108 protein-coding genes (1 of these 108 cut by a window edge) are annotated in these 113,377 nt (G+C 69.4%); 72 read left to right on the top strand and 36 right to left on the bottom strand.

The window, feature by feature from the left end; genetic code table 11:
* Positions 1–51, bottom strand: the 5' portion of a protein-coding gene (locus tag L687_RS24510) for a sugar ABC transporter substrate-binding protein (protein WP_021198441.1). It extends 1,200 nt beyond the left edge of the window; only the first 51 of its 1,251 coding nucleotides appear in the window; it begins with the start codon at positions 49–51; its stop codon lies off the left edge, out of view.
* 150 nt (positions 52–201) lie between these two features.
* Between L687_RS24510 and L687_RS24505 the strand changes: the two genes are divergently transcribed.
* Positions 202–1,206 carry a LacI family DNA-binding transcriptional regulator gene (locus L687_RS24505; RefSeq protein WP_021198440.1) on the top strand — a complete coding sequence of 335 codons (1,005 nt, stop codon included), beginning with the start codon at positions 202–204 and terminating at the stop codon, positions 1,204–1,206.
* A 15-nt stretch (positions 1,207–1,221) separates the two neighbouring features.
* On the opposite strand, the gene L687_RS43215 is transcribed toward L687_RS24505, so the two are convergent.
* Entirely contained in the window at positions 1,222–1,350 is a 129-nt protein-coding gene (locus tag L687_RS43215) for a hypothetical protein (RefSeq protein ID WP_021198439.1), read from the bottom strand.
* A gap of 535 nt (positions 1,351–1,885) precedes the next feature.
* Here L687_RS43215 and L687_RS24500 point away from each other — a divergent pair.
* From L687_RS24500 to L687_RS24485, 4 genes are all read left to right on the top strand, one after another.
* A complete protein-coding gene (locus L687_RS24500; protein ID WP_021198437.1) occupies positions 1,886–2,662 on the top strand; it encodes a Rossmann-like and DUF2520 domain-containing protein in 777 nt (258 codons plus the stop codon).
* Positions 2,659–3,558, top strand: coding sequence for a pantoate--beta-alanine ligase (gene panC, locus L687_RS24495; protein ID WP_021198436.1), 900 nt, complete (start codon positions 2,659–2,661; stop codon positions 3,556–3,558). The genes L687_RS24500 and panC overlap by 4 nt, the downstream gene beginning before the upstream one ends.
* Positions 3,555–4,424 carry a 3-methyl-2-oxobutanoate hydroxymethyltransferase gene (panB, locus tag L687_RS24490; RefSeq protein ID WP_021198435.1) on the top strand — a complete coding sequence of 290 codons (870 nt, stop codon included), beginning with the start codon at positions 3,555–3,557 and terminating at the stop codon, positions 4,422–4,424. The genes panC and panB overlap by 4 nt, the downstream gene beginning before the upstream one ends.
* Positions 4,425–4,551: 127 nt before the next feature.
* A complete protein-coding gene (locus L687_RS24485) occupies positions 4,552–5,820 on the top strand; it encodes a hypothetical protein (protein WP_021198434.1) in 1,269 nt (422 codons plus the stop codon).
* A gap of 115 nt (positions 5,821–5,935) precedes the next feature.
* Here L687_RS24485 and L687_RS41740 read toward each other — a convergent pair whose 3' ends face one another.
* Both L687_RS41740 and L687_RS24480 read right to left on the bottom strand, forming a co-directional pair.
* A complete protein-coding gene (locus L687_RS41740; protein WP_235045206.1) occupies positions 5,936–7,633 on the bottom strand; it encodes a glycosyltransferase family 2 protein in 1,698 nt (565 codons plus the stop codon).
* A 178-nt stretch (positions 7,634–7,811) separates the two neighbouring features.
* Positions 7,812–8,090, bottom strand: coding sequence for a helix-turn-helix domain-containing protein (locus L687_RS24480; protein ID WP_029260145.1), 279 nt, complete (start codon positions 8,088–8,090; stop codon positions 7,812–7,814).
* A gap of 101 nt (positions 8,091–8,191) precedes the next feature.
* Between L687_RS24480 and map the strand changes: the two genes are divergently transcribed.
* From map to L687_RS24455, 5 genes are all read left to right on the top strand, one after another.
* Positions 8,192–8,965, top strand: coding sequence for a type I methionyl aminopeptidase (map, locus tag L687_RS24475; protein ID WP_021198431.1), 774 nt, complete (start codon positions 8,192–8,194; stop codon positions 8,963–8,965).
* A gap of 44 nt (positions 8,966–9,009) precedes the next feature.
* Positions 9,010–9,528 carry a hypothetical protein gene (locus tag L687_RS24470; RefSeq protein ID WP_021198430.1) on the top strand — a complete coding sequence of 173 codons (519 nt, stop codon included), beginning with the start codon at positions 9,010–9,012 and terminating at the stop codon, positions 9,526–9,528.
* Between the two features lie 43 nt (positions 9,529–9,571).
* Positions 9,572–10,207: a PadR family transcriptional regulator gene (locus L687_RS24465; protein WP_021198429.1), complete on the top strand. Its 636-nt coding sequence runs from the start codon at positions 9,572–9,574 to the stop codon at positions 10,205–10,207.
* A gap of 45 nt (positions 10,208–10,252) precedes the next feature.
* A complete protein-coding gene (locus tag L687_RS24460; protein WP_021198428.1) occupies positions 10,253–11,947 on the top strand; it encodes an ABC1 kinase family protein in 1,695 nt (564 codons plus the stop codon).
* 134 nt (positions 11,948–12,081) lie between these two features.
* Complete coding sequence (locus L687_RS24455; RefSeq protein WP_021198427.1) at positions 12,082–14,082, top strand: BCCT family transporter; 2,001 nt, start codon at positions 12,082–12,084, stop codon at positions 14,080–14,082.
* A gap of 26 nt (positions 14,083–14,108) precedes the next feature.
* Here the strand turns inward: L687_RS24455 and L687_RS24450 are convergent, their stop codons facing one another.
* Complete coding sequence (locus L687_RS24450; RefSeq protein WP_021198426.1) at positions 14,109–15,725, bottom strand: SDR family oxidoreductase; 1,617 nt, start codon at positions 15,723–15,725, stop codon at positions 14,109–14,111.
* A 158-nt stretch (positions 15,726–15,883) separates the two neighbouring features.
* Between L687_RS24450 and L687_RS24445 the strand changes: the two genes are divergently transcribed.
* The 3 genes from L687_RS24445 (at position 15,884) to L687_RS24435 (ending at position 18,127) form a co-directional block, all read left to right on the top strand.
* The gene (locus L687_RS24445) at positions 15,884–17,107 is read left to right on the top strand and encodes an MFS transporter (protein WP_031206703.1); all 1,224 of its coding nucleotides are present in this window, start codon (positions 15,884–15,886) and stop codon (positions 17,105–17,107) included.
* Between the two features lie 223 nt (positions 17,108–17,330).
* Entirely contained in the window at positions 17,331–17,813 is a 483-nt protein-coding gene (locus L687_RS24440; RefSeq protein ID WP_021198424.1) for an SRPBCC domain-containing protein, read from the top strand.
* Entirely contained in the window at positions 17,810–18,127 is a 318-nt protein-coding gene (locus L687_RS24435) for an ArsR/SmtB family transcription factor (RefSeq protein ID WP_021198423.1), read from the top strand. Before L687_RS24440 ends, L687_RS24435 begins: the two co-directional genes overlap by 4 nt.
* Positions 18,128–18,131: 4 nt before the next feature.
* Here the strand turns inward: L687_RS24435 and L687_RS24430 are convergent, their stop codons facing one another.
* Positions 18,132–18,686, bottom strand: coding sequence for a MarR family winged helix-turn-helix transcriptional regulator (locus tag L687_RS24430; protein ID WP_021198422.1), 555 nt, complete (start codon positions 18,684–18,686; stop codon positions 18,132–18,134).
* On the bottom strand, positions 18,686–18,928 hold the full coding sequence (locus L687_RS24425; protein ID WP_021198421.1) for a hypothetical protein: 243 nt from the start codon (positions 18,926–18,928) through the stop codon (positions 18,686–18,688). The genes L687_RS24430 and L687_RS24425 overlap by 1 nt, the downstream gene beginning before the upstream one ends.
* 128 nt (positions 18,929–19,056) lie before the next feature.
* On the opposite strand from L687_RS24425, the gene L687_RS24420 reads away from it, so the two are divergent.
* The 6 genes from L687_RS24420 to L687_RS24395 all read left to right on the top strand — a co-directional run bounded on the left by L687_RS24420 (position 19,057) and on the right by L687_RS24395 (position 24,008).
* A complete protein-coding gene (locus tag L687_RS24420; protein ID WP_021198420.1) occupies positions 19,057–19,500 on the top strand; it encodes a MarR family winged helix-turn-helix transcriptional regulator in 444 nt (147 codons plus the stop codon).
* Positions 19,501–19,566: 66 nt separating this feature from the next.
* A complete protein-coding gene (locus L687_RS24415) occupies positions 19,567–19,893 on the top strand; it encodes a DUF7882 family protein (RefSeq protein ID WP_021198419.1) in 327 nt (108 codons plus the stop codon).
* A gap of 273 nt (positions 19,894–20,166) precedes the next feature.
* On the top strand, positions 20,167–21,474 hold the full coding sequence (locus L687_RS24410; RefSeq protein ID WP_084487238.1) for an ABC transporter substrate-binding protein: 1,308 nt from the start codon (positions 20,167–20,169) through the stop codon (positions 21,472–21,474).
* A gap of 70 nt (positions 21,475–21,544) precedes the next feature.
* Positions 21,545–22,417 carry a carbohydrate ABC transporter permease gene (locus L687_RS24405; RefSeq protein ID WP_021198417.1) on the top strand — a complete coding sequence of 291 codons (873 nt, stop codon included), beginning with the start codon at positions 21,545–21,547 and terminating at the stop codon, positions 22,415–22,417.
* Entirely contained in the window at positions 22,414–23,307 is an 894-nt protein-coding gene (locus L687_RS24400) for a carbohydrate ABC transporter permease (RefSeq protein WP_084487234.1), read from the top strand. Before L687_RS24405 ends, L687_RS24400 begins: the two co-directional genes overlap by 4 nt.
* 2 nt (positions 23,308–23,309) lie before the next feature.
* Entirely contained in the window at positions 23,310–24,008 is a 699-nt protein-coding gene (locus L687_RS24395) for an alpha/beta fold hydrolase (protein WP_031206701.1), read from the top strand.
* Between the two features lies 1 nt (position 24,009).
* Here L687_RS24395 and L687_RS24390 read toward each other — a convergent pair whose 3' ends face one another.
* Genes L687_RS24390 through hisD (L687_RS24380) form a run of 3 tightly spaced genes read right to left on the bottom strand, consistent with a single transcriptional unit; the run spans position 24,010 to position 26,848 of the window.
* Entirely contained in the window at positions 24,010–24,765 is a 756-nt protein-coding gene (locus L687_RS24390) for an HpcH/HpaI aldolase family protein (RefSeq protein WP_021198414.1), read from the bottom strand.
* On the bottom strand, positions 24,765–25,523 hold the full coding sequence (locus L687_RS24385) for an SDR family NAD(P)-dependent oxidoreductase (RefSeq protein WP_021198413.1): 759 nt from the start codon (positions 25,521–25,523) through the stop codon (positions 24,765–24,767). The genes L687_RS24390 and L687_RS24385 overlap by 1 nt, the downstream gene beginning before the upstream one ends.
* Positions 25,520–26,848: a histidinol dehydrogenase gene (gene hisD, locus L687_RS24380; protein ID WP_021198412.1), complete on the bottom strand. Its 1,329-nt coding sequence runs from the start codon at positions 26,846–26,848 to the stop codon at positions 25,520–25,522. Before hisD (L687_RS24380) ends, L687_RS24385 begins: the two co-directional genes overlap by 4 nt.
* 101 nt (positions 26,849–26,949) lie before the next feature.
* Between hisD (L687_RS24380) and L687_RS24375 the strand changes: the two genes are divergently transcribed.
* The 4 genes from L687_RS24375 to L687_RS24360 all read left to right on the top strand — a co-directional run bounded on the left by L687_RS24375 (position 26,950) and on the right by L687_RS24360 (position 31,143).
* The gene (locus L687_RS24375; protein ID WP_084487232.1) at positions 26,950–27,951 is read left to right on the top strand and encodes a LacI family DNA-binding transcriptional regulator; all 1,002 of its coding nucleotides are present in this window, start codon (positions 26,950–26,952) and stop codon (positions 27,949–27,951) included.
* A 156-nt stretch (positions 27,952–28,107) separates the two neighbouring features.
* On the top strand, positions 28,108–29,088 hold the full coding sequence (locus L687_RS24370; protein ID WP_021198410.1) for a nuclear transport factor 2 family protein: 981 nt from the start codon (positions 28,108–28,110) through the stop codon (positions 29,086–29,088).
* A gap of 20 nt (positions 29,089–29,108) precedes the next feature.
* On the top strand, positions 29,109–30,278 hold the full coding sequence (locus tag L687_RS24365; protein ID WP_021198409.1) for a cupin domain-containing protein: 1,170 nt from the start codon (positions 29,109–29,111) through the stop codon (positions 30,276–30,278).
* The gene (locus L687_RS24360) at positions 30,271–31,143 is read left to right on the top strand and encodes a nitrilase-related carbon-nitrogen hydrolase (protein WP_021198408.1); all 873 of its coding nucleotides are present in this window, start codon (positions 30,271–30,273) and stop codon (positions 31,141–31,143) included. The genes L687_RS24365 and L687_RS24360 overlap by 8 nt, the downstream gene beginning before the upstream one ends.
* Before the next feature lie 193 nt (positions 31,144–31,336).
* Here the strand turns inward: L687_RS24360 and L687_RS24355 are convergent, their stop codons facing one another.
* Positions 31,337–32,278 (bottom strand): LysR family transcriptional regulator, encoded by a 942-nt coding sequence (locus L687_RS24355; RefSeq protein ID WP_021198407.1) that lies wholly within the window; start codon positions 32,276–32,278, stop codon positions 31,337–31,339.
* A gap of 76 nt (positions 32,279–32,354) precedes the next feature.
* Between L687_RS24355 and hisD (L687_RS24350) the strand changes: the two genes are divergently transcribed.
* Positions 32,355–33,671, top strand: coding sequence for a histidinol dehydrogenase (gene hisD / locus L687_RS24350; protein ID WP_021198406.1), 1,317 nt, complete (start codon positions 32,355–32,357; stop codon positions 33,669–33,671).
* A gap of 131 nt (positions 33,672–33,802) precedes the next feature.
* Here hisD (L687_RS24350) and L687_RS24345 read toward each other — a convergent pair whose 3' ends face one another.
* Entirely contained in the window at positions 33,803–34,555 is a 753-nt protein-coding gene (locus L687_RS24345) for an SDR family NAD(P)-dependent oxidoreductase (protein WP_029265225.1), read from the bottom strand.
* Between the two features lie 268 nt (positions 34,556–34,823).
* Complete coding sequence (locus tag L687_RS24340) at positions 34,824–36,209, bottom strand: formylglycine-generating enzyme family protein (protein ID WP_084487230.1); 1,386 nt, start codon at positions 36,207–36,209, stop codon at positions 34,824–34,826.
* 117 nt (positions 36,210–36,326) lie between these two features.
* On the opposite strand from L687_RS24340, the gene L687_RS24335 reads away from it, so the two are divergent.
* The 3 genes from L687_RS24335 to L687_RS24325 all read left to right on the top strand — a co-directional run bounded on the left by L687_RS24335 (position 36,327) and on the right by L687_RS24325 (position 39,211).
* Positions 36,327–36,716: an ArsR/SmtB family transcription factor gene (locus L687_RS24335; RefSeq protein ID WP_021198403.1), complete on the top strand. Its 390-nt coding sequence runs from the start codon at positions 36,327–36,329 to the stop codon at positions 36,714–36,716.
* A gap of 2 nt (positions 36,717–36,718) precedes the next feature.
* Entirely contained in the window at positions 36,719–37,696 is a 978-nt protein-coding gene (locus tag L687_RS24330) for an SRPBCC family protein (protein ID WP_021198402.1), read from the top strand.
* Positions 37,697–37,858: 162 nt separating this feature from the next.
* The gene (locus tag L687_RS24325) at positions 37,859–39,211 is read left to right on the top strand and encodes a flavin monoamine oxidase family protein (RefSeq protein WP_021198401.1); all 1,353 of its coding nucleotides are present in this window, start codon (positions 37,859–37,861) and stop codon (positions 39,209–39,211) included.
* On the opposite strand, the gene L687_RS24320 is transcribed toward L687_RS24325, so the two are convergent.
* The 8 genes from L687_RS24320 to L687_RS24290 form a co-directional block, all read right to left on the bottom strand.
* Positions 39,202–39,927, bottom strand: coding sequence for a Pr6Pr family membrane protein (locus tag L687_RS24320; RefSeq protein ID WP_021198400.1), 726 nt, complete (start codon positions 39,925–39,927; stop codon positions 39,202–39,204). The genes L687_RS24325 and L687_RS24320 overlap by 10 nt on opposite strands.
* Positions 39,928–40,019: 92 nt before the next feature.
* On the bottom strand, positions 40,020–40,409 hold the full coding sequence (locus L687_RS24315; protein WP_021198399.1) for a DoxX family protein: 390 nt from the start codon (positions 40,407–40,409) through the stop codon (positions 40,020–40,022).
* Between the two features lie 29 nt (positions 40,410–40,438).
* Positions 40,439–41,188, bottom strand: coding sequence for a ribonuclease H family protein (locus L687_RS24310; RefSeq protein WP_021198398.1), 750 nt, complete (start codon positions 41,186–41,188; stop codon positions 40,439–40,441).
* Between the two features lie 57 nt (positions 41,189–41,245).
* Positions 41,246–41,551: a hypothetical protein gene (locus L687_RS0120715; RefSeq protein ID WP_021198397.1), complete on the bottom strand. Its 306-nt coding sequence runs from the start codon at positions 41,549–41,551 to the stop codon at positions 41,246–41,248.
* A 95-nt stretch (positions 41,552–41,646) separates the two neighbouring features.
* Positions 41,647–41,982, bottom strand: a complete 336-nt coding sequence (locus L687_RS24305; protein WP_021198396.1) for a hypothetical protein — start codon at positions 41,980–41,982, stop codon at positions 41,647–41,649.
* Positions 41,983–42,046: 64 nt separating this feature from the next.
* Entirely contained in the window at positions 42,047–42,352 is a 306-nt protein-coding gene (locus L687_RS24300) for a protealysin inhibitor emfourin (RefSeq protein WP_031206693.1), read from the bottom strand.
* Complete coding sequence (locus L687_RS24295) at positions 42,327–43,397, bottom strand: M4 family metallopeptidase (protein ID WP_031206692.1); 1,071 nt, start codon at positions 43,395–43,397, stop codon at positions 42,327–42,329. Before L687_RS24295 ends, L687_RS24300 begins: the two co-directional genes overlap by 26 nt.
* A 180-nt stretch (positions 43,398–43,577) precedes the next feature.
* Entirely contained in the window at positions 43,578–44,021 is a 444-nt protein-coding gene (locus L687_RS24290; protein ID WP_029260126.1) for a hypothetical protein, read from the bottom strand.
* Between the two features lie 162 nt (positions 44,022–44,183).
* Here L687_RS24290 and L687_RS24285 point away from each other — a divergent pair, with 162 nt between their 5' ends.
* The 7 genes from L687_RS24285 to L687_RS24255 all read left to right on the top strand — a co-directional run bounded on the left by L687_RS24285 (position 44,184) and on the right by L687_RS24255 (position 52,268).
* A complete protein-coding gene (locus L687_RS24285) occupies positions 44,184–45,500 on the top strand; it encodes an ABC transporter substrate-binding protein (RefSeq protein ID WP_021198392.1) in 1,317 nt (438 codons plus the stop codon).
* 2 nt (positions 45,501–45,502) lie between these two features.
* A complete protein-coding gene (locus tag L687_RS24280) occupies positions 45,503–46,465 on the top strand; it encodes a carbohydrate ABC transporter permease (protein ID WP_021198391.1) in 963 nt (320 codons plus the stop codon).
* On the top strand, positions 46,462–47,406 hold the full coding sequence (locus L687_RS24275) for a carbohydrate ABC transporter permease (protein ID WP_021198390.1): 945 nt from the start codon (positions 46,462–46,464) through the stop codon (positions 47,404–47,406). The genes L687_RS24280 and L687_RS24275 overlap by 4 nt, the downstream gene beginning before the upstream one ends.
* Positions 47,403–49,040, top strand: a complete 1,638-nt coding sequence (locus L687_RS24270; protein ID WP_152525840.1) for an amylo-alpha-1,6-glucosidase — start codon at positions 47,403–47,405, stop codon at positions 49,038–49,040. Before L687_RS24275 ends, L687_RS24270 begins: the two co-directional genes overlap by 4 nt.
* A 122-nt stretch (positions 49,041–49,162) precedes the next feature.
* Complete coding sequence (locus L687_RS24265) at positions 49,163–50,479, top strand: ABC transporter substrate-binding protein (protein ID WP_021198388.1); 1,317 nt, start codon at positions 49,163–49,165, stop codon at positions 50,477–50,479.
* Between the two features lie 2 nt (positions 50,480–50,481).
* A complete protein-coding gene (locus tag L687_RS24260; protein WP_021198387.1) occupies positions 50,482–51,375 on the top strand; it encodes a carbohydrate ABC transporter permease in 894 nt (297 codons plus the stop codon).
* A complete protein-coding gene (locus tag L687_RS24255; protein ID WP_021198386.1) occupies positions 51,372–52,268 on the top strand; it encodes a carbohydrate ABC transporter permease in 897 nt (298 codons plus the stop codon). The genes L687_RS24260 and L687_RS24255 overlap by 4 nt, the downstream gene beginning before the upstream one ends.
* 16 nt (positions 52,269–52,284) lie before the next feature.
* On the opposite strand, the gene L687_RS24250 is transcribed toward L687_RS24255, so the two are convergent.
* Positions 52,285–52,959, bottom strand: a complete 675-nt coding sequence (locus tag L687_RS24250; protein ID WP_021198385.1) for a GntR family transcriptional regulator — start codon at positions 52,957–52,959, stop codon at positions 52,285–52,287.
* A 132-nt stretch (positions 52,960–53,091) separates the two neighbouring features.
* Here L687_RS24250 and L687_RS24245 point away from each other — a divergent pair, with 132 nt between their 5' ends.
* Together L687_RS24245 and L687_RS24240 are read left to right on the top strand one after the other, a co-directional pair.
* Positions 53,092–54,180, top strand: coding sequence for a mandelate racemase/muconate lactonizing enzyme family protein (locus L687_RS24245; RefSeq protein WP_021198384.1), 1,089 nt, complete (start codon positions 53,092–53,094; stop codon positions 54,178–54,180).
* A 122-nt stretch (positions 54,181–54,302) separates the two neighbouring features.
* Positions 54,303–55,670, top strand: coding sequence for an MFS transporter (locus L687_RS24240; RefSeq protein ID WP_157749848.1), 1,368 nt, complete (start codon positions 54,303–54,305; stop codon positions 55,668–55,670).
* A gap of 68 nt (positions 55,671–55,738) precedes the next feature.
* Here the strand turns inward: L687_RS24240 and L687_RS24235 are convergent, their stop codons facing one another.
* Both L687_RS24235 and L687_RS24230 read right to left on the bottom strand, forming a co-directional pair.
* Entirely contained in the window at positions 55,739–56,557 is an 819-nt protein-coding gene (locus L687_RS24235) for an SDR family oxidoreductase (RefSeq protein ID WP_021198382.1), read from the bottom strand.
* A gap of 168 nt (positions 56,558–56,725) precedes the next feature.
* The gene (locus L687_RS24230; protein ID WP_021198381.1) at positions 56,726–57,382 is read right to left on the bottom strand and encodes a GntR family transcriptional regulator; all 657 of its coding nucleotides are present in this window, start codon (positions 57,380–57,382) and stop codon (positions 56,726–56,728) included.
* A 149-nt stretch (positions 57,383–57,531) separates the two neighbouring features.
* On the opposite strand from L687_RS24230, the gene L687_RS24225 reads away from it, so the two are divergent.
* The 6 genes from L687_RS24225 to L687_RS24200 all read left to right on the top strand — a co-directional run bounded on the left by L687_RS24225 (position 57,532) and on the right by L687_RS24200 (position 66,389).
* Positions 57,532–59,613, top strand: a complete 2,082-nt coding sequence (locus L687_RS24225) for a beta-galactosidase (protein WP_021198380.1) — start codon at positions 57,532–57,534, stop codon at positions 59,611–59,613.
* Positions 59,610–61,022, top strand: a complete 1,413-nt coding sequence (gene gcvPA, locus L687_RS24220; protein ID WP_021198379.1) for an aminomethyl-transferring glycine dehydrogenase subunit GcvPA — start codon at positions 59,610–59,612, stop codon at positions 61,020–61,022. The genes L687_RS24225 and gcvPA overlap by 4 nt, the downstream gene beginning before the upstream one ends.
* Positions 61,019–62,602, top strand: a complete 1,584-nt coding sequence (gcvPB, locus tag L687_RS24215) for an aminomethyl-transferring glycine dehydrogenase subunit GcvPB (RefSeq protein ID WP_021198378.1) — start codon at positions 61,019–61,021, stop codon at positions 62,600–62,602. The genes gcvPA and gcvPB overlap by 4 nt, the downstream gene beginning before the upstream one ends.
* Positions 62,599–63,885 (top strand): ATP-NAD kinase family protein, encoded by a 1,287-nt coding sequence (locus tag L687_RS24210; protein ID WP_021198377.1) that lies wholly within the window; start codon positions 62,599–62,601, stop codon positions 63,883–63,885. Before gcvPB ends, L687_RS24210 begins: the two co-directional genes overlap by 4 nt.
* 51 nt (positions 63,886–63,936) lie before the next feature.
* Entirely contained in the window at positions 63,937–64,695 is a 759-nt protein-coding gene (locus L687_RS24205) for an SDR family NAD(P)-dependent oxidoreductase (RefSeq protein WP_021198376.1), read from the top strand.
* Between the two features lie 173 nt (positions 64,696–64,868).
* Complete coding sequence (locus L687_RS24200) at positions 64,869–66,389, top strand: SDR family NAD(P)-dependent oxidoreductase (protein ID WP_021198375.1); 1,521 nt, start codon at positions 64,869–64,871, stop codon at positions 66,387–66,389.
* A 111-nt stretch (positions 66,390–66,500) separates the two neighbouring features.
* On the opposite strand, the gene L687_RS24195 is transcribed toward L687_RS24200, so the two are convergent.
* The gene (locus L687_RS24195) at positions 66,501–66,839 is read right to left on the bottom strand and encodes a winged helix-turn-helix transcriptional regulator (protein ID WP_021198374.1); all 339 of its coding nucleotides are present in this window, start codon (positions 66,837–66,839) and stop codon (positions 66,501–66,503) included.
* A 76-nt stretch (positions 66,840–66,915) separates the two neighbouring features.
* Between L687_RS24195 and L687_RS24190 the strand changes: the two genes are divergently transcribed.
* Positions 66,916–67,572 (top strand): FMN-dependent NADH-azoreductase, encoded by a 657-nt coding sequence (locus L687_RS24190; protein WP_021198373.1) that lies wholly within the window; start codon positions 66,916–66,918, stop codon positions 67,570–67,572.
* A gap of 265 nt (positions 67,573–67,837) precedes the next feature.
* Here the strand turns inward: L687_RS24190 and L687_RS24185 are convergent, their stop codons facing one another.
* Both L687_RS24185 and L687_RS24180 read right to left on the bottom strand, forming a co-directional pair.
* On the bottom strand, positions 67,838–68,920 hold the full coding sequence (locus tag L687_RS24185) for a sensor histidine kinase (RefSeq protein WP_021198372.1): 1,083 nt from the start codon (positions 68,918–68,920) through the stop codon (positions 67,838–67,840).
* A 10-nt stretch (positions 68,921–68,930) separates the two neighbouring features.
* On the bottom strand, positions 68,931–69,602 hold the full coding sequence (locus L687_RS24180; RefSeq protein WP_021198371.1) for a response regulator transcription factor: 672 nt from the start codon (positions 69,600–69,602) through the stop codon (positions 68,931–68,933).
* 87 nt (positions 69,603–69,689) lie between these two features.
* Here L687_RS24180 and L687_RS24175 point away from each other — a divergent pair, with 87 nt between their 5' ends.
* The 5 genes from L687_RS24175 (at position 69,690) to L687_RS24155 (ending at position 73,946) form a co-directional block, all read left to right on the top strand.
* On the top strand, positions 69,690–70,358 hold the full coding sequence (locus tag L687_RS24175; protein ID WP_031206686.1) for a M15 family metallopeptidase: 669 nt from the start codon (positions 69,690–69,692) through the stop codon (positions 70,356–70,358).
* The gene (gene alr, locus L687_RS24170) at positions 70,355–71,479 is read left to right on the top strand and encodes an alanine racemase (protein ID WP_021198369.1); all 1,125 of its coding nucleotides are present in this window, start codon (positions 70,355–70,357) and stop codon (positions 71,477–71,479) included. Before L687_RS24175 ends, alr begins: the two co-directional genes overlap by 4 nt.
* The gene (locus L687_RS24165; protein WP_021198368.1) at positions 71,476–72,426 is read left to right on the top strand and encodes a D-alanine--D-alanine ligase family protein; all 951 of its coding nucleotides are present in this window, start codon (positions 71,476–71,478) and stop codon (positions 72,424–72,426) included. The genes alr and L687_RS24165 overlap by 4 nt, the downstream gene beginning before the upstream one ends.
* A complete protein-coding gene (locus L687_RS24160; RefSeq protein ID WP_021198367.1) occupies positions 72,423–73,481 on the top strand; it encodes an acyltransferase family protein in 1,059 nt (352 codons plus the stop codon). Before L687_RS24165 ends, L687_RS24160 begins: the two co-directional genes overlap by 4 nt.
* Positions 73,482–73,556: 75 nt before the next feature.
* Complete coding sequence (locus L687_RS24155) at positions 73,557–73,946, top strand: VOC family protein (RefSeq protein ID WP_031206684.1); 390 nt, start codon at positions 73,557–73,559, stop codon at positions 73,944–73,946.
* A 67-nt stretch (positions 73,947–74,013) separates the two neighbouring features.
* Here the strand turns inward: L687_RS24155 and L687_RS24150 are convergent, their stop codons facing one another.
* From L687_RS24150 to L687_RS24130, 5 genes are read right to left on the bottom strand one after another with little or no spacing between them, the layout of a single operon-like run.
* Positions 74,014–75,030, bottom strand: coding sequence for an ABC transporter substrate-binding protein (locus tag L687_RS24150; RefSeq protein ID WP_021198365.1), 1,017 nt, complete (start codon positions 75,028–75,030; stop codon positions 74,014–74,016).
* Positions 75,031–75,087: 57 nt separating this feature from the next.
* Positions 75,088–75,867 carry an ABC transporter ATP-binding protein gene (locus L687_RS24145; RefSeq protein ID WP_021198364.1) on the bottom strand — a complete coding sequence of 260 codons (780 nt, stop codon included), beginning with the start codon at positions 75,865–75,867 and terminating at the stop codon, positions 75,088–75,090.
* Positions 75,864–77,012, bottom strand: a complete 1,149-nt coding sequence (locus tag L687_RS24140) for a FecCD family ABC transporter permease (protein WP_021198363.1) — start codon at positions 77,010–77,012, stop codon at positions 75,864–75,866. Before L687_RS24140 ends, L687_RS24145 begins: the two co-directional genes overlap by 4 nt.
* The gene (locus tag L687_RS24135) at positions 77,009–78,805 is read right to left on the bottom strand and encodes a prolyl oligopeptidase family serine peptidase (protein ID WP_021198362.1); all 1,797 of its coding nucleotides are present in this window, start codon (positions 78,803–78,805) and stop codon (positions 77,009–77,011) included. The genes L687_RS24140 and L687_RS24135 overlap by 4 nt, the downstream gene beginning before the upstream one ends.
* On the bottom strand, positions 78,802–80,007 hold the full coding sequence (locus L687_RS24130; protein ID WP_021198361.1) for a hypothetical protein: 1,206 nt from the start codon (positions 80,005–80,007) through the stop codon (positions 78,802–78,804). The genes L687_RS24135 and L687_RS24130 overlap by 4 nt, the downstream gene beginning before the upstream one ends.
* A 115-nt stretch (positions 80,008–80,122) precedes the next feature.
* On the opposite strand from L687_RS24130, the gene amiA reads away from it, so the two are divergent.
* From amiA to L687_RS24100, 7 genes are all read left to right on the top strand, one after another.
* Positions 80,123–80,221 carry a streptamidine family RiPP gene (gene amiA, locus L687_RS43210; protein WP_017831216.1) on the top strand — a complete coding sequence of 33 codons (99 nt, stop codon included), beginning with the start codon at positions 80,123–80,125 and terminating at the stop codon, positions 80,219–80,221.
* Positions 80,222–80,306: 85 nt separating this feature from the next.
* Positions 80,307–81,107 carry a hypothetical protein gene (locus L687_RS24125; RefSeq protein WP_021198360.1) on the top strand — a complete coding sequence of 267 codons (801 nt, stop codon included), beginning with the start codon at positions 80,307–80,309 and terminating at the stop codon, positions 81,105–81,107.
* Complete coding sequence (locus tag L687_RS24120; RefSeq protein WP_021198359.1) at positions 81,104–82,081, top strand: CocE/NonD family hydrolase; 978 nt, start codon at positions 81,104–81,106, stop codon at positions 82,079–82,081. Before L687_RS24125 ends, L687_RS24120 begins: the two co-directional genes overlap by 4 nt.
* Positions 82,078–83,481 (top strand): YcaO-like family protein, encoded by a 1,404-nt coding sequence (locus L687_RS24115; RefSeq protein ID WP_021198358.1) that lies wholly within the window; start codon positions 82,078–82,080, stop codon positions 83,479–83,481. The genes L687_RS24120 and L687_RS24115 overlap by 4 nt, the downstream gene beginning before the upstream one ends.
* 8 nt (positions 83,482–83,489) lie before the next feature.
* Positions 83,490–84,509, top strand: a complete 1,020-nt coding sequence (locus tag L687_RS24110; RefSeq protein ID WP_021198357.1) for a hypothetical protein — start codon at positions 83,490–83,492, stop codon at positions 84,507–84,509.
* Entirely contained in the window at positions 84,506–86,161 is a 1,656-nt protein-coding gene (locus L687_RS24105; RefSeq protein WP_021198356.1) for an ATP-binding cassette domain-containing protein, read from the top strand. Before L687_RS24110 ends, L687_RS24105 begins: the two co-directional genes overlap by 4 nt.
* Positions 86,158–87,867 (top strand): ATP-binding cassette domain-containing protein, encoded by a 1,710-nt coding sequence (locus tag L687_RS24100; protein ID WP_021198355.1) that lies wholly within the window; start codon positions 86,158–86,160, stop codon positions 87,865–87,867. The genes L687_RS24105 and L687_RS24100 overlap by 4 nt, the downstream gene beginning before the upstream one ends.
* Here the strand turns inward: L687_RS24100 and L687_RS24095 are convergent.
* Positions 87,828–90,362, bottom strand: a complete 2,535-nt coding sequence (locus L687_RS24095; RefSeq protein WP_021198354.1) for a DEAD/DEAH box helicase — start codon at positions 90,360–90,362, stop codon at positions 87,828–87,830. The two genes, L687_RS24100 and L687_RS24095, sit on opposite strands and share 40 nt — an antisense overlap.
* A gap of 150 nt (positions 90,363–90,512) precedes the next feature.
* On the opposite strand from L687_RS24095, the gene putP reads away from it, so the two are divergent.
* Positions 90,513–92,024 carry a sodium/proline symporter PutP gene (gene putP / locus L687_RS24090; protein WP_021198353.1) on the top strand — a complete coding sequence of 504 codons (1,512 nt, stop codon included), beginning with the start codon at positions 90,513–90,515 and terminating at the stop codon, positions 92,022–92,024.
* 22 nt (positions 92,025–92,046) lie between these two features.
* On the opposite strand, the gene deoD is transcribed toward putP, so the two are convergent.
* From deoD to L687_RS24075, 3 genes are all read right to left on the bottom strand, one after another.
* Positions 92,047–92,760: a purine-nucleoside phosphorylase gene (gene deoD, locus L687_RS24085; RefSeq protein WP_021198352.1), complete on the bottom strand. Its 714-nt coding sequence runs from the start codon at positions 92,758–92,760 to the stop codon at positions 92,047–92,049.
* 70 nt (positions 92,761–92,830) lie between these two features.
* Positions 92,831–93,499 carry a DNA alkylation repair protein gene (locus L687_RS24080; RefSeq protein ID WP_021198351.1) on the bottom strand — a complete coding sequence of 223 codons (669 nt, stop codon included), beginning with the start codon at positions 93,497–93,499 and terminating at the stop codon, positions 92,831–92,833.
* 19 nt (positions 93,500–93,518) lie between these two features.
* Positions 93,519–94,556, bottom strand: a complete 1,038-nt coding sequence (locus tag L687_RS24075) for an FUSC family protein (protein WP_021198350.1) — start codon at positions 94,554–94,556, stop codon at positions 93,519–93,521.
* 113 nt (positions 94,557–94,669) lie between these two features.
* Between L687_RS24075 and L687_RS41735 the strand changes: the two genes are divergently transcribed.
* From L687_RS41735 to L687_RS23995, 16 genes are all read left to right on the top strand, one after another.
* Complete coding sequence (locus tag L687_RS41735) at positions 94,670–95,248, top strand: TetR/AcrR family transcriptional regulator (RefSeq protein WP_021198349.1); 579 nt, start codon at positions 94,670–94,672, stop codon at positions 95,246–95,248.
* A gap of 205 nt (positions 95,249–95,453) precedes the next feature.
* Positions 95,454–96,770, top strand: coding sequence for a cytosine permease (locus L687_RS24065; protein ID WP_231479821.1), 1,317 nt, complete (start codon positions 95,454–95,456; stop codon positions 96,768–96,770).
* Complete coding sequence (locus L687_RS24060) at positions 96,767–97,906, top strand: DUF917 domain-containing protein (RefSeq protein ID WP_021198347.1); 1,140 nt, start codon at positions 96,767–96,769, stop codon at positions 97,904–97,906. Before L687_RS24065 ends, L687_RS24060 begins: the two co-directional genes overlap by 4 nt.
* Complete coding sequence (locus L687_RS24055; protein ID WP_021198346.1) at positions 97,906–99,456, top strand: hydantoinase/oxoprolinase N-terminal domain-containing protein; 1,551 nt, start codon at positions 97,906–97,908, stop codon at positions 99,454–99,456. The genes L687_RS24060 and L687_RS24055 overlap by 1 nt, the downstream gene beginning before the upstream one ends.
* 70 nt (positions 99,457–99,526) lie before the next feature.
* A complete protein-coding gene (locus L687_RS24050; RefSeq protein WP_021198345.1) occupies positions 99,527–100,585 on the top strand; it encodes a hypothetical protein in 1,059 nt (352 codons plus the stop codon).
* A 94-nt stretch (positions 100,586–100,679) separates the two neighbouring features.
* A complete protein-coding gene (locus tag L687_RS42670; protein ID WP_021198344.1) occupies positions 100,680–100,925 on the top strand; it encodes a hypothetical protein in 246 nt (81 codons plus the stop codon).
* Positions 100,926–100,990: 65 nt separating this feature from the next.
* Positions 100,991–103,873 (top strand): helix-turn-helix transcriptional regulator, encoded by a 2,883-nt coding sequence (locus tag L687_RS24040; RefSeq protein WP_167253613.1) that lies wholly within the window; start codon positions 100,991–100,993, stop codon positions 103,871–103,873.
* A 74-nt stretch (positions 103,874–103,947) separates the two neighbouring features.
* Complete coding sequence (locus L687_RS24035; protein WP_017831237.1) at positions 103,948–104,151, top strand: cold-shock protein; 204 nt, start codon at positions 103,948–103,950, stop codon at positions 104,149–104,151.
* A 257-nt stretch (positions 104,152–104,408) separates the two neighbouring features.
* Positions 104,409–105,434 carry an iron-siderophore ABC transporter substrate-binding protein gene (locus L687_RS24030; protein ID WP_021198342.1) on the top strand — a complete coding sequence of 342 codons (1,026 nt, stop codon included), beginning with the start codon at positions 104,409–104,411 and terminating at the stop codon, positions 105,432–105,434.
* Between the two features lie 33 nt (positions 105,435–105,467).
* The gene (locus tag L687_RS24025) at positions 105,468–106,517 is read left to right on the top strand and encodes a FecCD family ABC transporter permease (protein WP_021198341.1); all 1,050 of its coding nucleotides are present in this window, start codon (positions 105,468–105,470) and stop codon (positions 106,515–106,517) included.
* A gap of 2 nt (positions 106,518–106,519) precedes the next feature.
* Positions 106,520–107,596, top strand: coding sequence for a FecCD family ABC transporter permease (locus L687_RS24020; protein ID WP_021198340.1), 1,077 nt, complete (start codon positions 106,520–106,522; stop codon positions 107,594–107,596).
* Positions 107,593–108,393 (top strand): ABC transporter ATP-binding protein, encoded by an 801-nt coding sequence (locus L687_RS24015; protein ID WP_021198339.1) that lies wholly within the window; start codon positions 107,593–107,595, stop codon positions 108,391–108,393. The genes L687_RS24020 and L687_RS24015 overlap by 4 nt, the downstream gene beginning before the upstream one ends.
* Entirely contained in the window at positions 108,383–109,345 is a 963-nt protein-coding gene (locus tag L687_RS24010) for a siderophore-interacting protein (RefSeq protein WP_021198338.1), read from the top strand. Before L687_RS24015 ends, L687_RS24010 begins: the two co-directional genes overlap by 11 nt.
* Position 109,346: 1 nt before the next feature.
* Complete coding sequence (locus L687_RS24005) at positions 109,347–110,180, top strand: ABC transporter ATP-binding protein (RefSeq protein ID WP_021198337.1); 834 nt, start codon at positions 109,347–109,349, stop codon at positions 110,178–110,180.
* Positions 110,181–110,207: 27 nt separating this feature from the next.
* On the top strand, positions 110,208–111,233 hold the full coding sequence (locus L687_RS24000) for an ABC transporter substrate-binding protein (RefSeq protein WP_021198336.1): 1,026 nt from the start codon (positions 110,208–110,210) through the stop codon (positions 111,231–111,233).
* Positions 111,230–113,317: an iron ABC transporter permease gene (locus L687_RS23995; protein ID WP_021198335.1), complete on the top strand. Its 2,088-nt coding sequence runs from the start codon at positions 111,230–111,232 to the stop codon at positions 113,315–113,317. The genes L687_RS24000 and L687_RS23995 overlap by 4 nt, the downstream gene beginning before the upstream one ends.
* Positions 113,318–113,377: the final 60 nt, after the last annotated feature.

Below are 113,377 nucleotides of genomic sequence, written 5' to 3'. Positions count from 1 at the left end.
GAGCAGCACCGCCCCGGTGCCGAGGACTGCGCGAGTGGTGTGCCGTGTCATGGTCTCTCTCCTTTGATGAGTCACTGCGGGCGACGGCCTCGGGAGGACCGTGCGGGTTCGTCGCAGAAATTTGAACGATCAAACTCTGCGTGGAATAGGCTAAGCGGGAGTCGCGGGAAGTGTCAACCCGGGCGTGAACGAGGAGGTGCGATGGCGAAGGCGCCGACCGTCGAAGACGTCGCCGAGCGCGCGGGCGTCTCCCGGCAGACGGTCTCGAACGTGCTCAACACTCCCGACATCGTCCGCCCGGCGACCAGAGAGCGTGTCATCGCGGCGATCCACGAGCTCGGCTACCGACGTCACGCGGCCGCGCGACAGCTGCGGTTGCGGCGCAGCTCGACGATCGGCATCCGCCTCGATCCGTACCTCGGCGGGATCTCCGGCGTCGTCCTCGACCGCTTCGTGCACGCGATCACCGAGCGCGCGAGCGAGCGGGGGATGCGGATGCTCGTCTATGCCGCACGCACCCGGGAAGAAGAGATCCAGAGACTGTCGGAGCTCTGGGAGGGGTCGGAGATCGACGCTGCGATCATCACCGGCACCTCGCGCGACGATCCGCGCGTGCGCAGCCTCGATCAGGACGGGCTGCCCTTCATCTCGTTCGGTCGGCCGTGGGGGGAGGACGACATCGCCGACCCGCGCCACCTCTGGGTCGATGTCGACGGCGCCGCGGGAACGCGCGCCGCGACCGAGCACGCGCTGACCCACGGCAGCAGCGTCGCGTTCCTCGGATGGCCGACGGGATCGGGCACGGGTGACGACCGGGAGCGCGGCTGGCGCGAGGCGATGGCCGCGGCAGGAGTCCAGGGCGCGCGGTTGACGGCGGAGGAGGGGGTTCCGTTCGCCCGCGCCGTCGTCGATGCGGCGCTCGCCGCGGGGCCGGCACCGGATGCCCTGGTGTGCGCCAGCGACTCGCTCGCTGTGGGCGCGCTGCTGGCGGTCGCCGCCGCGGGGCTCTCGCTGCCGGTGATCGGCTTCGACAACACGCCGACCGCCGAGGCGCTGGGCTTCTCGAGCGTCGAGCAGCGTCCGGAGGATGTGGCGACGGCGGTCCTCGAACTCCTGATGGGGCCGACGGGCGAGATCGTCGCCCCGCGCACCCTGCAGGCGGGGTCGGCGCACGCACTGATCACCCCCGAGCTCGTCGTGCGCTGAGCGGCGCCCGAGCTTCTATGCCGCGCGGCGCATACGCAGCGCGAAGGCGATCCCGGCCAGTGCGATCACGACGATCCCGTACCCCACGCACACCGTTTCGAGGCCGACGACTCCGACCAGCGAGCCGGCGATGACCGCCGGCACTCCGAACGCGAGGCGGCCAGCAGGTAGATCACGGCGAACGTGTCGGCGCGCTGCGTCGCCGGGATCCGCGGTGCCAGCGACGCCACGACTCCCGAGAACGCCGTGCCGAATCCCATGCCCGTCACGGCAGCCGCGACGAGATAGAACGGCAGGGATCGGCCGGATGCTGACGCTGCGGCGTGACGACCTCGACGCGCTCTTCCCGGGTTGCTCGACTCGGTGCCGCGCGATTGAGAGGCGTGCGTATGGTGGAACCGTGGAAATCATGTGGTTCACGCTGATCTTTCTCGCGGTGCTCAGTGCCATCTCCATCGTCATGAGGCGAAGGAGCCGGAAGTAGCGATCGCTCTTCCTGCGCCTCTGGCGCCGTCGATCCCACGGAGGGCGAAAAGCCAATCTTCGAGCGAATTTATCGCGCAGATGAACAACCTTCCTCCGTGAAAGTGTTGTCGTTCTGCTCCCCGATTTGGATTGGATGCTGCGCGAGGCGGATACTTCTGGCACCCGAACCGCGTGATCCGGCCGGGGAATCGACATGCACGCATCCGCCTCTCTCGCACCAGGGACGACCATCGCCATCGTCGGCGCCGGCCGTCTCGGACGCGTACTCGTGCGGGCTCTACGGGCGGCGGAGATCGAGGTGCTCGGCCCGATCGGACGCGACGAACGGATCCCGGATGCGGATATCGTGCTCCTGTGCGTCCCTGATGCGGTCATTGCCGAGGCTGCGGCCGTGGCCCGGTCCCACACGCGCTTCCTCGGACACGTCTCCGGCGCGACTGCGCTCACGGATGTGGACTTCAGCCTCCATCCGCTGCAGACCTTCACCGGCGCGGAGGGCCCCGAGGTGTTCCGTGGCATCGGTGCCGCGATCGCCGGCCGCACACCAGAAGCGCGTCGCATCGGGGAACAGCTCGCCGTCGCCCTCGGTGCGCGTCCGTTCGCGGTCGACGACGCGCAGCGCGCGAGCTATCACGCGGCCGCGTCCTTCGCCTCGAACTTCGTCCTCACCGTGCTCGACGCCGCGGAAGGCCTGGCCTCGGCGGCAGGCATCCCCCACGACGAAGCGCGGGCGCTCCTGGCCCCGCTGGTCCGCCGGACGGTCGAGAACTGGGCGACGAACGGCGCCGCACCTGTCCTGACCGGGCCCATCGCCCGCGGCGACGAGGCGACGGTCGCGCGCCAACGCGCTGCCGCCGAAGAGCTCGACCTCTCCGATCTGTTCGACGCGCTCGCTGCAGCCACGCGTGCGATCGCCGCGCGCCCTGCTGCCAGCACCCCCATCACGAAAACCGAGGAGTCGCACGCATGAGAATCCTCCGCACGATCCCCGAGGTCCGGGCCGCGATCCGCGACGCCAGATCCGAGAGCAAGACGGTCGGCCTCGTTCCCACCATGGGCGCCTTCCACGACGGTCATCTCTCCCTCATGCGCACCGCGCGCGAAGGATCTGACCTCGTCGTCGTCTCGCTCTTCGTCAACCCGACCCAGTTCAGCGCCACCGAAGACCTCGGTGCGTATCCGCGCGATGAGGCTCGCGATGCCGCGCTCGCCGAAGCCGAGGGGGTCGACATCCTCTTCGCTCCGGACGCGTCCGAGATCTATCCCGACGGGTTCGCGACGAACATCCACGTCGCAGGTCTCACCGACGTTCTCGACGGCGCGAGCCGTGGGGCGCACCACTTCGACGGCGTCGCCACGGTCGTCACGAAGCTGTTCGGCATCGTCCGTCCCGACACCGCCTATTTCGGGCAGAAGGATGCGCAGCAGGTGCTCGTCGTGCGTCGCGTCGCGCGCGACCTCGATCTCGATGTGCGGATCGTGGCGTGCCCCATCGTGCGGGAGGCGGACGGACTCGCCATGAGCTCGCGGAACGTCTACCTCGACTCCGCCGCTCGTGCACAGGCGGTGGCGCTGAACCGCGCCCTCGACGCCGGGCTCGCGATACTCGAGGCGGGTGACCGCGACGCGGGCAGCATCCTCTCCGCCGCGCGCGACGTGCTCGGCGAGGCGGAGATCGACCCCGAGTACCTCGAACTCCGAGACGCCGAGACGCTCCGCCCCCTCGCTCGTGTCGACCGTGACGCCCTTCTCGCGGTCGCCGCGCACGTGGGCGCCGCCCGTCTGATCGACAACCACGTCCTGCGCGTCGCCGATGCCGCGGAATCCATCGACACGAATCCCACCGATACGGAGACTCGCGCATGAGTGCTCACGCCGATCCCCGCCCCCGCGTCACCCTCGCGACCCTCGCCGCGAAGAGGTCGGCTCGTGAACCCATCGTCATGGTCACCGCCTACGACCACCCGAGTGCGCAGATCGTCGAGGCCGCCGGCGTCGATATCGTGCTCGTGGGCGACTCCGCGGCGATGACCGTGCTCGGCTACGACAGCACGGTGCCGGTCACGGTCGACGAGATGCTCATGCTGACCGCGGCTGTGCGGCGCGGACTCACTTCTCCGCTGCTCGTCGGCGATCTGCCGTTCGGATCGTACGAGGCCTCCGACGAGATCGCCATCGCGACCGCGCAGCGCTTCGTCAAAGAGGCCGGCTGCGACCTCGTCAAGATCGAACGTGGCGGCACGACCGTCGACCGGGCGCGTGCGCTCGTGCAGGCGGGGATCCCGGTCGTCGGACATGTCGGGCTCACGCCGCAGACCGCCACCGCGCTCGGTGGATACCGTGCTCAGGGGCGCACCGCCGAGACCGCGCTGACCGTGATCGACGACGCCCTCGCGCTGCAGGCGGCCGGGTGCTCGATGCTCGTGGTCGAGGCGGTGCCCTCCGAGGTGACCGCCGCCCTCGTGCCGCGGCTCGACATCCCGGTGATCGGCATCGGCGCCGGTGCGGATGCCGATGGGCAGGTACTCGTCTTCCACGACCTGCTCGGTCTCTACGACGGCGGGGCCGCCAAGTTCGTGAAGCGCTACGCCGATCTGCGCGCCGCCGCGATCACGGGTGTCGAGGCGTATACGGCCGAGGTGCGCGCTGGCATCTACCCGGCAACGGAGCATGGGTACCGGATGCCGGAGGGCGAGGCGGCGCGTCTCGTCGAACTGCTCGCCGAACGGTAGATCGCGTGCGGCCGCGCGGCTGCTCGTCGTTGCGGCTCTCCTGCACAGCCTCCGTGTTCGACGAGTTGTCGACACCTCGTGCTTCCGGGGCGGGGAGTGCAGTCGGTGGCGCTCTAGCGTTGCGCGGATGAACCTCTCTGAGCATGTGCACGTGACGTGGGCACTTCACGTCGGGTTGTCTGTCGCCGATCGTCCTGAACTCACCCGAGTCATCCGCGTGCCACGCGACGCCCCCTCCTACTGGGTCGTGGAGGCGTACCGCCTCAGTCTCGGGCGCGAACCCGACGTCCCGGAGAGCGAGGAGGAAGCCGACCCGCCACCCCTCATCGATCTCCTGCCCTGGCGATGTCGCACGCAGCAGGTGTCGATCCCCGGCGTCGCCGAGTCGGTCGACGTGACGATCACCGGTCCGTTCGAGACCCGTATGGGCGATCCGCGGGTCACCGTCGTCGATGCGGGCCCTGCTGACGAGGATGAGCGGGTTCCGGGGGACTGGCAGACGCGACGACCGCCGTTCCGGGCGGAGCATGTGGAGTTCGAGCTCGCACAGCGCTTCGGACTCGTGCAGCCGCGCCTCGACCCGTCGATGGGGGGAGTGGTCGGCGACGCCCTGCGCGACCCCTCACCGCTGGCGTCGCTGTGCGAGTCGTTGAGTCCGGGGCGTCGACTGGCTCTTCTCGCGCACCTCGAAGACACAGGGCTGATCGACGCCGCACCGCCCGATTCGGTGACGGGTGATTCGGTGATGGCTGGTTCGACGACGGTGGAGACCGCGACGGAGGGGGTGCGGGCGCTGATGGCGCAGATCGGTGCCGACGGGGTCGAGCAGGATGCGGCGGACGGATGGCTGCCCCGCACGGTCGCAGCCCGCGCCGTCGAGGCCCTCGGCTGGCCGGACGCGGCGCCTCCCGGCCGGCCCGACCCCGCGGAGTCCCTGGTGCTGCTCGCACGTCGCACGAAGGCGGTCCGCCGGTTTCGCGGGCGCGTCATGGTCACTCACCGCGGGCAGGCACTAGCGAAGGGCGGGCTGGGTGCATTCGCGCGGATCGTCGAGGCCGTACGCGCGATCGGAAGAGAGGCGATGTTCCCCAGCGGGCAGCCGCGCACGGTCACCCTGGCGCTGCTGGCCGTCGCCGATGGCTCGGTCGCGACGTTCGATGAGCTTCCCGAGTTCATCGAACGCGGTGAGGCGGCCGTAGCGGAGGGGCGACGAGGCGGAGCATGGGGCTTCGAATGGTCGCTGCGATCGCGTCAGGAGGACGGTGCGGACCGCCGTTTCGATCACCGAGACGCGGCGGGGCGGGTGATCGAGATCCTGTGCGCACTCTCATCGCCGGGAGCGTTCGGCTCGATCACTCCAGCGATGCGCGTCGTCGCACGAGCGGCTCTGCGGTGACTCCGCTAGTGGCGGGCAGGGCTGACGGCGGGCAGGGCTGGTGGCGGGCAGGGCTGGCGGTGGGCAGGCGCGCAGATGCGGGGATGGTGAAGGAGAGCGCCGGAGTGGGGTGGTGTCAGCGGCGCCGCGCGAGTGCTCGGACCCGACGGACAGCGCGTCCGGCGAAGTCCTTGACGCGACCGCCCGGCCATTCGCGGCGAAGCTCGACCGTGCCGTCATCCCTGGCCGCGAGCGTGCAGCTTCGGCCGGCAAGCAGGGGCGACTTTCCCGCGCGGGCGAGCACCGCCGGGGCGGCGACGAGTGGCGTCTCGAAGGTCCATCCCGCGCGCCGGACCTTCACGGTCAGAGCGCCTCCACGCGATTCGTCGTCCGGGCCGAAGACCCTCACAGGGTCGATCGATACGCGGGCGGCGTCGAGGTTGCGAGGGTGGCGGCCTCCGATGCGGCGCTCGGCACTGGTCTCACCGTCGGTGAGGAAGAGGTCGACCCGATCATTGCGAAGCTCGCGGTCGGCGACGAGAAGCGTCTCCGGAAGGCCGTCGATCGTCGAGACGGGAAGCGAGGTCAGGCGCGTCACCTTCTTCTTCTTCTTGGAGACGGAGTTCCGGGGGACGGAGTTCTGGGAGACGGATGCCCGGGGGTCCGGGTCGGGGGATTCCGCCACAGGAACTTCGACGACCGTGGTTTCGAAGACGAAGGCATCATGCCCTTCGCTCGTGAGGGTCACGCGCAGCGTCAGGTGCAGGCCGCCTCCACGAGACCAGCGTGCCTCGGTCACCGCCGCGTGACAGGTGATCCCGGCCTCGAACTGCGCAAGCGCCAACAGGTCTTCGCGTCGATCGGCCCGGAGCAGGCTCGCGCGGATCCGATGCGGCAGGCCGAGACCGGCATCGACGCCCGGCCCGAACTTCTTCTGCACCAGGGGAGTGACGACGTCGAGCAGGCGGTCGCGGTAGTCGTCCGGATAGCGGGCCATCTGTCGACCGGAGAGCCGCTTCAGGATCTTGCCGCGGAACCAGTGCCGCAGAAGCCGGTCGCGTAGCTTTCCGGGCTCGGTGTGCGCCTCGACGAGGTCGAGCACCGTCTCGAGATGGGGGAAGTAAGATTCCGGGTCGATGCGAGAAGAGCTCGCGCTGCCCGGTTCTTTGACCCAGGCGTAGCAGGGTTCGCTCGCGAGGATCGAGATCGTCGACGCGGCGAAGTACGCCTGCATCACGAACAGGTGATCCTCGAGGCGCACCTTTCCTTCGGGGAAGCGGATGCCGTTCGCCCGAAGGAAGGAGGTGCGGAACATCTTGTGCGGGGTGAGCATCTCCAGGAGCGGGTCGGTTCCGAGGACCGCGTCGGGGACGTCGTGGCTGAAGATCCGGCTCGGCAGACGACGGCCGATGCCCACCTCGTTGCCCACGATCACATCGGACGAGTGCTGGTCGGCATAATCGCACAGCTTTTCGAGCGCACCGTCGAACAGGTAGTCGTCCTGGTCGACGAACTGCACATACGTTCCGCGAGCAGCGTCGACGCCGTGGTTGCGAGGCATGCCGGGCCAGCCGGAGTGCTCCAGCGACAGCACCCGCACATGGGGGCGGTCGCGGGCGATTGCTGCCAGACGTGCACCGGTGGGCTCGCCCGAGCCGTCGTCGCACAGGAGCACCTCGAGCGAGGCTGTGCCGAGGGTCTGTCGATCGAGCGACGCGATGAGGTCGTCGAACGAGGGCCCGGGCCGGTACACCGGGACGATCACACTCACGCGGATGTTGTCCGCGGATGCCTTGCTCTTCTCCGGCCGATCACTCTGTGACAAACGTCTCACTCCCCCAAGTCGACAATCCCCCGAGCTAAACACGACTTCCTGTGTGCGTCACCGGGCTTGCGCGACGGCCGGGCGTGTGCGCGGTTCACGCGACACGAGGAAGGGGGATCGAACGACGGGCGGCCGCGACGGAGAATTGGAGCAGAGGAGGGGACGAAAGCCCGTGCTCATCCGGAGCTCAGGAGGCGATTCTCTGCGCGCCCGAGTCTGCGGAGCGCGAGCCGACCTCGGCCCACACCGCATCCAACGAGAGGCACAGTACATCGGCCACTGCAGCGATGGTCGAGAAGGCCGGCGTGGCCACGCGGCCGGACTCGATCTTCCGCAGCGTCTCGGGGGAGATGCCGGCATCCAGCGCGACCGCCAGCATCGATCGTTCACCGCGTGCGCGGCGCAGCAACGCTCCCAGACGCTCGCCGCGTTCGACGTCGGCCGGGCTCAGAGGCATGCGGACCATCATGACGCCCATTCTAATACCGGGATAGTATTACCGGGATAGTATTACCGGGATAGTTATTGGACCAGCGAAGCCGCATCGAACGACACGGAGGAACACCCATGATCGAGATCCTGAACGCCGAGGAGCTCGTCCGCGCCAGGGCCGCCGGTGCGCTCGTCGGCGACATCTTGCAGGCGCTGAAGACCCGCGCCGAGGTCGGCGTGAACCTGCTCGACCTCGACCGATGGACCCGCGAGATGATCGAGGAGGCCGGCGCCGAATCCTGCTACGTCGACTACGCGCCGTCGTTCGGGCGAGGCCCCTTCGGGCACTACGTCTGCACGGCTGTGAACGACGCCGTTCTGCACGGCATGCCTCACGACTATCGACTCGCCGACGGCGACCTGCTCACGCTCGACCTGGCCCTCACGCTCCGTGGAGTCTCCGCCGATGCCGCCGTCAGCTTCGTGGTCGGCGATAACCCCGCAGCCGAAGACCTCGCGATGATCGCGACGACCGAGCGCGCGCTCGCCGCAGCCATCGCCGCCGCACGCCCGGGGGCGCGCATCGGCGATCTCTCGTACGCCATCGGCTCGGTCCTGAGGGCCGAGGGCTACCCGATCAACCTCGAGTTCGGAGGTCACGGCATCGGCTCCACCATGCATCAGGATCCGCACGTCGCGAACGATGGGCGTCCGGGCCGCGGCCACACGCTCCGCCCGGGGCTCCTGCTCGCCCTCGAGCCCTGGGTCATGGCCGACACTGATGAACTCCGCACGGATGCGGACGGGTGGACTCTGCGCAGTGCGACCGGATGCCGCACGGCCCACAGCGAGCACACGATCGCGATCACCGAGCACGGCGCGGAGATCCTCACCCTCCCCTCGCGCTGACCGGCCGTCGCGCTGACGGGGGCCCGGCCCCTACAGTGGGTGCCATGCGCGACGCGGCGTCTCTCGACTGGACTCAGGTGGATCTCACGAGCCGTCGCGGCGCCTGGGGTCAGCGCATCACGGCCGGCCTGCTGGTCGCGTCGGGAGTGATCGGCTTCGCTCTGAGCTTCCCCTCACTGTCTGCGTGGTGGTGGGAGCTGGCCCTCCTCGGCTTCGGGTGCCTGCTCATGGTGCTGCTGGGCATCGGGCTCTGGATCAACGCGAGAGTGAACGCGGACGAGACCGTCACGCTGAAGGAGTCGGGGGTCCGTGTCGAGCTGCCGGTCGTCGGGGCGTTCGAGACGACCGACGAAGCTGTGCGGTACCAGCTGCAGCTGCGTCTTCCGGAGCCCGAGCAGGGCCGCGAATACCTGGTGCACGCGTGCGGCGACCGCCGATGCATCGCCGCCGGGCGTGCAGCGCCGAACGCCGAGCTGCCCGTTCTCATCGATGCGAAGACGAAGACATGGGCTGTCATCCACGGGGTCGACGCATCGGAAACTCCCACCCCACCCTCAGGGTGAACGATATATCGTTGAGTATCGTTCACCACAGCAGGAGGTCATCATGAACAACGCATTCCCCTCCAACCCGTTCGGCGGCAACAGCGGCCCCGGGAGCAACGGCGGACCCGGCGGACTCTTCGGCGGATCCGGCTTCGGCACGGGCCCCGGCGGCCCGGCATCCGCGATCTTCGAAGCCATGGACCAGCTCCGCAAGTCGTTCGAGTCCCGCCCCTCCGGCGGCTCGCGCATGGCCCGCGGCGATGTCCGCGCGGCGGTGCTCTCCCTGCTCGGCGAGAAGCCGATGCACGGTTACCAGATCATCAACGAGATCGCCGAGCGCAGCGGCGGCACCTGGAAGCCGAGCGCCGGTTCCGTGTACCCCACGTTGCAGCTGCTCGCCGATGAAGGACTCATCGAGGCCGAAGAGCAGAACGGTCGCAAGACATACTCCCTCACCGAGGCCGGCCGTGCCGTGTCCGAGGAGAACTCCGAGACCCCTGCTCCGTGGGAGTCGTCGTCCGGCAAGGACGGGCACCGCGACAGCGCCCGTTTCAACGCGCTGCCGAAGGCGGGCGTCGACCTCGCCGCCGCCGCAGCCCAGGTCGGCCGGAGCGGTTCGCCCGAGCAGGTGCAGCAGACGATCGAGGTCCTCGACGAGGCCCGCCGTAGGCTGTACTCGATCCTCGCGCAGGACTGACCGCGCAGTGCGGCATCGAGCGGGGACCTGCGAAGGAGCCACGCGATGACGGATGCTGCGGCACAGGGCGTTCACCGCGCCAGGTACCGTCGCATCCTGGCGTTCGCGGGCCGGGAATTCCTCAAGATCTGGTGGTTCGAGCTCGTCCTCCCGCGTTTCGGGATGAGCAGGATCGCGGAGCGCACCCGTGGCCAGCGGATGCAGACCTTCGCACGGCGCTTCCATGTGCTCGCGGTCGAGCTCGGCGGGCTCATGATCAAGGTCGGCCAGTTCATGTCGTCGCGCCTCGATGTGCTGCCGCCCGAGATCACGAAGGAACTCGAAGGGCTGCAGGACGAGGTCCCACCCGTGCCCACGCCGGCGATCCGCGCTCTCGCCGAAGCCGAACTGGGCATCCCTCTCGAGCGCGCGTATGCCTGGTTCGATGACACGCCGCTCGCCGCCGCCTCGCTCGGGCAGGTGCACCGCGCCAGGCTCTCGGCCCTCGACGCCGCCGACACCGGTCTCGGAGCGGTCGTGGTCAAGGTGCAGCGGCCGGGTATCGACGAGATCGTCGCCGTCGACCTCGCGGCGCTGCGGCGCGTCGCTCGCTGGTTGACCCGCGTGCGCATCGTCGCCGACCGGGTGGACGCCCCCGCGCTCGTCGAGGAGTTCGCCGAGACCAGCCTCGAGGAGATCGACTACCTGCACGAGGCGGCGAGTGCCGAACGCTTCCGCGAGAACTTCGCCGACGACCCTCGCGTCGATACCCCGGAGATCGTGTGGGAGCGGTCGACCCGTCGGGTGCTCACGCTGTCGGATGTCACGGCCATCAAGATCAACGACACCGACGCCCTCCGCGCGGCCGGCATCGATCCGGCGCAGGTCGCCGCGGTGTTCGCCGAGGTCATGTTCGACCAGGTGTTCACGCACAGCTTCGTGCACGCCGATCCCCACCCGGGCAACATCTTCGTCACTCCGGCGCCGTCGATCGACGGAGAGCCGGGGCCGGGATTCCGCCTCACGTTCATCGACTTCGGCATGATGGCCGAGATCCCGGCGAGTCTCCGCGACGGGCTGCGCACACTACTGATCGCGGTCGCCGCGCGTGACAGTCGCGGCCTCGTCGCCGCGGCTCAGGAGATCGGCGTGCTGCTGCCCTCCGCCGACACCGCCGAACTCGAACGGGCTCTGAGCACGCTGTTCGCCCGCTTCGGCGGCATGGGATTCGCCGAGCTGAGCAAGGTCGATCCGCGCGAGTTCCGCGATTTCGCGGAGGAGTTCGGCGACATGGTGCGCTCGCTCCCGCTGCAGCTGCCCGAGAACATGCTGCTGTTGATCCGTGCCGTCTCGCTGACGTCAGGCATGTGCAGCGGCCTCGATCCCGCCTTCAACGTCTGGGATGCCGCCGAACCCTATGCCGGTCGTCTGCTGCGCGACGAGAGCGGGAACATCGTGCAGGCCTTCGCGAACCAGGCGATGGGCACGATGGCCACCACGTGGAATCTGCCCGGCCGCATCGACAAGATCATCACGCGCATCGACGACGGCAATGTGTCGTTCGACACCTCCCGTCTGGAACGCCGACTCGATCGGCTCGAAGGCATCGCCCGCCGTATCGCGTCGGGAGTGCTCTTCGCCGCGATGCTCATCGGTGGCGCGCTGCTCGTCCCCTCGATCGCGCCGTTGGGCATCACCCTGATCTGCGTCTCGGCGCTTCCGCTGCTGCACTCCGTGTTCGGCGGGCGCCGCTCGCGGTAGAAACGGCACGCCCGAGAAACCCAGGTCATCCGGCATCCGTCCGGCGTGCCGTGCGCCGACACGCCGCGGATCGCGAGGGTCGTCTGGGTTTTCGCCTCCGTGCGTGGCCACCTCACGTGACAGGATGGGATGCCATGGAGACCCCTGACGAGAAGCCCGACGAACGCTCCGCAGGACACAATCCTCCGCGCCCCCGCACGGATGCCGTCGGTACGGGAGCGAACCGCCTCCCCGCCAAGGCCACCGAGACGGCACGGAAGATCGTCCGCGACATCGCCGCCGTCCCTCCCCGCAGCGTGCACCCGGCGCTCGTGCCCGGTGTCTCGGTCGAGGAGACCGGGCGCACCTATCGCACCGACCCGCTCGTGTTCGGCGTCGCGGTCGCCCTCACCCTCGCCTTCATCGCGTGGGGAGTCTTCGCGGGCGACAACCTCGCCGGCACGACCCGCACCGTGCTCGACTGGGTGGTGGAGTACTTCGGCTTCTTCTTCACGACCATCGCCACGGTCATCCTGGTCTTCATGCTGTTCGTCGGCTTCAGCCGCTACGGACGCATCCCGCTCGGTCGTGACGACGAAGAGCCCGAGTTCTCGATGTTCTCGTGGATCTCGATGCTGTTCGCCGCGGGCATGGGGATCGGTCTCGTCTTCTGGGGCGCCGCAGAGCCGCTGAACTTCTTCGAGAACCCGCCGCCCGGCACCGTCGAGGCGAACACCCTCGACGCGATGCACACGGCCCAGACCCAGGTGCTCTACCACTGGGGCCCGCAGGCATGGGCGTTCTACGCGCTCGTCGGCGGCGCCATCGCGTACGGGGCCTTCCGTCGCGGTCGCACCCCGCTCATCTCCTCGATCTTCGCCCCGCTGCTCGGCGAAGGACGCACGACCGGGCCCCTCGGACGCACGATCGATATCTTCTCGATCATCGTGACGCTGTTCGGCACCGCCGCATCGCTCGGACTCGGCGCCCTGCAGATCGGACACGGTGTCGAGATCGTCAGCGGCGCGGGGCCGCTCGGCAACGGCGTGCTGATCGCGGCGATCGCCGTGCTCACCGCCTGCTTCATCGCCTCCGCCGTGTCGGGCGTCTCGAAGGGCATCCGTGCGCTGTCGAACATCAACGCCGTCGTGGCGCTCCTGCTGGCGTTCTTCGTCTTCTTCGTCGGACCGACCCTCCTCATCCTGAATGTGATCCCCTCGGTGGCCGTGCAGTTCATCGGCGACCTTCCGCAGATGATCGGTCGCTCGGCCTCGCAGGGCGAGGCTGCTCAGACGTTCCTGTCGAGCTGGACGATCTTCTACTGGGCCTGGTGGATCTCGTGGTCGCCCTTCGTGGGCATGTTCATCGCCAAGATCTCGCGCGGACGCACACTGCGCCAGTTCGTGTCGGTCGTCATCGTGGTCCCGTCCGCCATCTCGCTCGTCTGGTTCGCGATCTTCGGAACCACGGCGATCCAGCAGCAGATGGGCGGAGCGAACCTCACGGTCGATCCGCCGGAAGAGGTGCTGTTCGGCGTGCTCGAGAACCTCCCGTTCTCGATGATCACCAGCGTCGTGCTCATCCTGCTGATCGCGATCTTCTTCGTCACCGGAGCGGACTCCGCGTCGCTCGTGATGGGCACCCTTTCGCAGCAGGGGAGGCCGGAGCCGGCGCGTTGGGTCGCAGTGGTCTGGGGTGTGCTGGTGGGTGTGATCGCCGCCGTGCTGCTCGTGACCGGCGAGGAGGGGAGCGGTCTGAAGTCTCTGCAGAACGTGACCATCATCGCCGCGCTGCCGTTCGCGATCATCATGGCCTTCATGATGGTCGCGTTCATGAAGGACCTGCGGCGTGATCCGCTGATCCTGCGCGAGCGCTACGCCAAGGCCGCGGTGCGGCACAGCGTCATGGCGGGACTCGAGGAGTACGGCGACGACTTCGCGCTGGTGCCCGTCGCGTACGACCACTCCGAGGACGATCTCGACTGGATCGACGAGTCGACCGTCGACGATTCGCTCGCCGAGGTGTACGAGGCCGCGACCGAGGCGATCGACATCATCCCGCCGGCCGAGGTGGATGCGGTCGTCGACGCGGCGCTGGAGGACGGCCCCGTCTCTCCGGATGCCGCGGTCGATCCGGAGCAGCGTCGCGCGGACTGAAGCGGAGCGGCGCGGAGATCAGGCGATCACGCCGGACCAGGCACCTTCTCCGAGGGTCGGCCGGAATCGGCGGGGTCGCCGGTCGCCGCGACGGATGCCTGCGCCTCTTTCGCCTCTTCGGCAGCGGCCGTGATGCGTGCGGCCATGCCGGCGAAGATGGCGCCGTGGAACGGCAGGACGGCGAGCCAGTACAGCCGACCCGTCAGGCCGCGGGGGAAGAAGATCGCGCGCTGCTCGTAGCGGGCGCCTTCGTCGTCGGGCACGGCACGCAACTCCAGCCACGCCTCGCCCGGCACCTTCATCTCGGCGCGCAGGCGCAGGAGCGATCCGGCATCCGTCGTCTCGACGGCCTCGACGCGCCAGAAGTCGATCGCGTCACCCACGCGGGCGGCGGTGCGGCTCCGGCGTCCGCGGCTGAGGCCCACGCCGCCGACGATGCGGTCCATCCACCCCCGCACCGCCCACAGCAGCGGTGAGGAGTACCAGCCGTTCTCGCCGCCGATGCCGAGGATCACGCGCCACAGCTCCGCCGGGGAGGCGCTCGTGGTGACCGAGCGGGAGTCGGTGAAGACCGTGCGTCCGGCCCATTCCGGATCGCTCGGCAGGGGGTCGCTGGGCGCGCCGGAGACCTCGGAGTCCTGCCAGCTCGTCTCGATCGTGTCGCCCCGGACTCGACCGAGCGCCAGATCGACCGCGCGGCGGTAGGGAGTCAGCCCGCCTTCCGGGCGGGGGATGAGCTCGTCGACCTCGTGGTCCTTCATGATGCACTCGTTCTGCAGTGACGCGACGAGCGGGCGGGCGATCGACCGCGGCACCGGGGTCACCAGATTCACCCAGTGCGATGCGAGGCCGGGGGTCAGCACCGGGAGGGCTGCGATCGCACGCTGCCGGAGCCCGGCCTCGACCGCATAGCCGTTCATCATCTGTCCGTAGCGCAGCACGTCGGGGCCACCGATGTCGACCGCACGATTCACGTCGGGGTCGACCCGCGCCGCTCCGAGCAGGTAGTGCAGCACGTCGCGCACAGCGATCGGCTGGATGCGGTTGCGCACCCACTTCGGCGCGGGCATATACGGCAGCACGTCGGTGAGATGACGGATCATCTCGAAGGACGCCGAGCCCGATCCGATCACGACGCCCGCTTGCAGCACGAGCGTCGGCACGCCGGATCGCAGGAAGATCTCGCCCACGTGCACGCGCGAGCGCAGGTGCGGTGAGAGCTTCGCGTCGTCCGGATGCAGGCCGCCGAGGTAGACGATCCGACGCACGCCCGCGCGGGCCGCCGCCTCGGCGACTGTCGTCGCGGCTCGCTCGTCGCTCTCCTCGAAGCCCTTGCCCGCAGACATCGAGTGGATCAGGTAGTACACGACGTCGACGTCGTCCATGGCCGCGGCGACGGCGTCCGCGTCATCCGCCGACCCCTCGACGATCTCGCAGTCCGGACCCCAGGGGAAGGATGCCGCCCGCGCCGCATCCCGTGCCAGCGCGCGCACGCGGTATCCGGCGTTCAGCAGGCGCGGGGTCAGCCGCCCTCCGATGTATCCGGTCGCACCGAGGACGAGGGCGCGCGGCGCGGAGCCGTCGTCGCGGGGGATGGCGCGCAGCGTCTCTTCGCGACCGGTGGGCTGGGTGAGTTCGGGCATGTCCTGAGCGTAGGCCGGGCGTCCGACGCGCGGAACGGGGTTGCGGGGTGCGGCGGCGGTCTGTAGGAGGGCGGTGCGCAGGCGGCCGTCGGCGTCCGTGGAGCCGGGCGCGGATTCCGTGTGGGCAGAGCCCCTCGTCGCCCCGTACGATCGTAGACATGGCTTCAATCGAATCGATTCGACGATCCGTGCCGGATCAGGCGTCCCGGCGCGCCCGCATCGCCGTCTCCGCGCTGTTCCTCACGAACGGGGCCCTGTTCGCGAACATCCTGCCGCGTTACCCGGAGATCAAGTCCGCGCTCGGGCTGGACAACCTCGGCTACGGCTTCGCGATCGCCGCCTTCCCTGCCGGCGCCATCGCTGCCGGGCTCTTCGCGGCGGTGCTGATCCGGCGTTTCGGGTCGGCGCGCATCGCCGTCATCGGCACCGTGCTCACGAGCCTCGGGTTGCTGTCGGCGGCTCTCGCGCCGTCCGGGGTGCTGTTCGCCGTCGCGCTGTTCCTCGGTGGAGCATCCGACGCCATCACCGACGTCGCACAGAACGCCCATGGCCTGCGGGTGCAGCGGCGCTACGGGCGTTCGATCATCAACGGCTTCCACGCGATCTGGTCGATCGGTGCGGTCCTGGGCGGCGCGATGGCCGCAGTCGCGATCGCGTTGCAACTGCCGCTCGGTGTGCACCTGGGCATCTCCACGGCCGTCTTCGCCACGGTCGCTCTCGTCGCCCTGCGGTTCTGCCTCCCTGGCCGTGACGACGAGGTCGCCGATGAGGCGGTAGTGGAGCCCGTCGACCTCGCTGGTGCGGTGCGCCGCGGCGTGACCCCGCGCACCGTGATCGCGATCATCGCGCTGACCCTCATCGCGATGGCGGGTGCCGTCGCCGAGGATGCGGGGAACTCGTGGGCGACGCTGTACCTCGCCGATTCGCTCGGGGCTGCCGCGGCGATCGCGCCGCTCGGCTTCATCGCCCTGGTCGGCGCGCAGTTCGTCGGCCGGATCATCGGCGATCCGCTCACGGATCGCTTCGGGCAGCGGTGGGTCGCCAGGGTCGGCGGTCTCATCGCCGCGGCCGGCATGACGCTTGCGCTCGCGTTCCCCACCGTGCCCGGTACGATCCTGGGTTTCGCTGCCGTCGGATTCGGCATCGCCACTCTGATCCCCGCGGCCATGCATGCCGCGGACGAGCTGCCGGGGCTGCGGCCCGGCGTGGGGCTCACGGTCGTCTCGTGGCTGCTGCGCCTCGGTTTCCTGCTGTCCCCGCCGTTCGTGGGATACATCGCCGAGAACGAGAGCCTGCGCGCCGGGCTCCTCGTCGCCCCGGTCGCCGCTCTCGTCGCCGTGTTGCTGGCGGGGTTCCTGGAGAAGCGTCGACCGCGCAGCTGACCTCCGTCTCTGAGATGCGGGTGTCGTTTGGATGTCGGGAGGGCGGGTGCAGGGTGTTCTCGCAGCGATTCGTCCTGCATTCGGGAACACTCCCGCCGCCTGGTGCGGCTGGGGATCTTGCGTGCAACCCGGGGGTTGCGCAAGAGGATCGCATGTGCAACTCTAGAGTTGCAGCTGGCCGATCGGCCGGCGAAGCATGCAGGTGACCACGAAAGGACCCATCATGGTGAACATGACCCACAACGAGGCATCCGTCGTCGATGAGGAGACCTTCTCCGTTCGGCGGAGCATCCAGATCGCAGCCCCCGTCGACAAGGTGTGGCGAGCGGTGGCCGAGCCCGAGCACATCTCCCGCTGGTTCGGGCGCACGGTGCTGGAGGGTGCGGGCGTCGGAGCCACCGGCACGATGACCTTCCCCGACTACGACGTGATCCCGTTGCGCGTCGAGGAGTACGACGAACCGCGACGCATCACCTACCGCTGGAACAACGACGATGCGCTCGGGAAGCTGCCGGAGAGCATCGACGAGTCGACCTCGACCGTATTCACCTTCACCCTCGAAGAGGCCGACGGCGGCACCAGGCTCACGGTCGTGGAGAGCGGATTCGAGCGCACGTCGGATCCGCTCTCGAACCTCGAGTCCCACCGCACCGGCTGGGATCTGGAGCTCGACAAGATGGTCGCACTGGTGGAAGGCGAAGCGTGACCACGGAGACTCTGCTGCCCATGTTCGCGGCGCTCGCGGACGAGACGCGCTGGAGCATCCTGACGGCTCTCGGCGAGGGCGATGCGTCGGCATCCGCCCTCGCCGGGCGCCTTCCGGTGTCTCGGCAGGCGATCGCGAAGCACCTCGCCGTCCTGCAGGAGGTGGGTCTCGTCGAGCCGGTGCCGGTGGGGCGCGAGGTGCGTTTCCGTGTGGTCGGCGCCGAGCTCTCCGCCACGGCCGCGAGGCTCGATGTGATCGGGCGCGAGTGGGACCGCCGCCTCGCCGCGATCAAGCAGATCGCAGAGGGGCTGTAGGGCGTCATTCCGCGGCTTCGGACCCTTCCTGGTCGCGGATCACGTCGCGAAGCTCCTGGTCGAGGTCGGACGCCTCCTCGATCGCGGCCGTCATCCCGGCGAGGAACCGGGTGACCACGGCACGTTCCTGATCGGAGAGCTCGTCGACGAGGGTCAGCATGCGGCGATGCATCGCGCCGAGAGTGGCGCGCACCTCTTCGTCGCTGCTCACCGTCGGGACCACGACGCCCGCGCGGCGATCGGTGGGGTGCGCCTCTCGGCGGACGTGGCCGCCCTTCTCCAGGCGGTCGATGAGCGTGGTCGTCGATGCGGTCGAGATGTTGAGCATCCTGGCGATGTCGATCGGTCGGACGATCCGCCCGGCGCGCTGTTCCCTGAGCAGGAATCGCAGCGCCATGAGGTCGGTCTCGTTCATGCCCATCGAGGAGCGCGTGCGTGCGCGCATGGCGGTCTCGGCTGCGCGGTAGCGTCGCAGCATGTTGAGCACGTCGACGGTGCTGGCGCTCTCTCCGTCCGGGTACCAGTAGCCCGAACGTGCGTACTCCTGGGAGTCGTTCATCAGGCGACCACCTCTCCGCCGTCTGCGCTGAGCGCCGTCTCGCGTTCGAGCATCTCGACAGCCCCTGTTGCGACCTCGGCGGGGACGACGAGCAGGAACCCGCCCGTGATCGCATCGTTCTCCGCGGTGATGATGCGCGCGATCCGCTCGCGACCGGCTGTGGGGAACTGCTGGTGCAGCTGGTCGAGCAGGTCGGCGTAGCGGACGTATCTCTCATCCTTGAGGTCTATTGGATCGACCATGACGTCCCTTCTCGTCGTGATTCCATCCTCTCACCGTCGGAAGCGCCTGATGATCGCCCATTTTGCTAGACAGTCCAGTAATCAGCTCGTCGAGGTAACATGGGGCGGCGGAGATGGGGAGTGGTGACATGGGGCAGAAGCTGGAGATCGCGACACCGGAACTCGCGCGGGAGGTGGATGCGCTTCGCCGTGCCGATGCGCGGCTCGGGCGTCGGCTCGCTGCGGGGCGCCAGCCGAACGAGACCGATCGTGCCGCCATGCGTCTGATCGCGGAAGCGCCCGCCGATCGTCCGGTGACCCCGCGGGATCTGGCCGGGCATCTGGGAGTGAGCACCGCCGCGGTCACATCGGTGCTCCGTCGACTCGCGGAAAGGGGCCAGGTGGTCGTCTCCACCCATCCCCAGGACGCGCGTTCGAAGATCGTGCGCCCGTCGTTGCGTGACCTGCATTCTCCCGCCGACGAGATCTCGCGGCGGGTCGAGGGGATCGAGAGCGAGTTCACACCCGACCAGCTCGCGGTGATCTCACGGTTCCTGCGACGTCTCACCGAGGAGATCTCGGACCTGACCTGAGCCGACTTCCAATTAGCTAGCTAAACTAGTAATCTATTTTCCGAGAGATAAATCGGAGGAGGAGTAATGGGTCAGCTCAGCTATGCCGGAGAGTCGCAGACGTTCGAGGTCGACGACGAGGTGCTCTCTCACCTCCGTCTCGTGGCGGTCACCAAGCTTCGCCGCGGCGAGTCGTTCCCGCTCACGCTGCGTGTGTCGGACTCGCGCACCGAGACGCTGTGGATGCACGCCTCGATCCCGGTCCGCTTCACGATCGACGCCGACGTGGAGTTGCAGCGGCCGGTGCTGGTCAAGATGATGGCGGCGGCGAGCGGCGCCGGGGGCCTCGACCTCACCGACATCGACTTCACGCCGCTGAGCTCCTCCGCGAGGGTGATGCACGCCGTCGCCTGACGACAGGCTCGCCTCCCTCGCCGATGCACTCCTGGGCAAAGCAGTGCAGCTCGCGGGCGGGGAGGTGCGCGGCCACGCAACCGGGGGGTTCGCGTCGCCGCTTCTGACGCTCGGCCATCGAGAATCGGGTCCCGATGGCCGAGCGTCGATTCTGTCAGAGGGCGGTGTATCCGCCCCAGGGGGAAGGGCGCGAGCAGTATACGTATTCAATACGCTCTCTTTCTGAAAACATAGGCTTCCCTAAGTTGACTGCATACGTATACCATCGGCGTCATGGGACACATGAAGCATCGGACATTGCCGGTACTCGCCCTCGCAGCCGTGGGCATGGTCGCCCTCTCCAGCTGCGGCGCCGGGACCCGCACCGACAACCAGAACGCGACAACGGTGTCGTGCGACTACACCGCTCCTGAGGGCTCGACCACGGTCAACGTCCTCGCCTACAATTCCTCCGCCATCGACCCCTTCACCGACACCATGGTGTCGAGCTGCACGACCGACGACGTGCAACTGAAGCACGACCCGATCGACTTCGGCGGGCAGGTGACCAAGACCACCGCCACCCTCTCCGGCGAAACGGGCACGTACGACATCGTCGAGACCTACGGTTTCGTGATCCCCAGCCTCGCGCAGGAGGAGAAACTCGTTCCTCTGAACGATCTCTTCGACAAGTACGCGGATGATTACGGCCTCGACGCGATCAGCGAGTCGATGCGTGAGGGCATGTCGTTCGACGGCGAGCTCTACGCCCTGCCCATGCAGGCGCAGATGTTCGTGATGGCCTATCGGACGGACATCTTCGACGATCTGGGTCTCGAGGTGCCGACGACATTCGACGAGATGATCTCCGCGGCCGACGCCATCAAGACGGCCGGACTCATGGACTATCCGATCGCCCTGCCCTGGCTCGCCACGAGCGACGTCACGACGAGCTTCCAGGCCGCGATGAACTCCCTCGGCAGCGACTTCGTCGACGAGAGCGGAGATGTGACTCTCGACACCCCTGAGGCGAAGCAGGCCGTCGATGCGATGCTCGCGCTCAAGCCCTACATGGATCCGCAGGTGACCACCTTTGATCAGCCGAAGGTGCAGCAGCAGATGTTCAACGGCACCGCGGCGATGTCGATCATGTTCTCGGGTCGCATGATCGACCTGACCCTGCCCGCCAATTCCAAGCTCGCCGACTCCTTCGGGTTCGCCGGGGCGCCGAAGGTCACGGATGACGCGGAGTACTCCTACAACCGCCTGTCGATCGACGGCTGGTCGATCCCGTTCAACACCAAGCTCGATCACGACATGTTGTTCGTCATGATGGCTTCGGCCGTGAGCGAGGACGCGTCGAAGGCCTCCGTCCCCGCTGCCTATCCGGCGCGCGAGGGCATGGTCACCGAGAAGAACTCGCCCTACGGTGCGGCCGCGAACGACTCGCTCGCGTCGGCCAAGCCGCCCATCGTGTCGCCGGCGCTCGCCGACATCACCAACGAGATCCGGCCGATCCTGGTCGAGATCCTCAACGGCAACGTGTCCGTCGATGCCGGGCTCGCGCAGATGCAGGCAGCGGGCGAGAAGATCGCCGGCTGATCCACGCCCGCCCGTCGATGACTGTGGCCTGAGCGATGTTCAGGCCACAGTCCGTCCAGGAAGGACGCACATGAAGGCCCGTGAGTTCTGGTTGCTCTTCGCCCCGAGCCTGCTGGTGATGTCTGCGCTGCTGGTGCTACCTCTGGTCCGCACCGTGCAGTGGAGCTTCGAGCAGGTCCGCTACGGTACTCCCGGCACGTTCGTCGGGTTGGCCAACTTCACCGATGCGCTCACCGACACGCGCTTCCACAAGGCTGTTCTGTTCACGGTGGCGGTCACGGTGATCACCACCATCATCCTCCTCGTCGCCGGTTACATCATCGCCACCGGGATCAATCGCATCACCACGTCCCGCCCACTCGTGCTCGGCATCATGCTCGTCTCGTACGTGCTGCCGAACCTCGTCGGTGCCGTCGCGTTCTCGTGGTTGTTCGACGACAACTTCGGTGGCGTCGTCAATCGCCTGATCGGGTTCTTCGGGGGCACACAAGTGCTGTGGTTCACCGATCAGGTGCCCAACGCGATCCTCGTGATCGCCAACACCGTCTGGCACATGCTTCCGTTCGCGATGCTCATCATCCTCGCGGGACTGCAGGGTGTGCCGGCCGAGTTGAAGGAAGCCGCGAAGATCGACGGCGCGAGCGCATTCCAGACCCACCTGCACGTCATCATCCCGACGATCCGCGGCGTACTCGGGTTCGTGACGCTGATCACGATCATGGATGTGCTGCGGATGTTCGACAACCTCATCCCCTTGTCGCCCCAGGCGCAGTCGATCGGGAACGAGTCGATCATGCTCTACGTGTACTCCGTGGCGTTCGCCGACGGCGCCGAGAAGCTGGGACTCGGCAGCGCGATCAACGTGCTCACGATCCTCCTGATCCTCGTCATGCTGATCCCGTTCATCCGGGGCATCTTCAAGGAAGCGAAGGCAGAACGATGAGTCTCATGGCGCCCGACCTCTCGACCAGGGCCATCACGACCGGAGGCGCCTCGAAGCGCCGACGCCGTGGCCCCGCGCGTCCTCCCGTCATCACGGGCCTCCTGCTCGGTGTGCTCTGCATCGTGATGCTGAGTCCTTTCATCTGGATGACGCTCTCGGTGACGAAGCCGACAGACGTGGCGTTCGCCAACCCGCCCGTGCTCTGGGACTACCAGCCGACGCTGCAGGCATTCGTCGATCTCTGGGAGACCACGTACTTCGCGGACTACCTGGTGAACACGATCGTGGTGGCCGTCGTCTCCACCGTGATCGCCCTCATCATCGGCATCCCGGCGGCCTATGCGCTCTCGCGCTTTCCGAGCTACATCTCCGCCCTGCTGCTGGTGGTCGCGCTGATCTTCCGCGCGCTGCCACGCTTCGCGGTCGTGCTGCCGATGTACGACATCAGCCGCGCTCTCGGCATCTACGACACCACGTTCGCGCTGGCCATCGCGCTGGTCGCGATCAATCAGCCGTTCACGATCTGGCTGCTGCGCAACTTCTTCGCCGAGATCCCCAAGGAGCTCGATGAGGCGGCGATGATCGACGGCTGCACGAGGATCGGGATGCTGCGCCGCGTCATGATCCCGCTGATGGGGCCCGGGATCCTCACCGCGGGTATCTTCGTGTTCCTGTTCGCGTTCCAGGAGTACCTCACCGCGCTCGTCCTCACCGACACCTCGTCGAAGACGGTCCCGGTGTTCATCGCCACACAGCTCGGGCAGACGCTGCCGATGCTGCAACAGGCTGGAGCTGCATCGATGCTGCTCACGATCCCGGTGTTCGTCATCGCGTTCATCGCGCAGAAGTACCTCGTCGCCGGCCTCAGCGACGGCGCTGTGAAGGGGTGACGATGTTGCCGCTGGTGCTGCTCGCCGGCATGAACTGCACGCACGATCTGTGGGCGGATGTCGCACTCGAATCCGTCGTCCGCCCAGTGCTCGATCGCGACGACATCGACGAGCAGGTGCGGGTGCTGCGAGCAGATCTTCCCGAGCGGTTCGTGCTGGTCGGGCATTCCCTCGGCGCGATCGTGGCGATGGCGCTGGCCGTCGCTGCCCCGGAGCAGGTGGCCGGTATGTGCCTGGCGTCGACCAACGCCAAGGCGCCGACCAGCGCCCAGCGCGAGGGGTGGCGGGACTGGCTCGCGCGGCTCGATCGTGGCGATGGTGCGAGAGAGTTGCAGGCGAGCATCCTGCCGGCGCTGCTGGGCGATGCCGTGGCACGCGAGCGCCCCGACCTCGTCGAGCGCGCGCTCGCGATGGGAGAGAACACCGGGGTGGCCCGGCTGCGCGCCCAGCTGCATCTGCAGCTCAGTCGTCGCGACCTGCTCGACGCGCTGCCCGCCGTCTCGACGCCGACGCTGGTCGTCTCCGGCCTCGACGACCTGATCTGCCCGCCGCATTTCCATACCGAGATCGTGCAGCGAATGCCCGATGCCCGACTCGTCACCCTCGACGCCGGACACCTGCTGCCCCTCGAGCGCCCGGAGGCCTTCGGAGCGCTGCTGCGTTCGTGGCGCCTGCAGCTCACGGGGGCCGGGGCGCGCTGAGTCAGCGCAGGGGGGAGGCCAAGTCGGTGAGGTGCGTGAGAAGCGACGCGGCCAGGTTGTAGACCACGAGGTCCGCCCCTGCGGCGAAGGCCGCATCCGCTGCAGCGCGCGTGCCGACGATGTCCATGCGCAGCGAACCCGCCTCCGCCACGGCCGCGTGCACTGCGGCTATTGCTTCCGCAATGGGCGGATCGCCCTGGACCGAACTCGCGGCGAGATCCGCCGGACCGACCATGATGCCGTCGAGCCGCGGTATCCCGACGATCGTCTCGACGTTGGCGACTCCTCGGGGTGATTCGATCATGCCCAGCACCAGCGTGTTCTCGAGCCACCAGTCGCGATGCTCGGAAGGTTCGACCTGGCCGAACCGTCCCGCGCGGCTGTAGGTCGCGAACCCGCGACTGCCGATCGGTGGATACAACGCGGCGTCGATGAGAGCCACCGCATCGGCGGCGGTGTCGAGGTGCGGGGCGAGGATGCCCTCGGCGCCCTGGTCGAGCGCCCGCAGGATCAGCCCGCGATCGTGCTCTCCGACCCGGACGATCGTCGGGACCCCGTGCACGGCGGCGACGGCGATGTGCTGACGCAGAGCGGCGAGATCGGCCGGCCCGTGCTCGCAGTCGATCAGCACGAAGTCGAACCCCGAGACGGCGAGCATCTCGACGAGCTCCTCCGACGGCATCCGCAGCAGCGCGCCGATCAGCTGGTCGCCCGCGTTCGCGCGCTCTCGTAGGGAGGTGTGATCGCGCGGGGCCATCACGCCACCATCCCGGCGGAGAGGTCGACGTCTGCACCGCACATGCCCGGCATGGCGAGCATCGCCACGACGGCCTGCCCGACCTCGGTCTCTGTGACCATGCGTCCCAGCGCAGCGCGGGAGACGAAGGCCTGCTCGGCCTCGTCGACGCTTGAGCCCGACCGCTCGGCTTCCAGCCGGAAGTTCCGCTCCATCCTGGGGCCGGCGACCGGACCCGGCGAGAGAGAGTTCACCCGGACGCCGGCCGGCCCGACCTCGAAAGCCAGGGTCGAGGTGAGTCCGATCACCGCCATCTTCGACGCGCAGTACGGTGTGCGGTGCGCGAGAGGCCGCTTGCCGGAGACCGAGGCGACGTTGATCACGTCCCCGTCGCCGCGCGCGATCATGCCGGGGAGCAGCGCCCTGCAGAGGAGGAAGGTGCCGCGCACGTTCACGTCGAACACGTCGTCCCAATCGTCCACGGCGATGTCGGTGAGGGCCGCGACCGGGCCGGGGATGCCGGCGTTGTTCACGAGGATCGACACCTCCGTGCCGCCGAGCGCCTCGCGCAGGGCGTCGACGGATGCCGCTTCCGACACGTCGCACGACAACCCGCGCGCCCTCGGTCCGAGCTCCGCCGCGACCGCGGCGAGCTTGTGCTCGTCGCGGCCGACCAGGACGACGTCCGCGCCGGCGGCGTGCAGAGCCCGGGCGATGGCTGACCCGAGCCCGCTGCCGCCGCCGGTGATCACGGCCGTGCGACCGGTGAGCTCGGTCATCGCGACTGCGCTCCGACCGCGTGGCTCTCCTCGATCCAGGCGAACTCGGTGCCGGCGTGACGCCAGGCGCGCGCATCGCCGGAGCGAGCGTGCCCCTCGAACAGCTCGACGCGCGCCGCACGGCCGCAGACGGCGCCGAGCTCGGCGGACGACTGGGTGTTCTGCACCTCCTGGTAGGTCACGGTGCGCAGGTACTTGCCGACCCAGAGTCCTCCCGTGTAGCGGGCGGCGCCGAGCGTCGGCAGCACGTGGTTGGTCCCGATGACCTTGTCGCCGTAGGAGACGCAGGTGTTCTCGCCGAGGAACAGCGCACCGTAGTCGTGCATCTTCGTCAGCGCCTCGCGCGGGTTCTGGGTGAAGATCTGCACGTGCTCGGATGCGAAGCCGTCGGCGATCCGGTACGCCTCGTCGAGGTCGTCGGCCACGATCACCTGGCCCCAGTCGCGCCAGGCAGGACCTGCGTAGTCGCGAGTCGGCATCCCGGGGAGGATCTTCTCGATCCAGTCCATGACGTCCTCGGCGAGCCGCTGCGAGGTGGTGACGAGCACCGCGGGGGAGTCGGGCCCGTGCTCGGCCTGCGAGAGCAGGTCGACCGCCGTGAGGAAGGAATCGGCGTGCTCGTCCGCGACGATCAGGATCTCGGTCGGGCCGGCGAACAGGTCGATGCCCACCTCGCCGAACAGCTGACGCTTGGCCTCGGCGACATAGGCGTTGCCAGGGCCGGCGATCATGTTCACCGGATCGATCGAGTCTGTGCCCACGGCCATCGCCGCGACCGCCTGTACGCCGCCGAGGAGGTAGATCTCATCGGCGCCGGCCATCTTCATGGCGGCGATGGTGGCGGCGGGGATCTCGCCGCGGATCGGCGGAGTGCACGCGACGACGCGAGGGACGCCGGCGACCTTGGCGGTGATGATCGTCATGTGAGCGGAGGCCGTGAGCGGATACTTGCCGCCCGGGATGTACGCACCGGCGGCCTGCACGGGCACGTGCTTCTGGCCGAGGAAGACGCCGGGGAGCGTCTCGACCTCGATGTCGACCAGCGAGTCCCGCTGTGCCTGGGCGAAGCGCCGGACCTGCGACTGCACGAACTCGATGTCGGCGATCACCTGGTCGGGGAGGGTGCCGATGATCTCCGTGATCTCGTCGTCGGAGAGTCGGTAAGAGTCGCGGCTCCAGCCGTCGAACTGCTCGGCGTACCGCCGGACGGCGACGTCGCCGTCCGCTCGGATGTCGCCGATGATCGCCCGCACACGTTCGGCGACGTCCTGCTGAGCGGTGTCCGCGAACGTCTTCGTCGGCGCGGTCTTCAGATGCAGGGGCATAGCCCGTCCTTTCATTGCATACGTATGTGCTGATTATGACCGCGTATGCATTCCGGCGTCAAGGGCAGTAGAATCCCCTGGAATCGAGGGGGAGGCGTCGAATGGTTGTCACGAGTCGTGATGTGGCCCGGTTGGCAGGCGTCTCACAGCCGACGGTGTCGCGGGCGCTGCGCGACGATGCGCGCGTCTCCGACGCCACGAAGCTCCGCGTCCGGGAGGCCGCCCAGCTGCTCGGCTACGTGCCGAGCGAGGCGGGTCGAGCGCTCTCCTCCGGTCGTACGCGGCGCATCGGCCTCCTGCTCACCGACCTCGACAACCAGTTCTATTCGCACATCATCGCGCCGGTGCATCGTGAGCTCGAGGCGCAGGGGTATCAGTTGATGCTGCAGACCGAGAGTGCCGACAATGACACGGTGGTCGAGCGTCTGGTCGCGAACGGACTCGACGGTGTCATCCTCGCCACCACCACGGTCGACTCGGTGGTGCCGCTGCGCCTGCAGGATCGCGGCCTGCCGTTCGTGTACTTCAACCGCACGGGCGCGATGGTCGACGCCGATGCCACTGTCGTCGACCCGGTCCCGGGGTATCTGGAGGCGGTGGGTCGGGCGGCACGGCTGGGACACCGACGTGTCGCGGCGGTCCTCGGCCCGAGCAACACCAGCACGGCCCAGAGCCGGGAGGCCGCTCTGCGCGACGCGCTTCACGCGAACGGTCTCGCGCTGAGCGAGAGCGATACCCGCCGTGTGCCCTACGACACCACCGAGGGTGAGGCGGCGGCCGCCGAGCTGCTCGCGGCGGACCCCCGCGCGACGCTGATGTTCTGCGGCAACGACGTGGTCGCGTACGGTGCGCTCAATGCGGCCCACCGCGCGGGTCTGCGAGTGCCGGACGACCTGTCGATCATCGGCTTCGACGATCTGCCGGAGGCCGCGTGGCCGCTGATCGACCTCGCGACCGTCGGCTACGACATCGCCGGCATGGCGCGTGCTGCGGCCGGTCTCATCGTCCGGCGAATCGAGGATCCGGCGGCGGAGCGGGAGAGCGAGCGCTTCGGATCCGCATTCGTTCCGCGGCGGACTCTGGCGGCCGCCCCCTCGCTCTGAGGCGGCGCACCGGCGCGAGGCGAGCCCCGAGCCGCACATGATCACGTGTGCGCTGACTTCGCTCTTGCGCGCCCTTGTGCATACGCATACACTGACGGGAACGAGGCCTGCGATCACGGATGAACCGCAGACTCTGATCTCGAAGGAGCGAAAAGCGTGTCTCTCGACCCGGTTGCCTATCTGCCGTACAAGGACCCCGACGACTTCATCCGCGAAGTCACCGATCTGATCTGGGTCGATCGGTCGATCCACTACATTCGCGAGAACTACGAGCCCGACTCGATCGTTCACGGGGCCTACGGGACTTCGAACACGCGCGACGAGGTGATCGAGGGCACCCTCATGCGCATCTCTGCGACGCCTGATCGCACCGGCCAGGCGGCCGATGTGATCTGGGAAGCGCGCGGCGATGACGCCTTCCTCAGCTCGCACCTCGTGCTCTCCGGCCAGCTGCAGACCTCCGAGCACAGCTACACGATCGCCAACTGTCTCTACCGCAAGGGGCGCATGGTCGAGGAGTGGGTGGTCCGCGATTCCTTGGCGGGAGCCCTGGCGCAGGGCGCCGATCTCGACGAGCTGGCTCGCGCGCAGGCCTTCCGCGGCTACACCGGCTCGTGGACCGAGCCGGCGCCGTCCGACCCGATCGCGAAGGGTGACTCGGGGGCTCGGCCCGACGACTACCGGTCCGAGGTCGAGACCGTGATCGACATGATCCAGACGGTATGGAACGACCGCGACCTGCAGAAGGTGGAGAAGTTCTTCCACCGCGACCTCGTGCTCCAGACCGTCGGCAACAGGGTCGTCATCCGGCCGGAGGGATACCGCCGCGCGCTGCTGAAGTTCCTCGAGTCCTTTCCCGGCGGTCATTTCGAGATCCGCGACATCCAGACCAACTACGACGTGCGCTATGCGGGTCTACGCGTGGCCGTCACGTGGAAGTTCACCGGGGCCTACAACGGCAAGGCCAACTACGGTCCCCTCACCGGCCAGCCGGTCGACGTGCTCGGCATCTCGCAGTTCACCTTCCACCAGGGGGCGCTCGTCAAAGAGGTGCGTCTCTGGGACGACATCGCGCTGCGGGCCCAGATCGCCGGTATGCGCGGCGACGAGCCGGTCGGCCCCAGCAACATCTACTGATTCCTGAAGGAGAGAAGAACATGAGTGACGTCATCGACGACACGAAGACGATCATCGTCGACACCGCGGAGATCGAGCGTCGGACCATCCGGCGTACCGATTGGGTGCCCTGCAACTCGGCGTTCATCGACTGCCGCACCCCGGGGTCCGACCGCAAGGAGAACTACGCCTTCATCGGCGCCGGGGTCTCGCAGAACGCGAACCAGTATGTGAACCTCGAGGAGAACCACGGGTTCAACACGGGCGCAGCCGGCATGCCGAACGGCATCTCGAACAATCTGCATCTGCACTTCACAGCCGAGGTGTTCATCAACCTCGGCGGCGAGTTCCGCCTCCGCTGGGGCGTGGACGGCACGCAGGGTGAATACGTCAGCCACGACGGCGACATCGTGACGATCCCGACCTGGATCTTCCGCGGGTTCACGAACGAGGGTCCGGACGACGGCATCCTGTACACGGTGCTCGGTCGCGACGACAACGGCGGCATCATCTGGGGCCCGTCGGTTCTGCGCGAGGCGGAGTCGTATGGCCTGCACCTCACCGCCGACAACCGGCTGATCGACACCGTCGCCGGCGACGTGCTGCCGGACGACGTGGCGCTGATCACACCGATGAAGCAGCACTACATCGACGAGCTCACGACGTATACGGTCGAGGACATGCGCTCGCGCGTGATCCAGCCGGGTGACCGCAAGTACTCCGCAGCCGCGCTGCTGTGCGCAGCGGTCGAGGGTGGACGCGTCGAGCTCGCCACCGCGATCGGCTACGGAATGTCGGAGAACCGCCGTCAGGTGCCGAACGTGCACGAACCCCATTCCTTCAACCTCGCGTGGGTGAAGGCCGAGCCCGGCCAGGGAGTGCTCCGCCACCGCCACGACAAGACTCAGGCCCTGCTGTTCACGACCGGTCGTTGGGAGGTCACGCTCAACGACGACTCCACGACCACCGTGAACCTCGGCCCCGGCGACGCCTTCTCGGTTCCCGAGGGGGCCTGGCGCTCATACACCTGCATCGAGGGTGACGAGAACGGAACCGGCACGGTGCTCGTGATCAACGGCGGCGATGACCGTGTCTACCTCGAGTGGGCACCGGAGGTCGTCGAAGCCGCAGCCGCGGCCGACTGGACGATCGACCCCAACGGCTACCTCGCGCCTCTCGGGGTGATGGTCACCGCCACAGAGGATGACTGAGGGCGAAGGAGCGCGAGGCGCGGACCGCCCCTCGCGCTCCGGCGTCTCGGCTACCGCGTCGACGCCGGACGACGAGATCAGGGCCGTCGCCCTCTCGCCGGAGATCGTGCTCGGCGACGTGGACGGGAATCTCGCCCGTATCCGCGACGCCATCTCTGCGGCTGCCCGCACGGGTGCGCACCTGATCGTGCTGCCGGAGCTCGCGACGAGCGGGTATGTGTTCGCCGATCGGGAGGAAGCCTGGGGTGCGTCGATCGCCGCGGATGATCCTCGCTGGGGCATCGTGCAAGAGGCCATCCCGGAGGACGCCGTCGTCGTGGTCGGCTCCGCGGAGCGGGCGGGCGAACAGCTCTTCAACTCCGCCGCGGTACTCACCCGCACCGGGCACGTGGCCGACTACCGCAAGTCGCACCTCTGGGGCGCGGAGATCCACGTCTTCGACCGCGGATCGGAGGCCGGTCTTGTGGTCGATGTGCCTTTCGGACGCCTGGGCGTGGCGCTCTGCTACGACAACGAGTTTCCTGAGGTGCCCCGAAGGCTCGCGCTTGCCGGGGCCGATGTGCTGGCGCTGCCCGTGAACTGGCCGCTCGTGCCGCGTCCCGCGGGTGAGCACGCTCCGGAGCTTATCCAGGCGATGGCGGCCGCCCGCTCCTCGCGGCTCCCGGTGGTTGTCGCCGACCGCTGGGGGTCGGAGCGGGGCGTCGACTGGACGGACGGCACCGCCATCATCGATGAGCAGGGATGGATCGTCGCCTTCCGGGCCGTGATGGGGGCCACCGCGCGGTTGTCTCTCGCTGCAGCTCGGGACAAGACGCTGGCGCCGCACAACCACCTCTTCGGCGACCGTCGGGCCGAGCTGTACTGAAGGTCTGGCGCGGCCCCGGGTGGGGTGTGAGTCGGGTCCGGGTGGCGTATCGAGGATGCGCCGTGTCGGGTGCACGCGTCGAGTGCGGTGTCGGGCGGAGAACTCGGCGTCGGGCGGAGAACTTGGCAGCCGGGTTCCTCCCCACGGGGTGAAGTCCTCCTCACGGGGTGATCCTCCGCATCGGGGGCGAAGTTCAGTCGAGCGGGTCTGCGTCGAGGGGGGTGCGACCCCGGTGCTCCGGAAGCCGCTCGCGCAGCATCTTCTCCGCCAGCTCGGCCAGTCGCTGTGTCGCCGGCGACAGGAGCACCCCCTCGCGCTGCACGAGCGCGATCGTGTCGTGCATCGGCTCCGAGAAGGCGAATGTGCGGACACCGCTCGGGAAGCCGTCCGCCTCGGCGATCGACCGCGACACGATCGTGTCGGCGGTGCCGGCGGCCACCAGGTCGAGAGCGGTCTCGACGTGCTCGACCTCGACGGCCGGGTCGATCGAGAGTGCCTGCAGGCGGGCGCGTTCGAGGAGCTGTCGTCGGGTCGGGTCATCCCAGCCGGCGAAGGCGTCGTAGAGCACGAGCTTCGCGGCGGCGACCTCCTCGATCGTGACGGGGCCATCGTCCGGGTCTCGGGTGGCAGAGGCGTAGAGCACCTCGTCGCGGAACAGCGGGCGCACCTCCAGTCCGTCCTCGTCGACCGGCAGCACGAGCAGTCCCGCTTCCAACTCGCCTTTCGCGATCGAGCGGGCGACGTGTGCCGAGTTGATGCCGATCAGCCGCAGCCGCACGTTCGGGTGCCGGTGGTGGAACGTCTCGGCGAGGTCGGCCAGCGCATAGTACGCCGCGTTGCGCAGCACCCCGAAGGTGCACGTGCCGCGCTCAAGGGACGTCAAAGCCCGGATGGTGTCGATCCCGTTCTGGACCGCGCTCACAGTCTGCGTCGCGTGCGGCCGCAGTTCGAGCGCTGCCGTGGTCGGCAACAGGCGGCGGCTGCCGCGCGTGAACAGGGTGACGCCGAGTTCGCGTTCGAGGCGCGCGACGAGCTCGGACACAGAGGCCTGCGTCATGTCGAGGTGGGCGGCCGCGGCGGTGAAGGAGCCGTGTTCGAGCGATGCCAGGAACGCCGTCAGCTGGGTGATGGTCACAGCCAATGGTAAACCCGATGGAAAGGCACGTATCAACAGGGTTGTCGGATGATTGCAGCGGATCTAGCCTTCCTGCATGCGTTCCTCCTCGACAGTGCTCGCCCGCCTCGACGGCGCGTTCCACCACCTCAAGACTCCGCTCATCGACGCGCCGGCTGCACAGCGCGACCCGGCTGTCATCGAAACCGTCACCGCGATGCTCGCCGACATCCGCGAGCGCGGCATGGATGCGGTGCTCGACTACGCCCGGAAGCTCGACAACTACCAGGGCACGGACATCGAGCTCACCGCCGAGCAGATCGCGAGCAGCGGTGACCGTCTCGACCCCGCTCTCCGAGCCGCGATCGAACTGGGCGCTGAGCGCACGCAGGCGTTCGCGCGAGCCTCGCGGGAGCACCTGACCGACTTCGAGACCGAGTTCGTGCCCGGCATCGTCACCGGAGCCAAGTACATCCCGGTTGCCCGTGTCGGGGCGTACCTGCCGGCGGGACGGTTCCCCCTCACCGCGAGCGCGTTCATGACCGTCGGTGTCGCCAAGGCCGCAGGCGTGCCCACCGTGATCGCCTGCACTCCACCGCAGCCCGATGGAGGAGCGAACGATGCGGTCGTCTACGCCGCCTATCTCTCAGGCGTCGACCGGGTGTTCGTCATCGGCGGTGTTCAGGCGCTCGCCGCGATGGCCTACGGTCTGCTCGGGGAACTGCCCGTCGACATGCTCGTCGGCGCGGGTAACGCGTTCGTCGCCGAGGCCAAGCGCCAGCTGTTCGGCACCGTCGCGATCGACTTGCTCGCCGGTCCCAGTGAGGTCGCCGTCATCTCGGACGACACAGCCGATCCCGAGCTCGTCGCTGCTGATCTGCTCGGTCAGGCCGAGCACGGCCCGAACTCCCCTGCCGCGCTGGTGACGACGTCGGAGGACCACGGGCGCGCAGTGATCGCCGCGATCGACCGGCAGCTGGAGACGTTGGCGACCGCGGAGATCGCGGGGGCCGCGTGGCGTGACTACGGAGTCGTGACCGTCGCGAAAGACCGCGAGACAGCCGCCGCGCTCATGGACGACCTCGCCCCCGAGCACCTGGAACTGCTGACCGCCGACGACGACTGGTACCACGACAATCTGCGCAACTACGGTTCGATCTTCCTCGGTCCGTGGAGCACGGTCGCATACTCCGACAAGGGGATGGCCGGCACCAACCACGTGCTGCCGACCGCCGGGGGAGCCAAGCACAGCGCCGGGCTGTCGGTCTCGCGGTTCCTCAAGCCCTTGACCTACCAGCGCATCACGCGCGAGGCGACCCCGGCGCTGGCGAACGCCGTGCAGGTCATCTCCGACTCGGAGGGCATGGCGGCTCACAGCGCGACTGCGACCCTGCGGCTCGCCGCCCTCCAGTAGCCCGCTGCCCGCTGTCACCCGCAGGACGAAACGCCGGATGCATGAGTGCTGTCCGGCGTTTCGTCCTGCATCTGGTTTCTGTTCATGCATCTGCGCGGGCGGGCAGGGCACCGAGGCAGAAAAGGGTGGTGTCAGAGGGCGGTGTATCCGCCGTCGACGAGGTGGTAGCTGCCGGTGATGAAGCTCGCCGCATCGCTGGCGAGGAAGGCGATGAGGTTCGCGACCTCGTCGGCCTGGCCCAGGCGTCCGATCGGGTGCTTGCTCACGAGGAAGTCCTTCGCCTCGTCGCCCATGTTCGCGAGCAGCGGGGTGTCGATGAAACCGGGACCCACGGAGTTCACGCGCACGCCCTTGGCGGAGTACTCGAGCGCCGCCGACTTGGTCATGCCGACCACGCCGTGCTTGGCGGTGACGTAGGCGGGGGAGCCGGCGAAGCCGACGCTGCCGAGGATCGAGGCGATGTTCACGACCGAGCCGCCGCCGTTCGCGAGGATCGAGGGGATCTGTGCCTTCATGTTGCGGAAGACCGCGTTGAGGTTGATCGCGATGACCTTGTCCCACGCCTCGTCCTCGTACTCGGCCGTCGGAGCGCTGGCGCCGCCGATGCCCGCGTTGTTGACGCCGATGCGCAACGGGGCGAGCGAGTTGGCGAGTTCGATGGAAGAAGCGATCCAGGCCGCATCCGTCGCATCGCCGACTGAAGCCTCTGCCGTGCCGCCGGCCGCGCGGATCTCTTCGACGACCGCGTTCGCGTGCTCCGCGTTCAGGTCGTTCACGACGACGGATGCGCCGTTCTTCGCCAGCAGGAGAGCGGTCGAGCGTCCGATTCCGCTGCCTGCTCCCGTCACGATCGCCGAGCGGTTCGAGACGTCGTACTGAGCCACGAGTGACTCCACTTCCGGGCGGGCGCGGTGCCGGGAGATCTTCTCGGACGGTCCGTCCTTCACTCCAGCCTACGCCTGAAAATGTGGGGTGGATTCACGTGAATGGATGTCGGTGACGCGATGCCGCCGGCACCAGTGGACTCTGCCGGAGCAGGGAGCCCGACGAGCCCGGCCGGGGCGGTCGTTGGTCGCGCCCGTCGCGACGGAGCGTCCTCGACCGATCGGCGAGGACGCTCCGCGGCATGTGGTGGACGGTCTTCGTCGCCGTTCAGAGCACGCGCACGAGGCGGAATCCGAACATGTTGGTCGCGGTCTCCGACGAATAGTAGGCGCTGCGATAGTCCAGTCGCAGATTCTGGGGCTGATAGTTCCACGCGCCCCCACGCACGACGGGGAACGGTACTCCGCCGTCATGCGGGCTCCCGTCGTTCGCTGCGGCGGAGAGATCCTGTACCCAGTCGTCCGCGACGAATTCACGCGCGTTCCCGGTCACGTCGTACAGCCCATACCCGTTGGGCGCGAAGCTTGCCACCGGCGCGGTGTACGGGTAGCCGTCGTCGACGCCGGTGCTGTCCCAGCCGAATCCGTTGGTCTCCTTCGACGAGAGGTCGAAGCTGTTCGCGTACTCGTTCACGCGAGAGAGGTCGTCACCCCAGTAGAACGTCGTGGTCGCACCGCCACGCGCCGCCCACTCCCATTCATCTTCGCTGGGGAGTCGATAGGTTTCCCCCGTCTTCGCACTGAGCCATGACGCGTACGCGTTCGCATCTTCGCGCGTGATCGCGACGACGGGAGAATCGGTCGTCTGGGGGAATCCAGGATTCAGGTAGTCCAGCGCAGCGTTGAACTGCATGGCGGAAGGATCCCGCGGGTTCCACCATCGAGCTCCACCGCGAGGACGATACTTCGTCTCTTTGACGAACGCACTGAACTGACCGACCGTCACCTCGGTCGTGCCGAAGGCGAGTGCCTCACTGATCGTGACGTCGCGCTGGGGCGTCTCGAAATCACGACGGTTCTCCGGGACGTTCCAGATCTGCTGTTCCTCCGCTGTCGCCCCCGCAACGTAGTCGCCCTTCGGCACCACGACCATCTCCGGGAGGCCGGGAAGATCACGGAACACCGTGCCCGGTTGCGTCTGAGCGCTGACATCGGCACGCGATCCTTCCACTCGCGCCGGGCGGGTCTTGTCGCGTTTCTTCAGAGAGTCGTCCATCGATGCCACGCGGTACTGCCATTCCGCCACCGAACCCTGAAGGAACATCACGGAATCGAGCACGCCCGGTTGGTATCCGGGCTGCGTGGCGAGATCGAGCAGATAGGTGGATTCCACCTGAAGCCGCTCCAACGCCGTCTTGAAGCTCTCGTACTGCGGGATCCTCGAGCGATCTTCGTCCAGAGCGAGGATCGCTTCGTTCACCGCGGGAACGACGGCGCCATAGGTGGTCTTCGCGTCGGATCGCCACACCAGCGACTCCTCGAGATCGTCGAGTGCGCGATGGGCGGCATCTGCTCCACCGCGACCCATCGGGGATTGGGCGAAGACCGGCGTGGTCGAGGTGGCGACGAGAGCCAGCGTCAGAGCGACCGCGGCGGAGACCCGCACCGCCGTCGTGGAACCCTGCGTCGGCCCGGGATCAATATTACGTAACATGTTAAGTGTTCCATTCTGTTGATCGGGGAGTATACCCACCCCGTCTATGGCGCGAGAGTGCGATCTCGACACTTTCCCTCTTGACACACCCGCTCCGCGGGCATAACGTACAACCAAATGGTTGCACAAAGAGAACTGAGCGAAGCGGAGGTCGACCGTGTCTTCCACGCACTGGCGACGTCGACCCGGCGCGACATCCTGCGCCGGACGATCGAGCGTGAGCAGTCGGTCTCGACCCTCGCCTCCGAATACGAGATGTCGTTCGCCGCGGTGCAGAAGCACGTCGCCGTGCTCGAGGCCGCGAACCTCATCGTCAAGCGCGCCGAGGGACGCGAGCGGCTCGTCCGCGCGAACCCCGAGATGATCGCCCGCGCCAGGGCGCTCCTCGCCCGATACGAAGAGCTGTGGCGGTCGCGCATCGCCCGACTCGACGACCTGCTGGCCGAGACGCCTCGGCCCAGCTCATCCGACACGAGCGACACCACGAAGAACGAACAAGGAGACTGAACATGCCTGTCACCGACGTCACCACCGATGCCGAGAACCTGACCATGACCGTGGTCGCCGACTTCGCGGCCCCCATCGACCGCGTCTGGAGCGCGTACTCCGACCCGCGTCAGCTCGAGCGCTTCTGGGGTCCTCCCGGATGGCCGGCCACCTTCACCGCCTGGGACCACACCGTCGGCGGGCGTGCCGTCTACTCGATGAACGGTCCGCGCGGCGAGAAGTCGTCGGGTGCGTGGGAATTCGTATCGATCGACGCGCCGCACGGCTTCGAGGTCATCGACTCGTTCGTCGACGAGGAGGGAAAGCCGCTCGACGGATTCCCCGCACAGCGGATGTCGTTCTCGTTCGAGCCCACCGCCGAGGGCACCCGTATGGTGACCACGAGCCACTTCGACTCCGTCGACGCGCTCGAGCAGGTCGTCGAGATGGGCCAGGTCGAAGGCATCAAGATGGCGATGGCGCAGCTCGACACCGTGCTGCAGGATCTCCGCGAGTACGCGCAGGGCAAGGGCACACGGGTGGAGCTGCTCGACGACACCCACGTGCGCATCACCCGCCTGGTCGAGGGGCCGCGGGAGCTGGTCTGGCGCGCGCACTTCGAGCCCGAGCTCATCCGCAAGTGGATGCTCGGACCCGACGGCTGGGAGATGACGGAGTGCGTGGCCGCCACCGAGGTGGGCCAGTCGTACCGGAACTCCTGGGCGCCGGTCGGCGACACCGAGGGGCAGCCGTTCGGGTTCGAAGGTGAGGCGCTGCTGATCGACGCCCCGCGCCGGGCGGTCAGCACCGAGCGGATGCAGGGCATGCCCACCGAGACGCTCAACGATCTGAACCTGTATGAGGAGGACGGCGCGACTCTCGTCACGCTGCTCATCGAGTATCCCGACAAGGAGACGCGCGACATGATCCTCGCCACCGGCATGGCCGACGGCATGGAGTCGTCGTTCGCCCGCCTGGAGCGGGAGCTGCTCTCCGTCTGACGCTGCATCTGCGCGCAAGCAGTCGCCGTTTCAGGCGTTCACGCCGGGGCAGGCCGATCTCCCCCCGAGACGGCCTGACCCGGCGTTTCGGTCTGACCCGGCGAGGCCGAGCATCGAGGCGCCACACCTCCACGCAGGTGTTCGGGATAAGGTGGCGACACGATGAGGATCACGCGCCGCACTCTGCTCCTCGGCGCCGGAGCCGGTGTCGCTTCGGTGCTTCTCGCCTCCTGCACTCCGGAACCGGCACCCACGCCGACGCCCACTCGCACGCGCGAGCCCGAGCCTCCGCCCGGTGTCCCGGCGGCAGCCGGCAGCATCCGCAGCACCTGGACCACCGATCCGTTCGCGCTCGGCGCCGCCAGCTTCACGCCAGTGGGCGTGCTGGCCGGCACGCGTCTCGCGCTGGGGAAGCCCGTCGACGGGCGCCTGTTCTTCGCGGGGGAGGCGACGGATGAGGATGCTCCCGGAACGGTGCGCGGCGCGATCGGCTCCGGTGCGCGCGCGGCCGAGGAACTCCTGATCCCGGCGACCTCGGGAGAGCGTGTCGCCGTCGTCGGCGCAGGGCTCGCCGGAGCCACCGCTGCCGCTCTGCTCGCCGAGGGAGGGCTGGAGGTGACGGTCTTCGAGGCCAGGGATCGCGTCGGTGGGCGGGTCTACTCCCGCGTCGACGAATCGTGGCCCGTGCCGGTGCAGCTCGGCGCCTGGCTCTTCGGCGCAGACGACGCCGACGTGCTCGACCGGATGAGCGAGGGAGAGGTCGGCGTCGTCGAACTGGCCGGCGAGATCTGGCGCGGACCCGACGGAGCTGTCGACCCGGTCGACCCTCAGCCCTTCGACGCGGCGATCACGACGGCACAGGCCGCGCCCGAAGACTCCTCGGTGGCTGATGCTCTGACCGCCGCCGGAATCGATACCGCCGACCCCGCGACGACTGCGCTGCTCGCGATCCTCGCCGCCCGCACCGGTGCCGGAGCCGACGAACTGTCCAGCTGGTTCGCGCCGCCACTGCCGACAGGAGACCCGAAGGCGGCGACCGGCGACGTCACGCCATTCATCGAGCAGGCCCTGGACGGCGTCAAGGTGGGGCTCAACTCCCCGGTCGCTCGCCTCGCGTACGACGACTCCGGAGTGAGCGTGCGCCTCGGCACCGGAGAGGCGCTGTCGTTCGACCGCGTGCTCGTGACCGTGCCGCTGGGTGTGCTCCAGGACCGCAGCATCGAGTTCGACCCACCCCTGCCGTTCTCCAACCGCGGTGCGGTGTCGGCGCTCGGCATGGGCGCGATCGAGACCGTGTGGCTGCGGTGGGACGAGCCGTTCTGGGAGAACGAAGAGGCGATCTGGCACGCGGTCGGCGCCGATGTGGTGATCCCGACCTGGATCAACCTGCGACCCGCGACCGGCGAGAACGTGCTCGTGGGCATCGTGGGAGGTGCCGCGGCCGCCGAGTTCGCGAAGCTCGACGAGGACGAGGCCATCGAAGCGGCCCTCGCCTCGCTGGCCCTCTACGTCTGACCGATACGTTCACCGATCGGCGCCTGCTCGGGTGTCGGGGTCTCGGAGCTCGCGTCGACGTCCACGCGCAGTCGTCTCGGCAGCGGCATGCGGCTGACGAGCACGAGGACGGTGGCGACCGCGGCGAAGGTGCCGAGAGCGATCGCCGACGAGAGGATGAACTCCATCGGGCCGCTCACCTGTCGCGGGTCGAGGAAGTAGTACGGATACCAGCCGATGAGCGGCCCGCGGATCATGGTGGCGACACCCCAGATCACCGGGTAGGCGAGCGTCACCGGAATCACCCGCCAGGGGACGGAGCGGTGTCCGGGGGCCAGCGCCCACGCTGCCACCGTCACGGCGGGGAGCCAGAAGTGCAGCACCTGATCCGACCAGGGCACATCGATGCGGATGCCGCGGATGCCGGCCTGCCAGACCAGGATGGCGAACACGAGTCCGGCGGTGATCGTCCAGGTCAGCACGAGCGCCAGGGCGACCGTGAGCCAGCGCGGATCGCGAGCCGTGCGCAGGGCGATGACCCCCGCGATGCTCAGCAGCACCACGAACGCGATGTTCGACTGGTTGGTCAGATACGCGAAGAAGTTCTGGCTCGCGATGGTGTTCGACGCCAGTCCCCAGGCGAGTCGATGGATGAGTGCGACCAGGCAGACGGCGGCAGCGCCGAGGCGGAGCAGGCCGAAGACGGTGCGGGCCTTCACCGCTGCGTCACCACCCATTCCGTCATCAGCCGAGTCTACGGACCGCAGCTCGGAGGACCCGTCATGCGCGGAGGGTCAGCGTTCTGGTGGTGGAGAGGACGTGGCGTGAGTCAGCGTCGGGGTTCGCGGGTCGACCACAGGGCCAGCGCGACGAGCACGGGCTGGAAGAACAGCCGCACGAAGCGCTTCATGTCCGTGTCGAGCCCGAATCCGTCACGGTGGTGCATCCACTGCGCCACGTTGCCGGGAAACACAGCGACGAAGAACAGGGCGGCGAACGTGCCGACCGCACGTCGACGGCGCCGTGCCAGCAGCAGCGCGGAGCCGAGCGCGACCTCGGCCACGCCCGAGGCGAGCACCGTGGTGTCGGGGTCCAGCGGCAGCGACTCCGGCACCTGCGCCTGGAACTCCTCGCGGGCGATCGTGAGGTGCGAGACCCCCGCGAAGACGAGGGAGGCGCCGAGGAAGATGCGGCCGATGGTGCGGGCGGGAGTCGACATGGTGCGAGTGTACGCCTCGGTCGCTGGGCTCAGATCAGGCGGCGGAGCGCCTCTTCGAGCGAGACGCCCTGAGCTTCGGCGCGGTCGCGCAGCCGCGCGTGCTCGTCGGACGAGAGCGGGATGCGCAGTTCGATCGGGTCGTCGTCGGGCGCATCCAGGCCGTCGAGGAGATCGGATGCCTCGGCCCACAACGGCTCGGCGACGGCGGACGCAGCGGTCGGGGAGGCGGCGGAGGCCATCGTCGGCGAGGCCGCCCGAGCGGGGGCGGAAGCGGCGACCGGCGCCGACGCGGCGACCGCGGCTCCGGCATCCGTGCCGCGGGTGAAGCCCGGTCCTCGACGTGGTTCCTGCTTCGCCTGGTATGCCTTGGCCGCGGCGTTCGCACGTTCGTCGGCGGCCTCGTTCAGCGGGTGCCCCGCGTGCCCCTTGACCCAGGAGAACTCGACGTCACGGCCGCGGATGGCCTCGTCGATGCCCTCCAGCAGGTCGCGGTTGAGCACGGGGCCGCCGTCGGACTTGCGCCAGCCCTTGCGCTTCCAGCCCGGCATCCACTTCGTCACGGAGTCGATCACGTAGCGGCTGTCGCATTCGATCAGCAGTTTCTCGTCGGTGCCCGCCGTCGCGAGCAGCAGTTCGAGCACCGCTCGCAGTTCCCCCTGGTTATTGGTGCCGTGCGGCGATCCGCCGGCCGCCCAGTTGTCGTCGTCGATGTACCAGGCCCAGCCGTTGGGGCCGGGGTTGCCCAGGGCGGAGCCGTCTGCGGCGGCGGTGATCGTCATCCCTCAACCGTAACGGTGAGCGCGACGTCGCCTGTCGCGTGAAGGGCGAGCAGTCGGTCAGTCGTCTTCGGGGTCGTCGTCCAGCGGGTCGTCGTCCAGCGGGTCGTCGTCCAGCGGCTCGGCGTCCAGCGGCTCGGCGTCCAGCGGCTCGGCGTCACCGGTCGAGGCGGCCTCGGGGACCGGGGGCGCGACCGGGAACAGGACCGAGCTCAGGTCGCCGCTGGTCTCCGCGCCGAGCCCGATCGACAGTGGATCGACGACGGGCGCGGTGTCGAGCACCTCGGACTCGGAGCGTTCGAGCGGCTCCGAGGGCAGCACCCACTGGTTCTCTTGTTCTTCAGGCTTCTGCTGGAACAGTCCCATGAGTTCCATTGTGACCCCGAGCCGCCGTGAGGAGGCCGGATTCACACGGGATTGATCGGATGCGGCTCCGGTGGTCGTCGCCGACGTCGTGGCTGTCAGGCCGAGGCCGCGCGCCGGAAGGTGAAGTATCCCGAGACGGCGCCGTGATTCACGACGCCCGTTCCGGTGCTCATCACCCGATCGGATGTGGTGGCGCCCGATCCGACGAAGGCGTATCCCGTGTGCTCGAGGCGCCAACCGACCCTCTCGACCTCGCTGAGGAAGTAGCCGACGCTCTCGTTCTGGAGGTAGTCGTTCGCCGCCGAACCCCAGGACGACGGGGCACCGGTGAGGCGGCTGACCTCGACGTGCAGGTGCAGGAGAGGATCGCCGCGGGTGTGTGCTTCGCGTGCCGCACCGAGCAGTCGTTCAGCTTCTTCTATCGTCAGCACGAGCCCCCTCTTCGTGTCGCCGTCGGCAGACGGCTCACCTGAGAGCGTACGTCGACTGACGGCGTCAGACCGAGGCCGCGCGCACGGCCTCGACGAGTGCCCGCCAAGGGCCTTCGAGCGCGGAGTCGGGCAGTTCGCGCTCGCGCCGCTCGGATGGTGTGCGCGCCTGGATGCTCCACATGAACCGATCGGCGCCGGGTCCGCCGTCCCGCTCCTGATCCCACGGGCAGCGGTCGATCAGATCGATCCACTCCGCCGCGTCGTCAGTGCCGGCTTCCACATGCCACTGACGGCGGATGCCGGCGATGCCGCCGGTGCGCACCACCGCGATCACGACCTGCGCGTCAGTCGGTGGAGGGGACTCGCTCATCCTCATAGACTCCCACGGTCGTCCACGCCCGTCGAGCTGCTGCGGCTGTGGCGGCATCGATGTCCGTGGCCGCGGCGACTGTCGCGTCGGCGAACTGCGTGAAGGTCGCGGTGCTCGACAGGCCGCCGGTGAGAGCGCGGTACCAGACTGTTCCCGCCCGCTCCCAGGCATTGCCGCCGAGGTCGATCGCGAAGAGGGCGAATGCACGGTTGGGGATGCCTGAGTTGATGTGCACCCCGCCGTTGTCTTCGGTGGTGCGGACGAAGCCGCTCATGTGGTCGGGCTGCGGATCCCGGCCGAGCTCATCGTCGTCATACGCGGTGCCGGGTGCGATCATCGAGCGCAGCGCCGCGCCCTCGACGGCGTCGGTGAAGATCTCGGCACCGATGAGCCACGTCGCCTGGTCGGCCGTCTGGCTCAGGGCGTACTGCTCGGTCAGGGCGCCGAACACGTCGGCGATCGACTCGTTCAGGGCACCCGGCTGCCCCTGGTATTCGAGGTTGGCGGTGTGCTGCACCACGCCGTGTGCGAGCTCGTGGCCGATGACGGTGAGCGAGCCGGTGAAGTGCTGGAACACCTCGCCGTCTCCATCGCCGAAGACCATGCGCTCGCCGTCCCAGAACGCGTTGTCGTAGTCGACGCCGTAGTGCACGGTCGCATCCAGCGGGGCGCCCGCGTCGTCGAGAGAGTTGCGCTCGAACGCGGCCAGCAGCATCTCGAACGTGGCGCCGAGGCCGTCGAAGGCCTCATTCACCGCGGTGTCATCGACCGGGGCATCGTCTTCGCCTCGCACGACCGCGCCGGGCAGCTGCTGCGTGTTGCCGGCGTCGCTGATCGTGCGGTTGGGGGCATCGGACAGCTGCGCCACGAGGTCGCCGTTCTCGTCGATCGACAGGTCGATGCGCGCGCGGAAGGGCGGTCGACCGGCGGTCAGCGTCTGTCTCGCAGCTGCGGCGGCCTTGGGGAATCGGCCTGATTCGGCCAGACGCGCGAGCAGGTAAGAGGGGACCACTCCATGACGTTCTCCGGATGCTGTGCTGCTCATGGTGCGACCCTACGCCGGGACGCCGACGTTCGTGTGGTGCGGGCGGGTTGCGGCGAGAACCGCGTCGGGTGGACCCGGCGTGGGGCGGAGTTCTCTGTGTCGGGAGGAGCCGTGCCGCGTGGCTGTCCGCCCGACGCGGAGTTCTCCGCCGCACACGGTGCGTCCTCCCGGCGCGCGCCCTCAGTCGTTCTCGATGCTCAGCACGGTCGTGCGCAGGCCGTCGGACTCGTACTGCACCGGCATGCCCGGGTGGTCGATCGAGAACCAGAAGATGCCGTCATCGGTGTCGTACCGGCGGCAGGTGAGCGCACCGAGCGGGGTCGTCAGGCTCACGGTCGACACGCTCGTCGTGCCGGCGTCGAAGGCGGCATGGCCCTGCAGTTCCGCCCAGGTCACCCGATTCGAGACGACGGCCTTGGGGTCCTCCGCTGCCCAGCGGTCGAGCGTCGCTCCCTCGTCATCGGTGTCGTGGAAGCGGTTGACGTGCTCGCCCATCGGTCCGTCGGGGCCTTCGAGCAGCAGGTGGATCACCATCCCCGTGCCGGTGGCGTCGCGGATCTCGGCGGCGGTGAATGGTGTCGGGAGGAGTCCGGGGCCGAGCAGGTGCGGATCGGGATCGGTCATGAAGACAGTCTGCGCCATGGTCCGGGCCGCACGTCACGGGATGGTCTCGATGGGCAGGTCCGTCGCCCCTTCCTTGACAGGATTGCGTTCTGTATACAGAATACCAGTACGCCCGAAGGGGCGATCCCGACCTGATCTTCCAATGATGAAAGAGGTAGCGAGATGGCACGTGCGAACGTGACGCGGTATCTGGCACTGGGTGCCGCCGGCGCTCTGGCACTCGGACTCGCCGCGTGCAGCGGTGGGGGTGGAGGAGGCGGTGGAGGCGTCGACGCCGACGGCAACGCCACCGTCGTCTGGTCGACCTGGGGCACGGCCGACGAGCTCACCCGCTACGAGGAGTTCAATAAGGACTTCATGGAGCGCCACCCCGACATCAAGGTCAAGCTGCAGCCCGTGGCGGACTATGGCGACTACCACTCCAAGCTGCTCGCTCAGCTCACCAGCAACACCGCGCCCGACGTGTTCTACGTGGGCGACGACAAGATCGGCCAGTTCGTCGACTCGAACCGGCTCATGCCGCTGAGTGACCTGATGGACTCGAAGGACAGCAAGACGAAGAAGGATGACTTCTTCCCCGGGCTCTTCGGTGCTGCCGAGAACGACGGCGAGGTGTACGCCGCCCCGAACGACTCGAACCCCGACGTGTTCTGGTACGACAAGCAGGCGCTGGCGGCCGCAGGGATCACGGAGGACCCGGCGACCCTCGCCGAGAACGGCGAGTGGACCACCGACAAGTTCCTGGAGATGAACGAGAAGCTCCACGACGCGGGCCTCACCGGCACCATGTACTGGAACTACTGGGCGACGCACTGGAGCTGGCTCTCGTCGCAGGGCCTCGATGCTCCCTATGACGATTCCGGTGCCTTCGTCGCGAATAAGGACGCCGCGACCGTCGAGTCGGTGCAGCAGCTCGGCGACCTGTTCGAGGACGGCACCTTCGTCGTCGCCGACACCCTTCCTGACGGTGCGGGCGCCGACAGCGTGTTCGTCACGCACAAGGCCGGCTTCTTCGTGCAGGGCCGCTACACGATCGGCACGGTCGATGCGACGGGCGAGCAGGACAGCTACGACATCGTGCAGTGGCCGACCCCTGACGGCGAAGCTGCTCCCACCGGCGTGGCGACCAGCTTCCTCGCGATCAACGGCAAGACCAAGGTGAAGGACGCGGCGTTCACGTTCTGGACCGAGTTCCTCTCCGCCGAGGGGCAGACCTTCCGTCTACAGGGCGGCGGCAATGCGGTCCCCTCGATCAAGGGCGCTGACGAGGTCGTGCTCGAGGACGACTATCCCGCACACGCCCAGACCTTCCTCGACATGCGCGACATCGGGTTCGAGGACTACCCCGCCGAGGCGCGCGTTCCCGGTCTGCCGACCGCCATCGCCGACGAGTTCCTGAAGCTGTACCAGGGCAAGGCCGACGCGCAGGAGACGCTCGACACCATCGCCGACGTGGTCAAGGAACGGTCGGAGAAGTAGGAGTGAGCACTCTCACCGAGAACGGGCGGATGCCGCAGGTCACCCCTGCGGCATCCGCCCCGCCCCTGCGCAAGGAGGCGCTCTGGCGTCGCCGCGACCGGCTGTGGGGGTACGTCTTCGTCGGCCCCCAGATGATCGGCATGGGGCTGTTCGTCGTGCTGCCGTTCGCCGCCAGCCTGGTGCTCGCTTTCGCGGACTGGGACGGGCTGACCGATCTCACCTGGGTGGGTTTCGCCAACTTCGCCGATCAGCTGACCGACCCGCTCCTCGGTCGGGCGATCCTCAACACGCTCATCATCGCGATCGTCACGGTCCCCATCGGCCTCGGCCTCTCGGTGATCGTCGCCGTCGCACTCGAGAAGCTCAAGACGCGCACGCTCTACCTGATCCTGTTCTTCGCCCCGGTCGTGACCTCGACGGTCGCGGTGGCGATGATCTGGCAGCAGATGTTCCGCTCCGACGGGCTGCTGTCCACCACGATCGCGAAGGTCTTCGGGGTCACCCCGCCCGACTGGCTGCAGGACCCGAAGCTGGCCCTCCTCGCCGTCTGCATCGTCACCATCTGGTCGTCGATGGGCCTCAACGTCGTGATCTTCCTCGCCGGATTGCAGAACATCTCACCCTCGGTGATCGAGGCGGCGCGCATCGACGGTGCCGGCCCGTGGCGGCTGTTCACCAGCATCCGCCTGCCGCTGCTCTCCCCGATCGTCTTCTTCTCGTCGGTGGTCGCGTTCATCTCGTCGCTGCAGACGTTCGACACGGTCTATGTGCTGGTGCAGGACGCCGGCCCCGACAACGCGACCCGCACGATCGTCTACCACATCTTCGATCTGGGCTTCGGGCGGTTCGAGTTCGGTCCGTCCAGCGCCGCGAGCATCATCCTGCTCCTGCTCACGCTCGTCATCACCGCGGTGCAGTTCGGCGCGCAGAAGAAATTCGTCCACTACGAGGATGACCCCGCATGAGCATTCAGACGCCCCCGCTGACCGGCCCTGCTCCGGCCACGGACTCCACCATCGCGATCACTGCGCCCGGCTACCGGTCCCGTGGCCGTGGCGGCCCCGCCGTCGACCGCGCACGCCGCCGGCTCGGTTCGACCCTGCTGCACGTGGTGCTCGTGGTGGCAGGGATCGGCATGGTGTTCCCGTTCATCTGGATGCTGCTGACCTCGTTCAAGACCCTGCCGCAGCTGCTGAAGAACCCGCTGCAGTTCCTCCCGGATCCCTGGACGTTCGACAACTACACCCAGGCCTGGAACGCGGTCCCGTTCGGCCAGGCGTACCTGAACAGCGCGTACATCGCGATCCTCGTGGTGGTCGGCACGCTGCTCACGGCGTCGATGGCGGGATATGCGTTCGCGCGCATCCGGTTCCGCGGCAGCAAGGTGCTCTTCATCGTCTTCCTCGCGACGCAGATGATCCCGAAGCAGGTGACGCTGATCCCCTTCTATCTGCTGATGTCGAACCTCGGCTGGGTGGATTCGCACCTCGCGCTGATCGTCCCGGGCATCATGGCGAACCCGTTCGCGGTGTTCCTGATGCGGCAGTTCGTGCTGGCTCTGCCGCGTGAGCTGGAAGAAGCGGCGATCGTCGACGGTGCCGGTCGCTGGCGCATCTTCTGGAGCGTCGTGCTCCCCAACCTGAAGCCCGGCCTCGCTGCCCTCAGCATCATCGTGGCGCTCGATGTGTGGAACGCCTTCCTGTTCCCGCTCGTGCTGTTGAACTCGCCCGACCTGTTCACGGTTCCCCTGCTGCTGAACGCCTTCGAGGGACAGCAGGGCTCGATCAACTACGGACTCGTGATGGCGGCCTCGGCGATCGCGACCGTGCCCATGCTGATCGTGTTCGTCATCGGTCAGCGGAAGATCCTCAACAGCATGGCCGCATCGGGGCTGGGAGGGCGATGATGACGGATGCCGCCGCCCTCGCCGGCCGTCACCTCGACCTGGCCTCGGCGCCGTTCACGTTGCCGCGTTCGCGCGTGCTCGTCTTCCGCGCGGAGGACGGGAACGGCGTGCGCGTGCACACCTCGGAGTATGAGCGGCGCCTGTCGGAGTGCCGCGTGCTCGATGCGCTGATCGTGGTGGACGCCTCAGGCGAGGCGCGTGCGGTGACCGACGTGCATCCGGCGCGAGTGACGTTCGGCGCTGCTGCGGCGACGCTGACCTTCGCCGATCCGTCGACGCTGAGCCTCGGCGGAGAACCCGGGTCGCGGGTGCGGCTGCGGCGACCGGACGGGAGTGTCGAGGAGCATCCGCTCGGGGACGGTCTTCGCCTCCGCATCGACGCCGACCGCACCGTCACGGTCGAGCCCGGCGACCACGCTGCGGCGCTCGCCGCGACCGAGGCGATCTGGGACGACTGGTTCGCGAAGTGCCCGAGTGTGCGCGGCGACCTGCAGGAGATGACGGCGTTCTGCTGGTGGGTGCTCGGCGCGAACATCGTCGAGCTGCCGTCGCTGGGCGATGCCAGGGCGATCGTGCCGTCGAAGATCGGCTACGTCGGCCTGTGGCAGTGGGATGCGTACTTCATCGCCGTGGGACTGCGACACGGCGACCCGGAGCTCGCGCGCGAGCAGCTCGACATCGCGTTCCGTTTCCCACAGCCCGACGGCCAGCTGCCCGACGTGGTGCACGAGCTCGGAGTGCTCGCGACCAGCGACGACCTGCCCGAGAGCGACCGTGCGAACCTGCGCAGAGCCGGATCGCAGATCGCCGACCCGAGCGCCCCCGTGCCGCTCACCAAACCACCGCTCGCCGCGTGGGCGCTGCGCAAGGTGCTCGAGGCCGAGGACGCCCCCGACTACGCGCGCCGGCAGTTGACCCGCATCGTCCGCTCGCAGGACTGGTGGTTCGACGGCAGCGACCTCGACCACGACGGGATGCCGGAGTACGGGCACCCGTACTCCTCCGGGCTCGACGACAGCCCGATCTTCGACGGTCCACTGCCGACAGCTGCTCCCGACCTGGGTGCGTACCTCGTGCGACAGGACGTGGAGCTCGCGGACCTGCTGACCCGCTATGAACCGGATGCCGACGTCTCGCGGTTGAGGGAACGGGCCGAGAGCACGCAGGAGCGGCTGCTGCGCATGTGGGATCCGGACCTCGGGCGATTCCTCGCGTATGGCGGCGGGGAGCCGCAGCTCAGCGACACGGTCGTCGGGTTGATGCCGCTGCTCACGGGCACGTTGCCGGCGCCGATCGCCGATGCGCTGCGCCAGGCCGTCGACGACCCCGAGCGCTTCGCCCTGCCCTGGGGGCTGCCGACGGTCGCAGCATCGGATCCCGACTTCTCGGACGAGCGGATGTGGCGCGGACCGGTGTGGGTCAACACGAGCATGCTGGTCGCCGAGGGGCTGGAGGCGTCGGGGTACCCCGAGCGGGCACGGGAGCTGCGAGAGCAGACCGTGGCCCTCGTGATCCACGGCGGCGGTCCGCACGAGTACTTCAACCCGCACACAGGTCGGAAGGCGCGTACGGCGACCACCGCGTTCGGCTGGTCGGCTGCGCTGTTCATCGACCTCGCCGTGCAGCTCAGCTGACGGCATCCGTTCCGGTCGCGATTCCTGTCGCTTACCGGGGCGGCAACCGACAGGAACGGCGACCGGAACACTGCGGAACTCGATTGTATTCAATATTCATTTCAACGACGAAGGAGTCAGACATGAAGAAGAAGCTCACAGGGATCGCCGCGCTCGCGGCGGTCGGGATCGCGCTCGCCGGATGCGCCACCGGAGGAGTGCCGACCGGAGGGTCCGACGCGGTCGCGCTGGACCCCGACGCGAAGCTCGACGGAGAGATCACCGTGTGGTCGTGGGATGTCGGAGCCGTCGCCCTGGAGCGGCTCGCGGCCGACTTCGAGAAGGCCCACGAGGGCACGACCGTGAAGGTCGTCGACGTGGGCTACGACAACGCCTATGACAAGATGTCGGTCGGCTTCCAAGCGGGCACCGGCCTGCCCGACGTGGTCACGATCGAGACGGATGCCGCCCCCGGCTACATCACGCAGTTCCCGAAGGGGATGCTCGACCTGAACCCGATCCTGGGCGGTGATGAAGTCGACTTCGACCCGTTCAAGTGGTCCGCGGGTTCCGATGCCGACGGGTCCTTGCGCATCGCGCCGTGGGACTCCGGCACCGTCGCGCTGTACTACCGCACCGACATCGTGGAGCAGGCGGGCGTCGACATCGAGGCCGCCACGACGTGGGACGATCTGATCGCGGCGGGCAAGGTCATCAAGGAGAAGACCGGCCACACGCTGCTCTCGACCGACCTCTCCGCCGGTGGCGGCTTCCAGATGCTGCTGCAGCAGCTCGGCCAGGGGCTGTTCGACGAGGCGGGCGAGATCACGCTCGACTCTCCCGAAGCCGTGCGCGTGCTCACGATGCTGCAGGAGATGAACCAGGCCGGACTCATCAAGAACGTCACCGGATGGGACGGCAGGGTGACCTCCGCGAAAGACGGCGACTCCGCAGTGACCGCCGACGCCGTCTGGTGGATCGGCACGCTGCAGGGCGATGCCCCCGAGCTGAGCGGAAAGTACGCCGTGCTCCCGTTGCCGGTGTTCGACGAGGGCGGCGCCCGCACCTCGAACAACGGCGGATCGGGGCTCGCGGTGCCCGCACAGGCGAAGAACCCGCAGCTCGCCGCGGCGTTCGTCGACTTCGTGCTCGCGGATGCCGACAACCAGGTGTCGATGATGACGAACGAGGGACTCTTCCCCTCGTACCTGCCGGCCCTGCAGTCGGACTACTTCTCGAAGCCGGTCGAGTACTTCGGCGGTCAGCCGGTCTACGAGACCTTCGCAGAGCTCACGGCCCAGATCCCGCCGATCGTCTACACCTCGGACAGCGCAGAGGCCTCGGACATCGTCGCCAACGCCGTCGCCGCCGCCGTGCTGAACGGCGCCGACCCCGCCACCGTGCTCGCCGATGCGGCCGCGCAGCTCGCTACCTCCACCGGTCGAGAGGTCGCGAAGTAACCATGACCTCCGCGACCTCGCCCGGGTCCGGCCGCCGACGGCTGGACCCGGGCAGGGCCGGACGCTGGTTCGTGCTGCCGGCTGCCGCCCTGCTCCTGTTCTTCTTCGCCTATCCGCTGGGCGCCTCGCTCTGGCAGAGCCTGTTCCGCACCGAGGGCGGCGTGACGAGCTTCGTCGGACTCGGCCAGTACGAGCGGCTGTTCTCCGACCCGCTGATCGCGAAGAGCCTGTTCAACGCGGGACTGATCCTCATCGTCCAGGTGCCGCTGATGATGGTGCTCGCGGTCGGGCTCGCCTACCTGCTCAACCAGTCATGGCTGCGGTGGCGTTCGGGATTCCGCCTGCTCACGTTCCTGCCCGCGGTGACCACGCTGGTCGCCTACGCCGTCGTGTTCCGCGTGCTGCTCGCCACCGACGGCGGCGCCGTGAACCAGATGCTCGGTGTGATCGGCGTCGCCCCGATCGACTGGCTGAACAACGAGTGGTGGGCGCGTGTCTCCGTGATCGCCGCCGTCACCTGGCGATGGACCGGCTACAACATGGTCATCATCCTCGCCGGCCTGCAGTCGATCCCCCCGGAGCTCTACGAGGCGGCGAAGGTCGACGGCGCCGGACGCTGGCAGACGTTCTGGAGTGTGGTGCTTCCGCAGCTGCGGCCGGTGCTGATCTTCACGGGGATCACCTCGACGATCGGCGCACTGCAGCTGTTCGACGAGAACTTCATCCTCACGGGCGGCGGCCCCAACGACGCCACGCTCACCCCGGTGCTCTACCTGTACAAGGTCGGGTTCCGACAGTTCGACTTCGGCTACGCATCAGCCATCGCCTGGATGCTGGTGCTGATCACCGCGATCATCGCCGTCGTGCAGTTCCGGGTCATGAGGGAGAAGCCATGACAGACCTCGCCACCCGCACCCTGGTCACCTCCGGCCGCGACACCCGCAGCCTCGGAGCGGGGGAGCGCGGCGCCCGTTCGCGCATGCTGCGGCTGCCGCTCTACCTGCTGCTGGTCGTGGCCTCGCTGGTGTCGATCATCCCGTTCCTGTGGATGGTCATCGCCTCCACCCATCCGAGTTCGGAGCTGTTCGGCACGCCGCTCCCGGTGCTCCCCGGCGACGCGCTGTGGGAGAACCTCGCCCGCTTGGAGGAGAGCATCGGCTTCAGCCGCGTGATGCTCAACAGCCTGCTGATCGCGGTGATCTACACGGTCTTCAGCTCGATCGTCAGCATCATGTGCGGCTACGGGCTCGCCACCTATCGATTCCGTGGACGCGGCGTGCTGCTCGCGCTCGTGCTCGTGACGATGATGATCCCGATGCAGGTGCTGCTGGTCCCGCTGTTCCAGATCATGGCCGGCATGGGGTGGATCGACACCTATCAGGCCGTGATCCTGCCGTTCCTGGCGAACGCGTTCGGGATCTTCCTGATGCGCCAGGGGTTCCTCGACTTCCCGCCGAGCCTGATCGAGGCGGCCAGGATCGACGGCGCGAGCGAGCTGCGCACGTTCTATCGGATCGTGCTTCCGGTCGCGAAGCCGCAGATCGCGGCGCTCGTGATCTATACGTTCATCAGCCAGTGGAACGCGTTCATCTGGCCGCTGCTCATGCTCAACACCGAGGCGAACTACACGGTTCCGGTCGCGCTGAACACGATGATCGGCATGAGCCGCGTCGACTACTCCGGCCTGATGCTGGGGTCGCTGCTGGCGACACTGCCCCTGCTGCTGCTGTTCCTGATCTTCCAGAAGCAGTTCGTCGCAGGTCTCCTCGGCGGCGCGGTGAAGGGGTGAGGGGAGCAGGCGGCGTCTACTCGGGGGTGCGGGTCGACAGTCGGTCCTGAGCCGCCCGCAGATGCTCCGTCATGGCTGCCTCGGCGCCGTCCGCGTCACCCGCGATGATCGTCTCCACGATGCGCACGTGCTCCTCGAGAGTCGCCTCGCCGGTCTCGACGTCGTAGGCGAGCCGGAAGGCGTGGAGGTGGAAGTGGGTGCGCTCCAGCGCCCTGGCCACCGCGAGGTTGCCCGAGGCCCTGGCGATCAGCTGGTGCAGCAGGGCGTCGTGTTCGCTGAATCTGGCGTAGTCGGTCAACTCCGCCGACCCGGGTGCGTTCGCGTATCGATGCAGTTCGGTCGCGAGCGCGTCGCGCTCCTGCGGGGTCGCGCGCTCCGCGGCACGGCGGGCGGACACCGGCTCGAGCAGCAACCGCAGGTCGTAGAGGTCGGCGAGCTCTCGCGACGTGAGCACCGGTGTCGTCCGGTAGCCCTTGAGGTGCGTCTTGCGCACCAGCCCGGCGTCCTCGAGTCGTGTGAGCGCTTCGCGGATCGGCGTCGGCGACACGTCGAGGCGCTTGCCGATCGCATTGATGTTGACCCGCGCATCTGCGGGCAGCTCGTTGCTGAGGATGAGGGAGACGAGTCCTTCGTAGACGTTCTCGGCGAGCGAGGGATCGTCGGGATCCCGCCTGTCATCCACTCGCGCCATGCCCGCAATCCTAGTGCGGCGGCTGTGTGTCGATCGGGCGCGCCGGGCGGGCATTTGACACGGGAACGGCGAACGCGTACGTTCGCAGAATCAAATTGAATTTGATTGTGACACTCTCGAGGAAGAGACACCGTGACCCTCATCACCGCTGCAACCGCCCGCCTGGTCGACATCGAGGTGGAGAAGGTGCGCACCGACGCCATGCAGTCCTTCCTCAAGCAGGAGACCATCGTTGTCACGATCCAGACCGCCGACGGGCTCACCGGACGCGGCTACTCCTACACGATCGGCACCGGGGGTCGCGCGACGCTCTCGATGCTCAACGAGCACCTCCTGGCCGAGCTGATCGGCGAGGATTCGCGTCTGGTCGAGCACCTGTGGCGGCGGCTCTACGACTCCACGCGTGCGACCTCGGTCGGCGTCATCACCGCGCTCGCCCTGGCGGCGGTCGACACCGCGCTCTGGGACATCCGGGCGCAGCGGGCGGCGCAGCCGCTGTGGATGATCGCCGGGGGGAACCGTCGCGACGTGCCGCTGTACGACACCGAGGGCGGATGGCTGCACGTGTCCGTCGACGAGCTCGTGGAAGAGGCCCGCGCCTCGGCGAGCAGGGGATGGAAGGGCGTGAAGATCAAGGTCGGCAAGCCGAGCATCGCCGAGGACGCGAGCCGCATCGCCGCCGTGCGCGACGCCGTCGGTCCGGACGTCGAGATCATGGTCGACGCCAACCAGAGCATGACCTCCGCCGAGGCCGTGCGCCGCGCGCACGCGTTCGAGCCGTTCGACCTCAGCTGGTTCGAGGAGCCGCTTCCGGCCGACGACGTGACCGGCCATGTGCGCCTCGCCCAGTCGACCAGCATCCCGATCGCGGTCGGCGAGTCGATGTACTCGCTCGGTCACTTCCGTGAGTACCTGGAGCGCGGAGCGGCCGGCATCGTGCAGGTCGACGTCGCCCGCATCGGGGGCATCACCCCGTGGCTCAAGGTGGCGCACCTCGCGGAGGCGTTCAACGTGCAGGTGAGCCCGCACTTCCTGATGGAGCTGCACGTGAGCCTCGTCGCCGCCATCCCCAACGGACGCTTCGTCGAGCACATCCCGCAGCTGCGCGCCGTGACGAACAGCGAGATCCGCATCGACGGCGGACACGCCTTCGCCCCGGATGCCCCCGGTCTCGGCATCGACTGGAACCTCGACGCGCTCGACGACCGCACCGTCGCCTGAACCGCACCGTCGCGTGAACCGCACCGTCGCGTGAACCGCACCGTCGCCTGACGGCCCCCACATCCCCCCACCCCCGCGCTCATCGATGAGCAGATGGCGCCCGCCATCACGAAAGGACGATGATGTCATCACCCACACGCACTCCCGCGCAGCCGCCGACGGGCGAGAAGAAGACCGGATCCCGCGGCGTCGCCGCCGCAGCGCTCGTCGGCTCCGCCCTCGAGTGGTACGACTTCTACCTGTACGGCACGGCCGCGGCGCTGGTGTTCAACCGCATCATCTTCGTGAACGACGACCCGCTGGTGGGGACCATGGTCGCGTTCGCCGCGTTCGGGCTCGGATACATCATCCGCCCACTCGGCGGGCTCATCTTCGGGCGCCTCGGCGACCACTTCGGGCGCAAGTACGTGCTCGTGCTGACGCTGATGATCATGGGGATCTCGACCGTGCTGATGGCGTTCATCCCCACCTACGCGCAGATCGGGTTGTGGGCGCCAGTCCTCTTGATCCTCCTGCGCCTGGTGCAGGGCATCGGCGCCGGCGCCGAGTTCGGCGGTGCGGCGATCTTCTCCGTCGAGCATGCCGACCCGCGTCGTCGCGGCCTGCAGGGGGCGTGGCCGGCGGTCGGCGTCTATCTCGGTCTCCTGCTCGCCTCCGGCGCGTTCGCGCTCGTCTCCTCGCTCCCCGAAGAGGACTTCCTGGCCTGGGGTTGGCGCATCCCGTTCGCCGGCAGCATCCTCGTCGTCGTCGTCGCGCTGATCATCCGGCTGCGGCTGTCCGAGACCCCCGCGTTCCAGCAGGCCGTCGAGCAGGACGAGGCGCCGGTCGCGCCGCTGCGCGAGGTGTTCAGCAAGGAATGGCGCGGCATGCTCGTGCTCATCGGCACCCAGACGCCGCAGAACGTCATCGCCTACATCAACCTGACCTTCATCGCCGCCTACCTCACGAGCACGCTGATGCTGGCCAACAGTGTGGGGCCGATCGCGGTGACCGTCGGCACAGCGGTCACGATGGTGACGCTGCCCCTGTTCGGGGCGCTGTCGGACCGCATTGGACGCAAGCCCGTCGTGCTCGCCGGCATCATCTTCTCCGCGGTGTTCGCCTACCCGTACTTCCTCATCATCGACGGCCTGCAGACGCCCTTCGCGGTCGCCGTTGCGGTGACGGCGAGTCTGAGCCTCGGAGTCGGCGCGATGTTCGGCCCTCAGGGTGCGTACTTCTCCGAGCTGTTCACCAGTCGCGCACGCTTCACCGGCCTCGCGTTCAGCCGCGAGGTGGCCGGTGCGATCTCCGGTGGATTCACGCCGCTCATCGCCGTGGCGCTGGTGGCGGCCGCCGGCGGGTCGTCGTGGCTCGTCGCGATCTTCATCATCGGTGCCTGCATCATCGGGGCCGTGGCCACGTTCCTCGGACCGGAGACCCGCGGACGCAGCCTCCGCGTCGCCACCGTGGAAGAGCTCCGGGCATCGACGGGGAGCATGCGCGACTAGCGGCGTCTCCCGATCTCCCGGTGTCGGGCCTCCTCGGAGAGGGGGCCCGACACCGCTGCATCGGATCGTCAGGCGCGGAACAGGTCGGCGTTCTCGTGCGCCCACTGCGCGAACGTGCGCCCGGGGCGTCCGGTGAGTCGCGTCACGGTGTTCTGCACCACCTGTCCGATCTCCGGCGGGTTCAGTGCCAGCTCGACGCCGAACTCGACGTAGCCCTCGTCGTACCCGAACGAGCGCAGTCGTTCCCGTTCCTCGTCCTCGGTGAGCCGGATCCAGGCGACCTCCTCGCCGATCGCCTCGGCGATGCGCGCCGTGCGCTCGGCCGGAGTCAGCGCCTCCGGCCCGGTCAGGTAGTACGTCTGCCCCTCGGCGGGGGCGCCCTGCAGCACCGCGACCGCGACGGCGGCGATGTCGGCCTCGTGAACCATGGCGCTCGGCCAGTCAGCCAGAGTGCGCACCCGTCTGTCGGACACGACCTCCGGCGCCCACTCCCGCGCGTTCGACATGAACTCCACGGGCGCCAGCAGCGCCCAGGCGAGCTCGCTCTCGCGCAGAGCCGGCTCGAGGGTGCTCTCGTCCCATCCGCCGAGCACGCTCACACGTCGCACCCCTGCGTCCTCCGCGGCCGCCACCAGCTCGGGGCCGTTGGTCAGCGTCTCACCGAACTCGCCGTTGAACGTGATGAAGTGCACGGCGTCGCAGCCTTCGACCGCGTGGCGGAACGCCTCGACGTCGGTGAGGTCACCGCGGACGACCTCGACACCCTCGGGGAGGTTCGCGCGCTGCGGATCGCGCGTGAGGGCGCGCACGCTCTCGCCGCGTTCGCGCAGTTGGCTGACGATGTGGCGTCCGACCGTGCCCGTCGCGCCGCTGACCAGGATTGTCATGAGGAGTCCCTTCTTCGTGGTGGGACTCACTCTTGCGGGCAACCAGGACACATCCGGTCCGCAATCTGCGACGGGTGGGCAGGGGGGTCGTTCCGGTCGCAGGTGCCGCCGCCTCCGGGCCCACCGGACGGCAGGAAGTGCGACCGGAACGGGGTCGCCGGGGCGGCCTCAGGCCGTGAAGTACGAGCTCGTGGCGTTGTCGAGGATGCGCTGCATGCCGTGCATCCAGTTGAGCTTGAGGGCCTCGACGGCGCCGGGGATGTCGCCGACGGCGAGGTGGCGGGCGATCTCGGCGTGCTCGGCGGCGACGCGTTCCACCTTGACGTCTTCGGGCACGAGGAGCGACTCGTAGCGGTGGAACGAGCTGCGCACGTTGTCGATCACGGCCAGGAGACGGGCGTTCGGGCAGGCCGACAGCATCACGCTGTGCCACTCGTCGTCCTTGGTGATGACGAGCTGGTGCTCCACGAGCTCGTCGGCGAACGCGTCGGCCATCTCTTTGAGCTGCGCGCCGATGCGACGCAGCTCGTCGGGCGGGCTGAGCTCGATCGCGAGGCTCTCGAGCGCCGCTAGGACGGGAGCGAGATCGCGGAACTCGGAGGCGCTGAGCGGGACGAACCGGAAGCCCTTGCCGTTCTCGCTCTCGATCTGCCCTTCGGACTCCAGAGCGATGAGCGCCTCGCGCAGGGGAGTGCGGCTGACGCCGAGCTCGGTGGCGAGCTGGACCTCGTTGATGCCCTCGCCGGGCTGCACGAGTCCGGCGCGCATGCGGTTCAGCAGCTCCTGCCGGACCTGCGAGCGCAGGTTCTTGCGTTCGATCGCCATGCGTCCCCTCTTCTGCCGCCTGCCCGTCAGCCTATGGGTTGACGGGCCTGGGACGACGTCCTAGTGTGTTGTATACAGAATACAGCCGATTCCGGATTCGCACCAGTGCACCGCCGGATCAGCCGGTGATGACTCAGAGAGGAGACTTCGTGCCCGCACCCGGTGGCGACCAGCCCACCCGACGCGTCCGCCTCGACGCCCTCGCCTACGGCGGCGACTACAACCCCGACCAGTGGTCGGAAGAGATCTGGCACGAAGACATCCGCCTGATGCGCGAAGCCGGCGTGAACATGGTGAGCCTGCCGATCTTCAGCTGGCCGCAGCTGGAGCCGGAGCCCGGTGTCTACGACTGGGCATGGCTCGACCGCATCATCGATCTGCTGTGGGAGGCGGGCATCGCGATCGACCTCGCCACCGCCACCGCGACCCCGCCGTCGTGGCTGCTGCGCGCCCACCCCGAGATGGCGCCGTGGGATGCCGACGGGCACCGGCTCGAGTTCGGATCGCGCCAGACGTACTGCCCGTCATCGCCGGTCTGGCGCGAGAACGTCGCCCGCATGACCAGGGCCATGGCCGAGCGCTACGGTGAGCACCCCGGCCTCGCGATGTGGCACATCTCGAACGAGTACGGCGACCACACCTCGCGGTGCTGGTGCCCCGAGTCGGCCCGGCACTTCCGGCGCTGGCTGCAGGACCGCTACGGCGATCTGGACGGTCTGAACGAGGCCTGGGGTGTGAACGTGTGGGGTCAGCGCTACACCTCGTGGGAGCACATCGAGACGCCGAAGAAGGCGCCCGGCCCTGTCAACCCGACCAAGCTGCTTGACTTCGAGCGCTTCTCGTCTGACGCCCTTCTGGAGCTGTTCCAGGTCGAGATCGATGTGCTGCGCGAGGTCACCCCCGACATCGCGGTGACCACGAACTTCATGAGCATGTTCCGCGACCTGGACTACTGGGACTTCGCCGCCGTCGAAGACGTGGTGACCGATGACGCCTACCCCGAGCCCGCCGACCCGACATCGCACGTCGGCGCGGCTCTCAACTACGGCCTGATGCGCTCGCTCAAGGGCGGACAGCCCTGGCTGCTGCTGGAGTCATCTGCCAGCGCGACCAGCTGGCGCGACGTGAACGTGCCGAAGGCGCCGGGCAAGATCCGCATCGAGAGCCTGCAGGCCGTCGCCCACGGCTCCGACGCGGTGATGTTCTTCCAGTGGCGCCAGGCCAAGTACGGCCAGGAGAAGTTCCACTCGTCGATGCTCGGCCACCGCGGGGAGCGCTCACGCAGCTTCCGGGAGACCAAGGCGCTGGGGCTCGAACTCAAGAAGCTCGAGCAGGTGCGGGGAACCCGGGTGCGCTCGCGCGTGGCGCTGGTCGTCGACTGGGACTCCTGGTGGGGGACCAGCGCGGTCGAGTCGCTGCCCTCGCAGCGGCTGCAGTGGGTACAGCAGGCGCGCGCGTGGCACCGAGCGCTATACACGCTCGGTCAGCCGGTGGATGCCGTTCGCGCCACCGGCCCCTTCGACGCCTACGACGTGGTCGTCGTGCCGAACCTCTACATCGTCGAGCAGCCGCAGGCCGAGGCGCTCGCCGCCTTCGTGGAGCGCGGCGGGCACCTCGTGGTCGGACCGTTCTCGGGAGTGGTGGACGCCACGGAGAAGGTGCACGACGGCGGAGCCCCCGGGTTGCTGCGAGACCTGCTCGGCATCGAGGTCGACGAGCAGTGGCCGATCGCCGACGGTCTGACCGAGAGCATCGACTTTGCGGGCGAGCGCCTGAGCGTGCCCTCGTGGAGCGAGTGGCTCGAAGCGGATGATGATGTCGAGGTACGCGGGGCGTACGCGAGCGGCGAGCTCGAAGGGTTGCCCGCGGTGACCCGTCGCACGACGGGGGCGGGGTCGGCCTGGTACGTCAGTGCGATGTTCGACCCTGAGGGCCTGCTCCCGGTCTTCCGTGATGTGCTGCGCACCGCCGGCGTTCCCGCCCGCGAGCGCACCGACGTCGAGGTCGAGGTCGTCACCCGTGCCGACGACACCACCGACTACACCTTCTATCTGAACCACGGGCGCTCCCCCGTCGCGTTCGAGATCCCGACCCCGGGCGTCGACCTGCTCACCGGCATCCGTCACGCGGACCGGCTCCAGCTCGACCGTTACGGCGTCGCCGTTCTCGCCGCACCCCGCGCTGCCTCCATCCCTTTTGCCACCCTGATCCCCGAGAAGGAGGACGCATGACCGCCCCGTTCGTGCATCCGTACATCCCCAACACCGCCCCGGCCTCCCGAGCGGCGATGCTCGCGGCCGTCGGCGCCGCCTCGGTCGACGAGTTCTACGCCGACATCCCGGAGTCGCTGCGACTCGGACGTCCGCTCGACCTTCCGACCCCGTTCGCGGCCGAGCAGGACCTCGCCCGCCACGTGCGGGGGCTGCTCGCCAAGAACCGTTCGACCCAGGAGCGGCTGAGCTTCCTCGGCGCGGGCACCTACAACCACTACGTGCCCGCCGTGGTGGACGAGGTCATCGGCCGCAGCGAGTTCCTGACCGCGTACGCCGGTGAGCCCTACGAGGACCACGGTCGCTTCCAGGCCCTGTTCCAGTACCAATCGCTGATGGCCGAGCTGCTCGAGATGGACGTCGTGAACGTGCCGACCTACGACGGCTACCAGGCGACGGCGACCGGCCTCACGATGTCGGGGCGACTCACGGGCCGCGGGCGGGTGCTGGTCGTCAGCGACGTGCTGCCGGCGAAGCTCGCGAAGGTGCACGACTACGTCCGCGCGCACCTGACGCTCGAGCTCGTACCCACCGTCGGCGGTACGGCCGACGTCGCCGCCGTTCGCGCGGCGCTGGGCGATGACGTGGCCGCGGTCTGGATCGAGACGCCGAGCGCCACCGGCGCCGTGGAGGCGTCCCTGCAGGAGATCTCGGATGCCGCCCACGCGGCCGGCGCCGTGGTCGTCGTCGGCACCGACCCCATCGGCTACGGCGTCCTCGCCCCGCCCTCGGTCTCGGGAGCGGACATCGTCACCGGCGACATCCAGTCCCTCGGCCTGCACCAGTGGTTCGGCGGCGCCCACGGCGGGTTCATCGCCGTGCATGACGACCCGACCTTCGTGATGGAGATGCCGTCGCGCCTGTTCGGGCTCGCCACCACCGACGTGCCCGGCGAGTACGGCTTCGGCGATGTGGCCTACGACCGCACCTCGTTCGCACACCGCGAGGAGGGGAAGGAGTGGGTCGGCACGGCCGCGGCCCTCTGGGGCATCGCCGCCGGGGTGTACCTCGCGCTGATGGGACCGGCCGGGATGGCCGAGCTCGGCGAGGTGCTGCTCGCCCGCACCCGGTACGCGCAGCAGGCACTCTCCGCAGTGGCGGGTGTCTCCCTCGACGACGACGCCGTGCACCTGCGCGAGTTCACGGTGACCTTCGCCGACGTCACGGCCGAAGCGGTCGTCACGGCGCTCCGCACCAAGGGCATCGAGCCCGGCGTGGTCGTGGGGGAGCACCAGCTGCTCGTCTGCGTCACCGAGCTCACCACCCAGGCCGACATCGACACCCTGGCGGGCGCGCTCGCCGAGGTCACGACATCCGACGCGTCTTCATCCCATGCATCACACCAGGCTGCGAAGGAGCAGAACCGATGAGTCTTCCCGTCGCCCCGAAGCCGACGCTGCGCCGCTTCCAACAGGCTCGCTGGGATGAGCCGATCATCTTCGAGCTGAGCACCCCCGGTGAACGCGGCGTGCTGGTGTCGCAGGTCGAGCCCGGCGTTCGCGAGGCCGTGGGCGACGTGGTGGCCGCGCTGCCCGCCTCCCTGCGCCGTGCCGCGAAGCCGAACCTGCCCGAGATGGGGCAGATGCGCGTGCTCAAGCACTACCTGCGCCTGTCGCAGGAGAATCTCGGCGCCGACTTCAACGTCGACATCGGCCAGGGCACCTGCACCATGAAATACGCCCCGAAGATCAACGACCAGCTCGCGAACACGCCGCAGCTCACCGCGATGCACCCGCACCAGGATCCGGCCGATGCGCAGGGCGTGCTCGAGATCGTCTGGCAGCTGGAGCGGGTGCTCGCCGAGATCTCCGGCATGGACGAGGTGTCGCTGCACACGCAGGGCGGCTCGGCGGCGATCTGGTCGAACATCGCCATGATCCGGGCCTTCCATGAGGCGAACGGCGAAGGCGAGCAGCGTCGCGAGGTCATCACCACGATCTTCAGCCACCCCTCGAACGCGGCCGCTGCGAAGGCGGCAGGCTATGAGGTCATCACGGTCTACCCCGACGCCGAGGGCTATCCGTCGCTCGACGCGTTGAAGGCCGCCCTGTCGCCCCGCACCGCGGCGATCATGGTCACGAACCCGGAGGACACCGGCATCTACAATCCGGCGATCCGGGAGTGGGTCGACGCTGCGCACGCGGTCGGAGCCCTCGCCTCCTACGACCAGGCCAACGCGAACGGCATCCTCGGGGTCACGCGCGCCCGCGATGCCGGCTTCGACGTGTGCCACTTCAACCTGCACAAGACCTTCGGCACCCCGCATGGCAGCGGCGGACCCGGCTCGGGCGCCAACGCCGTGAGCGCGGCCCTCGCCCCGTTCCTGCCGGGGCCACGTGTGGTGCGTGACGACGACGGGACCTTCGCCGTGACCGAGGCGGGGGAGCTGTCGATCGGCGCGGTCGGCCCGTTCTTCGGCGTCATCCCCGCGCTCGTGAAGGCCTACTCGTGGATCATGGCACTGGGGGCTCCGGGGCTGCTCGCCGCGGCAGAGACCGCCGTGCTGAACAACAACTACCTGATGGCTCGCGTTCTCGGGATCCCCGGAGCCTCGGCGCCGTACGCGACCGGCCGCCGTCGCATCGAGCAGGTGCGTTACTCGTGGGAGGGGCTGTACCAGGAGACCGGCATCTCGTCGGAGGAGATCGGCGTGCGCATGTCCGACTTCGGGATGCACTACTGGACGAGTCACCACCCCTACGTGGTGCCGCAGCCGTTCACACTCGAGCCGACCGAGTCGTACTCGATGGCAGAGCTCGATGAATATGCGGCGACCCTGGCCGAAGTGGCACGCGAAGCACGCGAGAACCCCGAGGTGGTGCGCACCGCCCCGCACAACCAGACCGTGCACCACACGCACCATGACGACCTGGACGACCCGGAGCGGTGGGCGATCACGTGGCGCGCGTATCAGCGGAAGTACTTCCCCGCGGAGTCTGTCGCGTCATGATCGGAGTCGTCGTCAATCCTGTCGCCGGTGTCGGCGGGCCCGCGGGCCTCGCCGGCTCCGACGGTGCGGACGTGCAGCGCAGCGCCCTTGCGCGTGGTGCCCGCTCGCGCGCCCAGGAGCGGGCGGTCCTCGCCCTGACGACGCTCGCCGAACGGCATCCGGGACTCGTGGTCGCGACCGTCGCCGGTGCGATGGGGGCCGACGCGGTGCGTGCAGCGGGACTCGTGTCGCGCGTCGTCGGGGTGGGCGCGCGCGATGCGGGCTCGGCGGGATTGCCTGAGGCGGCGGGGGTGACGGAGGCGGCGGATACCTCGCGTGCGGTCGCAGCGTTGGCCGCGGCAGGGGCCGATCTGATCCTCGTCGTGGGCGGGGACGGCACCCTGCGCGACGCGGTCTCGGGGCTCGGTGCCGTGGGGCATCCGTGGGGTGAAAGGGTGGATGGCGGGAGAGGCGACGACGGACCTGCACTCGAGGCCGAAAACTCCCGACAGGTGCACGGTCAGGGCGGATCGGGCACGCGTACGCCGCGGCTCGGTCTGCCGGCGGTCCTCGGAGTTCCGGCAGGAGTGAAGATGTACTCGTCCGTGTTCGCGGTCAGTCCGCGGGCGGCGGGATCGATCGCCGCGGACTGGGTCGACCACGACGGGCTGCCGACCGAGGAGCGCGAGGTACTAGACATCGACGAGGCGTCGATGCGGCGCGCCCGCGTCGACCCCACGCTGTATGGAATGCTCCGGGTGCCCCATCGTTCGGGCCGCACGCAGGCGCGCAAGGCGCCGACGCCGGTCACCGAAGCGGCCGCGGTCGAGGCCGCGGCCCGCGGGGCCGTCTCCCGCATGCGGCCGGGCGTGCGTTATCTCCTCGGCCCCGGCGGCACGATCGCCGAGATCACCCGGCAGCTCGGCGTCGAAGGTTCCCCGCTGGGCGTCGACGTCGTTCTCGACGGTGCCATCCTCGTCCGCGGGGCGAGTGAGCAGGAGCTGCTCGACCAGATCGCCCAGGGCCCCGCGCAGGCCGTCGTCACCGTGATCGGCGGGCAGGGATTCCTGCTCGGGCGCGGCAACCAACAGCTCTCGGCACCTGTGCTGCGTGCGCTCGGCGACGACCCGCTCCTCGTCGTCGCCCCCGAGCAGAAGCTCATCGACCTGCACGGACGCCCGCTCCTCGTCGACACCGGCGACCCGGAACTCGATGCGAGATTCGCCGGGCACGTCCGCATCATCACCGGCGTCGGCACCCGCAGCCTGTATGCCGTGAATGCGCCCGAACTCACTCTCGCCTGACATATCCCGACCCCCGACAGACCCGTCTGAACGAACCTGAAAGGACACCCCATGCGTCTCGAGAACAAGAAGGCCATCGTCACCGGCGGTGCCGGCGGCATCGGTCGCGCGACGTCGCTCGCGCTCGCCGCCGAGGGCGCGGCGGTCGCCGTCGTCGACCTGAACGCGGATGCGGCCGAAGCCGTCGCGGAGGAGATCCGCGCGACCGGCGGCACGGCCGTCGCGATCGCCGCCGACGTCGCGAGCGAGCCCGACATCGAGCGGGTGATCGCGACCTCCGTGGCCGAGCTCGGCGGAGTGAACGTCGTCTTCAACAACGCCGGGATCATCCGTCGCACCACCGCCGTCGAGACGACCGTCGAAGAGTGGGACCGTGTGTTCGGCGTGAACGTGCGCTCGATCTTCCTGATGTGCAAGCACATCGTTCCGGTCATGGAGGCGGCGGGTGGAGGCTCGATCATCAACACCGGATCGGGCTGGGGCCTCAAGGGCGGTGGCCAGGCCATCTCCTACTGCGCCTCGAAGGGCGCGGTCGTGAACATGACGCGCGCGCTCGCGATCGACCACGGTCCCGCCGGCATCCGGGTGAACTCGGTCAACCCCGGCGACGTGAACACCGGGATGCTGCGGGAGGAAGCGCGTCAGCTGGCGCAGGACACCAACGCGTTCCTCGCCGAAGCCGCCGATCGCCCGCTGCGCCGCATGGGCGAGCCGAGCGAGGTCGCACAGGCCGTGGTGTGGCTCGCGAGCGACGACTCCTCGTACGTCACGGGCTCGGCGCTCGTCGTCGACGGCGGGGGCATCGCCTAGCGAGGTGTCGCCACGGGGGACGTGTGTGCGTCGAGAGCACGGGATCTCGCCGAGCGCACGGCTCTTCGGCGTTGATACGCCGTGCGCTCGGCGACACGCCGTGCACTCGGCACCGGGGGCGAGGGCGAGGGCGGCGGGGCGGATGCCCAGGACACTCGCGTAAAATCGGGACAATGACCGACGCCCCCTCCGACGCTGCACCCGACCTCGGACCGGGCGTCGACTCCGAAGATCTCGCCACCACGCTGCGCGTGCTGCGCGAGCTGCACCGGATCGACAACGAGCACCCCGATTTCATCGCGGTACGCCAGGCCACCGCGGCGATGTTCAAAGACGTCAAGCGCGTGCGCCGCAAGCAGATCCGCGACGCTATCGCCGAGGCCGACAAGGCCGTGGTCGCCCGCACCGCCACCGGGGCGCCCGACCGCATCGACGACGAGACCCGCGGCCATGACCTCGCCACGAGCGTGGTCGACGCCCCGATCGCTGGCGAACTGCTGAAGCCGCGCAACTGCTACATCTGCAAGCAGCCGTACACCGTGGTCGACGCGTTCTACCACCAGCTCTGCCCGGACTGCGCCCGCTTCAGCCACGGCAAGCGCAACGCCCGCACCGACCTCACCGGCAAGCGCGCCCTGCTCACGGGCGGCCGCGCCAAGATCGGCATGCACATCGCGCTGCGGCTGTTGCGTGACGGCGCGCACACCACGATCACGACCCGCTTCCCGCGCGATGCCGTGCGACGCTTCTCGGCGCTGCCCGACTCGGCGGACTGGCTGCACCGCCTGCGGGTGGTCGGCATCGACCTGCGCGATCCCGCCCAGGTGATCGGCCTCGCCGACTCCGTCGCCGCGCAGGGGCCGCTCGACATCCTCATCAACAACGCCGCGCAGACAGTGCGCCGCTCGCCGGGGGCGTACTCGCTGCTGGCGGATGCCGAGCTACAGCCCCTCCCCGACGGACCCCTGCCCGAGATGGAGACCTTCGGGCACACGGCCGACCCGCACCCGCAGGCGCTGCAGGCTTCGGTCGACGCGCATCCGCTGCTGTCTGTGGCCGCGCTCGGTGGCACGGTCGCCGAGCAGGGTGGCCAGGCGCTCACCGCGGAAGACCTCGCACGACTCGCGATGGCCCCCGGATCGTCGTCGCTCGAGAAGCACGCCGATGGCACCGCGATCGACGCCGGCGGGCTCGTGCCCGACGTGAACCGCGTGAACAGCTGGGTGCAGTCGATCGAGCAGGTCGACCCGCTCGAGATGCTCGAGGTGCAGCTCGCCAATACGACGGCGCCGTTCCTGTTGATCAGCCGCCTGCGCGCGTCGATGGCCGCATCCGACTCCCACCGCAAGTACGTCGTGAACGTCTCGGCCATGGAGGGCCAGTTCTCCCGCCGGTACAAGGGACCGGGCCACCCGCACACGAACATGGCCAAGGCCGCTCTCAACATGCTCACACGCACGAGCGCGGGCGAGATGCTCGAGAAGGACGGCATCCTGATGACCGCCGTCGACACCGGCTGGATCACCGACGAGCGTCCGCACTACACGAAGGTGCGCCTCGCCGAGGAGGGCTTCCATGCCCCGCTCGATCTGGTCGACGGCGCCGCCCGCGTGTACGACCCGATCGTGCGCGGCGAGGCCGGCGAAGACATCCACGGCGTGTTCCTGAAGGACTACGAGCCCAGCCCCTGGTGACGGGTGTGGGGCTTCCACCTGCATGAGAAGGCCCCGGATGCATGAGGGTTACTCGGTGTGTTCGCATGCATCCGTTGATCGGTCATGCGGGTGGCAGACGGATGAAACGTCTTAGTGGGCGCGCGCGGCGAGATTCGCCGAGGCCCACTGCCCGAGTTGGTTCAGGATCGGCAGGAGTCCTTCCCCTGCGGGCGTGAGTGCGTACGACACGGTCACAGGCGGGCCGGCGTCGACCGTGCGGGCCACGAGTCCGGCCTCGGCGAGTTCAGCGAGGCGGTCGGAGAGCACGGTGTCGCTGATTCCGGCGACGGCCCGACGCAGAGCGACGAAGGTCGATGGACCCCCGCCGAGCGACGACACGATCATGCCGTTCCACCGCTTTCCGAGCACGCTGAAGGCGAGTGTGACGGCAACATCGCACACCTGACGCTCTTCGTCGACCTCGGCCATGCCTTCATCCTATCGTGCTACGTTAATCACTGCCGCTAAGAAAAACCTAGCGACTACGAAAACGAGAGGTAGGCCCATGTCCCTGTTCCGCCTGGATGCCAGCATCCTTCCCGCGTCGTCCGCCAGCCGAGCGCTCGCCGACCTCGTCGAGGCCGAGTGGACCGCGTCCCACCCCGACTCCACGGTCACCCGCCGCGACCTGGCGAGCGACCCGGTGCCCGCGACCGCCTGGACGGATGCCGTGACCGGCGGCTTCGTCGACGAGGCCCAGCGCACTCCCGCGCAGAACGATGCCCGCGCTCTCGCCTCGCAGTTCGCCGATGAGCTGATAGGCGCCGACGCGCTCCTGTTCGCGGTGCCGCTGTACAACTACGGCGTCTCGCAGCACTTCAAGACCTGGTTCGACCTGGCCTACACCGACGCGCGCATCGACCCGACCGGCACTGCGCTGAACGGCAAGCCCGCCACGCTGGTCACCGTGCTCGGCGGCAACTACGCGGCCGGCTCGCCCAAGGAGGGCTGGGACCACTCGACCGGTTGGCTGCGCCGCGTGCTCGAAGACGTCTGGGGCCTCGACCTGCGCGTCGTGCAGCGTCCGTTCACCCTGGTCGGCGTGAACCCGGCCCTCGACGCCTTCGCCGACACGGCGCGCGAGCTCAAGGAGAACGCCGAGGCCGACGCTCGCACCTACGGTCGCGAGCTCGCCGCGACGCGCGACCCCCGCGTGGCCTGAGTCGAGCGGCATCCGGTTCGTCTTCGGCGTCGCGTCGGGTATCGGGTTCGGGTATTTGGTCGGGCGTTCGGTTCACCCGTCGGAAGGATGCACGGATGTAGGGCGGGAGACCGCCTACCGGCCCGACATCCGTGAAATCCTCCGACATCTGAACCGGGCGGACGTGAGGGCCTCGGCCGAGGGGACGTGAACCGGGGTGGACCCGAGGGGCACCGAACCCGGGACGTGAACGGGAGGGCGTGAACCACGACCGACCGGCGTGCGGTCAGGCGGGAGGCTCCACCGGGTAGGGATGCGGGAGCCACACCGTCACGATCAGGCCGCCGTCCATGCGCGGGGTGAGCACCAGTGTCCCGCCGTGCGCCTGGGTGATGCGGTCGACGATCGCGAGGCCGAGCCCCGCTCCGGCGTGATCGTCGCTGCGGGTGCGCTCGGCTCCGCGCTGGAATGGCTCGACGAGCGTCGCCACACGGTGGGCGGGGAGCACCTCGCCGGTGTTCTCGACGACCAGCGCGACCGCATGGGGCATCGAGTGGGTGCGCACGGCGACGGCTCCGCCGGACGGCAGGTTGTGCACGATCGCGTTGAGCACGAGGTTCGTCACCAGCTGCGGCAGGAGGGCGGCGGAGCCGAGCACCGGTGCCGGTACGCCGCCCACCTCCACGGCGACACCGCGACGATCCGCGAGGGGCACCAGCGCCTCGACTGCTCCCTCCGCGAGGAGCGACAGATCGACGATCTCGCGGGTGAACGTTCGTCGGTCCGCCCGGCTGAGCAGCAGCAGTGCCTCGGTGAGGTCGATCGCGCGGGTGTTGACCTGTTGCAGGCGTGAGATCAGCTCGTCGACGTCGCGCTCCGGGTCGTCGTGCGCGACCTCGAGCAGCGTCTGCGAGATCGCGAGAGGTGTGCGCAGTTCGTGCGAGGCGTTGGCGGCGAATCGCTGCTGTTCCGCGACGTGCGCCTCGAGCTGTTCGAGCATCGAGTCGAAGACGTCGGCGAGGTCGCGGAACTCGTCGCGGGGGCCGGGGAGAGCGATCCGATGGGAGAGCGATCCCTGCGCGGCCAGCCGCGCCGCGTCGCCGATGCGCTCCAGCGGCGCCAGCATCCGTCCGGCGAGCAGCCATCCGCCCCCCAGGCCCAGGGCGAGCAGCACGACCATGACGGTGGAGGCGACCGGCACGAAAGCCCGGATCAGGTCGGAGCGGTTCGGCACGCGGACCTCGAAGTACGGGATCTGCACGTCCGGCACGTACCGCAGCAGATACAGAGCCACGGCGGCGAGAAGCAGGAGTCCCGACACCAGCACGATCCCCGCATAGCTGAGGGTGAGCTTGAGGCGGGCGCTCATCCCGCGGCGTCTACGCATCGGCGTCCGTCCCGATCCGGTACCCGACGCCGGGCACCGTCAAAATCAGCCACGGCTCGCCCAGGCGCTTGCGCAGCGACGACACCGTGATGCGCACCGCGTTGGTGAACGGGTCGGCATTCTCGTCCCAGGCGCGCTCCAGCAGCTCCTCGGCGCTGACCACTCCGCCATCGGCATCGACCAGCACCTCCAGCACCGCGAACTGCTTGCGCGTCAGTGCGACGTAGCGGTCGTCGCGGTACACCTCGCGACGGAAGGGGTCGAGGCGCAGCCCTGCGACCTCGAGCACGGGCGGCCGGCTGCGCTGACGGCGACGGTCGAGGGCGCGCAGTCGCAGGACGAGTTCGCGCAGCTCGAACGGCTTGGTGAGGTAGTCGTCCGCGCCGATCTCGAAGCCGGTCGCCTTGTCATCGAGGCGGTCGGCGGCGGTCAGCATCAGGATCGGGATGCCGCTGCCGGAGGCCACGATCCACCGGGCGATGTCGTCGCCGGAAGGGCCGGGAACGTCGCGGTCGAGCACGGCGAGGTCGTAGGAGTTGATGCTCAGCAGTTCGAGCGCGGTGTCGCCGTCGCCCGCGATATCGGCGGCGATCGCCTCCAGTCGCAGTCCGTCACGTACCGCCTCGGCGAGGTAGGGCTCGTCCTCGACGATCAGTACACGCATGGCTGCGATCCTACGCACTGCGGTATATCGCGAGCATATGCAAAAGCGCATACGCCCCGGCAACCGGCCCCCTTCTTCACTGGGAGCATGAACACCCGCACCATCCCCCATCCACCGCGAGTGCGTCGCCGTCGCCGTGTCGTCGTCACGCTGATCGCGATCGCTGCGGCCGTGATCCTCGCGTTCGCGGTGCAGCAGTCGCTGTCCGCGGCATTCGCCGATGCGGCGCACACGATCCCCTCGCCCGCCCCGACGCCCGTTCCGACCGGGGGATCCGCCGGCTCGGTGGTCGCCCCGACCGAGGCCGACGGTGTGATCCTCGACGATGACAAGCCCACGGTCTTCGAGGTCGACAGGGTCGCCGTCGGCAACCTCGACCCCGCTCTGCTCGCGGCGCTGCAGCGCGCCGCGTCCGACGCCGAGGCCGACGGGGTGACCATCCGTGTGAACAGCGGATGGCGTTCTCCCGCGTTGCAGGAGTGGATGCTGCAGGATGCCATCGTCCAGTACGGATCAGAAGAAGAGGCGCGCCGCTGGGTGGCCACCCCCGAGACCTCGGAGCACGTGACGGGCGATGCGGTCGACCTCGGACCGTGGTCGGCGCTCGACTGGCTCGCCCAGCGCGGCTCGCGCTACGGCCTCTGCCAGATCTACGCGAACGAGTCGTGGCACTACGAGCTGCGCCCCGACGCCGTCGACGACGGATGCCCCGAGATGCTCGCCGACCCGACCGCCGACCCGAGGACGAAGCGATGACCACCCTTCTCGCCACCGAGCGCACCACGTACTCGCGTCTGCACGCGCCGACGCTCCACACCCTTCCCGGTGCCGTCGCCGAGAACCTGCGCCGTGTGCAGGCCGTGACCGCCGTGCCGATCATGGCCGTGGTGAAGGCCGACGGCTATGGGCACGGGGCCGTCGTCGTGGCCAGGGCCGCGGTCGCCGCCGGAGCCGGATGGCTGGGGGTGACCGATGTCGCCGAGGCGGTCGCGCTCCGCGATGCCGGGCTCGATGTGCCGATCCTCTCCTGGTTGAACCCGTCAGGTGTCGACGCGGACGTCGCCGCGGAGCACCGCATCGACATCGCCGTCGGTTCGGTCGAAGAGCTGCGCCAACTGATCGCCGATGCCGAGGATCCGGTACGCGTGCACCTGCATCTCGACACCGGCATGGCGCGGGGAGGATGCCCTCTCGACGACTGGTCCGAGCTGTTCCGGCTGGCGCGTACCGGGCGGGGCAGGGTCGAGATCACGGGGGTCATGGGGCATCTGCCGCGCGCCGATGAGGCCGACCCGGCGGCGAACGCGGCAGCGATGCTCCGGATGCGACAGGGGCGCGACGCCGTGCTGCGCGCAGGACTCGGCCCCGTGCTCGTGCATCTCGCCGCGACGTCCGGAGCGCTGACCGACCCGGCGACCCATTTCGGCATGGTGCGGATCGGGGCGGGACTCGTTGGGATCGACCCGTCGGAGACGACCGCGCTGGTGGGGGCCGCGCGCTGGACGGCACCGGTCGTGCACAGCGTGCGCGTGCCGGAAGGAACCGCGGTCGGTTACGGAGGCGGGGCGGTGACCGATCGGGAGACGCACCTGGCCGTCGTCGGCGTCGGGTACGCCGACGGCATCCCGCGGGAACGGGAAGCGGGCGCCGGCGTGGAGATCGACGGGGTGAGGTATCCGCTCGTCGGGAGGGTGTCCATGGATCAGATCGTGATCGACACCGGCGCCGTGCGGTTCCCCCGGGGCACGATCGCAACCGTGTTCGGACCCGAAGGGGGAGCCGTGCCGTCGGTGCAGGAGTGGGCGCGGTGGGCGGGAACCATCCCGCACACGATCGTCACCGGAATCGGGCCGCGAGTGCAGAGGAGTGTCGCATGACGACGAAGGTGCTGGTCATCGGCGGGGGACAGAACGCCGAGCACGAGGTGTCGCTGGCATCGGCAGCCGCGGTCGCAGCGGCCTTGCGGATGGGCGATCACGAGGTCACGTGCGTGACGATCGACCGTGACGGGATCTGGCGCGTCGAGGGCCGCCCGCACGGGGGCTCGGCCGCCGAGTCGCTCGCCCTCGCCCTTCCGCTGTTCACGCGGACCGACGTGGTCTTCCCCGCGGTGCACGGTGCCCCGGGCGAGGATGGTGCCCTCGCGGCGCTGTGCGCCCTCGCCGGCGTACGTGTGGTCGGCTCGGGCCTGCGCGCCGGAGCCATCGGCATGGACAAGTGGACGACGAAGCTGGTGGCTGATGCCGTCGGGCTGGGCACCGCACGCGGTCGCCTGGTCTCGGCCGACGACATCGGAGACGTGGAGTTCGAGGGCGAGGTCGTGGTGAAGCCGGTGTCGTCCGGATCCAGCCACGGTGTGGGTCTCGTGACGCGGGAGGAGGATCTGCTCGCCGCGCTGCACGAGGCCGCGCGCTTCGACCGCCGGATCCTGGTCGAAGAGGTCGTGCGGGGGCGTGAGATCGACGTGGCGGTGCTGCGTGAGAAGGGCGGCATCCGCTGGGCCGCTCCGCCCCTCGAGATCCACGCGACGGGATTGTTCGACACGGCCACCAAGTACGACGGCAGCGCGCGGTTCACGGTTCCGGCGCAGCTCGACGCCGGTGAGGTGTCGGCACTCAAGCGGGCGGCGATCGCCGTGTTCGATGCCCTCGGATGCGAGGGCGTGGCGAGGATGGACTTCTTCCTGACCGACCGCGGTCCGGTGCTGAACGAGGTCAACACGATGCCGGGGCTGACCGCGGCATCGCAGGTGCCGCGGATGTTCGCCGCGGCGGGGGTGACCTACGTCGACCTGGTGGCACGGCTCGTGCGCGCGGCGTCGTGACGGCGGCTCCCGCGCCACGCGTCGGATGGCCCGATGTCGCGAAGGGCATCTGCATCATCCTGGTGGTGCTCTGGCACGTCGTGACCAAGCACGCGATCGAGGCCCCGGGTGCGGGGCCGGTCACCGACGCCTGGGCGACGCTGAACGCCCAGCTGCTGCCGTTGCGGATACCGCTGTTCTTCCTGGTCTCCGGGATGTTCGCCGCACGCGCGGTGCTCGTCGACGACGGCAGTTCCTGGCGGCGGCGCGCGGCACGGCTGACGATGCTCTACATCGTCTGGGTCGTCATCCAGACGTTCGTGCTCGCTCTGGCTCCCGACTTCGACACGGCTCGGGCGACCAGCGGGTGGGAGCTGCTCGCGCAGCTGACCATCAGCCCGACGAACCTCTGGTATCTGCTCGCGCTCGCGGTGTACCTGGCGATCGGTCGACTGAGTCGCCGCATCCCGGCGGTCGTGGTGCTGCCGGTCGCCTTCGTGATCGCGGCGGTCGCCGGGGCCGGGGTCATCCCCGACCTCGGCAACCTGTGGCAGCTGGTGCAGAATCTGTTCTTCTTCCTCATGGGGCTGCGGCTGCGCGCGGTCGTCGAACGGTTCGCGAAGAGCATCAGGGTGTGGAGCACCGTCGCGCTCGCCGCCGTGTACGTCGCGGCGCTGGCCGTCGTGGCGGGCCTGGCCATCCGCCTGCTGCCGGGCGTGTGGCCCGCGCTCGCCCTGATCGCGGTGGCGTTCGGGGTGTCGCTCAGCGTGCTCCTGGACCGCCACGTCGACGTGGTCGCGCGGCCCCTGCGCTGGATCGGACAGCGCACCCTGCCGATCTACGTGCTGCACATGATGCCCCTCGCCCTCATCGATGCGGTCCTGCGCTCGACGCGCGGGCGGACGACGGACGTGGTCGAGGCCGTCGCACCCATCCTTCTCACCGCGATCGTGATCGGGATCTGCCTGGGTGTGCATGCGCTGCTCGTGCGCTTCGGGCTCGGGGCGCTGTTCGATCCGCTGCGGGTGACCGACCGCTTCACGGCACGGCTGGTGCCTCGCGGGGGAGAGGGATGACGCCGATGAAGGGGCACGATGAAGGCGTTCGGGGAAGGCCTCGACAATCGGCGGAGGACGGCGGATGCTGGGATCATGGCGGCCTTCACAGCGGACAACGCATTCAGCGGATTCAGCGTCGACGACATCGACGCGGCGAAAGAGTTCTACGGCACGGCCCTCGGGCTCGACGTCGAGGTCAATGGGATGGGTTTCCTCAATCTGCGGTTGCCGAGCGGCGGATCGATCCTCGTCTACTCGAAGCCGAACCACACCCCGGCGAGCTTCACGATCCTGAACTTCCCGGTGGCCGATGTCGACGCCGCCGTGGATGAGCTCATCGCCCGGGGCGTGCAGACCAAGATCTACAGCGATGAGGAATTCCCGTCCGACGAACGCGGCATCGTGCGCGGCAACGGTCGGGGTCCGGACATCGCGTGGTTCCGCGATCCCGCGGGCAACGTGCTCGCGGTGATGCAGGCCTGACAGCGAGCCCGGAGGGTCTGCGCCCCGGAGACCGAGGTCCCCGGGGCGCAGTGCCTACCGACGCGGCTCAGCCGAAGACGGCGTCGGGGTAGAGCCCCTCGGCGATGAGCCGGACCGCCGAGACGTTGCCGAGCGTGCCGGGGAACAGATCGGTCGAGGGCACCGCGATCAGGCGGCCGTCGCGCACGGCGGGCATGTCGGGGAAGGTCGTCGCGAGGTAGGAGCGGACGGCGGCCTCGTGAGCGGGGTCGGACACCGCGAAGACGAGCGCGTCGGGTGCTTCGGCGGCGAGGGATTCCGGGGTGATCTCGGCGGCGAAGAAGTCGGCGAACGCGGGGTCTTCCGGCGTGAAGACGTTGTCGGCACCGGCGCGCTGCAGGATGTCGTACTCGATGCCGGCGCCGATGGCGGTGAGGGTGGTCCCCTCGATGAAGACCTGCGCGACGCGGGGGCGATCCTGTCCCTCGATCGCGGTGCCCACGGTGGCGAGCTCGGCCTGCGACGACGCGATCAGGTCGTCCGCCTCGTCTTCCACGTGGAAGATCGCGCCGAGGTTCTCGAGGTCGGTGAAGAGGTCGTCTACCGTGCCCTCCATGCGACGGTCGAAGCATCCGCCGGTCGCGGTGTACGCGGCGACACCGGCGTCGGCAAGCTGCTCGATGCTGGCGAAGCCCTGCTCGGCGGTGAACTCGTACGTCGTCGGCGAGTACACGAAGTCGGGCTCGACGGCGAGGAGTTCCTCGCGGCTGGGCGGGGCGTCTCCGCCGATGACCGGCACCTCGGCGGCGAGGTCCGCGACGTCGGACGGCAGCTTCTGGGTCGTGGCCTGGGCCTGGCCGACGAGCGCATCGGCGAGGCCGAGACGCAGCAGCAGCTCGGTCTGCGACGGGTGCAGCCCGACGACGGCGGCGGGCATGGACGGGATCTCGACCGTGCGGCCGCAGTTCTCGATCGTCACCGCCTCACCGGAGGCGGCGGGTGCCGTTCCGTTCGAGACCCCACCGCCGCATGCGGTGAGGGCGATCGCGCCCAGGCCGACGGTGACGGCGGCCAGCAGACGGGTGGTTCGGGTACGGGGTGTCATTCGTGTTCTCCTTCGTTGGTGCGGGGGGTGGGGGGTATGAGTTCGGATGCCGGGGGATCAGCGGCCGACGGGCTCTCGGGGATGGAAGGTCATCGCGCGTGCCCCGGTGTCGACCTCGACGGCGATGCGGGCGGTGACGTGGAAGACCTCGTCGACGAGCGCCGGGGTGAGCACCGTGTCGGGCGGACCGAAGGCCACGAGTCGGCCCTCGTCGAGCACGGCGACCTCGTCGCAGAACGCCGCGGCGATGTTGAGGTCGTGCAGGGCCGCGATCACGGTCGTGCCGAGTCCGCTCACGACGCGCATCAGGTCGAGCTGGTGCGCGATGTCGAGGTGGTTGGTCGGTTCGTCCAGCACGAGGATCTCGCCGCTCTGCGCGAGAGCGCGGGCGAGCATCACCCGCTGGCGCTGACCGCCCGAGAGCGAACGGACCAGGCGGTCGCCGAGGTCGTGCACGTCGGCGGTGCGCAGAGCCTCGTCCACGATGCGCTGATCCTCCGCGGTGTCCCGGCTGAAGGGCGGACGATGCGGCGAACGGCCCACGAGCACGGTCTCCCGCACGGTCAGGTCGAACTCGGAAGGGGAGTCCTGCAGCATGACCGACACCGTGCGGGCGAGGGCGCGCGGGGCCAGCTGCGACACGTCGGCGCCGTCGATCAGGACGCGCCCGGTGTGCGGACGCTGACCCGTGAAGAGCGCGCGCAGGAGCGTGGATTTGCCGCTGCCATTGGGGCCGAGCAGTCCCACGATGCGCCCGGTGCCGACCTCGAGGTCGGCACCGTGCAGCACGGTGCGACCGCCGCGTGCGACGCTCACGCCGTCGAACAGCACGCTCATCGGTCGAACCCCGCGCGCTCGCCGCCACTGCGCATCAACCACAGGAAGAAGGGAGCACCGACGAACGCGGTGAGGATTCCGAGGGGGATCTCGGTCGGCATCGCGACCGTACGGGCCAGCAGGTCGGCGACCATGAGGAACAGCGCGCCGCCGAGGACCGTGATCGGCAGCATCCGACGATGATCCGACCCGACCAGGAGTCTCGCCATGTGCGGCACGACGAGGCCGACGAAGCCGATGCCGCCGCTCACGGCCACGATCGCACCGGTCAGGAGCGAGGCGAGCACGAGCAGCAGCCCACGCAGCCGGGTCGTTCGTACGCCGACCGCCATCGCGGACTCGTCACCGGCGAGCAGCGCGTTCATCGACCGCGAGAGCCCGAAGACCGCGATGCAGGCGATGGCGAGTGCGACCGCGGGGATCAGCAGCGACGACATGTCGGCGGCCGACACGCTGCCGAGCAGGAAGAACATCACGCTGACGACGTTCTGGGCATCGGTGGTGAGCGTGAGGTAGCTGGTCACCGCGCTCAACAGAGCGCCCAGTGCGACGCCGGCGAGGATCATGCGGGTCGGAGACAGCTCTCCGCGGATGCGCGCGAGCATGGCCACGAGGATGCAGGCGACCATCGCGCCCGCGAACGCCGCCCCGCTCATCGTGAGCCCGAGGAACGTGGCGCCGCCCGACACGATCACCAGCACGGCGCCGACACTCGCGCCGGAGGAGACGCCGAGGATGTAGGGCTCGGCGAGTGGGTTGCGCACGACCGCCTGCATCATCGCCCCGGCGAGGGCGAGACCTGCGCCCGAGAGCGCGGCGAGGAGCGACCGCGGCACCCGGAACTGCCACACGGCCTGATCCTGCAACGGCGTGAGGGTGCCGTCGGACATCCAGGGCATGCCGGGGGCCAGATGGCCGATCACGATCTTCGCGGCATCGAGGGGCGAGACCGTGACGGGTCCGGTGGCGGCCGAGAGCATGAGGACGAGCACAGCGAGCACCGTGATCGTCGTCACGGTCGGGCCGACGGGCAGCATCCGCCGGAAGCCGACGCGGCCGCCGGTGCGCCGACGAAGGCGCGGGATGCGCCGAACGGGGGTGCGCCGTGTGTCCGTCCCGGTGAGGGTTCCGGTGGATTCGCTCATCGGGCACGTCCCATCGTGGATTCGGTCGTGGATTCGGTCGTGAGTTCGGCCGCGAAGTCCAGCACGGTGAGTCCCAGCTCGTGCAGCGCGGCGGACTCGTTCGCACCGTGTCCTGCCCCCGAAGCCGTCCAGAGCCGGGCGGAGCCGCCCGCTCGTCGTAGCGCCTCGACCATCCGGTGCGTGTCGCGAGCGCGCACTCGGGTGTCCTCACCGAGTACGACGCCGAGATAGGAGGGGATCCGGGCACCGGCCGGAAGGGCTTCGGCCTGCGCCAGCGGAGACAGGGCCCGGAGGTGAGCGCGCGATTCGCGGGTGCCGTCATCGCCGAACTCCGCTCGCCAGCGTGCACCGAGCGGATGATCGTCCAGGTGGAGCAGATCGAGGGGAGCGGCGGTGGTGACGAATCCCGCGCACAGATCCGGGTGCGCGATCGCACACCCGGCTGCGACGACCCCGCCCAGAGAGGCCCCGGCGAGGACGAGGAGGTCGGGTCGCGTGATCCCGGCCTCGATGAGTCCGCGTGCGATGTCGACGAGGTCGGCGATCGTGCGGTGCTTGCTCCTGCCGCGGCCCGCCTCGCGCCACGCAGCTCCGCGCTCGCCACCACCGCGGAGCTGCGCGACGGCGTACGCTCCACCGCATTCGACCCAGGCGGGCACGGTCGGCTCGAAGAGCGGAAGGTGCGGCACGCCGAACCCGCCGTAGCAGGTCAGGATCAGCGGCAGCGGACCCTCCGTTCCCGGGGGAGAGGTCACGTGGACGGTCAGGATCACGCCGTCGTCGGCGCGGATGTCGTGGCGGACGGTCGTGCCGAGGGGCCGCACGGCAGCGGCCGGCACCACCACGGTCCCCCGGCGCTCGCGCTGCAGGAGGCGAGGGGGAGTGAGCGGGCCCTCGACGCCGAGACGCAGCACGCCGTCGTCGACGCCGATCATCGTGGTGGTGAGCGCATCGGAGGGGCTCGACGCGGCCTCGATGCGCGCGACCTCGACACCGTCGACCAGGTCGATGAGCACGCTGCGCCCGTCGGCGACGGCGAGGACGACGACGCGGTCATCATGCACCGCGACATCGACGATCAGCGCGTCGGGATCGTGCCAGCGCCAGAGTGCATCGTCTTTTCCGGCGGCGTCTTTTCCGGCATCGTCTTTTCCGGCGCCGTCTGTTCCGGCACCGACGTTCGGCACGGCATCGAGCCCGCGGTCGTGCCACACCAGCACGCCGGTGCCGAGAGGGGAGGCCCGCAGGAGCGCCGGCCAGCGACCCAGCGATGCTCCGGTGCCCCGGTCGGTCAGCGTCGTGCCTCGCGAACCCGAGCTGAGGGCGCGCAGGCCTCTTTCCCCGCCGGGGAACAGTCGCAGTCGTGCATCGGCCTCGAGAGCGGCCGCCCGCTGCTCGCCGGTCTGCAGGTCCAGGGTCACGAGCATCCGGTCGCGGCTCGCGACGACGTCGAGGCTGCGCGAGTCGGGTGCCCAGAGCACGGTGTCGTAGCGCAGACGGATGTCGGGGTGCAGCTGCAGGGTGCCTCCGTGGGCATCGACGATGCCGAGGACGGCGTTCTCGTCGGCGGTGGGCGCCCACTCGACGGCGATGCGCCGACGGTCGGGCGACGGGAAGATCCGATGGAGGTGCCCGTCGGGCTCGATCACGGTCGTGCCGTCGAGGCGGTGGATACCGCGACGAGAGCGACCGTCGGCACGACCGAGGATGAAGCCCCCGACGGGAAGACCCGGTCGACCGTGACGTTCCGCACGTGCGAGGGCGTCGTCGAGCGCGGATCGGCGAGCGCTCATCGGCCGACCAGATCGTCGACGCGGTGGTCGGCACCGGCCCACAGCAGGTGCCCGCCCTCGTCGAGTGGGGTGGGGAGCTCGATGGTCGAGATGCCGCTGTCGTCGACGAGGTGGATCGTGCCATCTCCGCCGCTGGTGACGGCGATCGTTCCGGTGCCGGGGTCGATCGCGATGGACCGGCGCTGTGCGGGGCGGCCGTCGACGCCGTCCCACGGCAATCGTCCTGCGCGGGGCGGGTGCGTCATCGCCGGGATCGGGGTGATCCGCGCGATGCGCGCGTCCTCCCGATCGATCACGATCACGACATCCCCGTCGGGATGGATGACGGAGACGGCTGCGACGCCCGTGGCGAGGGCGAATCGGAAGGCGAGCCCCGGCGGCAGCGGCACGGTGCGGGAGGCTCCCGACGCGAGGTCGATATCGACGAAGGTGTTGGTCCACTCCGGCCACGATCCGGGAGAGGCCGGTCCTCCGCGGACGATGCCGGTGGCGCGCCCGGTGTCGCCCGCGAGGCGCAGGTAGTACGCGCGCCCTGCGACGGGCCACGGGACGATGCCGATGGCGCGGGGAACTCCGCCGTCGACGATGAAGCGCTCCAGACCGCGGCTCGTCGCGATGCCGATGAGGCCGGAAGCGGGGTCCATCACGTCGCCGTGTCCGTCTGCGGCGAGGTCGTCGATGACGTGCCCGCGCAGGACCGGTGCGTGCGCTCCGACCTCGAGCGCCGCCGCGAGGGGCAGTGCCTCGACGGCTCCGGGTTCGCGATGGCGGAGCACGATCATCGGCTCTCCCGTGGCCTGATCCGGAGCGACCACGACGCCCGGCTCACCGGTGCGCACGCGGAAGCGCACGGAGGAGTCGGTCGCGAGATCGACGACGGACACCAGGTCGGTCCAGGCTTCCTCGTTCATGCCCAGACCGGAGGTGACGACCACGTGGCGTCCGCTCGGATCGCAGGCCAGATGCTCCGCCGGGATGGCGATCGGGACGCGTCGTACGGAGTCCGCGTCTGCGATGACCAGCGCACCGCCGCGGTCGTCCGCGAACGCCCAGCGGCCGGATGATCCGGCGGGCAGGCGGAGGAAGCCCGCATGCTCGGCGAGCCAGCTGTCGGCGACGGCGACACGCCGGGAACCGTCATGGATCTCGTAGACGACTCCGGCCCGGTGATCAGCGGCGAGGAGGGGGGTGGAGGAGGACATGTCAGCGATCCTAGTAGATATTGAGAATCATTATCATTTAGGGTCGTCAGTGTTCACTCACCGTGGACACCGCCCCGCACCCCGCGAGGCGGACACCTCACAGAAGGAGCACGAAATGGAAAAGCAGATCCTCGCCGAGATCGAAGAGTCCGAGCAGCTGGCGCACCTGTCGGCATCGCACTCGAACGCCCTGGTCGAGAACCCGTTCGACTGATCGCGGATCCTTCCGTCGCGCTTTCGAGCGCACTCCCGTCCGGCCGGGCGTTCGCGCCCGGCCGGACCCATCACCGAGAGACACCATGACTTCCGAACCCCGCATCCTGCCGCTCCCCGACACCGGGGCGCATCTCGTCGTCGGTGCCGACGGCCGCCCCCGGATCCGTCTGCGCACCGGACGACTCGTCCTGGTCGACGCACCGGCCGCCGCTCTGGTCGAGGCCCTCGAGAGCGGGGCCCACGGAGAGCGCTCGACCGCACTCGACCGGCTGACGCTCGAGGTGCAGGAACGCGAGTCCGCCGATGCCCTTCACCGCTGGCCGCAGGAGCACCGCGACGTCTGCCTCCTCGGAACGGGCCCGCTCGTGCACGACCTCGAGCGCGTGCTCGCCGCCTGGGGCGCCCGGGTCGCCGTCCTGGATCCGGAGGCGGCACCGTCCGAGCACGCCGCGCTCGTGGTCGCCTATGCCGAGGACGCCTCCGGCCGCCGCCGCTGGGCAGAGCTCGATCGGCTTCCCGAGCGGGGCACCGCGTGGCTCCGCGTGCACCGGGAGGGCGAGGTCGTGCTGATCGATCCGCTCGCCGTCGACCCCGGCGACCCCACCTCCGTGCAGGTGGCCGCGCGAAGGGTGGCCGCGAGCAGCGCGCCCGCGTCGACCGAGGCCTGGCAGCTGGCGCGTCCGCTCACCCCTGGCGCGCTCGACGACGCGACCCGAGCGCTCGTGCTCGCCCGACTGCTGCACACCATCCTCGCGTGGGCGCAGGAGGACGCAGAACTCGACCGGCTGCGGACGACGCTCTGGAAGGTCGTTCCCGCAACCGGTTCCGTGAGCGCGCACACGGTGCTGCCCTTCCCCGCGGCCCCGCGCCGGGTGATCCGATGACGCCGCCGCGCGATGCCCGCCCTCATGCCGTGCTCGCGGAAGACGGCGCCCTGCTGCGCGGCTGGGTCTGGGAACCCGCGGAACCTCGCGGCGTCGTGCTCATCCGTACGCCATACGGCGCCTGGCGACACGGCGACACCGCACGCGCCTGGGTCGGGCGGGGCTACCGCTGCGTGATCCATGACGTGCGCGGACGCCACTCCTCCGACGGTGAATGGCGCCCCTACCTCGCGGAACGCAGCGACGGGCGCGCGGTGGTCGAGCAGGTCAGGGCCGAGAGCCCCGGGCTCCCGCTCGTGCTGTCCGGCGGCTCGTATGCCGCGCACACCGCACTCGAAGCGGCCAGGGCCGTCGTCGTCGAGGCCCTGGTGCTCCAGGTGCCGGCGCTCGGGCTCGCCGAGACCGCGTGGGACGAGAACGGGCGTCCCCAGCTGCGCGACCGGATCGGGTGGTGGCACCAGCACGGCCGCGGCCCGCGTTCCCTGGCGCCGCTGTCGGACGAGCAGCTCTCGGCCCGTGTCCGGCGGGCATCCGACGTGGGCGTGCATCGGGCCGCCGACGAGTGGGGGTGGTCTTCCGAGGTCCTGTCCGGATGGCGACGCCTCTGGTCTGCTCCGGCCGTCGACCTGGACCGTGCCTACGGGGCGCTCCTGGCACCGCTGCTGCTCATCCGCGGCGATCACGACTTCTTCTTCACGCATGCCGGTCGGCTCGCGGCTGCCTGGCAGGGCCCCGTCCACCTGGTCGACGGTCCGTGGGGGCATCGGCTCGCTGCCGACATCGACGATGCCGAGGTGCGCTCCCGGCTGCGCAGCGCAGGCGGCATCGGGGGTGTGCTCGACTCCTGGCTCGCCGAGACCGGCCTGCCGACCACGGCATCCGCGCTCCCCGCACCGGCGTCGGCGCGAAGCCGCCGCACCAGATCCGCCTTCGAACCCGAGACCGGCCGCTGGCGGTACGAGAGGACAGCATGAGCGTGCACGACAACCTTCACCGCCGCACAGCGCGGGCGACGCTGTCGGCCGAGGCGCTGGTCGACGCCGAAGCCGGCATCATCCGCTCGGTGCGGGAGGTGCCGCATCCGATCGGCGCCCCAGACCGGTACCTGGCCTTGACGGCATCCGTGGCCGACGCCCGGATCCTCGGGGAGTGGCCCGCCGATCGGGTGTCGCTCGGCACATCGTTCGGCGACCCTGCTCAGGCGCGCATCGCCGCGATCGGCGAGGGCGTGGAGCGGTATTGCGGCAACTGGCTGCCCGATGAGCTGCCTCGCGGCGAGCTCCGTGTCAGCACCGCCGACGAGCTGCGCGCCGACGGGGAGAGCGTCATCGACGAGTCCGATCTGCCGCGCTTCGCCGACTGGCAGCTCGCACGGCCCGGGTTCGCGTATCAGCGTCTGCTCCCCTCCACGCCGACGCTCTGGGCACGCTGCGACGAGATCGACGGTGACTCGGTGTGGGTGCCGGATTCTCTCGTGCACCTGAACTGGCGGCAGTCCCGGTTCCGCGCGCTGCCGCGGACACACCATCTGAACTACGCCGGCATCGCGACCGGCGCAGGCTTCGACGACGCCCGCGACCGCGGGGTGATCGAGGTCATCGAGCGGGATGCGCTCGAGGTGTGGTGGCACCTGGACGGACCGACGTTCGGCATCGATCCGGCCACGGTCCCCGGTCTGCTCGACGATCTTCAGGGGAGCAGCCTGCGGGTGTGGCTGGTGGCGATGCCCTCGGAGTTCGCTCCCGCGATCGGCGCGCTCGTGCACGACGAGGAGCGCGGGCTCTACGCTGCAGGCTTCTCGGCCTCGCTCGACCCGGCGCGGGCCGCGCGGAAGGCCGTGCTCGAAGCGGTGCACACCTGGATCTACACGCAGGGATGCACGACGGACGACGGATGGGTGTTCCGCGCGGTCGCTGCGGGACTGATGGCGAAGGGCCTCACCCTCGACTTCCGTCCGCACGCCGACTACCTCGCCGCGGCCGGGCCGCAGTTCGAGAACGTGATCGACCTCGGCGCGCACGTGCAGGTGTGGCTCGACCCGAGCGTGCACGACGAGGCCCGGCGGTTCCAGTCGCCCGCGCAGGGCGTGCGTCCGCTGAGTGCGGTGGACCCGGTCACGATCGACGAGGTGTACGGGCGTCTGCGCGATCGCGGTCACCGCGTCCTGACCCGCGACCTCACGACCTCCGACGTGCGACGCACCGACCTGCGCGTGGTGCGTTCGATCGTGACCGGACTGGTGCCCAACGCCCCGGCGGCGTTCTCGTACCTCGGAATGCCACGGTTCCGCGAGGCGGCCGAGGAGCGCGGCTGGCGCACCACCTGGACCGGCGGCCCGGAGGACTTCACGCTCCTCCCGGCTCCGCACATGTGAGGGCCGTCATGGATCGCACACGCCGCGAGAGCCGCGGCCTTCCTGCCCCGCTCGACGAGGCGCTGACCTCGCGCATGCCCGCAGGTCCCCTGCCGCCGGGGCCGCGCGCGAACGCCTGGGATCGGGTCGGCGCCGTCGCGGACGAACCTCACCGCGGGGTGTCAGAGCTCGTCGACGCCCTGTGGCACCCGGGGGAGTACCACCGGGATGCCGACGGCTCGGCCACCCGCATCCGTCGGCGCCCCGTCCCCTCGGCCGGAGCGTGCTATCCGGTGCAGACCCACCTGATCGACCCCACCGGTGTGCGCTGGACGGTCGACCAGGAAGGGGTCTTCCATCGTCGCGTCCTCGCATCCGACCGTGCGGACGGATGGCCGTCGCCGGCATCGGACGACGGCACCGCACGCCTGGTGTTCACCGTGCTGCCGGGGCGGTCGTTCGGCCGCTACCGGCACCGGGCGTGGCCCCTGTGGATCGCGGATGCGGCCTACGCGGTCGCCGCCGTGCGATTCCTGCTGGGGGAGCGCGCCGGGCCCGTGCAGGTCGGTCCCTCGAAGCGGCTGCGGGAGATGCTCGGCGTCCCCCGGGCTGCGGATGCCGACGCCTGGGTGCGCCGAGGACTCGCGCCGGAGATCCCGCTCGCCGCCGTCGGGATCCCGCACGTGCCGACCCCGCACGCCGCTGCTGTGCAGGCTCTCGGCACGCGACGCTCGCCCGCCATCGCGGAGTTCGCCGATCGGATCGGGGGCTCACCGACCACCGAGGTCGAGCGCGTCGCCCGCGCCTCCGGACAGGGCTGGGTGCGCGGTGCGACCGAAGTGCGCTCCTGGTCCGTGCCGAGCAGCGCACCCTCGACGATCGTCGGCGCCACCCTCTGGAGCGCCCATCTCGCCGCCGCACGCCTCTGCTACGAGGCCGCTCTCACCGGAGACAGGCGCACGCGCCCGGTCTCCGGCCTCTCCTCGACGGGCGACCGGTGGATCCTCCACGCGGTCGCCGTCCTCGACTCCCGCGGAGGTGCACGATGATGATCGTCCCCGAGCTGTGGCGCGAAGCGCGACGGCACCCCTGGCTCCTGTCCATGAGCATCCTGCTCCTCCTCCTCGTGTTCGCGACGCACCTCGCGCAGGCGCTCGCCCTCGCGTGGTCTCTCGCCGCCTTCGTGCGCGGTGACACGGCCGGCGCGGTGGCGGGCATCGGCGGGATCCTCGCGATCGGGGTGGCGCGGATGCTGCTGACGCTCGCGCAGGGCGATGCCGCCGCCCGCCTCGGAGGGCGGGTCAGGGAAGATCTCCGAGGTGCGGCCGTCGCCGCGGCGCTGGTGCCGGAACGACTGCACGATGCCCGCCTCCGCGACGGCTCGACCCAGCTCGCGCTCGGCGACGGCATTGACGGCACCGACGCCTATGTGTCGAAGTACATCCCTGCGGTGGCGCAGCTCGTGGTCTGCAGCCTGATCGCGGTGTGCCTCGTCGCGGTGCTGTCGCCCGTGATCGCGCTGTGCGTCGCCGCGGGGATCCTGCTCGCGGTGCTGGGCCCTTTGGCCTGGAAGCGGATGCTCGCCCGGCGCGGTTTCGACCACTGGGACAGCTACGAGGCTCTCAGCGGCGACATGCTCGAGGCACTCCGGGGGATGTCGACGCTGCGGGCGCTGGGCGATGTCCCCGCGACCCGTGAGCGCTTGCAGGCGAGGTCGGAGTCGTTGCGCGTGGCCACGGAACGCGTCATGCGATCGTCGCTCGCCGAGACGGCGATCACCGACTTCGCGGTGCAGGCCGGAGTGGTGGTCGCCGCCGGGCTGGCCGTCGTGTCCGTGATGACCGGACAGCCACCGGCCATCGAGGTGTACGCCCTGCTCCTGCTCTCCTCGGAGGCGTTCCGACCGGTACGTGAGCTCTCGCGCCACTGGCATGCCGGATTCCTCGGGCTCACGGCGGTTCCCGGGCTGGCGGCCCTCGGTGCGTTCCGTCGGTCCGCACGGGTCGCGACGGAGATCGAGCGCATCGAGGAACCCGAGACCGGGGCGGTGACCGGCCGGGGAGACGTGCTCCGCATCTCCGGCCTGTCGTACCGATACCCCGGCACCGATCACGACGTCCTGCGCGGGGTCGACCTCCGTGCCGGGTGTGGCGAGGTGCACGCGATCGCCGGCCCCTCCGGTGCGGGCAAGTCCACGCTCTTCGACCTCGTCCTCGGCTTCCTCCCGCCCGCAGCGGGAACGGTCGAGCTCGACGGGCGCCCGCTCCGCCCGAGCGATGTCGCCGTGGTCTCCCAGCACCCCGTCCTGTTCACCGGGACCATCAGGGACAACGTCGATCTGTTCGACGCCGGGCAGGAGGCGCTGGAGGATGCGTGCGCCGCGGCCGGTGTGCTCGACGAGATCCGGGCGATCCCCGGAGGCTTCGACGCGAGGGTGGCGGAAGCGGGGACGAGCCTGTCGGGCGGGCAGCGGCAGCGTCTCGCCCTCGCCAGAGCATTGCTCGCCCGGCGCCCCGTGCTTCTCGTCGACGAGCCGACCAGCGCCCTCGACGACCGCAGCGCCCTGACCGTCGCCGAGACGCTCGAACGTGTCGCCGCAGAGAGGATCGTGCTCATGATCAGCCACCGTCCGGAGGCCCTGTCCAGGGTCGCCGATGTGCGGGTGCTCCGTGACGGAATGCTCGTGGAGGAGGCCTCATGACCTCGTCCGCGGGCATCCTCGCTCGGCTGCTTCCGCCGCTGCGACCCGAATGGCGGCGCATCGTCGGCAGCTACCTGATCGCCACCACGAGCCTGTGCGCGCTCGCCGCCATCGCGGTGCTCACCGCGCTCGGCGTCGGCGGGGCCGTCGTGCACGGCACCTGGCCGCCGGCGGTCTGGTGGTTCGCCCTCGGAGGCCTCGTGCTGCTGCGCACCTTCCTCACGTGGCGCGAGATGGACGTGTCGCACGCCCTCGCCTACCGCGTGCTCGCCCGGCTGCGGATGGCGCTCTTCGACGCGTACTCGCGCAGCGTTCCCGGTCGCCGTCGCGAGCACTCCGGTCGGGCCGCATCCGTTGCGATGACAGACATCGAGAAGCTGGAGTTCTTCTACGCCCACACGGTCGCACAGATCGGTGCCGCGTTCACGCTCTTCGTCGGAGCCCTGGTCTGCGCGTTCCTGGTGATGCCGGTGGCGGCGGTCGTGATGCTCGCCGGAGCGGTCGCGGTCGCGCTCACCGTCTGGGCCGGGGCGGGTCCGTCGCGGCGTATCGGTGCGCGTGAGCAGCAGGAGCGCGAGGAGCAGTCCGAACGACTGGTCGACGCCCTCGGTGCACTGCGCGAGATCCTCGCCTTCGGGCTGCAGAGCCGGGTCGTTCGCGAGGCCGTCGACGGTACCCGGCGGTCGGCGCGCGTCACCCGCCGCCGGGAGGTGATCGCCCAGCTCGTCGACGGCACGCGCGAGCTGATCCTCACCGCGGTCGTGATCGGGGTGATCGCCGTCTCCCTTCTCGACGGATCGGTCGACGGGGCGGTCGACGCCGGGCGAGCGGCACTGCTGCCCGCGGTGATCGCCCTCGCCGTCGCCGGCGTCGCCGCGGTGGCGGACGCCGCGCACACGGTGTCGGAGCTGCATCCACTGATCACCAGTGCCGATCGCGTGGGTGCAGGGCTGCACCGCCCCCCGGTCGTGGCGCCGGTCGATCGTCCGCTCCCGCTGCCGCCGGGGCCGCTCGGTGTGCGCTTCGAGAGGGTCGCGTTCTCCTACGACGACCGCTCGGAGGTTCTGCGCGGCTGGTCGATCGACGTCGACCCCGGTGAGCACATCGCCCTCGCGGGGCCGTCCGGCGCCGGCAAGAGCACCGTGATCGCGCTCGCCGCGCGGCTGTGGGACCCTGCAGCGGGCACCATCGCTCTCGTCGATGCGGCGGGGGTCGCGTACCCGCTGGGTCGCATCCGCGATGAAGATCTTCGCCGGACCGTGGCCGTGGTGGAGCAGGATGCGCGCCTCTTCCACGGCACCGTGCGCGACAACCTCGTGCGGGGTGTCGGCGCCCGCACCGACGAGCAGTTGCGCGAGGCGCTCACACGGGTCGGCGCCGACGACTGGATCACCCTCGACGACGAGCTCGGCGAGCACGGGGTGAGGCTCTCCGGTGGTCAACGGGCACGGTTGGCCCTGGCGCGGGCGCTGTGCCGCGAGCCCCGGGTGCTCATCGTCGACGAGATCACAGCGAGCCTGGATACCGAGTCGGAGCGCATCATCTCCGACGTGCTCGAAGGGTTCGACGGCACGGTCATCGCCGCCTCGCACCGGCGCGAGACTCTGGGGCGGTTCGGGCGGGTGGTCGGCGTGGAGCGCGGAGGCCAGGCGAACGACGGCGGCGGCTACAGCCGGTCGACCCCGGTGACCGTCACGACGGCCTGACCGGCTTCGTCCGAGGCTGCGAGGTCGATAGTCGCGGTGATGCCCCAGTCGTGGTCGCCGGCGGGATCGTCGAGGATCTGCCGTGCGGTCCAGGCGGCGGGCCCCTCGGTGAGGATCAGCAGCTTCGAGCTGCGGGCATCAGCGCCGGTGAGGATCTCGTCGTGGTCGGCGAAGTACCCGTCCAGCGCGTCCGACCAGGCGTCGGCGCCGAAACCGGGATCGAGCTCGGCCAGCGCGTTCACGTCTTCCCTGGCCGCCAGCTGCACCCGGCGGAAGAGTTCGTTGCGCACCAGGATGCGGAAGGCGCGGATGTTGCTCGTGAGGCGCTTGGGTGCGGGCGGGACGATCGGCTCATCGGGCGCGTGTGGATCGAAGCGTCCGTTGTCGACGCCGGCGATCAGCTCCTCCCACTCGTCGAGCAGGCTGGAGTCGACCTGGCGGACGAGCTCGCCGAGCCACTCGATGAGATCGCGCAGATCCTCGTCCTTGAGCTCTTCCGGGATGGTCTGCGAAGCCGCGCGGTACGCGTCGGAGAGGTAGCGCAGCACCACACCTTCGGAGCGCGCGATCTTGTAGTACGCGACATATTCCCCGAACGACATGGCCCGTTCGTACATGTCACGCACCACCGACTTGGGGTGCAGCTCGAAGTCGCGGATCCACGGCTGGGCCGCGCTGAAGGTCTCGAAGGCCGCGGTCAGCAGCTCGTCCAGCGGCTTCGGGTAGGTGATCTGCTCGAGCAGCTCCATCCGCTCGTCGTACTCGATGCCCTCGGACTTCATCGCGGCGACCGCCTCGCCCCGGGCCAGGAACTCCTGCTGACTGAGCACGGCGCGGGGATCGTCGAGGGTCGACTCCACGATCGAGATCATGTCGAGTGCGTAAGAGCCGGTCCCCGTGCCGGCGGCGGGATCGGGGTCGAGCAGCTCGAAGGCGGCGAGGGCGAACGGCGACAGCGGCTGGTTGAGCGCGAAGTTCGGCTGAAGGTCGACCGTGAGGCGGATATTTCCTTCGGGGGTCTTCTCGACGATGCCCGATTCGCGGAGCGTGCGGTAGATGCCGATGGCCCGTAGCGCGAGCTCCCGCTGGCGCCTCCGCGGCTCGTGGTTGTCGTATACCAGTGCGCGCATATTGCCGAACACGTCGCCGCCGCGGGCGATCACGTTGAGCATCATCGCGCTCGTGATCTGCATGTGCGAGGTCAGCGTCTCCGGCACGGCGTCGATGAGCTTGCGGAACGACGGCTCGCCCCACGACACGAAACCGTCCGGTGCCTTCTTCCGGACGATCTTGCGCTTCTTCTTCGGGTCGTCGCCGGCCTTCTTCACCGCAGCGACGTTCTCGCTCTCGTGTTCGGGCGCCTGCGCGACGACCGTGCCAGCGGTGTCGTAGCCCGCGCGGCCCGCGCGGCCCGCGATCTGGTGGAACTCACGGGCGTTCAGCTGCCGCATCCGGGTGCCGTCGAACTTCGTGAGCGCCGTGAGCAGCACCGTGCGGATCGGCACGTTGATGCCCACGCCGAGGGTGTCAGTGCCGCAGATCACGCGCAGCAGTCCGCGCTGGGCGAGCTGCTCGACCAGACGCCGGTACTTCGGCAGCATGCCCGCGTGGTGCACGCCGATCCCTGCGCGCAGGAACCGTGAGAGCGTCTTGCCGAACGCGGTCGTGAAGCGGAACTCGGCGATCAGGGCGGCGATCTCGTCGCGCTGCTCGCGGGTGGCGACCTTGGTGCTGGAGAGCGCCTGCGCGCGCTCCATCGCCGCGGCCTGAGAGAAGTGCACGACGTAGATCGGCGCCTGTCCCGTGTTCAGCAGATCGTCGATGGTCTCGTGGATCGGCGTCGTCTCGTAGAAGAAGTGCAAGGGGACCGGACGCTCGACACCGGTGACCGTGGCCGTCTCGCGGCCGGTGCGACGCGTGAGGTCGGCGGCGAGCTCGGTCACATCGCCGAGTGTCGCCGACATGAGGATGAACTGCGCCTGAGGCAGCTCGAGCAGCGGCACCTGCCACGCCCACCCGCGGTCGGGGTCGGCGTAGAAGTGGAACTCGTCCATCACGACCTGGCCGACGTCGGCATCGGTTCCCTGGCGCAGCGAGAGGTTCGCGAGGATCTCGGCCGTGCAGCAGATGATCGGAGCATCGGCGTTCACGGAGGAATCGCCCGTGACCATGCCGACGTTCTCGGCGCCGAACACATCGACCAGGGCGAAGAACTTCTCGCTCACGAGCGCCTTGATCGGTGCCGTGTAGTAACTGCGCCGTCCGGCGACCAGGGCACTGAAGTGGGCGCCGATCGCGACGAGCGACTTCCCGGTGCCGGTGGGGGTGGAGAGGATCAGGTTGTTGCCGGAGACGATCTCGATGACCGCCTCGTCCTGCGCGGGGTACAGGCTGATGCCCGTCGATTCCGCCCATTCGACGAACGCGAGGTAGACGGCATCCGGATCCGCGGCGTCCGGGAGGAGGGCGGGGTCGAGCCGCGGAGAGGAAGTCATGGTGATTCGATCATCCCTCATGCGCGGGGGCACCTGCTCTGCGGGACCGACATGCCGCCGCGCCGGGCGACGTCTGGGCGGCACCGCCGGCGGTTGACATCATCGAACGACGACCGGATGCGGTGACTCCACCGCGAGGGGGGGACGACGATGCCCGACCAGATCTTCACTTTCGCCGCGCTGGGTGTGTACTTCGCGGCGATGCTGCTCATCGGATGGATAGCCTTCCGGCGCACCGGCGATCACGAGGACTACATGCTCGGCGGACGGAATCTGCCGCCGTGGGTGGCCGCCCTCAGCGCCGGGGCCTCCGACATGTCCGGCTGGCTCGTGATGGGGCTGCCCGGTGCGATCTACGTCTCCGGTCTCATCGAGGCGTGGATCGCGATCGGCCTCACCATCGGCGCCTACCTGAACTGGCTGCTCGTGGCTCCTCGGCTGCGCGCCTACACGCAGGTGTCGCGCAACTCCATCACGGTGCCGAGCTTCTTCGAGAATCGACTCCGCGATACGACGCGACTGCTGCGGGTCGTCTCCGGTGTCGTCATCCTCGTCTTCTTCACCCTCTACATCTCCTCCGGCATGGTCGCCGGTGGGGTCTTCTTCGAGAGCTCGTTCGACGGCGACTACCTCACCGGCATGCTGCTTGTCACGGGCGTCACGCTCGCGTACACGCTCTTCGGTGGGTTCCTCGGTGCGTCACTGACCGATGTGGTGCAGGGACTGATGATGGTGATCGCGCTGGTCGTGATCCCGGTGGCGGCGATCGTCGCGATCGGGGGACTCGCCGAGACGGGCGAGCTGATCAACGAGGTGGCGCCGGACCACCTCTCCATGCTCTCCGGAACGGCGCTCACGGGCGGCACCATCCTCGCCATCGTCTCGTCGCTCGCCTGGGGCCTCGGATACTTCGGACAGCCGCACATCATCGTGAGGTTCATGGCTCTGCGCTCGCCGCAGGAGGCGAAGAGCGCTCGACGCATCGGCATCTCCTGGATGATCGTCTCGCTCGGCGGCGCCGTGCTGTCGGGCCTGGTCGGCATCGCCTACATCGCCAAGACGGGCGTCGACCTCGCCAACCCCGAGACCGTGGTGCTGCTCATGTCGCAGACGCTGCTGCATCCGTTCGTCGCCGGCCTCGTCCTGGCGGCCGTGCTCGCCGCGATCATGAGCACGATCTCCAGCCAGCTGATCGTGTGCTCCTCGGCCCTCGTGGAAGACCTGTACGGCGTGTTCCGGCGCACGCCGCCCTCGCAGAAGACGCTCATGCTGATGGGGCGGCTCGGTGTGCTCGGCGTCGCGATCGTCGCCGCGGTGCTGGCGATCACCCCGAACGACACGATCCTCGGACTCGTCTCCTTCGCCTGGGCCGGATTCGGCGCCGCATTCGGCCCGGTCATCCTGCTCAGTCTCTACTGGCGCAAGCTCACCAACTGGGGTGCCCTGGCGGGGATGTTCGTCGGCGCCGCGACCGTGTTCATCTGGAAGGCTCTCGACACCGGGCTCTACGAACTGCTTCCCGCCTTCGTTCTCGCTCTGATCGCGGCCGTCGTGGTGAGTCTCGTCACGTACCGGCACGACGACGAGATCCAGCAGGAGTTCACCGACACCGGCGCCATGCTGGCTCTGCCCCGTCCGCACGCGGTCGGCGACACGCCGTAGTGGCCGAGCGCGCCGGGGACGCTCAGACCGCGGTGGCGGCGCGCAGAGCGATGCGGATCATGTCGCCGAAGGTCTGCTCGCGCTCCTGCGCCGAGGTCTCCTCGCCCGTGACGATGTGGTCGCTGACCGTGCAGATCGCGAGGGTGCGCCGACCGTAGTACGCCGCGAGAGTGTAGAGACCGGCGGCCTCCATCTCGACGCCGAGGATGCCGTGCTGCACGAACGGCTCCATGAGCTCGGGGCGGGTGCTGTAGAACTGGTCGCTCGAGAACAGCTGACCCACGTGCACGGTCGACTCCAGGGGTTCGGCCTCGCTCGCTTCGACCGCGGCGCGCAACAGCGAGAAGTCGGCGACGGGCGCGAAGTCGAGTCCGTGGAAGCGCACCCGGTTGATGCCCGAGTCGGTGCTGGCGGCGTTGGCGATGATGATGTCGCGGATCTTGACGCGCTCGGTCAGGGCTCCGCACGAGCCGACCCGCACGATCGTCTGCACGTCGTACGCGTCGAACAGTTCGTTCGCGTAGATCGCCATCGACGGCTGCCCCATGCCCGAGCCCTGCACCGACACGCGATGCCCCTCCCAGGTGCCGGTGAAGCCGAGCATGCCGCGCGTCTCGGAGTACAGCTCGGCATCGTCGAGGAAGGTGTCGGCGATCCACTTCGCCCGCAGCGGGTCGCCGGGGAACAGGACGATGGGGGCGATCTGACCGGGCTCTGCGGCGATGTGGGTGCTCATGGCCTCAGCGTAGCCAGCCTCATCCCGCCGCGCCCGCGCACCCGTGTCCCCGGGGGCGATACCGCGCCGATCACCCCTCGCGTCGCCGCACGATCTCGCCGATCCAGAGCGGGGCGAAGGGCGAGGTGCAGCCGGGTGCGGTCGGGTAGTCGGCGAGCACCTGCAGGCGTTCGCCGATCGCCAGCGCCCTGGCGCGGTACTCGGGGTGGAAGATGCCGATGTTCGCGAGGGTCTCGTTCATGGACCACTGCAGGCGCGACGGCGCATCCTTCATGTCCCGCTCGATCAGGTCGAGCAGGTGCGCAAGGTCCAGGCCGTCGGCGTCCTTCATGACGCGCACGGTCGTGAGCGACCAGGCTGCAGCAGCCACCGTGGGGTCGGCGTCGTCGAACCACCGCAGCCGCAGCTCTTCGGCGAGCGGGGTCTTCTTGGCGACGTAGTTGACGAACCAGTCGTTGACCTTGGGTGGGCGGGTCTCGCGCAGCATGGCGTCGAGCTCGTCGGCGGTGAAGTCGCGCGGGCGGCAGATCAGCAGGGCCAGCAGCCGTGCGGGCGTCTCGCCGGTCGCCCACAGCTCCTGCGCGAGGGGCTGGTCGGTCTTGATCTTCTTGGCCAGTGCCCGCATCCGGCTGAGGTTGATGCCGTGGTCGTCGCCCCGCTTCTCGTTGGCGGCGCGCATCTTCGGGTCTTCCAGTGCGGCGAGTTCGCCGAGGGCTTCGGCGACGGTCATGTCGGACATGCCTCCAGAGTAGGCGGGCTCAGTCCTCGTCGAGCAGCTCGCCCCTGATGCGGCGCAGGTCTTCCATGAGGGAACCGATCAGGATCCAGTGCTGTGACGACGGCGGCCGGATCACGAGGGGAGCGGTGAGCGCGGGGATCGCCGAGGTCATGGTGTCCGGCTCCGGCGAGGCATCGGCGACCTGCACGGCGAGCCGTACGTCGTGCCCTGCCCGTCGCAGCTGCTCGGCGATCGCGGCGACGGCGGGCTCCTCGCCGATCCGGTCGTCGTAGTGGTCGAAGTAGGCCCGGGTCATGCCGATCGTCTGCGTGACGATCGGGGAGAGCCGGTCGAGCAGCGCCCGCATCTCACGCAGATCGGCACGATGGGTCGAGCGCCGCGGGTTCAGAGTGAGCGATTCCTCTCCGGCGGCGATCGAGGCCTCGGCGGCCTCCTTCATCGGCCGCAGCAGCCGTACCTCCAACATCAGCTCCTGCAGCCGTGCGGGCGTCTGGGGTTCGGGCAGTGCGTCGGCCAGGCGATCCAGGCTCGCGGCGAGCTCGAGGCCGAGGAGCCCCACGTCCCGACGGGCCGGCGCGACGAGCACCGGAGGCACGATCAGGGCGTTCACGACGATGCCGATCACGACGCCGATCAGCGTCTCCACGATGCGGGCGAACGCATACTCGGGGCTCGACGAGCCCAGAGCCAGCACCAGCATCGCCGAGATCGCGACCTGATTGCCGGTGCCGGGCGAGGCGCGGAAGATCCACGCCACCAGCATCGCGACGACGATCGCGAGCAGCACGATCCAGCTCGGCGAACCGAGCAGCAGGCCGAGTGCGACGGCGATCACGACACCGGCGATCACGCCGATGCTGCGCTCGAGCGCCTTCGACAGCGACTGGTTCACGCTGGGCTGCACCACCAGCAGCGCGGCGATGGCGGCGAAGACGGGCAGCTGTGCGGGGAACACCCATCCGGCGATCAGCCACGCCGCGATGGTCGCCGCGGCCGACTTCACGACCTGCAGCAGCGGGGAGCGCTGGGAGGCGCGGATCGCGGCGGGGATGCGCATGACCTCAACGCTAGTCGTGCGGATGCCCCGAGCGCGGCTCTTGCGTCGCGGGGAGATGCGGGGTTACGCTCTGCCTAACTAACAGTCGTTAGGTAACGAGTCTGAGGCGGAAGATGACCAGAGCAACGATCCTCGCGGAGGCCCGCACGATCTTCGCGCGCCAGGGCTACGCCGAGACGAGCCTGCGCGAGATCGCCGAAGCCGTCGGGATCAAGACGCCCTCGCTCTACGCGCACTTCTCGAGCAAGGAGGCGCTCTACGCCGAGGTGTATGCCGCGGTGTCGATCGATCACACCGCGTTCTTCGACGAGCTCGTGCGGAGCAGCTCCGATATGGAGCCGCTCGCGCGTCTGCAGCACCTCCTCGGCGGCATCGAGGCCTACTACCGCGACCGGCCCGACCTCGCGGAGTTCAGCCTGCGGGCCGCGGTCACCGAATACGGTCCCGGTGGCGAGCAGCTGCGGCAGATCTTCCTCGACTCGGAGTCGACCCTCGCCGCCGCGGTGCGCCAGACATATGAAGACGGGGTCGCGACGGGGACGTTCGTCGCCGGTGATGCAGACGGTTTCACGGCACTGGTCTTCGTCGTCATGGACGGCCTCTTCCTGCAGCTCACCCACTACACGCCCGAGGTCTACCGCGAACGGTTCGACCAGGCCTGGCGGCACCTCTCCACGATCCTCTCCCGATGAACACCACGCTCTCCCGATGAACCACCGCCGCATCGACGCGGCACATGCCTGACCCGCCGGCACCGAGCCACGAACTCCGACCCGGCATCGCACGACACGGCCGCAATGACAGGCCGCCCCCCGACCCGCCCTGCGAGTCGTCCGCACTCCGGGAACCCGAATCCCCGCCGACGCACTCGCAGGGCCACTTCTCAAGGACAAGATGATGACCACCACCGACTACGAGCACGGTGTCGTGCCGCAGGATCAGCGCAAGAGCTGGCTGTCGATCGCCACCGTGTGGATCGCGATCGGCATCGACCTCTCTGGGGCGTTCCTCGGTGTCTCGCTCGCCTCCGGCATGGCCTTCTGGCCGGCGATCGGCGCGACGATGCTCGGTTCGCTGCTGCTCGGACTGCTCGCGATGGCCTGCGCCTACGTCGGCGCCGCCACCGGGCTCTCCACCGCGATGATCTCCCGCGCGGTGTTCGGGCGCATCGGCGGCGCGATCCTCGCCCTCGCGATCGCGATCAGCCTGGTCGGCTGGTACGCCGTGCAGGCGGGCTTCTTCGGAGCGAACGCGCAGATCGCGTTCGCCGAGTTCACCGGCATCGATGTACCCGTGCAGGTGTTCACCGCGATCGGTGGCGTGCTCATGGCGATCACCGCGTTCTGGGGCTACCGCTCGATCAACCGCCTCAGCACCCTCGCCGTGCCGCTGCTCCTCCTCCTGCTGATCGTCGGCGTGGTCGTGGCGTTCACGGTGAACGGGGCGGCAGGGCTCGAGGCCCCGGTCGAGGCGACGTTCACGTTCGGCGGTGCGGTGTCGCTCGTGATGGGCATCTTCATCCTCGGTGTCGTGCTGGCCCCCGACATGGCGCGGTGGGCGAAGACGCCGAAGCAGGCCATGATCGCCGGGTTCGTCGGCTTCTTCTTCGGCAACTCGATCATCCTGGTCGTCGCGATCCTTCTCGCCCGCATCATGGACGGCACCGAGTTGATGGCGATCTTCTTCGCCCTCGGTCTCGGCGGCGTCGCCGTGGTCGTGCTGATCCTGGCGCAGTGGACCACGAACACGACCAACCTCTACTCGGCCGGCCTCTCGTTCGCGTCGATCAGCGAGCGCCTGAGCCGCCGCACCGTGACCATCGTGCTCGGCGCCATCGGCATCGTCGTCGGAGTGATCGGCGCGGCCGACTACTTCGTGCAGTTCATCCTCGTGATCGGCACGATCATCGCCCCCTACGGCGGCGTGTACCTGGCGTCGTTCTTCACCGGTCGAAAGACCGCGCGCTGGGCGCACGGCGCCACCGTGCCGCTGGTCGACGGGTGGTCGATCACGGCCTGGGTGGTCGGCATCGTCGTGGCCGTCGCGACGACGAACCCGGCGGACGGTCCCGGCTTCGGCTGGTTCACGATCACCTCGATCTCCGCTCTCGACGGTCTCCTCGTCGGCTTCGTCGCCTACCTCCTGCTGCTTCCGCTCCGCCGCCGCGTGGCACCGGACCCGGCCGCCCCCGTCACGGACGAGGTGAGCGCATGACCACCGCTCCCTTCCTCACAGAAGCCGACATCGACGAGATCGCCCTGGGCGCCGCGGTGCTCGGTACCGGCGGCGGAGGAGACCCGCACGTCGGCTCGCTCATCGCCAAGCGCCTCATCCGCCTGCACGGACCGGTGCCGCTGGTGGCTGTCGACGACCTGACCGACGACGACTTCGTGATCCCGATCGGCGGGATCGGAGCGCCTTCCGTGAGCGTGGAGCGCATCCAGGCCGAATCCGAGCTGCTCGCGGCCCTGCAGGCGATCGAACGCGCGGTGGGTCGCAAGGCCACGGCCGTGATGCCGATCGAGGTCGGTGGAGGCAATTCCATGATCCCGATCGCGGCCGCCGCGCTCGCCGGACTCCCGGTGGTCGACGGTGACGCGATGGGACGCGCCTTCCCGGAGGCGCAGATGGTCACGTTCCATCTCGCCGGCTATGGGCCCGGTACGACCGTGCTCGTCGACCACCACGGCAACGAGGTGGTCAGCCGCCCGGTCGACGGCGGCTGGTCGGAGCGCATCGCGCGGGCCGTCACCGTCGAGATGGGCGGAGGGGCGACCATGATCGACTACGCCTACGGCGGCGACGTCGTGCGCGAGTGCGCGATCCCGGGCACTCTGGGGCTCGCCCAGCGCATCGGACGCATCCTCCGGGGGCGCGATGGCGGCGGACGCGAACTGCGCGACGACGAGCGCATCGACGCTCTGTGCGCCGACCTCGCCGCGGTGCGGCTGTTCGACGGCAAGGTGGCCGACCTGCAGCGCTCCGTCGACGGCGGTTTCACGCGGGGAGCAGCCGAACTCGTCGGCGTCGGTGCCGACCGGGGAAGTGCGTTCCGCCTCGACTTCCAGAACGAGATGCTGCTCGGGCGCCGTGACGGCGTGCTGGCGGCGGTGACCCCCGACCTGATCGCGGTGCTCGATCTGGCGACCGGCATGCCCATCACGACGGAGTCCCTCCGCTACGGCGCGCGGGTCGCGGTCATCGCGATCCCCTGCAACGACAAGTGGCGCACGCCGATCGGGCTGGAGACGGCAGGTCCCACCCACTTCGGCTATGACGTGGAGTGGGTTCCCGTCGAAGACATCGCGCAGCGCTCCGGTGCGCGCCCGACGGACGAGGAGGCCGCGTGATGGCCGGCACCTATCGCATCGGCATCGATGTCGGCGGAACCAACACCGATGCCGTGATCCTCGACGAGCGGCTCGACGTGGTCGCCTCGGTGAAGCGTCCGACCACGGCCGACACGGGCGACGGCGTGGCCGCGGCGATCGACGCCGTGCTCGCGGCCTCCGGCGTCGACGCCGCCCTGATCGGGCACGCGATGCTCGGCACCACTCACTGCACCAACGCGATCGTCGAGCGGCGCGGTCTCGGTCGCGTCGGCATCCTCCGCCTCGGTGCACCGGCCACCACGGCCGTCCCGCCGTTGGAGGGCTGGCCCGACGACCTACGTGCGGCGATCGGCGAGCAGGCACACCTGCTGGACGGCGGCTTCGAGGTCGACGGCCGGGTGCTCTCCCCGATCGATGAGGATGCCGTGCGCGAGGCCTGTGCACGGATGCGCGGCGAGGTCGACGCGGTCGCCGTCGTGGGGGTGTTCGCGCCGATCGACGAGAGCCAGGAGGAGCGGGTCGCGGCCATCGTCACGGAAGAGCTGGGTGTTCCCGTGTCGCGGTCGGCCCGGATCGGCTCGCTCGGACTGCTCGAGCGCGAGAACGCGACGGTGCTGAATGCGGCGCTGATGCAGACGCTGCGGCAGATGGCCGCGGGCTTCGTCGCCGCTCTGCGGGAGCGGGGCATCCCGGCCACCCCGTACTTCGGCCAGAACGACGGCACCCTCATGCAGCTCGAGTACGCGCTCGAGTTCCCGGTGCTGACGATCGGCTGCGGTCCGACGAACTCGATCCGCGGCGCCGCGCACCTCTCGGGCGCGACCGACGCCCTGGTGGTCGACATCGGCGGCACCACGACCGACATCGGCGTGCTCGTCGAAGGGTTCCCGCGGCAGTCGGCGCACGCGGTCGAGATCGGCGGCATCCGCACGAACTTCCGTATGCCCGACGTGCTGTCGGTCGGCCTCGGCGGCGGCACGATCATCCGGGAGACGCCTGCGGGCGCGACCGTCGGCCCGGACAGCGTGGGCTATCGCCTTCCGCAGGAGGGTCTCGCGTTCGGCGGCAGCACCCTCACGGCCACCGACGTCGCGCTCGCGGTCGGTGGTGCCGAGATCGACGGGCTCGACGCTCCGGCCCTTCCCTCGGCGGTCGGTGCGGCGGCCTGGACCGCGATGCGCGAGATCCTCGAAGATTCGATCGATCGGATGAAGCCCAACGCCGCGCCGGTGCCGGTGATCCTGGTCGGCGGGGGCGGCATCATCGCCCCGACCGTGCTCGACGGTGTCGCGGAGCTGATCCGCCCCGATCACTTCGGCGCCGCCAACGCGGTGGGGGCGGCCCTCGGCGAGGTCGCCGGCCAGATCGAGAAGATCTACCGCGTCGATCCCACCGACCAGCGGGCATCCCGGGCGGACGCCGCCGCCGAGGCGACCGAGCGTGCCCGGCTCGCCGGCGCCGATCCCACGACGATCGAGGTCGTCGCGGTGGAAGAGCTGCCGGTGGCCTACTCCGACGGCACGGCCGTGCTCATCCGCGCCAGAGCGGTGGGTCGCCTGGCGGCCTGACTCTCCGCGGACGGCATCGCTTCGGGCGGGCGGGCTTCCGCCCGTCCGAGGTGCGTGCTTGCATGGGCGCATGGAGCGGGACGCGAAGCTGCGTGGCGAGACGAGAGCGGTCTGGGCGACCGCGATCTGCTTCGTGATCGGCACGCTCATCGGGATGCTCGTCCTGGGCGGTGCCGGCCGCCCGCTCACGGGCGAAGGGGCGCTCGCGATGCCCGCCGCGCTCATCGCCGGAGCGATCGCGGCGGGCGCCTTCCTCACGAGCACACTGATGCACCGAGGGGGCGAGACGAGGCCGATGCCGCGCTGGCAGGCGGTGGTCTCCGATCTCTCGGCTGGTGCCCTCACCGTCGCGTTCGGAGCCGTCACGACGATGGGAGTGCTGCTCGCCGCCGAGGTGCTCGCGGCCGGGCTCCAGGGACTGCAGCTCGCGGCGATCGGCGGCGGACTGCTCACCGGTCTGGCGGCGGCGATCGGCGGGCGCTTCGCCTTCGGCGCCGGCGTCGACCTGCGCACGGCAGACCTCGCCGCGCTCCTGTTCGGTTTCCTCGTGATCGGCACCCTGTTCGCCATGATCACGGCCGCTGATCCGCGCTGGTGGGAGCAGAACTTCTCCCAGTTGGGCTCCGGTTCGTGGGCCTTCAACGGCACCCTCCTGGTCGCGGGGCTTCTCATCGCGACCGTCGGCTCGTACATCGGTCGTGACCTGCACCGGCTGCTCGGGGATTCCGCACTCTTCCGCATCGCCGTCGTCGTGGCGTCGTGGGCGGCCACCGGAATCGCACTGGCTGCGGTCGGGCTGCTGCCGCTGCATCGTGTGCCCATCCCGCACGACATCGCCGCGGTCTCCACGCTCGTCCTGTTCGTCGTGGCGGCCGCGACCACGGTCGCCGCTGTTCCCGGGCACCCCCGAGCGCTCCTGATCACCTCGATCGGCGTCGGTCTGCTCCTGGCGGCGGCGATCGTGCTGTGGGTGCCGTTCGGTCTCTTCTCGGCCACCGCTGTCGAGGCCGTCGTCGTCGGACTCGGACTCCTGTGGATGGCGACGCTCGTTCGGGTTCTCGCGATCCTGGTGCCGGCCCGGTCTCGCCCCTCCGCGCGCCTGTCGCTGATGCGCGCCCGGCATCCCTAGAGCGGCATGCACGAAAGATAGGGCAACTGCCCGATGCCCCGTGGGTGCCTCAGAGCGGACTGTAGGGATACAGCGAACCGTCGAGGAGAACCCCATGTACGAACACCCGTATCTCAGCCAGCAGCTCACCCGGCACGACCAGGAGCAGATGGAGCGCGCCGCCGCGGAGAGGCTGCGTCTGATCGAGCACGCCGACCAGATCGTGCCGCGTCCGGAAGGGGTGGTCCGGCGGATGCTGCGCCGCGCGTTCGGTCGCACGGCGGTCGCCACGTCTGCGACCGCCCCGACGACGGCTCGTGTCGCGGGCGGATGCGAAGCGGCGGCGGCACACGCGCAGTGAGCGGCGTCGCACAGCGCGAACCGCAGACCGTCCCGAATGTCGGTCGGGGGTGGGACGATGAATCCATGCCCCCTTCCGCGTCGAGCGCTGCGATGGTCGGCCGCGAGGCCGAGCTCGCCGAGGTGCGCCGATCGTTCGCCGGGGTGCGCGACGGCGTCCCGGCCGCGCTGCTCGTCGAGGGCGAGGCCGGCATCGGCAAGTCCCGCATGCTGCGCGAGTTCGCCGCCGAGATCGCGCCGACCGCCGACGTGCATGTGGGCTGGTGCCTCGATCTGGGCGCCTCGCGCACGCCCTACGGGCCACTCACCGGCATCCTCCGCTCGATCGTCACACGCATGGGCGTCGACCGGGTGCGCGAGTCGGTGGGGGTGGGGGTCGAGGCACTCGGCATGCTGCTCCCCGAACTCGTCGACTCCCCGACCGATCGCGACCGCACCAGCCCCGAGCGCCTGCGCGATGCGATCGCCTCCCTCATCGAGGCGGCGGCCGAACGCGCCCCGCAGGTGCTCGTGGTCGAAGACCTGCACTGGGCCGACGAGTCGACGCTCGCCATCCTCTCCTTCCTGCTGCGGGCGCTGAGCCGCGGCCGCATCCTGCTGCTCCTCACCTGTCGTACTGACGATGTGCGCCGCGGGGATGCGGTGAGCCGCTTCATCGGCGAGGCGACGCGCGCGCGGTTGCTCGAGCGCCTCACCCTCGGCCGGCTCGACGAGGCCGCGGTTCGTGAGCTGGCCGAGCAGATCACCGGCCGGGCGCTGACCGAGAGCGCCCTCGATCGCATGCAGGAGCGGGCCGAGGGCGTGCCCTTCTTCATCGAGGAGATCGCGGGGTGCGCGAACGGCCCGCTCCCCGACGGTCTGCGCGACCTGCTGCTCGCCCGCTTCGACCGGCTCGGCGACGATGCGCGGCGTGTGGTGCAGGTCGTCTCCGGCGCCGAGCGTCCGCTCTCCCATCCGCTGATCACGGGCCTCGTCGATCTGCCGGAGCAACGCCTCGACGAGGCGATCCGCGAGGCGACGCGCAGCGGCATCCTCGTCGTGGGCGACGACGACTACCGGTTCCGGCATGCCCTGCTGCGCGAGGCCGTGCACGACGACCTGCTCCCCGGCGAGCGGGCACGCCTGCATCGCGCCTATGCCGAGGCGCTCGAGGCGCAGTGCGCGGGGTCGGATACCAGCGACGCCGCGGCCCTCGCCTATCACTGGCAGCTCGCGCAAGACGATCGGAAGGCGCTCGTCGCCGCCGCCGACGCCATGCGCCACGCGAAGGGGCAGTACGCGTTCGCGAGCGCGGCCCGCTTCGGCGAACTGGCACTGGAACTGTGGCCGCTCGTGCCCGACGCCGCCGCGGCGGCACGCGTCGAGAGACTCGACCTGCTCCTCGTGCTGGGATCGATCCTGCGCAATGCGGGCGACGGCGAGCGGGCGCTCGCGGTCGCGAACGTCGCGCTCGCCGAGATCGACCCCGCCACAGTGGACCCGCGTCTGCATGCCCGACTCCTGCGCAACAAGGCGCTGTACCTCGTCAACCTCGGACGCCTCGGTGCGATCCCGCTGCTGCAGCAGGCCCTGGCCATCGCGGAGGAGCGCATCGGCGACGAGGTGTTCCGGGCCGAGCTGCTCAACCAGCTCGCGAGCCGGCGCATGATCGCGGGCGACAGAGAAGAGGCGATCCGCCTCGCGGATGAGGCTGAGCTGGGGGCGGCCGGAGCCGACTCCACCGACCAGCTGTCGATCGCCGCGAACGTGCGCGGCGGCTCCCTGGCCCACCTCGGCCGGGTCGACGAAGGGGTGCGCGAGTACGAGCGGGCGCGTGAGCTCGCGGCCGGAACGACGGCCGAGATGCGCTATCGCGTCAACTACTCCGACCTGCTCACGCTGCTGGGCCGCTACCGCGAGGCGGTCGAGGTCGCCGAAGAGGGACTGCGGCGTGCCCGCGAGCTCCGCGTCGAACGCACCTCGGGGTCGATCATGGCCCAGAACATGGTGGTGCCCCTGCTCGAACTCGGCGAGATCGAGCGGGTCGAGGAGATGCTGTCGCGCGACTTCGTGCAGGGAACCCTGCGTGTGTTCCGCATGTACATGAGCATGACCCGCGTGCGGGTGCTGGCCTGGCGCGGGCGGTCGGCCGAGGCAGCAGAGCTGTTGCAGGAGTGGTTGCCGGCGTTCGAGGAGACGGGCGGCTCGGAGCGGCAGATCTGGTACGACCGGATCATGATGACGGTGGCTGTGGCCGAGAGTGAGGGGAATCTCCGGAGGGCGCTCGACACCATTCTCGAGATGCTGCGCGACGAACATCCGGCGCTGCTGCACCAGCGCCGGCTGCTGCTGGAGGGCGGGGCGATCATCGCCGAGCTGCGCGCCGAGGGCGCCGACACCACGACGGCATCCGATGCCGTCCGTGCGGCGTGGTGCGCGCAACCCGCGCAGTTGCAGGACGACGCGTGGTCGACGATCCTCGATGCGCTGCTCGACCCGCGCCATGACGCCCTGGATGCGGCCCTCCACCATGCCGAGGGAGAAGACGTACCGGTCGTCTTCCGCGCCGTGCTCCGGCTCGAGCGCGCGCGTCTGCTCGTCCACGAGGGGGAGCGCGTCACCGCGGCGTCGGTGCTCGCCGAGGCGGCAGGCCTCGCGGAGGCACTCGGCAACGCCCAGGTGCGGGCTGCGGTCGCCCGGTTCGCCACCGATGCCGGACTGCGTGCCCCCGCCGATCCGCCGTCGGGCGACGACCTGCTCACGGCTCGCGAGCGGCAGGTGCTCGAGCTGATCGCCGAAGGGCTGAGCAACCGGCAGATCGGCGAGCGGCTGTTCATCAGCGTCAAGACCGTGAGCGTGCACGTCTCGGCCGTGCTGCGCAAACTCGGCGTGAGCACACGCACCGAAGCTGCTCTCGTGCAGAAGAATCGACAGTTCCGTGTCCCTGCCCAGCCTGCCGTGGTAGCGTGACTGTGCGCGCGTCTCGGATGTTCCGATTCGGCGTAGGCCGTGTAAACGGCTAAGTCAACAGAAAGTAGAAACACATGGCCACTGGCACTGTGAAATGGTTCAACGCGGAAAAGGGCTTCGGCTTCATCGCTCCCGATGACGGCTCGGACGACCTCTTCGCCCACTACTCGGCTATCGCCGGCTCCGGTTTCAAGGAGCTCCGCGAGAACCAGAAGGTCGAATTCGACGCTGAGCGTGGCCCCAAGGGCATGCAGGCGGCGAACATCCGCGCTCTCTGAGCGCGCGCTGACTTCCTGAAGCCGGTCGGATCCTCACGGATCCGGCCGGTTTTTTCGTGCCACCCGCAGCTTTCGAATCGCGTGAATGGCCCCAACCGGCGGCGATTCGCGGCGAATCGCGCGATTCGAGAGGCAGCACGCGGCCGGGAATCCGGGGTGAGGTTCCCCTAACCTCCGTGTTAGATTAGGCGAGGCTTACCAAAGGCCCGGGCGCAAGTGACGCGCCGCCCCCTCACCCCGAACCCGAAGGAACGCCTGTGCGCACCTCTCGAATCCTCGCCATCGGCGCGGCCGCCGCGCTCGCCATCGGTCTCTCCGCCTGCGCATCCTCCGCCCCGGAGTCGACCTCGACCGCCGGCGGCAACCCCGCATCCGACGACGCCTTCCCCGTCACCGTCGAGCACGTCTACGGCGAGACCACGATCACCGAGAAGCCCGAGCGCGTCGCGACCGTCGCATGGGCGAACCACGAGGTGCCGCTGGCGCTGGGCATCGTTCCGGTCGGCATGAGCAAGGCGTCGTGGGGCGACGATGACGACAACGGCGTGCTGCCCTGGGTCGAGGAGAAGCTCGACGAGATGGGGGCCGAGACGCCGGTGCTGTTCGACGAGACCGACGGCATCGACTACGAGGCCGTCGCCGACACCGAGCCCGACGTGATCCTCGCCGCCTACTCCGGCCTCACGCAGGAGGAGTACGACACCCTCTCCAAGATCGCTCCGGTCATCGCCTACCCGAAGGTCGCCTGGGGCACTTCGGTCGACGAGATGATCGAGATGGACTCCAGGGCCCTCGGCCTCGAGAAGGAGGGCGACGCCCTGATCGAGCAGCTGGACGCCGACGCGCAGAAGGCGCTCGAGGCGAACAGTGTGCTGAAGGACAAGAAGGTCCTGTTCTCCTACATCGACCCGACCGACCTGAGCCAGATCGGGTACTACACGGCGATCGACACCCGCCCGGGCTATCTCCACGATCTCGGTCTGCCGTTCCCCTCGATCGTCGAGGAGAACAAGGACAGCGACCAGTTCTACCTGACGGTCAGCGCGGAAGAGGCGCAGAAGTTCGACGACGTCGACCTGTTCATCACCTACGGTGACGAGTCGATCATCCCGCTCCTGCAGGCCGACCCGCTGCTGTCGAAGATCCCGGCGATCGCCGAGGGCCGCATCGCGGTCCTTCCCGACGCCACCCCCATCGCGGCCTCCGCGAACCCGTCGCCGCTGTCGATTCCGTGGGGTCTCGGCGACTACCTCGCGCTCCTGGCTGCACCGCTCGCTCCGTAATCGTTCGATCCGCCTCCGCGGAGTGAATACCCAGTGACCTCAGCAACCGTCATCGCGCCCGCACCGGGGGCCGCAGACCTGCGGCGCCCGGTGCTGGTGCGAACCCTCTGGCTCCTCATCGGGCTCGTGGTGCTCGTCGTCCTCACCATCCTGTCGATCTCGTTCGGCGTGCGCGCCGTCTCATTCGACGACATCGCCGCAGCCCTCACCGGTCACACCGACACGATCGCGCAGGCGGCGATCGTCAAGCGCATCCCCCGCACGGTCCTGGCCCTCCTCGTCGGTGCGGCACTCGCCCTCTCCGGCGCGACCATGCAGGCCGTGACGCGCAACCCCATCGCCGACCCCGGCATCCTCGGCGTCTCGAACGGCGCCTCGCTGGCCGTGGTGTGCGGCATCGCCTTCTTCGGTCTCGCCGACCCCTACGGCCAGATGGCGTTCGCGATCGCCGGAGCAGGGCTCGCCGCCGTCTTCGTCTACACGGTCGGATCCCTCGGACGCGGGGGAGCGACACCCCTCAAGCTCGCGCTCGCGGGTGCCGCCACCTCGGCCGCCTTCGCCTCGCTCATCAGCGCCGTCATGCTGCCCCGCGTCGACCTGCTGCAGACGTTCCAGTCGTGGCAGATCGGCGGCGTCGGTGGCGCGGAGTGGCCGCGCATCGCGCTCACCGCACCGGTTCTGGCCATCGGCGCCCTGATCTGCTTCCTGTGCTCCCGGGGCATGAACTCCCTCGCCCTCGGAGACGAGATGGCCAAGGGGCTCGGGGAGAACGTGTTCCGCACGCGCATGATCTCGGCGCTGGGCGCGGTGATCCTCGCCGGGGCCGCGACCGCGATCGCCGGCCCCATCGGCTTCGTCGGGCTCATCATCCCGCACGTATGCCGCATGCTCGTGGGCACCGATCACCGCTGGCTGCTCCCGTTCTCGGCCATCGCCGGCGCCGCCCTCCTGACCGCGAGCGACATCGTCGGGCGCGTGATCGCGCCATCGTCGGAGGAGATCCAGGTGGGCATCATCACCGCCATCATCGGCGCCCCGTTCTTCATCTGGATCGTCCGCCGGCAGAAGGTGCGTGAGCTGTGAGCATGACAGAGCACACCGAGCACACCCTCGACCGGGTCGACGAGCCGGCATCCGCCCGGATCGCGCGTATCGTCGCGGGGCGTCGCTCGCGCCACCGCCGGCATGCGGTGGCCACGATCGTCCTCGGCGTCCTGGTCTTCGCCCTCTTCGCGGTGGCGCTCATGGTCGGCAACACGTTCTACACGCCGGATGAGGTGATCCGCGTGATCCTCGGCGAGACGGTGCCCGGAGCCTCGTTCACCGTCGGAGACCTCCGACTTCCTCGTGCGGTGCTCGCCGTCCTCACCGGCATCGCATTCGGAATGGCGGGTGTGTGCTTCCAGACGATGCTGCGCAATCCGCTCGCCTCGCCCGACATCATCGGCATCTCCAACGGTGCCGGTGCGGCGGCCGTGTTCGGCATCATCGTGCTGTCCGTGAACGGGCCGGTCGTGTCGCTGCTCGCTCTCGGCGGCGCCGTCGTCACCGCCCTCGTGATCTACCTGCTCTCGATCAAGGGCGGCTTCGCCGGAACCCGACTCATCCTGATCGGGATCGGCGTCGCGGCGATGCTGCAGAGCGTCATCTCGTACATGCTGTCGCGCGCCGCGAACTGGGACATCCAGACCGCGATGCAGTGGTTGACCGGGAGCCTCAACAACGCCTCGTGGGAGCGGGTGCTGCCGATGGCGATCGCCGCCCTGATCATCGTGCCGCTGATGCTGTCGCAGGGGCGCGCGCTCGGGGCGCTTCAGCTCGGCGACGACTCGGCGGCCGGTCTCGGCATCCGGGTCAACGCCACCCGCCTGCTCCTCATCCTCGGTGCGGTCGCGCTGCTCGCGTTCGCGACCGCGGCCACCGGCCCCATCGCCTTCGTCGCCTTCATGGCCGGCCCGATCGCCGCGCGCATCACCGGCCCCGGCGCGAACCTGCTCCTGCCGTCGGCGTTCGTCGGAGCCGTGCTCGTGCTCGGCGGCGACCTGATCGGCCAGTTCGCCTTCGGCACCCGCTATCCCGTCGGCGTCATCACCGGCGTCGTCGGCGCGCCGTACCTGATCTACCTGCTCATCCGCACCAACCGCTCCGGGGGTTCGCTATGACCGTCTCGCACAGCCTGTCCGCCGAGGGGGTGACGCTCGCCTACGGTGACCGCACCATCATCGACGGCCTCGACCTGCAGATCGCCCCCGGTCGCATCACCACCATCGTGGGGGCGAACGGATGCGGCAAGTCCACGCTGCTGCGCTCGCTGGCGCGCCTGCTGTCTCCGAGCGACGGCCAGATCGTGCTCGACGGCAGATCGGTGCACGCCCGCCCCACCAAGGAGGTCGCGCGCATCCTCGGGTTGCTGCCGCAGTCGCCGGTCGCGCCCGAGGGCATCGCGGTCGCCGATCTGGTCGGCCGTGGACGGCACCCGCATCAGAAGATGCTCGCCCGATGGAGCGCCCACGATTACGAGGTCGTGGCGGATGCCCTCGACGCCACCGGCATCTCCGACCTGGCCGACCGCAGCGTCGACGAGCTCTCGGGCGGTCAGCGCCAGCGCGTGTGGATCGCCATGGCGCTCGCACAGGAGACCGACATCCTGCTGCTCGACGAGCCGACCACCTTCCTCGACGTCGCCCACCAGGTCGAGGTCCTCGACCTGCTCACCGACCTGAGCGTCTCGCGCGGCACCACGATCGTCATGGTGCTGCACGACCTCAATCTCGCGGCCCGCTACGCCGACGAGCTGGTGGCGATGAAGGACGGGCGGGTGCACGCCACCGGTGCGCCGCAGGACATCGTCACCGCCGAACTCGTCGAAGAGGTCTTCGGCCTCGCCAATCAGATCACCATCGATCCGGTCTCCGGCAAGCCGATGGTCACACCCATCGGGAGGCACCATGTCCGCTGAGACGACCACGACCGACCGTCCGACCTACATCCTGACCCGCGCCGAGGTACGGGGGGTCGCGCGCGTCTCGCCCTCGTTCGTGCGGGTGACGTTCGGCGGCGACGAGCTGAGCGAGTTCGGCACGCCGGGTGAGGTGTTCGACAGCCGCATCAAGCTGGTGTTCCCGCCCGCGTCCGGAGTCCTGCCTGAGCTCGACAGGGCATCCGACAACTGGTGGCAGGCGTTCCTCGCGGTGCCCGAGGAGGAGCGCGGGTCCATGCGCACCTACTCCGTGCGCGAGCTGCGGGTCGATGACGAGACCGGCACCGAGGTGGACGTCGACTTCGTGCTGCACCTCGAACCCGGACTGACCGGACCCGCGTCCCTGTGGGCGAGCCAGGCCGCGGTCGGGCAGGAGCTCTACCTGGTCGGCCCCCGCCGCGGGGTGGATGTCGACGCGCACGGAGGGGCCGAGTTCGCGCCGGGGACCGCGGCATCGGTCGTGCTCGCCGGCGACGAGACCGCCGCTCCGGCGATCGCCCGCATCCTCGAGGACGCACCGCAGGAGCTGCGCGGCGTCGCCTTCATCGAAGTGCCCTCGCCCGCCGACGTCCTCCGCATCGACGCACCTTCGGGGGTCGAGGTGCACTGGCTGCCACGGGACATCGGTGAGCCGCACGGCTTGCGGCTCATCCCCGCCGTGCTCGCCCACCTCGGCGACGCCGACGCCACGGACGAGATCCGGGTGAAGGACATCGATGGTGAGGACCTGCTGTGGGAGACGCCGGACTACTCCGGTCTCGGCGAGGACATCGCCACGGGGGATGCTGCGGCCGAACGCTACTTCTGGATCGCGGGGGAGAGCGGCGTGGTCACCACGCTGCGTCGCCACCTGGTCAAGGACCTCGGCATCGATCGCGGGCAGGTGGCGTTCATGGGCTACTGGCGTCGCGGCGTCGCCATGCGAGGCTGAGATGACGACCGGATCCCCCTCCCTGCACGGCCGATCCCTCGTGCTCGGATACGGCCGTGCCCGGGTGGTGCACGACGTGTCGCTACAGCTCGCTCCCGGCCGGGTCACCGCGCTCATCGGCCCGAACGGCAGCGGCAAATCGACCGTCCTGCGCGCCCTCGCGCGTCTGCACCGCATCGAGGCGGGGAGCGTGCGCATCGCCGGAGACGAGACCCGCGACGCCGCCGCCCTTTCTGCGAAGGAGTTCGCGAAGGCCGTCGCGATGCTCTCGCAGTCGCGGCCGCATCCGTCCGGCATCGAGGTCTCCGACGTGGTGGCGTACGGTCGCCACCCCCACCGGGGCCGATTCTCCGGCGTCAGCGATGCGGACCGTGCCGCTGTCGCCCGTGCGCTCGCCCTGACCGGACTCGGCGCCATGGCCTCCCGTCCCGTCGACCAGCTCTCGGGAGGCGAACTCCAACGCGTGTGGCTGGCGACCGCGCTGGCGCAGGAGACCGGCGTGCTTCTGCTCGACGAACCGACCAACCATCTCGACCTGCGCTACCAGGTGGAGACTCTCGATCTGATCCGCGAGCTCGCCGACGACCACGGCACCGCCCTCGGCGTCGTGCTGCACGACCTCGACCACGCGGCATCGGTGGCGGACGACGTGGTGCTGCTGCACTCCGGTCGAGTGCACGCGGTCGGCACTCCCGCCGAGGTGCTCACCGGCGCGAATCTCTCGCACGTCTACGGCCTGCGCATCGACACCGAGATCGATGAGGAGACCGGCCTCGTCCGGGTGCTCCCGCGCGGTCGACACCACGGACGCCATCGCGCCGCTGCGACATCCTGACCCCCACCCTCCCGGAGGAAGAACACGATGAAGAAGAAATCCCTCGCCCTGGTCGCCCTCGGCGGCGCGCTCGTGATGGCCCTGGCCGGCTGCGGCACCACTCAGGCCCCCACCGCCTCCGATGCGTCGGCGTCGACGAGCGCGGGGTGCGACGACGACACCACCGCGACCTCGACGGGCGCCGTCTCGGTCACCGACGACCTCGGTCGCACGGTCGAGCTCGACAAGCCGGCCGAGCGGATCGCGGTGCTGGAGTGGCAGCAGATCGAGGATGCGCTGTCGCTGTGCGTCACGCCGGTCGCGGTCGCCGACGCCGAGGGCTACAGCACGTGGGTCACCGCGGAGGAGCTCCCGGAGGGCGTGACCGATGTGGGCACCCGCCAGGAGCCGAACCTGGAGACGCTGTTCGGCACCGAGCCCGACCTCGTGATCGTCGAGGTCAGTGCGGCGGACGACCCCATCGTCTCCCAGCTCGAGGCCTACGACGTGCCCGTGCTCGCGACCGTCGGCGCGGATGCCGCCGACCCCATCGCGAAGATGCTCGGCACGCTCGACCTCATCGCCCAGGTGACAGGGCGGGAGGAGCGCGCCGAGGTCGTCGCCGACGAGTTCCAGGAGCACCTCGACGCTGCCTCTGCCGAGCTCGCCGATCTTGACCTGCCCACGAAGGAGTTCGTGTTCTTCGACGGCTGGGTCGACGGCGGCAATGTCGCGCTGCGTCCGTTCGGTCAGGGGTCGCTGGTCGGTGAGATCGGCGAGAAGCTCGGACTCACGAACGCGTGGACCGGCGAGGTCGACCCCGCTTACGGCCTCGGGCAGACCGATGTGGAGGGCATGACCACGGTCGGCGACGCCAGTCTGTTCTACACCGGCACCGAAGATCCCGAGTCGGAGAGCTTCATCGACGCGCTGCAGGACAACCCGGCGTGGACCTCGCTTCCCGCTGTGGCCGAGGGGCGCCTGACCGCCTTCCCCGCCGGGATCTGGACGTTCGGCGGCCCGCGCTCCACCCAGCAGATCATCGACGGCTACCTCGAGGTGCTCTCGAAGTGACGGGTGCCCTTCGCCTCGACGAGACGGCCGCGACGGAGTCGGCGCGTCCGGCTCCTGCGGTCGCACCCGACGAGGCGGAGGGACGCCGGGCCGGGGCTCTCCTCACGGGCATAGGCGTCCTCGTGGCCCTGGCCGTGGTGCTCGTCGCCGTCGCGTGCTGGCATCTCACGCAGGGCACCAGCGGTGCGGTGTTCGCGGAGACCGAGGTGCTGTGGGGGTCGCGGGTGCCGCGTCTCGCCGCCGGCGTCGCCGTGGGTGTGGCGCTCGGCGTGGCCGGCATCCTCCTCCAGTCGCTCGCCCGTAACGCTCTGGCCTCGCCGGACACGCTGGGGGTGACGGCCGGCGCCTACCTGGCTGTCACGGCACTCGCTGCGTTCGGCATCGCCGTGCCAGTGTGGGCTTCGGGCGCTGTCGCATTCGCCGGGGGCATCGTCGCGGCGGGGATCGTGCTCGGTCTCGCCGGCGGTGCGGGTTCGTCCACCACGCGGCTGATCCTGGCGGGCACGGCCCTCGCGCTCGCGTTCCAGGCCGGCACCTCGACGCTGCTCATCTTGTTCGACGAAGAGACCAAGGGGCTGCTCGCGTGGGGGAGCGGAAGCCTGTCCCAGCTGGGCCTGACCGCATTCCTGCAAGCCGCCCCGGTCGTGGTCGTGGTGACGGCGGCTGCTCTGGTGCTCGCGCGTCGGTTCGACATCCTGGCGCTCGGCGACGACACGGCATCCTCCCTGGGCGTGCCGATCCGATCGACGCGGGCCGTCGGCATCCTGCTCGCCGTCACGCTCACCGCGGTATCGGTGACGCTGGCGGGGCCGATGGGCTTCGTCGGGCTGTGCGCGCCCGTGCTCGCCCGCCTGCTGACGCGGGTGGTGCCGAGCCTGAACCGCCATCTGCTCCTGATCCCGGCCGCCGGGTTGCTCGGCGCGATCGTCGTGATCCTCTCGGATGCTCTGCTGCGGGCGATCATCGGGGCCGAGGCGGCGATCCTCATCCCGACCGGAGTTGCGACGACGCTGCTGGGGGCGATCGTGCTCGTGCTCATGGCTCGACGCCTGCGCGACGCCGGCCCGACGCGGGAGCCTCCGCGGGTGCGCTTCGGCGTGCGCAGCGGGGCGCGGTTCCGCATCACCCTGGCGGTCGTGGTGCTCGGGGTGACCGGCGTGCTGCTCCTCGGCCTGCTCGCCGGGCACACGTGGCTGTTGACCGGAGATATCGCGCTGTGGCTGCAGGGCGAGGCGCCGGCGGCGATCGCCTTCGCGCTGGACGAGCGGGCGCCGCGCATCGTGGCCGCGGTCGTCGCCGGTGGAGCGCTCGCGCTCTCCGGCGCCATCATCCAGGGGGTGAGTCGGAACCCCCTCGCCGACCCGAGCATCCTCGGTGTCACGGGCGGGGGCGGACTCGGCGCGGTGCTCGTGATCACGAGCGCCGTCTCGTCGACCGCGGGCATGATCGCGGGTGCCATCGCCGGAGCGCTGCTGGCCTTCGTCCTCGTCTACCTGCTGTCGTGGCGCGGTGGTCTGAACGCCGACAGGTTCCTGCTGATCGGCATCGGCGTCTCGTACTTCACCGTCTCGCTCACGACCTTCTTCCTCCTGAGGTCGAGCCCCTGGGACACTCCGAAGATCTACACCTGGCTCTCGGGCACCACCTACGGCCGTGTCTGGGAGCAGGTGCTGCCCCTGGCGATCGTGCTGGCCATCGCCCTGCCGCTCGTGGTGATGAGCCGCCGCGAGCTCGATGTGCTGTCGCTCGACGAGGACACCCCGCGGCTCGTCGGCATCCGTCTCGAGCCGGTGCGGCTCACGTTGCTGGTCGTGGCGGCCGTGCTCGCGGCTCTGAGCGTGACGGCGATCGGCGTGATCGGCTTCGTCGGTCTCGTCGCTCCGCACGCGGCGCGGGCGCTCGTCGGCGCGAGGCACTCGAGGATGATTCCGGTCGCGGTGCTGCTGGGCGGACTCCTGGTGGGGGTGGCCGACACGATCGGTCGTACCGTCATCGCCCCCGCGCAACTGCCGGCCGGACTCGTGGTCGCGCTGATCGGTGCCCCGTACTTCGTCTGGCTGCTCTGGCGCTCGCGCGACGCGTAGCTCCCGCCTCGAATCGCGCAGATGGTCCCCTTCCGTCGAGGAAGGGGACCATCTGCGCGA

The organism is Microbacterium maritypicum MF109 (genome assembly GCF_000455825.1).
Classification (GTDB): domain Bacteria; phylum Actinomycetota; class Actinomycetes; order Actinomycetales; family Microbacteriaceae; genus Microbacterium; species Microbacterium maritypicum_A.
This window is presented reverse-complemented; position numbering and strand designations above follow the sequence as displayed.

Excerpts from the sequence above, each read along its gene's own strand:
- L687_RS24505 (WP_021198440.1), top strand. The coding sequence starts at position 202 with ATGGCGAAGGCGCCGACCGTCGAAGACGTCGCCGAGCGCGCGGGCGTC.
- L687_RS24500 (WP_021198437.1), top strand. The coding sequence starts at position 1,886 with ATGCACGCATCCGCCTCTCTCGCACCAGGGACGACCATCGCCATCGTC.
- panC (WP_021198436.1), top strand. The coding sequence starts at position 2,659 with ATGAGAATCCTCCGCACGATCCCCGAGGTCCGGGCCGCGATCCGCGAC.
- panB (WP_021198435.1), top strand. The coding sequence starts at position 3,555 with ATGAGTGCTCACGCCGATCCCCGCCCCCGCGTCACCCTCGCGACCCTC.
- L687_RS24485 (WP_021198434.1), top strand. The coding sequence starts at position 4,552 with ATGAACCTCTCTGAGCATGTGCACGTGACGTGGGCACTTCACGTCGGG.
- L687_RS24480 (WP_029260145.1), bottom strand. The coding sequence starts at position 8,090 with ATGGTCCGCATGCCTCTGAGCCCGGCCGACGTCGAACGCGGCGAGCGT.
- map (WP_021198431.1), top strand. The coding sequence starts at position 8,192 with ATGATCGAGATCCTGAACGCCGAGGAGCTCGTCCGCGCCAGGGCCGCC.
- L687_RS24470 (WP_021198430.1), top strand. The coding sequence starts at position 9,010 with ATGCGCGACGCGGCGTCTCTCGACTGGACTCAGGTGGATCTCACGAGC.
- L687_RS24465 (WP_021198429.1), top strand. The coding sequence starts at position 9,572 with ATGAACAACGCATTCCCCTCCAACCCGTTCGGCGGCAACAGCGGCCCC.
- L687_RS24460 (WP_021198428.1), top strand. The coding sequence starts at position 10,253 with ATGACGGATGCTGCGGCACAGGGCGTTCACCGCGCCAGGTACCGTCGC.
- L687_RS24455 (WP_021198427.1), top strand. The coding sequence starts at position 12,082 with ATGGAGACCCCTGACGAGAAGCCCGACGAACGCTCCGCAGGACACAAT.
- L687_RS24450 (WP_021198426.1), bottom strand. The coding sequence starts at position 15,725 with ATGCCCGAACTCACCCAGCCCACCGGTCGCGAAGAGACGCTGCGCGCC.
- L687_RS24445 (WP_031206703.1), top strand. The coding sequence starts at position 15,884 with ATGGCTTCAATCGAATCGATTCGACGATCCGTGCCGGATCAGGCGTCC.
- L687_RS24440 (WP_021198424.1), top strand. The coding sequence starts at position 17,331 with ATGGTGAACATGACCCACAACGAGGCATCCGTCGTCGATGAGGAGACC.
- L687_RS24430 (WP_021198422.1), bottom strand. The coding sequence starts at position 18,686 with ATGAACGACTCCCAGGAGTACGCACGTTCGGGCTACTGGTACCCGGAC.
- L687_RS24425 (WP_021198421.1), bottom strand. The coding sequence starts at position 18,928 with ATGGTCGATCCAATAGACCTCAAGGATGAGAGATACGTCCGCTACGCC.
- L687_RS24420 (WP_021198420.1), top strand. The coding sequence starts at position 19,057 with ATGGGGCAGAAGCTGGAGATCGCGACACCGGAACTCGCGCGGGAGGTG.
- L687_RS24415 (WP_021198419.1), top strand. The coding sequence starts at position 19,567 with ATGGGTCAGCTCAGCTATGCCGGAGAGTCGCAGACGTTCGAGGTCGAC.
- L687_RS24410 (WP_084487238.1), top strand. The coding sequence starts at position 20,167 with ATGGGACACATGAAGCATCGGACATTGCCGGTACTCGCCCTCGCAGCC.
- L687_RS24405 (WP_021198417.1), top strand. The coding sequence starts at position 21,545 with ATGAAGGCCCGTGAGTTCTGGTTGCTCTTCGCCCCGAGCCTGCTGGTG.
- L687_RS24400 (WP_084487234.1), top strand. The coding sequence starts at position 22,414 with ATGAGTCTCATGGCGCCCGACCTCTCGACCAGGGCCATCACGACCGGA.
- L687_RS24395 (WP_031206701.1), top strand. The coding sequence starts at position 23,310 with ATGTTGCCGCTGGTGCTGCTCGCCGGCATGAACTGCACGCACGATCTG.
- L687_RS24390 (WP_021198414.1), bottom strand. The coding sequence starts at position 24,765 with ATGGCCCCGCGCGATCACACCTCCCTACGAGAGCGCGCGAACGCGGGC.
- L687_RS24385 (WP_021198413.1), bottom strand. The coding sequence starts at position 25,523 with ATGACCGAGCTCACCGGTCGCACGGCCGTGATCACCGGCGGCGGCAGC.
- hisD (WP_021198412.1), bottom strand. The coding sequence starts at position 26,848 with ATGCCCCTGCATCTGAAGACCGCGCCGACGAAGACGTTCGCGGACACC.
- L687_RS24375 (WP_084487232.1), top strand. The coding sequence starts at position 26,950 with ATGGTTGTCACGAGTCGTGATGTGGCCCGGTTGGCAGGCGTCTCACAG.
- L687_RS24365 (WP_021198409.1), top strand. The coding sequence starts at position 29,109 with ATGAGTGACGTCATCGACGACACGAAGACGATCATCGTCGACACCGCG.
- L687_RS24360 (WP_021198408.1), top strand. The coding sequence starts at position 30,271 with ATGACTGAGGGCGAAGGAGCGCGAGGCGCGGACCGCCCCTCGCGCTCC.
- hisD (WP_021198406.1), top strand. The coding sequence starts at position 32,355 with ATGCGTTCCTCCTCGACAGTGCTCGCCCGCCTCGACGGCGCGTTCCAC.
- L687_RS24340 (WP_084487230.1), bottom strand. The coding sequence starts at position 36,209 with ATGTTACGTAATATTGATCCCGGGCCGACGCAGGGTTCCACGACGGCG.
- L687_RS24335 (WP_021198403.1), top strand. The coding sequence starts at position 36,327 with ATGGTTGCACAAAGAGAACTGAGCGAAGCGGAGGTCGACCGTGTCTTC.
- L687_RS24330 (WP_021198402.1), top strand. The coding sequence starts at position 36,719 with ATGCCTGTCACCGACGTCACCACCGATGCCGAGAACCTGACCATGACC.
- L687_RS24325 (WP_021198401.1), top strand. The coding sequence starts at position 37,859 with ATGAGGATCACGCGCCGCACTCTGCTCCTCGGCGCCGGAGCCGGTGTC.
- L687_RS24320 (WP_021198400.1), bottom strand. The coding sequence starts at position 39,927 with ATGGGTGGTGACGCAGCGGTGAAGGCCCGCACCGTCTTCGGCCTGCTC.
- L687_RS24315 (WP_021198399.1), bottom strand. The coding sequence starts at position 40,409 with ATGTCGACTCCCGCCCGCACCATCGGCCGCATCTTCCTCGGCGCCTCC.
- L687_RS24310 (WP_021198398.1), bottom strand. The coding sequence starts at position 41,188 with ATGACGATCACCGCCGCCGCAGACGGCTCCGCCCTGGGCAACCCCGGC.
- L687_RS0120715 (WP_021198397.1), bottom strand. The coding sequence starts at position 41,551 with ATGGGACTGTTCCAGCAGAAGCCTGAAGAACAAGAGAACCAGTGGGTG.
- L687_RS24300 (WP_031206693.1), bottom strand. The coding sequence starts at position 42,352 with ATGAGCGAGTCCCCTCCACCGACTGACGCGCAGGTCGTGATCGCGGTG.
- L687_RS24295 (WP_031206692.1), bottom strand. The coding sequence starts at position 43,397 with ATGAGCAGCACAGCATCCGGAGAACGTCATGGAGTGGTCCCCTCTTAC.
- L687_RS24290 (WP_029260126.1), bottom strand. The coding sequence starts at position 44,021 with ATGACCGATCCCGATCCGCACCTGCTCGGCCCCGGACTCCTCCCGACA.
- L687_RS24285 (WP_021198392.1), top strand. The coding sequence starts at position 44,184 with ATGGCACGTGCGAACGTGACGCGGTATCTGGCACTGGGTGCCGCCGGC.
- L687_RS24275 (WP_021198390.1), top strand. The coding sequence starts at position 46,462 with ATGAGCATTCAGACGCCCCCGCTGACCGGCCCTGCTCCGGCCACGGAC.
- L687_RS24270 (WP_152525840.1), top strand. The coding sequence starts at position 47,403 with ATGATGACGGATGCCGCCGCCCTCGCCGGCCGTCACCTCGACCTGGCC.
- L687_RS24265 (WP_021198388.1), top strand. The coding sequence starts at position 49,163 with ATGAAGAAGAAGCTCACAGGGATCGCCGCGCTCGCGGCGGTCGGGATC.
- L687_RS24260 (WP_021198387.1), top strand. The coding sequence starts at position 50,482 with ATGACCTCCGCGACCTCGCCCGGGTCCGGCCGCCGACGGCTGGACCCG.
- L687_RS24255 (WP_021198386.1), top strand. The coding sequence starts at position 51,372 with ATGACAGACCTCGCCACCCGCACCCTGGTCACCTCCGGCCGCGACACC.
- L687_RS24250 (WP_021198385.1), bottom strand. The coding sequence starts at position 52,959 with ATGGCGCGAGTGGATGACAGGCGGGATCCCGACGATCCCTCGCTCGCC.
- L687_RS24240 (WP_157749848.1), top strand. The coding sequence starts at position 54,303 with ATGTCATCACCCACACGCACTCCCGCGCAGCCGCCGACGGGCGAGAAG.
- L687_RS24235 (WP_021198382.1), bottom strand. The coding sequence starts at position 56,557 with ATGACAATCCTGGTCAGCGGCGCGACGGGCACGGTCGGACGCCACATC.
- L687_RS24230 (WP_021198381.1), bottom strand. The coding sequence starts at position 57,382 with ATGGCGATCGAACGCAAGAACCTGCGCTCGCAGGTCCGGCAGGAGCTG.
- gcvPA (WP_021198379.1), top strand. The coding sequence starts at position 59,610 with ATGACCGCCCCGTTCGTGCATCCGTACATCCCCAACACCGCCCCGGCC.
- gcvPB (WP_021198378.1), top strand. The coding sequence starts at position 61,019 with ATGAGTCTTCCCGTCGCCCCGAAGCCGACGCTGCGCCGCTTCCAACAG.
- L687_RS24210 (WP_021198377.1), top strand. The coding sequence starts at position 62,599 with ATGATCGGAGTCGTCGTCAATCCTGTCGCCGGTGTCGGCGGGCCCGCG.
- L687_RS24205 (WP_021198376.1), top strand. The coding sequence starts at position 63,937 with ATGCGTCTCGAGAACAAGAAGGCCATCGTCACCGGCGGTGCCGGCGGC.
- L687_RS24200 (WP_021198375.1), top strand. The coding sequence starts at position 64,869 with ATGACCGACGCCCCCTCCGACGCTGCACCCGACCTCGGACCGGGCGTC.
- L687_RS24195 (WP_021198374.1), bottom strand. The coding sequence starts at position 66,839 with ATGGCCGAGGTCGACGAAGAGCGTCAGGTGTGCGATGTTGCCGTCACA.
- L687_RS24190 (WP_021198373.1), top strand. The coding sequence starts at position 66,916 with ATGTCCCTGTTCCGCCTGGATGCCAGCATCCTTCCCGCGTCGTCCGCC.
- L687_RS24185 (WP_021198372.1), bottom strand. The coding sequence starts at position 68,920 with ATGAGCGCCCGCCTCAAGCTCACCCTCAGCTATGCGGGGATCGTGCTG.
- L687_RS24180 (WP_021198371.1), bottom strand. The coding sequence starts at position 69,602 with ATGCGTGTACTGATCGTCGAGGACGAGCCCTACCTCGCCGAGGCGGTA.
- L687_RS24175 (WP_031206686.1), top strand. The coding sequence starts at position 69,690 with ATGAACACCCGCACCATCCCCCATCCACCGCGAGTGCGTCGCCGTCGC.
- alr (WP_021198369.1), top strand. The coding sequence starts at position 70,355 with ATGACCACCCTTCTCGCCACCGAGCGCACCACGTACTCGCGTCTGCAC.
- L687_RS24165 (WP_021198368.1), top strand. The coding sequence starts at position 71,476 with ATGACGACGAAGGTGCTGGTCATCGGCGGGGGACAGAACGCCGAGCAC.
- L687_RS24155 (WP_031206684.1), top strand. The coding sequence starts at position 73,557 with ATGGCGGCCTTCACAGCGGACAACGCATTCAGCGGATTCAGCGTCGAC.
- L687_RS24150 (WP_021198365.1), bottom strand. The coding sequence starts at position 75,030 with ATGACACCCCGTACCCGAACCACCCGTCTGCTGGCCGCCGTCACCGTC.
- L687_RS24145 (WP_021198364.1), bottom strand. The coding sequence starts at position 75,867 with ATGAGCGTGCTGTTCGACGGCGTGAGCGTCGCACGCGGCGGTCGCACC.
- L687_RS24140 (WP_021198363.1), bottom strand. The coding sequence starts at position 77,012 with ATGAGCGAATCCACCGGAACCCTCACCGGGACGGACACACGGCGCACC.
- L687_RS24135 (WP_021198362.1), bottom strand. The coding sequence starts at position 78,805 with ATGAGCGCTCGCCGATCCGCGCTCGACGACGCCCTCGCACGTGCGGAA.
- L687_RS24130 (WP_021198361.1), bottom strand. The coding sequence starts at position 80,007 with ATGTCCTCCTCCACCCCCCTCCTCGCCGCTGATCACCGGGCCGGAGTC.
- amiA (WP_017831216.1), top strand. The coding sequence starts at position 80,123 with ATGGAAAAGCAGATCCTCGCCGAGATCGAAGAGTCCGAGCAGCTGGCG.
- L687_RS24125 (WP_021198360.1), top strand. The coding sequence starts at position 80,307 with ATGACTTCCGAACCCCGCATCCTGCCGCTCCCCGACACCGGGGCGCAT.
- L687_RS24120 (WP_021198359.1), top strand. The coding sequence starts at position 81,104 with ATGACGCCGCCGCGCGATGCCCGCCCTCATGCCGTGCTCGCGGAAGAC.
- L687_RS24115 (WP_021198358.1), top strand. The coding sequence starts at position 82,078 with ATGAGCGTGCACGACAACCTTCACCGCCGCACAGCGCGGGCGACGCTG.
- L687_RS24110 (WP_021198357.1), top strand. The coding sequence starts at position 83,490 with ATGGATCGCACACGCCGCGAGAGCCGCGGCCTTCCTGCCCCGCTCGAC.
- L687_RS24105 (WP_021198356.1), top strand. The coding sequence starts at position 84,506 with ATGATGATCGTCCCCGAGCTGTGGCGCGAAGCGCGACGGCACCCCTGG.
- L687_RS24100 (WP_021198355.1), top strand. The coding sequence starts at position 86,158 with ATGACCTCGTCCGCGGGCATCCTCGCTCGGCTGCTTCCGCCGCTGCGA.
- L687_RS24095 (WP_021198354.1), bottom strand. The coding sequence starts at position 90,362 with ATGACTTCCTCTCCGCGGCTCGACCCCGCCCTCCTCCCGGACGCCGCG.
- putP (WP_021198353.1), top strand. The coding sequence starts at position 90,513 with ATGCCCGACCAGATCTTCACTTTCGCCGCGCTGGGTGTGTACTTCGCG.
- deoD (WP_021198352.1), bottom strand. The coding sequence starts at position 92,760 with ATGAGCACCCACATCGCCGCAGAGCCCGGTCAGATCGCCCCCATCGTC.
- L687_RS24080 (WP_021198351.1), bottom strand. The coding sequence starts at position 93,499 with ATGTCCGACATGACCGTCGCCGAAGCCCTCGGCGAACTCGCCGCACTG.
- L687_RS24075 (WP_021198350.1), bottom strand. The coding sequence starts at position 94,556 with ATGCGCATCCCCGCCGCGATCCGCGCCTCCCAGCGCTCCCCGCTGCTG.
- L687_RS41735 (WP_021198349.1), top strand. The coding sequence starts at position 94,670 with ATGACCAGAGCAACGATCCTCGCGGAGGCCCGCACGATCTTCGCGCGC.
- L687_RS24065 (WP_231479821.1), top strand. The coding sequence starts at position 95,454 with ATGACCACCACCGACTACGAGCACGGTGTCGTGCCGCAGGATCAGCGC.
- L687_RS24060 (WP_021198347.1), top strand. The coding sequence starts at position 96,767 with ATGACCACCGCTCCCTTCCTCACAGAAGCCGACATCGACGAGATCGCC.
- L687_RS24055 (WP_021198346.1), top strand. The coding sequence starts at position 97,906 with ATGGCCGGCACCTATCGCATCGGCATCGATGTCGGCGGAACCAACACC.
- L687_RS24050 (WP_021198345.1), top strand. The coding sequence starts at position 99,527 with ATGGAGCGGGACGCGAAGCTGCGTGGCGAGACGAGAGCGGTCTGGGCG.
- L687_RS42670 (WP_021198344.1), top strand. The coding sequence starts at position 100,680 with ATGTACGAACACCCGTATCTCAGCCAGCAGCTCACCCGGCACGACCAG.
- L687_RS24040 (WP_167253613.1), top strand. The coding sequence starts at position 100,991 with ATGCCCCCTTCCGCGTCGAGCGCTGCGATGGTCGGCCGCGAGGCCGAG.
- L687_RS24035 (WP_017831237.1), top strand. The coding sequence starts at position 103,948 with ATGGCCACTGGCACTGTGAAATGGTTCAACGCGGAAAAGGGCTTCGGC.
- L687_RS24020 (WP_021198340.1), top strand. The coding sequence starts at position 106,520 with ATGACAGAGCACACCGAGCACACCCTCGACCGGGTCGACGAGCCGGCA.
- L687_RS24015 (WP_021198339.1), top strand. The coding sequence starts at position 107,593 with ATGACCGTCTCGCACAGCCTGTCCGCCGAGGGGGTGACGCTCGCCTAC.
- L687_RS24010 (WP_021198338.1), top strand. The coding sequence starts at position 108,383 with ATGTCCGCTGAGACGACCACGACCGACCGTCCGACCTACATCCTGACC.
- L687_RS24005 (WP_021198337.1), top strand. The coding sequence starts at position 109,347 with ATGACGACCGGATCCCCCTCCCTGCACGGCCGATCCCTCGTGCTCGGA.
- L687_RS24000 (WP_021198336.1), top strand. The coding sequence starts at position 110,208 with ATGAAGAAGAAATCCCTCGCCCTGGTCGCCCTCGGCGGCGCGCTCGTG.